The organism is Phycicoccus avicenniae, assembly GCF_050496545.1.
GTDB classification, from domain to species: domain Bacteria; phylum Actinomycetota; class Actinomycetes; order Actinomycetales; family Dermatophilaceae; genus Phycicoccus; species Phycicoccus avicenniae_A.
In genome coordinates, this window is record NZ_JBNVZV010000012.1 from 1 (window position 1) to 115,021 (window position 115,021).

Genomic DNA, 115,021 nt, shown 5'->3' on the forward strand with positions numbered 1-115,021 from the left:
AGCCGGCCGAGGACGTCGACGACCACGCGTGGACCATGGCCGTCGTCAGCCCCGGGTTCTCCGTCTCCGGCACCCACCTCCCGAACCTCGGCTGGGTCGACCCCGCCACCTTGGCCAACCTCCTCAAGCTCCTGCCGATGGAGGTCGCCCGCGCCGTGCTCGAAGCCGAGACCGGCACCCTGGCCTCCTTGACCACCCACGCGTACAAGCCGACCAAGGCCATCACCGACTTCGTCAAGACCCGCGACGGGACCTGCCGGATGTGGGGCTGCATCAGGCCCGCCGAACGCTGCGACCTTGACCACGTCACGGCCTGGCCCGACGGCACCACCACGCCTACCTGCCTCGAAGACCTCTGCCGCAGACATCACCGGTTCAAGCAGCTCGGGCGCTGGCGCCCCGTCCTGTCACCCGACGGCACCGTCACCTGGCACGGCCCGAACGGGCGGACCCGCACCACTGAACCCCAGCACCGCCTGCCCTGGTCGACCACGGCAGTGGACCTCGGCAGCGCCACGGTGGGACGCTGACGGCCATGTCGACGACCAGGGCCCAGGGTGCCGCCGCCGGGACCGTTCTCGGGGGAGTGCTCGCGGTGCCGGCGCTGTTCGTGCTGGCCGTGGTGACCGGCGACCTCCCCGAGGCCGCGAGGACCTGGCTCTGGGTGGTCGTCCCCCTCTGCGCGCTGACGACGGCCCTCGGAGCCCTGGCCGTCAACGGGCCGTCGTCCCGTCCCCGGCGTCGGTAGCGTCGCCGGCATGGGCCGCCCCACCGATCGCCTCGCCGACCGTCTCCCCTCACGCCTGCGCGGCCGGTGGTGCATCGCCTCCACCGACAGCTTCCTCTCGATCGGCTCGCGCGGATCGGTCCTCTCGGTCGCCAGCATCGGGTCGGCCCTGAGCATCGGGAGCATCGGCTCGTTCGCGTCGGCGTTCAGCATCGGGTCCTCGATGAGCCTGCTCTCGGCCTTCTCGCACCAGAGCCGCGGCTCGCTCCTCAGCCACCAGAGCGACGCCAGCCTGCTCTCGGCGCAGAGCAAGCGCTCCGTGCTCTCCTACCGGGGCGCGCGCCGTCACCCGCGGATGCCCCCGCTGGACTGACCGCGTCCGGGCGTGATCGCGGGGCGGTCGGGCCCTGCTTCCCGACCGCCCCGCCGCCCCGGACACCGGCGCCCCTGCGCGCCGGCCCCGTCGGACCATCGGCGCGTGCGCCCCGCCAGAGGCACCCCGTGCGCCGACCGACCCGATGTCCGGGCCGTCGGGGGAGAGGAGTGCCCCACCGGGCGCCTGATACACACCCGCGAGAAAAGTTTCGAGAAGCCCTCAGGCGCCGGTGTCGTCCTCGGCGGCCGAGCGCACCGCGGCGCTCGCCTCGTCGATGATGGCCGCCATCGCCGCGCTCGCCGCCACCGCGTCGCCGGCGCCGATGGCCTGGGCGACGTCGGAGTGCAGCCGGATCGCCACCGGGTTCGGGCGGGCCGGCATCAGGTCGTGGTGCGTCCGGCCGGCCAGCACCTCACCGACCACGTCGGCCAGCGCGGCGAGCATCTCGTTCCCCGATGCCTCGAGCATCGTCGCGTGGAAGACCTGGTCGGCCGCGAGGTAGGCCTCGAGGTCCTGCGCCTTGGCCTGGACCTGCATCTCCATGACCGCGGCGGCCATCCGGGCACACTGCTCCGCCGTGGCACGCCGCGCCGCCAGCCCGGCGGCGACGGGCTCGAACCCCCGCCGCAGCTCGCCGAGCGAGAGCAGCTGCTCCTCGCGGCCGGGGCCGTCGAGCCGCCACCGGATGACGCGCGGGTCGAACACGTTCCAGGTCGTGCGCGGCCGGACGAGCACCCCGACGCGTCGACGGGTCTCGACCAGCCCCATTGCCGAGAGCACCCGCACCGCCTCACGGACCACCGAGCGCGAGACGCCGAAGCGCTCGTCGAGCCGGTCGATCCGCAGCACCGAGCCCTCGGGCGCCGCGCCCGAGACGATCTCCGCACCCAGGGCGTCGAGGACCCCGTCGTGCAGCCCGCCCCGTGCCGTGGGTCGTCCCGGGGTGGGGGCGTCGGGGGTGGCCATGGGCCCAGCGTGCCAGAGACCGGCGTATGGAGGCAGGATCCTCAACTGATCCGAGTTTCTAGATCGCGCCTCTTGATAAATAGGACTTAATGCTCCATCCTGATCGACGACCGCCCTCACCGAGGAGGGCCGCCCGACACAGGAGTCGCGCAGCATGACCACCACCGATCGCCCACCCCTCGTCGTCGTCATGGGGGTGTCCGGCTCCGGGAAGACCACCGTGGGTGCTGCGCTCGCCCAGCGGCTCCGGGTCCCGTTCGCCGACGCCGACGACTTCCACCCGCCCGAGAACGTCACCAAGATGTCGGCCGGCGTGCCGCTCACCGACGAGGACCGCGAGCCGTGGCTGCGCACCATCGCCGCCTGGCTCGACGCCCACTCCGCCGGCGGGGGAGTCGTCTCCTGCTCGGCCCTCAAGCGCTCCTACCGCGACCTGCTGCGTGAGCACGCGACCCACGCGTACTTCCTGCACCTCCACGGCGACCGCGACGTCATCGCCGCCCGGATGGCCGGCCGCCCCGGCCACTTCATGCCCGCCGCGCTCGTCGACAGCCAGTTCGCCACCCTCGAGCCGCTCGCCGACGACGAGATCGGCACCGCGCTCGACGTCAGCGCCCCCGTCGACGACCTCGTCGAGCAGTCCCTCCAGATCCTCGCCCCGAAGGACGGCACCCTCCGATGACCACCGACCTGCACAGCCTCCTGTTCCCCACGCTCGCCGCCGCCGACGAAGCCGCGCTGAACATCCCCGCGAGCCGGCTCATCCCCGCCGCGCTCCTCGGCATCGCCGTCATCGTCGTGCTCATCACGAAGTTCAAGATCCACCCGTTCCTCGGCCTGACCCTCGGGTCGCTGACCGTCGGGGCCGTCGCGGGTGTCCAGATGAGCACCGTCGTCGACTCCTTCACCAAGGGCTTCGGCTCCACCGCGGCCGGCGTCGGCACGCTCATCGCGCTCGGCGCGATGTTCGGCAAGCTGCTCGCCGACTCCGGTGGCGCCGACGAGATCGTCGACACCCTCATCGGCCGCTCCTCGGAGCGCACCCTCCCGTGGGCGATGGCCGGCGTCGGTGCGCTCATCGGGCTGCCGATGTTCTTCGAGATCGGCCTCGTCCTCCTGATGCCGGTCATCTTCCTCGTCGCCCGGCGCGCCCAGGTCTCCATCGTCAAGGTCGGCATCCCCGCCCTCGCCGGCCTCTCCGCGATGCACGGCCTCGTGCCGCCGCACCCCGGGCCGCTCGTGGCCATCGACGCGCTCAAGGCCAACCTCGGCATCACGCTCGGGCTCGGCGTGCTCGTCGCCATCCCGACCATCGCCGTCTCCGGACCGCTGTTCGCCCGCTTCGCCGGCCGCTGGGTCGACGTGCCCGCCCCGGCGCTCTTCGAGACCGGCGCCGAGGGTGCCGCCGAGGGCGAGACCCGTTCCCGCAGGCCGTCGTTCGGCACCACGCTGTTCGCCGTCCTCACGCCGGTCGTCCTCATGATGGGCAAGGCGCTGGCCGACATCTTCGCCGCCGAGGACACCCCGGTCCGCACCGTCCTCGACTTCGTCGGCACGCCGATCATCGCCCTGCTCATCGCCGTGCTCGTCGGGATGGCCACCCTCGGCCGCGGCGCCGGCATGGACCTCAAGGCGATGGGCAAGAGCCTCGAGGCCTCGCTGCCGCCGATCGCCGGCATCCTCCTCATCGTCGCCGCCGGCGGTGGCTTCAAGCAGACCCTCGTCGACACCGGCATCGGCGAGCTCGTCGCTGACTGGGTGCGCACGAGCGGCATCTCGGTGCTCCTGCTCGCCTGGGTCGTCGCCGTCCTCATCCGCCTCGCCACGGGATCGGCCACGGTCGCCACGGTGACCGCGTCGGGCATCCTCGCCCCGCTCGCCGCCGGGATGCCGGCCGCCGAGGTCTCGCTGCTGGTCCTCGCCATCGGCGCCGGGTCGGTGTTCTTCAGCCACGTCAACGACGCCGGGTTCTGGCTCGTCAAGGAGTACTTCGGCCTGAGCGTCGGCCAGACCCTCAAGTCGTGGTCCGCGATGGAGACGCTGCTCTCGGTCACCGGCCTCGTCGTCGTCCTGCTCGTCGGCCTCGTCGTCTAGCCGACCTCCCGGCTCGGCGCCCGGCCCCTGACCCGCGACCTCGCAGGTCAGGGGCCGTCGCATGGCTCGACCGGGCCATGGCGCCATCCGCCGGCCGCTGGGACGCTGAGAGCGGGCCGCCGGGCCCGCCACTGTCGGGGTGGCGAGGCGACATCGAGCGGGCCACTGCGGGGAAGGGGTGGCGTGATGGACAAGGCGGCCATGTGGGTCAGGGGACTGCTGACCCTTCTGCTGCTGGGGCTCGCGGTCTGGTGGCTCACGCTCGTCGCGCGGGAGATGTCCACGGCGCCGACGGTCGGCAAGGACGGCAAGGTGCTGCTCGACGAGTTCCAGCGCGCCAAGGACATCCTCCTCGTCGTGCTGCCCCTGCTCACTACCGCTCTCGGCTACTGGTTCGGGGCGGCCGGCAAGGAGAAGGCCGAGGAGGGCAAGGCCAAGGCCGAGGCGACGGCGGAGCAGAAGGCCCAGCAGCTCGACAGCGTCCTCGACGCCGCGCCACAGGGCGTCCTCAAGGACGCGAAGGACAAGCACCCCGAGGCGTTCGGCCTCCCGCGGAAGGGCTGACCCATGCTCCAGCACACCGATGACGACGGTGCTCTCAGCGTCTTCGCCAGTAAGGACCAGGTCCTCATCGCCTGCGCCAAGGGCCACTACTGGTTGCTGGACGCCACCCAGCACCAGGTGTCCGAGGAGGCGGACGGCGAGTCCGGCGGTCGTCGCCCGCCCGGGAGCCGCGGCATCGCGGAGCTGTCCGCAGACTTCGGACCGGCCGTGGCGCGGGGTCTCGGCCTCACGTGACCTCGCGGAGGCCACCCGGGGCGGACCCGGCCCTCGCGCGCTCCCGTAGGCTTGCCCCTCGTGGCCACCGACTTCACCCAGGAGATCAAGGACCTGCGCAGCACGATGGCGTCGGTCCGGGAGGTCACCGACCTCACCAAGCTCGAGCAGCAGATCGCGGACTTCGAGCAGCAGGCCGCCGACCCCGGTCTCTGGGACGACCAGGAGCGCGCCCAGCAGGTGACCTCCGGGCTCTCCCGCGCCAAGGCCGAGCACGACCGCGTCACCGGCATGGACGCGCGCATCGACGACCTCGAGGCGCTCGTCGAGATGGGTCAGGAGGAGAACGACGCCGAGACCCTCGCCGAGGCCGAGAAGGAGCTCGTGACGGTCCGCAAGGCGGTCGGCGAGCTCGAGGTCCGCACCCTGCTCTCCGGCGAGTACGACGAGCGCGCGGCCGTCGTCACCATCCGCGCCGGCGCCGGGGGAGTGGACGCCGCCGACTTCGCCGAGATGCTCATGCGCATGTACCTGCGCTGGGCCGAGCGCCACGGCTACCCCGTCAAGGTCCTCGACACCTCCTACGCCGAGGAGGCCGGCCTGAAGTCGGCCACCTTCGAGGTCGACACCCCCTACGCCTACGGCAACCTCAGCGTCGAGGGCGGCACCCACCGCCTCGTGCGGATCAGCCCGTTCGACAACCAGGGCCGCCGGCAGACGAGCTTCGCCGCCGTCGAGGTCGTGCCCCTCATCGAGGGCACGGACACCATCGAGATCCCCGAGAACGACCTGAAGATCGACGTCTTCCGCTCCAGCGGGCCCGGCGGGCAGTCGGTCAACACCACCGACTCCGCGGTCCGGATGACCCACATCCCCACCGGCACGGTCGTCTCGATGCAGAACGAGAAGTCCCAGATCCAGAACCGCGCCGCGGCCCTGCGCGTCATGCAGTCCCGCCTGCTCCTGCTCAAGAAGGCCGAGGAGGCCGCCGAGCGCAAGGAGCTCGCCGGCGACGTCAAGGCCAGCTGGGGCGAGCAGATGCGCTCCTACGTCCTCCACCCCTACCAGATGGTCAAGGACCTGCGCACCGAGCACGAGGTCGGCAACACCCCCGCGGTCTTCGACGGCGACATCGACGCCTTCATCGAGGCCGGCATCCGCTGGCGCATCGCCCAGGACAAGGCCGCGGCCGAGGGCTGAGCGTGAGCGCCGAGCCGACCGCGGCCTCCGGGCCCACCACCTGGGCCGCCTGGGAGGACGCCGTCGTCGACGCCGTGCGCGCCCTGCCCGACGACGGCTCGCTCGTTCTCGTCGCACCCCGCGTGCACACCCGGATGGCCCGCCCCGCCGGCGCCGGACGCCTCGCACGGCTGCTGGGCGGCCGCAAGCGCCCGGTCACCCCGTCGGTCCGGCTGGTGCGCGCCGAGGACCACCTGCGCGGCCACTGGGTCGGCGCCGTGGCGCTCGGCGGCACCTTCCCGTGGACCCCGGCCGAGGTCGACGCCGTGCTCGCCGCCGGCTGGCACCGCCCGACGGTCGGGGACGGCGAGGACTTCGTCCGCTTCTGGCCCGACGACGTCCCCTCCGGTCCCTACCTGCCCGAGGCCGATGCCCGCCGCGCCGCCGCCGCGCTCGCCGACACCTTCCGCACCGTCCTCGCCGTCGACGAGGACGACCTGCCGGCCCTGCGGCCGGCCTGAGCACGGGAACGCGCCGAGGTCGAGGCCCTCACCGGGATCCGCAGGTCGCCGACCTATCCTCGATGCTGCCGTGGGTGCGCCCCGCGGTCCCTGCCCCCGAGCCGTGAGGCCAGCCCCACCGCATGATCCGCTTCGAGAACGTCACGAAGGTCTACCCCCGGTCGACCCGTGCCGCCGTCGACGACGTCTCGGTCGACATCGACCGCGGCGAGTTCGTCTTCGTCGTCGGCCCCTCCGGCTCCGGCAAGTCGACGATGCTGCGCCTCGCCCTGCGCGAGGAGGCCGCCACGACCGGCCTGGTCCTCGTCGCCGGCCACGACCTCGGCACCATGCCGATGCGCCAGGTGCCGCGCCTGCGCCGCGAGATGGGTGCGGTCTTTCAGGACTTCCGGCTGCTGCCCAACAAGACCGTCCACGAGAACGTCGCCTACGCGCTGCAGGTCATCGGCAAGCCGCGCCACGCCATCCGCCAGCTCGTGCCCGAGACCCTCGAGATGGTCGGCCTCGCCGGCAAGGAGAAGCGCTTCCCGCACCAGCTCTCCGGCGGTGAGCAGCAGCGCGTGGCCATCGCCCGCGCCGTCGTCAACCGGCCGCAGATCCTCCTGTGCGACGAGCCCACCGGCAACCTCGACCGGGCCATCAGCCTCGACATCGTCCGGCTCCTGGACCGCATCAACCGGACGGGGACCACCATCGTCATGGCCACGCACGACCACGACATCGTCAACGAGCTCCGCCGACGCGTCCTCCAGCTCGAGGACGGGCGGGTGGTCCGCGACGAGCAGGACGCCTCGTACCACCAGAGCCCGGACGAGGAGGCCTGAGCATGCAGGCACGCTTCCTGGCCTCCGAGGTCGGCTCCGGCCTCCGCCGCAACGTCTCGATGGCCGTCTCGGTCGTCCTCGTCACGATGGTCTCGATGTTCCTCCTCGGCCTCGGTCTGCTCGCCCAGCGCCAGGCCGACACCATGAAGGGCTACTGGTACGACCGCATCCAGGTCTCGATCTACCTGTGCACCGCGGACTCGCTCCAGCCCAACTGCGAGAACACCGCGGTCACCGACGCGCAGAAGGCGGCCCTGCAGTCCCAGCTCGAGGCGCTGCCCGAGGTCAAGCAGGTCTTCTACGAGTCCGAGCAGGAGGCCTTCGACCGGTTCAAGCAGCAGTTCCGCAACAGCCCGATCGCCGGCAACGTCCAGGTGGGCGACATCCCGCAGAGCCTGCGCGTGCAGCTGAAGGACCCGACCAAGTTCGAGGTCGTCACGACCCAGTTCGAGAACGCGCCCGGCGTGGCCACGGTGCAGGACCAGGAGAAGGTCCTGTCGAAGTTCTTCACGATCATCACGTACATCACCGTCTTCGCGGTCTTCCTCGCCGCGCTCATGGCGGCCTGCGCGGCCCTGCTGATGGCGACGACGATCCGGCAGGCGGCGTTCATCCGGCGCCGCGAGATCGGCATCATGCGGCTGGTGGGAGCCTCGAACTGGACGATCCGGGCGCCCTTCGTCTCGGAGATGGTCATCGTCTCCGGGGTCGGGGTGCTCCTCGCCGTGGGGCTGCTCGTCGCGCTGACGAAGTACGTGTTCACCGAGGGCGCCAGCCAGATCGCCCTGTCCCAGGCCTTCATCGGCGTCTCCGACGTGTGGCTGCTCGCGCCGTGGATGCTCGGCGGGGTGGTGCTCATCGCGGTGGGCACGAGCCTGGTCACGCTGCGGCGCTACCTCCGGGTCTGACCCGCTCCCGCCCGCCCCGGTCCCCGCGAAAGCGGGACGCGGCGGCCGCCGGACTGAGAGACTCCTGGGGCACGGGTGACCTCCCGTGACGGCCTCTTCCGCCCGTCGGCTGGGCAAACCGGTGTGAATCGTGTTACCAATGGTGATCATGGGACGACCTGACCGCGTGCACACCGCTGCCTCCCGCCGGGTGCTCGGCTCCCTCGCGGCCCTCGTGTGCGCCGCCGGGGTGGTCACGGTCGCCGCGCCCTCCGCGCCCGCCGCCAGCGACCCGGGCGACCAGAAGCGCTCGGTCGACCGCAAGATCGACAAGCTCGAGGACCACCTCGACGACACCAGCGCGGCGCTGAGCAAGGCCTACAAGAACCTCAGGGCGACCCAGGACAAGCTCCCCGCCGCGCGCGACGCCCTCGAGAAGGCCCGCTCGGCCGCCGACGCCGCGGACGCGGCCGAGGCCGCCGCGACCCAGGCCCTCGAGGTGGCCCGGGCCAACGAGTCCAAGGCGCAGAAGGACCTCGAGAAGGCCACCGCCGAGGTCGCGACCGGCCGCAAGCGGATGGCCCAGTTCGCCGCCCAGATCTACCAGCAGCAGGGCTTCGGCCAGCTCGACGTCGCCCTGTCCAGCACGCAGCCGCAGGAGTTCGCCGACCGGCTCGCCATGGTCGACACCGTCCTCGACGTCCAGAACCGGACGATGGAGCGGCTGACCACCGAGCGGGCCGGCCTCACCGCCCTCGAGGACCACCTCTCCGCGCTGCGGGCCGACTCCGTGCGCCGCCAGAAGGAGGCCGCCGCCGCGCTCCAGCGCGCGACCGCCGCCCGCGAGGCCGCCACGAAGGCGCAGGCCGACCTCCAGGCGCTGGCCGCCAGCCAGGACAAGCAGGCCCAGGGCTACGAGGACCAGCTCGCCGCCGACAAGGCGCAGCTCGCGTCGATGAAGGCCGAGGCCGCCCGCCTCCAGAAGATCCTCGCCGCGCGCGCCGCGGCCGCCCGCGCCAAGGCCGCGGCCGAGGCCAAGAAGCACCCCAAGCCCGGGCGCGGCAACAGCGGGGGCGGCAGCTCCTCCGGCGGCGGCAGCTCCACCGGCTCCGGCGTGCTCAGCCGCCCGGTCCGCTCCGGATGGGTCAGCTCCGAGTTCGGCATGCGCTTCCACCCGATCTACCACTACTGGAAGCTGCACTCTGGGCGCGACTACGCGGTCAACTGCGGCACCCCGGTCTACGCGGCCGCCGGCGGCACGGTCATCTCGGCCGGCTGGGGCGGCGGCTACGGCAACCGCATCGTCATCGACCACGGCCTCGAGCGCGGTGTCGGCCTCGCCAGCACGTACAACCACCTGTCGAGCATCTCGGTCGGTGGCGGCCACGTGAGCCGCGGCCAGCTCATCGGCTACAGCGGCACCACCGGCACCTCCACCGGCTGCCACCTGCACTTCGAGACGCTCGAGGACGGCAACTTCGCCGACCCGCGGAAGTGGCTCAACACCCTGTCCTGACCCCGGCGCCGGGAATCCCCGGCGCGGGCGCGCGGACCGGACGGTAGCCTCCCTGTCGTGGCCAAGGACAGCGGGAAGACCCCGGGGACCAAGCTCGTGGCGAGCAACCGCAAGGCCCGTCACGACTACCACGTCGAGGACACCTACGAGGCCGGCATGGTGCTCATGGGCACCGAGGTCAAGGCGCTGCGGATGGGCCGGGCCTCCCTCGTCGACGGGTGGGCCGGCTTCGACCGCGACGACGAGCTGTGGCTCGAGGGCGTGCACATCCCCGAGTACGTCAACGGCACGTGGACCAACCACACCCCGCGCCGGCGCCGCAAGCTCCTCCTGCACCGCCGCGAGCTCGACAAGATCGCCCAGGCCACCCGCGAGTCCGGGTACTCCGTCGTCCCCCTGAGCCTGTACTTCAAGGAGGGGCGGGCCAAGGTCGAGATCGCGATCGTCAAGGGCAAGAAGGACTACGACAAGCGGCAGACGCTGCGGGAGCGCCAGGACCGCCGCGAGGCCGACCGCGCCATCGCCGCCCGCCGGCGCGGCGAGGACTGACGTGCCACGCAGCGGGCGGCGCGCGGCCGCCGGGCTCGTCGCGGCCCTGGGCCTGCTCTGGATGTGCGTGCTCCCGGCGGCTGCCGCACCGGCAGCGTCCGCGGTCCCGGGGGAGCGGGTCGGCGCGTGGGGCGGGTCGGTGGGCACGTCGCTCGTCACCGAGGAGCAGGCCGACAGCCTGCACACGAGCATCGAGGCCCAGCCCGACGGGTCGGTGGTCGTCACCGAGCGGATCACCTGGCGCTTCCCCGAGGGGGAGGACCGGCACGGCATCTACCGCCTGGTCCGCGTCCGGGCCGGCTACCAGGACAGCGACACGCAGTACCGGTACTACGAGCTCTCGGGCATCGAGGTCACCTCGCCGTCCGGGGCCCCGACCGACCTCACCGTCGAGGACTACGGCGCCGACCGCCGCATCCGCATCGGGAGCCCCTCGGAGACGGTCAGCGGCACGGCCCAGTACGTCGTGCGCTACCGCCTGGCCCACCTCGTCAACGACATCGGGGACGGCACGGCCGAGGTCTTCTACGACGTCGTCAGCACGGCGAACGGCTTCCCGCAGAGGGATGTCCGCGCCGACGTCACCGGGCCGGCCGCCATCACCAAGGCGGCCTGCTTCCACGGCCCCTTCGGCTCCACGGACAGCTGCCCGGCGACGCCGGGGGAGAGCGCGACCTACGAGGTGCCCGACCTCGAGGCGGAGGAGGGTGCCTCGGTCGTCGCCTCGTTCCCGCGCGACGCGTTCCAGGACCTCACCCCCGACCTGCGCGAGGGCGACGTCGAGAGCAGCGACGGCAGCCTCGTGAGCCCCGGGGTCGCCCGCACGGTCGGTGCCCTGACCATCGGGACCGGGCTCCTCGTGCCGCTGGCCGCCGGGTCCCTCATGGGGCTGCTCGTGTGGTCCCGCGGCCGCGACGAGCAGTACGCGGGGCTGACACCCGGGCTCTCACCCGGCCTCGGCCAGGACGTGCCCGTGGTCACCGGCGGCCCGGCGCCCACCGTGGCCGTGCAGTTCACCCCACCACCGGGCGTGCAGCCCGGGCTCGTCGGCACGATCATCGACGAGGAGGCCGGGCTCACCGACGTCACCGCGACGATCATCGACCTCGCCGTCCGCGGGCACCTCACCATCGCGCGCGAGGAACGGGCGATGCGCGGCGACGACTGGGTGCTCACCCGCACGGCGCCGCCCACCGGGTCCACGCCGCTCGCCCCCTACGAGCAGCTGCTGCTCGACGCCCTCTTCGCCGGGTCCGACCGCACCGAGCTGTCGTCCCTGAAGAACCGGTTCAAGCCGACCCTCGAGGCGGTGCAGCGCCTCATGTACGAGGAGGTCGTCGACCGGCGCTGGTTCCGCCGCAGCCCCGAGGCGCAGCGCTCGGGGTGGATGACCCTCGGGGCGCTCGTCGCCGGGCTGGGGGTCCTGGCCCTCTTCTTCCTCACCGGTCCGGCCTCCGCGCTCTTCGCCGACGCCGGGTTCCCGCTGAGCCCCGTGTGGGTGCTCGGCGGCGGGCTGGTCGTCGGCGGCCTGGTCGTGCGGGCCCTCGGCCGCCGGATGGCCGCTCGGACGGCGGAGGGCTCGGCGGTCCTGGCGCAGTCCCGCGGCTTCGAGCGCTACCTCGCGACCGCCGAGGCGAACCAGATCCGGTGGGAGGAGGCCCGCGACCTCTTCAGCCGCTGGCTGCCGTACGCCATCGTCTTCGGTCTCGCCGACCGGTGGGCCTCGGTCTTCGAGGAGGTCTCGGCCGCGGCGGCGGCCGCGGGCCACACCGTCCTCGCCCCGACCTGGTACGTGGGGCCCTGGACCGACGGCGGCTTCCACGGCGTCGCCTCGAGCATGGACTCCTTCTCCACCGTGGCCGCCGGCACCTTCGTGTCGACCCCGGGCTCGTCGGGCTCCTCCGGGTTCAGCGGGGGAGGCGGCTTCTCCGGCGGCGGTGGCGGCGGTGCCTCCGGCGGCAGCTGGTAGCGACCGGCACGAACGAACGGGCCGCCCCCGGTGGGGGCGGCCCGTCGTGGTTCCCCGGCGGGGCCGGGTGGTCCTGGGTCAGTTCTTGAAGGCGTCCTTGACGTTCTCGCCGGCCTTGTTGAGGTCGGCCTTCGTCTGGTCGGCGCGGCCCTCGGCCTCGAGGCGCTCGTTGTCGGTCGCCTTGCCGGCGGCCTCCTTGCTCTTGCCCGTCAGGTCGTCCTTGATGTTCTCGATCTTGTCGCCGAGGCCCATGAGGCTCTCCTCTCGTTCAAGGGTCGCGCACGCCCCGCCAGGAACGTGCCGCGCTGGTGTGACCACCCTAGGCACGCCCTGCGGGGGGTGGGGCTTTCGCACCGAGAAACTTTCGACAAACTTTCAACGCAGCAGGTGGAGCGAGGTGTCGAGGGTCCTGCCTCAGCTCGGTGCGACCACGAGGACGAGGTCGCCACCCTCGACCTGCTGGTGCCCGGCGATGGCGAGCCGCTCGACCGTGCCACCGGTCGGCGAGGTGATGCTCGCCTCCATCTTCATCGCCTCGATCGTCGCGACCACGCCGCCCGGCTCGACCGGGTCGCCCTCGGCCACCGTGGGAGTCACGACGCCGGCGAACGGCGCGGCCACGTGGCCCGGCGTGCCGGGGTCGGCCTTCTCGGCGGCCTTGGTCTCCGCCTCGACGGAGCGGTCGCGCACCTGGACCGGGCGGAACTGGCCGTTGAGGGTGCACATGACCGTGCGCATCCCCTGGCGGTCCGGGTCGCCGACCGAGCTGATGCCGAGGAGGAGCCGCTTGCCCGCCTCGATCTCGGCCTCGTACTCCTCGCCGTGCTCGAGGCCGTGGAGGAACTCGATGGTGCCGAGGACCGACAGGTCGCCGTACAGCTCGCGGGTCTCCTCGAACTCCTTCGTCGGCCCGGGGAAGAGGAGCTGGTTGAGGGTGCGCCGGGTGTCGGTGGCCAGGGCCGCCTCCTGCTCCTCGGTGAGCTCGGTGACGCGCGGCTTCGGCGTCCGCCCGTGCAGCGCCTTGGTGCGGAACGGCTCGGGCCAGCCGCCGGGCGGGTCGCCGAGCTCGCCGCCGAGGAAGCCGATCACCGAGTCCGGGATGTCGTAGCGGGTCGGGTTCTCCTCGAAGTCCTCCGGGTCGGCCCCGGCCCCGACGAGGGCGAGCGCGAGGTCGCCGACGACCTTGCTGCTCGGGGTCACCTTGACGAGGTGGCCGAGGATCCGGTCGGCCGCGGCGTACATGTCCTCGACGTCCTCGAACCGCTCGCCGAGGCCGAGCGCGATGGCCTGCTGGCGCAGGTTGGAGAGCTGGCCGCCGGGGATCTCGTGGAAGTAGACCCGCCCGGTGGGGGAGGCGAGCCCGGACTCGAACGGCGCGTAGAGCCGGCGCACGGCCTCCCAGTAGGGCTCGAGGGCGAAGACGGCGTCGATGTCGAGGCCGGTCTCGCGCTCTGTGCCGTCGGTGGCGGCGACGAGCGCGGACAGGCTCGGCTGGCTCGTCGTGCCCGACATCGTCGCGGTCGCCGCGTCGACGGCGTCGACCCCGGCGTCGATGGCCGCGAGCAGCGTGCCGACCTGGCCGCCGGCGGTGTCGTGGGTGTGCAGGTGCACCGGCAGGTCGAAGTTCTCGCGCAGCGCGGTGACGAGCCTCCGCGCCGCGGGGGCCCGCAGCAGCCCGGCCATGTCCTTGATGGCGAGCACGTGCGCGCCGGTCCCGACGATCTCCTCGGCGAGGCGCAGGTAGTAGTCGAGCGTGTAGAGCCGCTCGCCCGGGTCCATGAGGTTGCCGGTGTAGCAGAGGGCGACCTCGGCGACCGCGGTCCCGGTGTCGAGCACCGCGTCGACGGCGGGACGCATCTGCGAGACGTCGTTGAGCGAGTCGAAGATGCGGAAGACGTCCAGCCCGGTGCGCGCGGCCTCGTGGACGAAGGCGTCGGTGACCTTCGTCGGGTACGGGGTGTAGCCGACCGTGTTGCGCCCGCGCAGCAGCATCTGGAGGGGGACGTTCGGCATCGCCGCCCGGAGCAGGGCGAGCCGCTCCCACGGGTCCTCGTGCAGGAAGCGCAGCGCGACGTCGTAGGTGGCGCCGCCCCAGGCCTCCATCGAGAGGAGCTGGGGCGTCATCCGCGCGACGTGGCCGGCGACGGCCAGGAGGTCGCGGGTGCGCATCCGCGTCGCGAGCAGGCTCTGGTGCGCGTCGCGGAAGGTGGTGTCGGTGACGGGGACGTCGGTGCGCTCGCGCAGCTGTCGGGCGAACTCGGCCGGGCCGACGCGCAGCAGCAGGTCGCGGGAGCCGGGCGGGAGCGGTGCGTCGGTGTCGAGCGCCGGGAGCTTGGTGCGCGGCTCGAGGTGCGTGGTCGCCGGGCCGTGCGGCTGGTTCACCGTGACGTCGGCGAGGTACTGGAGCAGCTTGGTGCCGCGGTCGCCGCCCATCCGGGCCTCAAGCAGCTCGGGACGCTCGTCGATGAAGCCCGTGGTCGCCTCACCGCGCTGGAAGACGGGGTCGGCGAGCACCGCCTCGAGGAAGGGGATGTTCGTCGAGACGCCGCGGATCCTGAACTCCGCCAATGCCCGTCGCGCTCGGCGCACCGCCACGCCGAAGTCGCTGCCCCGACACGTGAGCTTCACGAGCATCGAGTCGAAGTGCGGGCTCACCTGCGCGCCGACGAACACGGTGCCGCCGTCGAGCCGCACACCGCCGCCGCCCGCCGAGCGGTAGACGGTGATCTGGCCGGCGTCCGGGCGGAACCCGTTCGCGGGGTCCTCGGTGGTGATGCGGCACTGCAGGGCGGCGCCCCGGGTGCGGATGTCCTCCTGGCGCAGCCCGAGGTCATCGAAGGTCTCGCCCGACGCGATGCGCATCTGCGACACGACGAGGTCGATGTCGGTGACCTCCTCGGTCACGGTGTGCTCGACCTGGATCCGCGGGTTCATCTCGATGAAGACGTAGCGGCCGTCCTCGCCGAGGAGGAACTCGACGGTGCCGGCGTTGCGGTAGCCGATCGACTCGGCGAAGCGCACCGCGTCGGCGCACATCCGGGCGCGGGTGTCGGGGTCGAGGTTCGGGGCCGGGGCGATCTCGACGACCTTCTGGTGCCGGCGCTGCACCGAGCAGTCCCGCTCGAAGAGGTGCAGCACGGTGCCGGTGCCGTCGGCGAGCACCTGGACCTCGATGTGCCGCGGCCGGACGACCGCCTCCTCGAGGTAGAGCGTGGGGTCGCCGAACGCGGCGTCGGCCTCGCGCTGGGCGGCCTCGAGCGAGTCCCGCAGCTGGGGGCGCTCGTCGACGCGGCGCATCCCGCGCCCGCCGCCGCCGGAGACGGCCTTGACGAACACGGGGAAGCCGATCTCCTCGGCCGCGGCGGCGAGGTCGTCGAGGTCGGTGGTCGGCTCCGCGCCGCGCAGGGTCGGCAGGCCGGCTTCACGGGCGGCTGCGATGGCCCGTGCCTTGTTGCCCGCGAGGTGCAGGGCCGAGGCGGGCGGCCCGATGAAGGTGATGCCCGCCGCCTCGCACGCCTCGGCGAGGTCGGGGTTCTCGGACAGGAACCCGTACCCGGGGTAGACGGCGTCGGCGCCGCACTCGACCGCGACCCGCACGATGTTGGCGTGGTCGAGGTAGGCCCGCACCGGGTGCCCCTGCTCGCCGATCTCGTAGGACTCGTCGGCCTTGAGACGGTGCTCGGAGGTGCGGTCCTCGTGGGGAAAGACGGCGACGGTCTTCGCGCCGAGCTCGGTGGCCGCGCGGAACGCCCGGACGGCGATCTCCCCGCGGTTGGCGACGAGGATCTTCTGGAACACGGGGACCTCCGGGTCGGCGGCGCGGCGTGCCCCAACCCTAGTGAGGGGGAGCGGCGCCGGCTCGTCCGTCCGGTGGACGGCACATCGTCCGTTCGGCCGTTTCGACCCGATCGGGCCCCACGTAGGGTGGCTGGTATGCACGGTCATCGCAGGGGACCGGCAGGTTCGGGGCGCTACCGCCGACTCCAGGTGGTCGCCGCGGCCTGTGCCGGGGTCGTCACGGTCGGGGGGCTCGTCGCCCTCCAGCCGGGCGGTCTGACGACCCTGCGCATCACCGAGTCCGACCCCTCGTTCCTGCGTCCCGACGGCACCGGGGGCGAGCCGCTGACCTCGGAGTCCGGGCGCACCGCGCCCCCCGCCGTCGGCGCCACCGCCACCCCGAGGGCCTCGCGCGTGCCGGACCCCGTCCCTGCACCGAGCGCGGCGGCCCCGGCGCCCTCCCCGAGCGCCGTCGCGCCCACGACCTCGAGCACCGTGCCGGTTCCGACATCGTCCACGCGGGTGCGGCCCTCCACGGCGCCGCGAACCACCCCCGCCACCCCGCCGCTCGAGCCCACCCCGACTCCCACCCCCACGCCGACACCCACCCCGACCGACAGCACCTCCTCCACCGACCCCGCGCCCTCCGGCGGCTCGCCGGACTCCTCGTCGGTGCCGGACACGTCGACGACGGGCGGCGACCCGACCGGGGCGGACGCCGCGGGCTGACCACGCCGGCCGAGCGCCGACCCCTGGTCGCGGGAACACGGTTGGGTGACCGGCCGTTGACCGGCATACTGGGCGTCCGGGACGTCTCGCACGGCCCGGTTGACAACTCGACAGCGTGGGAGTGGCCCCCTTCAGGGGGGTGATCGGTTTCGACATTGGTCGGATGTCCAGTGGGAAGCGGGTCGAGGACGCACGGTCATCTCGTACAACGCTCCGTGCAAACCAATAGGTGCCGATTCCAAGCGCACCGACTTCGCCCTCGCCGCCTGAGCGAGCCCGAAGTCCGTTGGCCTGAGCTCGATCTCGGCTCAGTAACCAGCGTCAGCTAGAGATCTTGCTGCGTCGTCATGTCGGGGGACGGCGCGGGACTCCTTCTCGACTGGGCCTGTCAGCGGACGTGTGCGCGCGAGCGCTGGGGCCGAGAAAATCCACAGCGCACTGCACCCGGAGAAGCCCTGGGCTGCCGTCAGTGGACGCGGGTTCGATTCCCGCCACCTCCACCACGCGGTGCACTCCCACACCTGTCGAGCGCGGCCCGGCCCCCACGGGGGCCGGGCCGTTCGTCGTGCTCAGGCCAGCTCGAGGCGGTAGTGGTCGCCGTCGCGGGCGAAGCCGAGGCGCTCGTAGTAGGGCGCGACCATCCCCGGAGCGGTCAGCACCCGCGTGAACCCGCGGTCCCGGAAGAGGCCGGAGCGCCGGAAGACGAACTCGCCCGGGGCGAAGTCGCGGAAGCGCGGGGTCACGTAGTCGAGCTCGACCTGCGCGGTGCCGTCGCCGGCGTCGCGGACGACGATGACGCCGGCGGTCTCGTCGCCGTGCTGCACGAGGTAGGTCGAGCGGCCCTCGCCGCCCGCCGCGCCGAACCCCGGGAAGAACCGCTCGATGTCCGTGCCGTGCACCGCGAGGAAGTGCCCCAGGTAGGAGTCGTCCTCGCGGACGGCGAGCACGGCGTAGGCCCGCTCGTCGCCGCGCTCGCGGAGCATCCGGGCGATGAAGTAGAGGTTGATGCCGGCGAGCACGATGTTCATCGCGACCATCGGCCAGACGTCGAGCAGCGCGTTGAACACGGTGAGGATGAGGCAGGCCACCGTGTTGAGCACGCGCAGCCGCAGGATGCGGGCCTGGAGCAGCGAGAAGACGAGCAGCGCCGAGCCGAACCAGCCGAGCGCGTCGAGCCAGGTCACGCCGGGCCCAGCGCGAAGCGGACGACCACCGTCGTGGACAGCGAGGACTCGCCGCCCTCGACGGGCACGCCGCCGCCGGCGTCGAAGGCGGCCAGGCGCATCTTCGGCTGTGGGCCACCGCCGCCGGGGGCCGCCTCCGTCAGCGACAGCACCGGACCGAGGGAGCGACCGGCGAGGTCGGCGTACTGCCGCGCTCGCGTGCTGGCGTCGGCGAAGGCCGCGGCCCGGGCGCGGACCATCAGCGGGCCGGGGTCGGCGACCTCGAGCGAGACGTTGTCGACCGCGAGGGCGTCGCCCGCCGCGCCGGCCAGGGCCGCGATGACGTCGCCCACCCGGCCGCGGTCGCGGACCCGCAGGCGGAGCGCCTGGTGGGCGGTGTACCCGACGACGCTCTGGCCCTCGCGGTCCCAGCGCGGGGAGACCCCCATCCCGGTGGTGCGCCGGTCGTGTTCTCCCACACCGTGGTCGGCGGCCGCGGCGATGGCGCCGTCGAGCCGGCCGGCCAGCGAGCCGAGAGCGGAGGCGACGTCGCGGGCGTCGACCTGGACGCGCACGTCGAGGACGACGACGTCCGGCCCGGCCGCGGCCGTCCCGGTCCCGATGACTTCCACGTGGTCCGACATGCGGGTCACTGTAGGGCGCGGGCGGGTCGCTCCACCACGGACCCGATTCGGGCTACCTGCCGGTACAGGGTTCAATCGACCCCATGCCCGCCGCACCCTCCATCGCCAACAGCGTCACCGTCCGGCTCGTCCTCCCCGCCCGGCCCACCGCCGTGAGCGAGATGACGAGCCTCATCGAGAAGGCCGGGGGAGTGGTCACCGGGCTCGACGTCACCGGCTCCGGGCACGCGCGCATGCGCGTCGACCTCACGATGCTCACCCGCGACCCCGACCACGCCGACGAGATCGTCGAGACGATGCGCACGGTCGAGGGCGTCGAGATCGGGAAGGTCTCGGACCGCACCTTCCTCATGCACCTCGGCGGCAAGCTGACCGTCGAGTCCAAGGTGCCGATCCGCTCGCGCGACGACCTCTCGCTCATCTACACGCCCGGCGTGGCCCGGGTCTGCACCGCCATCGCGAAGAACCCCGAGGACGCGCGGCGCCTCACCATCAAGCGCAACACCGTGGCGGTCGTCACCGACGGCACGGCCGTGCTCGGGCTCGGCGACATCGGCCCGCTCGCGGCGCTGCCGGTCATGGAGGGCAAGGCGGCGCTCTTCAAGCGGTTCGCCGACATCGACGCCTTCCCGATCTGCCTCGACACCACCGACACCGAGGAGATCATCCGCACCGTCAAGGCCATCGCTCCCGGGTTCGCGGGCATCAACCTCGAGGACATCTCCGCGCCGCGCTGCTTCGAGGTCGAGGCCCGGCTGCGCGAGGAGCTCGACATCCCCGTGTTCCACGACGACCAGCACGGCACCGCCATCGTCGCCCTCGCGGCGCTGCGGAACGCGCTGCGCGTGGTCGGCAAGCGGCTCGAGGACGTCCGGCTCGTGATGAGCGGCGCCGGCGCGGCGGGGACGGCCATCCTCAAGCTGATGCTGCACGCGGGGCTGCGCCACGTGGTCGTCACCGACGTCGACGGCGTCGTCCACCGGAACCGGGCCGACGTGCTCTCCGGCGACCACCCGAACCACGCCTGGATCGCGGCCAACACCAACCCCGACGACGTCACCGGCACGCTCGCCGAGGCAGTGGCCGGGGCCGACGTCTTCCTCGGGGTCTCGGCGCCGAACATCCTCTCGGAGGAGGCCGTGGCCTCGATGGCGCCCGACTCGGTCGTCTTCGCCATGGCCAACCCGGTGCCCGAGATCGACCCCGAGCTCGCCGCCCGGCACGCCGCCGTCGTCGCCACCGGCCGCTCGGACTTCGCGAACCAGATCAACAACGTGCTCGTCTTCCCCGGTGTCTTCCGCGGTCTCATCGACGCCGCGAGCAAGCACGTGACGATGGACGTCCTCCTCGCCGCCGCCGACGCCCTCGCCGGCGTGGTCACCGAGGAGGAGCTCAACGCGACGTACATCATCCCGAGCGTGTTCCACCCGGACGTCAGCACCGTCGTCGCCGACGCGGTGCGCCGGGCCGTCCGCTCCGACCCAGCGGCCGAGGCGGGTCCGGAGGACGCGTGAGCGCACCGGCCGGCCATGGACCGGTGGTGCGGCGCGCGCTGCTCGGTGCGCTCGGTGGGGCCGTGGTCCTCCAGCTCGTCGTCCTCTACCTGCCGAGGGACCCCGGCCCGCTGCCGTTCCCGCAGGCCGACAAGCTGGTCCACCTCGGCGTCTTCCTCCTGCCTGCCGCGCTCGGCCTGCTCGCCGGGCTGCCGGCGCGCTGGGTGCTGGGGCTGCTCGCGGGGCACGCCGTGCTCAGCGAGGTGGTCCAGGCGCTGGTGCTGCCGGCACGCAGCGGCGACCCCCTCGACACGATCGCCGACCTGCTGGGAGTCGCCCTCGGCGCGCTCCTCGCCCGTCTGCCGTGGGTCCGTCGGGCCGGCCGGCGGTCCGGGGCACCCGTCTCCCGCTGGTAGACTGGACCCTTCCCGCCGTGGTGGCGGACGCCTGGCCGCGTCCACCCCGTCGCACCCCGCGACCACCCCCCATCCCACCCGGCACCGCCGGTGACACCCCTGAAGTCGAACCGGCCACCCAGGACCACTGCCGGTCCGGAGACCCGTTGTACTCGCCCGTTCGCCACCGGCCGACGACGTGTCTGTCCGAACGTCCTCCCGATGACGAAACACAGGTGAACACCCCCATGCCCAAGAAGGCATCCGGGCCGAAGGCCCGTTGGACCGCTGCCCAGAAGGCGGAGAAGCGCAAGGGCCCGAAGAAGCCCCACCGTGGTCAGGCCACCGGCCGTCCCGGCTCGAGCACGCCCACGCGCTCCGGCGACGGCGAGGAGCGCGCCAAGCGCCCCCGCGCCGAGCGCTCGCCCCGCTGGGACCGCGAGGACCCCCGTCGCGGCGGCATGCCGTCCCGCGACGAGCGCCGCGAGCAGCGCCCGGAGCGCACCGAGCGCCCCCGGTTCGAGCGCGACGACCGTCCCCGCCGCGAGGAGCGCACCGACCGTCCGCGGTTCGAGCGCACCGAGCGCCCGCGGTTCCAGCGCGACGACCGTCCGCGCCGTGACGAGCGCACCGAGCGGAGCGACCGCCCGCGCGTCCAGCGCGACGACCGTCCCCGCCGTGACGAGCGCACCGAGCGGAGCGACCGTCCGCGGTTCGAGCGCGACGACCGCCCGGCCCGCACCGAGCGCCACGTCCACCGCCCGCACGACGAGCGGCCCCGCCGTGAGCGTGGCGACCGCCCGGTCCGCGACCGCGCCCCGCGTGTCGCCGACCCGGTGCGCCGCGACCGCCACGAGGGTCGTCACGCCGAGCGCCCGTGGGAGCGCGACGAGCGCCCCCGCACCTTCGAGGACGCCGAGGCCGAGCGCGCCGAGGCCGACACCTGGACCACGTACCGCTCGGCCGCGGCCGGTGGCCCGAAGAAGGTGACCGAGGACAACGGCTTCGCCGCCCTCGGCCTGCCCGAGCGGATCGTCGAGCGCCTCGCCCGCGACGGCATCACCGACCCGTTCCCGATCCAGGCCGCGACGATCCCGGACGCCATCGCCGGGCGCGACGTCCTCGGTCGGGGCCGCACCGGCTCGGGCAAGACCCTGGCCTTCGGCCTGCCGACCATCGCCCGCCTCGCTGCCGGCGACCGGCCGGAGCCGAAGCGACCCAAGGCGCTCGTGCTCGTGCCCACCCGTGAGCTCGCGATGCAGGTCAGCGACGCCCTCGAGCCGTTCGTCCACGTCACCGGCATCACCCACCGGCTCGTCGCCGGCGGGCTGTCCTACGAGCCGCAGATCAAGAGCCTGCAGCGCGGCGTGCACCTGCTCGTCGCGACGCCGGGCCGGCTCGTCGACCTCATGGACCGCGGTGCCGTCGACCTCGGCGGGGTCGAGGTCGCGATCCTCGACGAGGCCGACCACATGGCCGACATGGGCTTCGTGCCCGAGGTCACCGCGATCCTCGACGCCGTGCCCGACGGCGGCCAGCGCCTCCTCTTCTCGGCGACCCTCGACCGCGGCGTCGACACCCTCGTCGAGCGCTACCTCGTCGACCCGGTGACGCACTCGACCGACGACGCCCAGGCGGCGGTCACCACGATGAGCCACCACGTGCTCCTCATCGACCCGCAGGACAAGAAGGCCCTGACCGCCGAGCTCGCCGGTCGCCCCGGCCGCTCGGTCGTCTTCGCCCGGACCCAGCTCGGGGCCGAGCGCATCGCCGGGGAGCTCCGCGGCCGCGGGGTCCTCGCGGCGGCGCTGCACGGCGGCCTGTCGCAGAACGTCCGCAACCGCGTCCTCGGCGCCTTCCGCGACGGGAAGATGCCCGTCCTCGTCGCCACCGACGTCGCCGCGCGCGGCATCCACGTCGACGACATCGGGATGGTCATCCAGGTCGACCCGCCGACGGACCACAAGGACTACCTGCACCGCGCCGGCCGCACCGCCCGCGCGGGGGAGGAGGGCGCGGTCGTGATGCTCGCGCTCCCGCACCAGCGCAAGATGGTCACCCGCATCATCGAGAACGCCGGCGCCGAGGCCATCACGGCCAAGGTCGCCCCCGGTGACCCGGTGATGTCCGCGCTCGGCGGCGTGGCGCCCTCCGGGGTGCCCGTGCCCGACGAGGTGTGGCGCCCCATCCTCGAGGCCCAGCCGCGCCCGCGACGGGGTGGCCGGCCGGGTGGTCCGCGCGGCGGGCGACCGCAGCGTGGCGGAGGTGCGCCGAGGTCCGGCCGTGGCGGCGGTCGCGGAGGCAGAATGGGCGCGTGAGCGCGTCCCACACCACCGGGAAGCTCCTCGTCGCGACCCCGCAGATCGAGGAGGGCGTCTTCCACCGCAGCGTCGTCCTCGTGCTGCACCACGGCGACGACGGCGCGCAGGGGCTGGTCCTCAACCGGCCGATCGAGGCCGGTATCGACACCGTGCTGCCCGGATGGGAGGAGCACGCCAGCTCGCCCGCGACGATGTTCCAGGGCGGGCCGGTGCAGCTGGACTCCGCGCTCGGCCTCGTCGCGGTGCCGGGGGACGACCCCGACCCCACGGGCGTGCGCCGGCTCTTCGGGGCGGTGGCCCTGGTCGACCTCGACACCCCGCCGGTCCTCGTGGGCCCGGGCCTCACCGGGCTGCGCATCTTCGCCGGCTACGCGGGATGGGCGCCGGACCAGCTCGAGGAGGAGATCGCGACCGGGTCGTGGTTCGTCGTCGACGGCGAGAGCGGCGACGCCTTCACCGACCACCCGGTCGACCTCTGGCACCGCGTCCTGCGCCGCCAGCCGGACCCGCTGCGCTGGATGGCCTGGTACCCGCCGGACCCCTCGCTCAACTGAGCCCGGCGTAGGCTCGGGCGCATGAGCGAGACCCTCCCGCCGCCCAGCGACCCGAACGCCCCGCAGGGTGAGCCCGGCGGCCCGCAGACGCAGACGGCCGTCCTGGAGCGCACGGAGACCGTCCCCGAGGTCGCCGAGCCCGGTGACCACGAGCGCTTCGCCCACTACGTGCGCAAGGAGAAGATCCTCGAGAGCGCGCTGTCGGGGGAGCCGGTCACGGCCCTCTGCGGCAAGGTCTGGATCCCCGGCCGCAACCCGGACAGGTTCCCGGTCTGCCCCACGTGCAAGGAGATCTACGAGGGGCTGCGCCCGCCGGAGGACGGCGACTGACGCCGGCGCCCACCGCCGGGTCGAGGTGATGTCGGGCCGTCTCGCAGTCCCCTTTCACCTCGACCGGCGAGCGGTCGGGAACCTTTGCGGGGCGGCGCGCGTCGGCTCCTCGGAGCGCCGGCGGGGTGGTCCCGCGGACCTTTGCGCACTTCTTACGTCCCGATGACCCGTTGTTGGGACCGGGGGCGTATCGCGCGAGGCGCAGGTCTTACCCAACCCTGACGACGGGCAGACCCACCACCCCGTGCCCCCCGCCTAGCGTCCTGCGGGTGCCCTCGCCGACCGGCCGGGCCGTACCCCTGGAAGGACGTCCATGCGTACCCGTTCCCTGACCGCCCTGGCCGCGCTGACGCTCGGCGTCGCCGGTGCCCTCGTTCCCGCCTCCGCCTCGCAGGCCCGCCCGATCGCGGGAGACGCGGTCGCCTCCGCCTCCGCCGAGTGCGTCACCCACGCCGAGGTCGGCGGCCGCCAGGCCGGTGGACGCTTCGACCCCCACGAGCTCACCCCGGCGCAGGCCCGTGCGAACGACGCGGCCCTCCAGAAGACCCTGGCCGCCAAGGGCTACGCGACCGGCTCGGACGGCAAGGCCGTCTCGGCGTCCGCGCAGCGCAGCGCCTCGGCGAAGAAGCCGGTCGCCGCCGCGTTCGCCGGCGGCGTCGTCGACGTCTACGTCCACATCATCACCGACGGCACGAACGGCAAGCTGACCGCGACGCAGGTCAACAACCAGATCTCGGTCCTCAACGCCGCCTACTCCAGCGCCGGCTTCTCGTTCCGCCTCGCGGGCACGGACACCACGACGAACGCCTCCTGGTACTCCGGCCTCACCGACGGCACCACCCAGGAGCGCCAGATGAAGACCGCCCTGCGCAAGGGCAACATGGGCGACCTCAACCTCTACACCGCCGACCTCGGTGGCGGCCTCCTCGGCTGGGCGACCTTCCCCAAGGCCAGCCTCGACACGATGGACGGCGTCGTCATCCTCGACGAGTCGGTCCCCGGCGGCAGCGCCGCGCCGTACAACCTCGGTGACACCGCGACCCACGAGGTCGGTCACTGGCTCAACCTCTTCCACACCTTCCAGGGCGGCTGCTCCGGCGGCGACTCGGTGAGCGACACCCCGGCCGAGGCCTCGCCCGCGTCCGGTTGCCCGACCGGCCGCGACACCTGCACGGCCACCGGCCTGGACCCGATCAAGAACTTCATGGACTACTCCGACGACGCGTGCATGGACCACTTCACGACCGGTCAGAACACCCGCATGCAGAACGCCTGGCTCGCCTACCGCAACGTCTGAGCACGCCTGCGGCGCTAGCACACACCGAAGGCCCCGACGAGTTCGTCGGGGCCTTCGGCGCGTCGTCGTGACGGCGGTTAGGGTGGCGCTCGCTCATGAGTACCTCTGCCGCCGGCCACCTGTCACCCGCCTACCCCGAGCGGGCCGCGTGGGGTACCGCCGCCAAGCTGCGCGCCTGGCAGGAGGAGGCCCTCACGGCCTACCTCGGGCAGGAGGGCAAGGACTTCCTCGCCGTCGCGACCCCCGGCGCCGGCAAGACCACGTACGCCCTGCGGATCGCCACCGAGCTGCTCGACCGCGGCCTCGTGCGGGCCGTCACCGTCGTCGCCCCCACCGAGCACCTCAAGACCCAGTGGGCCGATGCCGCGGGCCGCGTGGGCATCCAGCTCAACCCGTCGTTCTCGAACTCGGCCGGCGTGCACTCGAGCGAGTACGACGGCGTCGCCCTCACCTACGCCCAGGTCGCCGCGAACCCCGGCCTGCACAAGCAGCGCACCGAGGCCGAGCCCACGCTCGTCATCCTCGACGAGATCCACCACGGCGGCGACGCCCGCTCGTGGGGCGACGGCATCCGCGAGGCGTTCACCCCGGCGGTGCGCCGGCTCTCGCTGACCGGGACGCCGTTCCGCTCCGACACCAGCCCGATCCCGTTCGTGCGCTACGAGATGGGCCAGGACGGCATCCTGCGCTCGGCCTCGGACTACACCTACGGGTACGCCGCGGCCCTGCGCGACGGCGTCGTGCGGCCCGTCCTCTTCCTGGCCTACGGCGGCGCGATGCGCTGGCGCACCAAGGCCGGTGACGAGGTGGCCGCCCGGCTCGGCGAGCCCCTGACCAAGGACATCACCGCGCACGCGTGGCGCACCGCGCTCGACCCCAAGGGCGAGTGGATCCCGGCGGTGCTCCGCGCCGCCGACAAGCGCCTCTCCGAGGTGCGCCGGCACGTACCGGACGCCGGTGGGCTCGTCATCGCCTCGAACCAGTCCGCGGCGCGCGCCTACGCGCGCATCCTCACGGCGGTCACGGGGGAGGAGACCACGGTCGTCCTCTCCGACGACGCCGGCGCCAGCGCCCGGATCGAGCAGTTCGCCGGCTCCGAGACGCGGTGGATGGTCGCCGTCCGGATGGTCTCCGAGGGCGTCGACGTGCCCCGGCTCGCGGTCGGCGTCTACGCGACGTCCACCTCGACCCCGCTCTTCTTCGCCCAGGCCGTCGGACGCTTCGTGCGGGCCCGACGCCGGGGCGAGACCGCCTCGGTGTTCCTGCCGTCGGTGCCGGTCATCCTCCAGCTCGCCGCGACGATGGAGGAGGAGCGCGACCACGCGCTGAACCGGCCGAGCAGCGACGAGGACGAGGCCTCGCTGTGGGCCGAGGAGGAGGGGCTCATCGCGGCGGCGAACCGCACCGAGTCCGCGCTCGACCTCGAGGAGTCCCGCTTCGAGGCGCTGGAGTCCGACGCGCACTTCGACCACGTGCTCTTCGACGCCAAGCAGTTCGGCCTGCACGCCGAGGTGGGCTCGGAGGAGGAGCAGGACTACCTGGGTCTCCCGGGGCTGCTCGAGCCCGACCAGGTGGCCCTGCTGCTCCACGAGCGCCAGGCCAAGCAGGCCAAGGGCGGACGCACCCGCGAGAGCGCGCCGGCCGGTCCGAGCCCCGTCGCCCAGCACCGCGCGCTCGCCGCGCAGCGCAAGGAGCTCAACAAGCTCGTGGCCGCCTACTCGAGCAAGACCGGTGCGGCGCACGCGAACATCCACATGGACCTGCGGCGCGCGTGCGGTGGCCCGGAGCTCGCGTCGGCCACGAGCGAGCAGGTGACCGAGCGGATCGCCAGGATCCGGCTCTGGTTCGTCGGCCGCCGCTGAGGGCGTTCTCAGGCCGTTCACCTGCGGGTCCACATCCGGCCGCACCCCCGACGCGCGGGGCGGCCCCGGCCGGGCTATGGTCCCGAGCCGTGACCGACACTCCCTTCTCCGCAGCCACCCGCCGCCAGCTCCTCACCCTCGCCGCCGTCGGCGGGGCCGGGGTCCTCGCCGCCCCCTCCGCGAGCGCCGACGAGCGCCACCACCCCGGCCACGGCCACCACGGGAAGACCACCCGCGTCACCGTGCTCGGGACCACCGACCTGCACGGCAACGTCTACAACTGGAACTACTTCGCCAACGCCGCCTACAGCGACGCCAAGGGCAACCAGATCGGCGTCGCCAAGGCCGCCACGCTCATCAAGGCGATGCGCGAGGAGCGCGGCGCCGAGCGCTGCATCACCCTCGACGCCGGCGACACCATCCAGGGCACCCCGCTCGCGTACTACTACGCGAAGATCGACCCCATCACGAAGGGCGCGAAGCACCCGATGGCCACGGCGATGAACGCCGTCGGTTACGACGCCGCCGCCCTCGGCAACCACGAGTACAACTACGGCCTGGACACCCTGCGCGCCTTCGAGAAGCAGTGCCGCCACCCGCTCCTGTCGGCGAACTCGGTCGACTGGGACACCGGGCGCCCCGTCTTCCGGCCCTACGTCATGAAGCGCATCCACGTGAAGGGCCAGAAGCCGGTGACCGTCGGCATCCTCGGCCTCGTGACGCCGGGCGTCGCCATCTGGGACGCGGCCAACGTCGAGGGCAGGGTGAGGTTCCCCGGCATCGTCGAGCAGGCCAAGGTGATGGTGCCGCGGATGAAGCGCGAGGGTGCCGACGTGGTCGTCGTCTCCTGCCACTCCGGCGCCACGACCTCGTCGAGCTACGGCGACGCCCTGCCGTACCCGGAGAACGCGAGCAGCCTGCTCGCCGCGCAGGTCCCCGACATCGACGCGATCCTCGTCGGGCACGCCCACGTCGAGATTCCGCAGCAGTACGTGACCAACGAGAAGACCGGCCGCCAGGTGCTGCTCACCGAGCCGCTCTACTGGGGCATGCGCGTCGCGGTCATGGACCTCGACCTCGAGCAGGTCCGGGGCCGCTGGCGCGTCGTGAAGTCGACGAGCTCGCTGCTCAACGCCAACACCGTCCCCGAGGACCCGCGCATCGCCGCGCTCGTGCGCCCGGCCCACGAGAAGGTCCTCACCTACGTCAACTCGGTCATCGGCACGAGCACCGCCGCGATGTCGGCCGCGACCTCGCGCTACGAGGACACGGCGGCGATGGACTTCATCAACCTGGTGCAGGGGCAGGCGGTCAAGGACGCTCTCGCGGGGACGCCCCAGGCGGACCTGCCGGTGCTCTCCATCGCCGCGCCGTTCAACAAGGACGCGGCCATCCCGGCCGGCGAGGTGACCGTGCGCGACGTCGCCGGGCTGTACATCTTCGACAACACCCTGCTCGGCATCACCTTCACCGGCGCCCAGGTGCAGGCCTACCTCGAGTGGTCGGCCCGCTACTTCAAGCAGGTCACCGGCGCGGGGCCGTTCACGCCGGACCAGGTCACCAACGCCGTCACGCCGACCGCGCCCACCGGCACCCCGGACTACAACTACGACATCATGGGCGGCCTCGACGCGCCGCTGACCTACGACATCGACATCGCCAAGGACCCCGGTTCGCGCATCACGAACCTGCAGTACGCCGGTGCGCCCATCGACCCGGCGCAGCAGTTCGTCATCGCGATCAACAACTACCGGCAGTCCGGCGGCGGCAACTTCCCCGACGTCAAGACGGCGCCGGTGGTCTACAACCGGCAGGTCGAGATCCGTCAGCTGCTCATCGACTGGGTCACCGCGAAGGGCCAGATCGACCCGCCTGCCTTCGCCGCCCAGGACTGGAAGCTCGTCGCGAACGGCACGCCGGTCGTCATCACCGGCTGACGGCAGCCACAGCCGGTCGAGAGTAGAGAACACGCCGTGTGCAGCCCGACGCACACGGCGTGTTCTCTACTCTCGACGGGTGTCGGCGGCCGCCGCCACGAGCGGCCCGGTGCGGTGCGGCAGGTGGGTCACGAGGCAGATCGCCGTGTTGGCCCGCAGCACGTGGACGTCGTCGATGATCTCGTCGATGATCCGGCCGAGGTCGGCGTTGTCGCGGGCCGCGACCCGCACGACGAGGTCCCCGACGCCGGTGATCGAGTGGATCTCGAGCACCTCCGGGATGGCGGCCAGGTGCGCGACGACCGGCTCGTGGCCCTGGCGCTGGCTGATCTCGAGGGTGCAGAAGGCCGTCACGGGGTAGCCGAGCGAGGCCGGCTCGACGTGCGGGGCGAAGCTGCGGATGACCCCGCGCTCCTGGAGGCGGTCCAGGCGCGCCTGCACCGTGCCGCGGGCGACCCCGAGCCGCCGGGAGGCGCCGAGCACGCCCACGTGCGGGTCGTCCGTGAAGAGCGCGATGATGCGGGCGTCGAGGGCGTCCACCCCGTCCTTGATGGCCATGGTCACATCGTCCAGTACGAGGGGGGTCCGGGGCAACAGCATGCACATCGTGTGCACCGTGTCGTGGAGTGGTTGCACATCCCGCCCAGCCCACCGACAGTGGCGGGATGACCGACACGACGACGACGTCCGCCAGCCGCCTCGACCTCACCGACCAGGAGCGCGCCGCCGAGCTCGACCTCGAGCAGCTCAAGCAGCTCGTCGGCCTGGTCGAGTACGACGAGAGCACCGACCCGTTCCCGGTCACCGGCTGGGACGCCATCGTCTTCGTCGTCGGCAACGCCACGCAGACCGCGCACTACTACCAGAGCGCCTGGGGCATGGAGCTGGTCGGCTACACCGGCCCCGAGAACGGCACGCGCGACCACAAGGCCTTCGTCCTGAAGTCCGGCTCGATCCGCTTCGTCGTCAAGGGCGCCGTCACCCCCGACAGCCCGCTCGTGCAGCACCACGCGGCGCACGGCGACGGCGTCGTCGACATCTCCCTCGAGGTTCCGGACGTCGACAAGTGCGTCGAGCAGGCTCGTCGCGCCGGTGCCACCGTGCTCCAGGAGCCCGAGGACCTCACCGACGAGCACGGCACCGTGCGCGTGGCGGCCATCGCCACCTACGGCGAGACCCGGCACAGCCTCGTCCAGCGCGTCGTCGACGGCGCCACCTACGCCGGGCCGTACCTGCCCGGCTACGTCGCCGCGTCCTCCAGCTTCGTCAAGCGCGACGGCGCCCCCAAGCGCCTCTTCCAGGCCCTCGACCACATCGTCGGCAACGTCGAGCTCGGCCGGATGGACGAGTGGGTCGGCTTCTACAACAAGGTCATGGGCTTCGTGAACATGGCCGAGTTCATCGGTGACGACATCGCCACCGACTACTCGGCGCTGATGTCCAAGGTCGTCGCCAACGGCAACCACCGGGTGAAGTTCCCGCTGAACGAGCCGGCCATCGCCAAGAAGAAGAGCCAGATCGACGAGTACCTCGAGTTCTACGGCGGCCCCGGCGCCCAGCACCTGGCGCTCGCGACGAACGACATCCTGCGCACCGTCGACGAGCTGCGCAAGGAGGGCGTCGAGTTCCTCGACACCCCCGACGCCTACTACGACGACCCGGTGATGCGTGAGCGCATCGGCGAGGTCCGCGTCCCGATCGAGGAGCTGAAGTCGCGCAAGATCCTCGTCGACCGTGACGAGGACGGCTACCTCCTCCAGATCTTCACCAAGCCGCTCGGCGACCGCCCGACCGTCTTCTTCGAGATCATCGAGCGGCACGGTTCGCTCGGCTTCGGCAAGGGCAACTTCAAGGCGCTCTTCGAGTCCATCGAGCGCGAGCAGGAGAAGCGCGGCAACCTCTGACGCCCGCCGCCACGACGCCCGCCCGGTCCTCACCGCGGCGGGCGTCGGCGCGTCAGGAGCGCTCCTGGTCCGCCGGGGAGGACCAGGGGGTGACGGGGCGCGGCACGGGCACGTCGTCGACGACGAGGTCGGTGCGCTCGGCGTAGAAGCAGACGAGGTCGCGCACGGCCGCGACCTCCGGCAGCGGGTGGGGGTAGGACCAGGCGACGTCCTCGACCGCCGGCCGCCCGTCACGGGCCGGCAGTGACCAGTAGCGGGCGTCGCCCTTGTAGGCGCACGTGGTGACCGAGCCGCTCGGCTCCAGCAGGTCGAGACGCACGTCCTGCGCGGGCAGGTACCACCGCACCGGGATGTGCGTCTCGTACAGCGCGGTCGGGCGGCGCGTGTCGGCGAGCACGACGTCGTCGACACGGACGACGACGTGGCGGTCGGCGGCCAGCACGTCGATCCGCTTGAACGGGTCGTGGGGGTGACCGGTGACGGGCGTGGCCTCCTCGACCCAGTCGAAGGGTGCCCACTCGAGCACCACCCGGCCGCCGAGGTCGGGGTCGTCCGGCATGAACGCGCAGTCGGCCACCACCTCGTCGCCGACGACGAGGTCGTGGGACCTGCCCGGCGTCGTGTGCCACCCGAAGTTCACCGGGCCGAGCACCGGAGGCACGTGCGGCGGCAGCGGGGTCGGGGGACGGGGCGCGAGACGGGCGGACAGGTCACGCACCGGGACCGCGTACATCGGCACGACGCGCCGCGGCTCCCACACGAGCACCGCGTCGGTCGTGTCGAGCACCGGTACCCCGCCGAGGCTCGCCCGGATGCGACGGGTCACGGGCTCCCAGCGGAGCTCGGCGACGAGGGAGGACAGGTGCTGACCGAGCCGGAGTGCCATCCGACGATGGTCCGCCCGCCCGTGCACCCGGGTCAACGGGCCCGGGCGGCCGCGAGGGCGTGCAGGTGCGCGTGAGACGCTGAGCCCATGACGACCCCCACCGCCGCCGGGTGGTACGACGACCCCGAGGACGCGGCGCAGCTGCGCTACTTCGACGGGATCGTCTGGACCGCCCACACGACGACGAAGGTGTCCCCGACCGCGGCCGCCTCGACCATCGGCCGCTCGCCCGAGGTGCGCCCGGCCGCGGAGCGGAGCCAGACCGAGCACGGGTGGACGACCAGCCCGGGCGCCGGGGGGCCGGGCACCGACTGGTCCTCCGCACCGGCCGGCGGCGCCTACGCCTCCTACGGCGCGCCCACGGGGAAGCGTCTCCCGGACGGGGCCGTCCTCGCCGAGTGGTGGCGCCGGTTCCTCGGCCGTCTCGTCGACTCGGTGCTCACCGGGGTCCTCACCGGGCTGCTCGCGCTGCCCTTCCTCGGGGACTTCGTCGACACCTTCCGCGACTACGTCCAGCAGTCCCTCGACGCGGCGGCGGCCGGCTCCGCGACACCCCCGTCGGACGCCGCGCTCCAGGCGGCCGTCGGCGACATCCTCCTGCCGGTCACGCTGCTGTCGCTGGCGGTCGCGCTCGTCTACGAGGTCGGCTTCCTGCTGTGGCGTTCCGCGACACCGGGGAAGATGCTCCTCGGGACCGTCGTCCGGCGGGCCGCGGCGGCCGGGCCCGTGACGTTCACCGTCGCCGCGCGCCGGCAGGTCATCAAGGTCGTCACGACCGTGCTCGGGCTGAACGCGCTGCTCGGGTTCCTCGGCCTCTTCCTGCAGCTGCTCGACCCGGCCTGGCTGCTCTGGGACCCCAGGCGGCAGACGCTGCACGACAAGGTCGCCGACACCGTCGTGGTGCGGCGGCGCTGACTCAGCGTGCGGGCCGGATGGTGCCCGCGCACTCGCCGAAGCCGACGACGGACCCGTCCGCGCCCGGCGCGGTGGCCCGCAGGACGACGGTGTCGCCGTCCTCGAGGAAGGTGCGGCTGCTGCCGTCGGCCAGGGTCACCGGCTCCTGCCCGCTCCACGACAGCTCGAGGAAGCTGCCCCGGGTGTCCTTCGCGGTGCCGCTGATGGTGCCGGAGCCGAAGAGGTCGCCGGGACGGACCGTCGCGCCGTTGACGCTGAGGTGGGCGAGCATCTGCGCGGGGGACCAGTACATGTCGCGGTACTCGGGCCGGGAGACAACCGTGCCGTTCCACTCGACCTCGACGTGCACGTCCAGGCCCCACGCGGTGCCGGCGCCCTCGCCCGAGCCGCGCAGGTAGGGGAGCGGCTCGGGGTCCTGGCCGGGCAGCGGCACCCGGGCGGCGCGCAGCGCGTCGGTGGTGACGACCCACGGGCTGATGCTCGTCGCGAAGGACTTGCCGAGGAACGGGCCGAGCGGCACGTACTCCCAGGCCTGGAGGTCGCGGGCCGACCAGTCGTTGAGGAGCACGACGCCGAAGAGGTGCTCGTCGGCGTCGGCGAGGTCGACCCGGTCGCCGAGCGCGGTGCCGCCGCCGACGACGAAGCCGAGCTCGGCCTCGATGTCGAGGCGGACGCTGGGGCCGAAGGTGGGGGTGGCCTCGGTGGGCGGCTTGCGCTGGCCGGTCGGGCGCACGACGTCGGTCCCGGAGACCACGACGGTCGCCGAGCGGCCGTGGTAGCCGATCGGGAGGTGCTTCCAGTTGGGGGTCAGCGGCTCGGAGTCGGGCCGGAAGATGCGCCCGACGTTGGTCGCGTGGTGCTCGCTGGCGTAGAAGTCGACGTAGTCGGCGACCGAGAACGGCAGGTGCATCGAGACCTGCTCCACGGGAACGAGGTTCGGCTCGACGCAGTCGCGGTACTCGTCGTTCGACAGGTGCTCGGTGAGCCACTCGCGAGCAGCCGTCCACGCGGGCCGGCCCTCGGCGAGGAAGGCGTCGAGGGACCCGCCGCGCCAGACGGCGGCGGACTCCATCCCGGCCCGCTCGGCGCACGCGGCGAGGTCGAGGACGTGCTCGCCGACGCGGACGCCGACCCGACGCTCGCCGTCGCCCTCGGAGAAGACGCCGTAGGGGAGGTTGTGGAGGCCGAAGGGGTGGTCGGCGGGCAGGTCGAGCCAGGTCATGGCGGGTCCTTCCGGACGGGGGGTGGTCGGGGTCAGGGCGTCGGCAGGCCGAGGGCGGCCAGCTCGGTGAGGGGGTCGGTGACGGTGCAGCAGCCGTACGCGGTGAACGCGGCCCGGACCGCGGCCACGGTCTCGGGCGTCCAGGCCAGGACGAGGTCGGCGAGCGCGGCGGCGTCACGCACCGCGAGCAGCCCGGCGACCACCTCCTGCGAGGCGCCGGCGCGGGCGGCCTCCGTCGCGACGAGGACGTTGAGGACGCCGTGGTTCTCCTCGGGGACGCCGGCCACCTCGTAGGTCCCGCGCACGGCGTGGTGCAGGCCGCCGGTGAGCTTGAACGGAACCGGGGCGGCCGCGGCGGCCCGCAGGAAGCCGGCGAGCTCGGCCTCGTCCGGCCAGGGCCACGCCGGGGTGGGGCCGGTGCGGAACTTCGCGACCACGGCGTCGCCCTCGGCGACCGACGCGCGGACGTCGGCGAGCGCGGTGGCCTGGTCCTCGCCGCTCCGGGCGACCTCGAGGGCGAGCGGGAGGTCGCCGGGCAGGTCGAGCCGGCGCCACCCGGGCGTCCACCCGAGCTCGGCCGCGACGAGCCGGACGCGCGGGTCGGCGTGCAGCAGGGCGATGCCCTCGCGCAGGGCCGAGGGGTCGGTGCCGGGGCGGGCGACGACGGAGAGGTCGAGGGGCTCGGGGCGCTCCCAGCATCCGGCGTCGAGGTGGGAGAGGACCTCGGCGGCGGCCGACGCGGGGACGAGCAGCGGGCCGACGCTCGGTCCGTACTCGGCGGCACGGTGCCCGGCGTGCCCCGAGACGGCTTCCGCGAGAGGGCTGTTGCCGGGTGGGAAGACGGCCGCGTCGTCGACGAGGGCGCGCAGGAGGTCCGGCGTCGTCGGCATGCCGTCCAACCTATCGCGGTGTCCGCGTGCTCCGGCCCGGGGAGGGGGTGGGCTCGCGTAGCGTCGAGGGCATGAGCGACGACACGGGTACGGACGGCGGGGGCCAGGTCTCCGAGGTGGCGCAGATGCGTCCCGAGGACGCGGACACGCCGATCAGCGACGACCAGGCGGTCGCGGGGCAGCCGGACGGTGAGTCAGGGGAGGTCCAGGAGGGCCCCACCGGGCCGAACGCACGGGTTCCCGGTGACGACGGCGAGGAGCCCTCGCACGGCAACTGACACCCCCGTGTCCCCCTCCACTCCCAACGTATAGCGCACCCGGGGGCTTGTGGCAAGGCCCCCTCTCCGGTCCATGATCGTCGGCCCGACCACCGACACCGGAGCCGATGTGCCTGCACCCACCACCCGCGTCTTCGCCCTGCCCGACCACCTCGCCGCCAAGGACGACCCGACCCTCGTCGCGGCGGACGAGGCCTTCTTCAGCCGCCTCGCCGACACCCTCGAGTCCCGCGTCTCGGAGCTGTCCGACCGCCTCGACGCGGAGCGACGGGCTCCCGGCGGCACGGGTCAGGAGGCCCTCGACCGTGACCTCGAGGTCCACCGCCTGAGCAGCCGCCTGCGCACCCTGCGCCGGTACGGCATCGACCTCTGCCTCGGCCGGATCGTGCCGGCCGACGGCTCGCCGCCCGTGCACATCGGGCGGCTCGGCCTGAGCGACGGGACGGGAGATCCGCTCCTCGTCGACTGGCGCACCCCGGCCGCCGAGCCGTTCTTCGCCGCCACGCACGGCGACCCGCACGGGCTCGCCAGCCGCCGGCGCTACCGCTGGGCCGGCGGGTGCATCGTCGACTACTGGGACGAGGTCTTCACCGCGGAGGGCCTCGAGGGGCACGCCGCGCTCGACGACCAGTCCGCCTTCGTCGCGAGCCTCGGGAGCAGCCGCACACCGCGGATGCGCGACGTCCTCGGGACCATCGCCGCCGACCAGGACGCCGTCGTGCGGGCCGGGTCGCGCGGCGCCCTCGTCGTCGACGGCGGCCCGGGTACCGGCAAGACGGTCGTGGCGCTGCACCGCACGGCCTACCTGCTCTACTCCGAGCCGCGCCTGGACCACCGGCACGGCGGGGTGCTGTTCGTCGGGCCGTCGCAGCCGTACCTCTCCTATGTCTCCGACGTGCTGCCCAGCCTCGGGGAGGAGGGGGTCCGCACGTGCATGCTGCGCGAGATGGTCCCCGAGGGCGCGGACGCCCGGCCCGAGGTGGATCCGGAGGTGGCGCGGCTGAAGTCGTCCGGGCGCTGGGGCGAGGTCGTCGAGGCCGCGGTGCGCTTCTACGAGGAGGCGCCGGCCGCGTCCATCGCGGTCTCGACCGAGTGGACCGACGTCGTCCTGACTCCCGAGGACTGGGCTGAGGCGTTCGCGGCGCCCGAGCCGGGGACGCCGCACAACGAGGCGCGTGACCGGGTGTGGGAGGCGCTGCTCGAGGTGCTCGTCGACCGGGTCGCGGCCGAGGTCGAGGACGGCTGGGGCGAGGAGCAGCCCGATGAGGAGGAGTTCGACGCCTATGGCGTGACGACGGAGGACCCCGCCGAGCGCTACCGGCGCGCCCTGGCATCCGGCGAGGACCTCGTCGACGCGTTCGCCCGCGCGTGGCCGCTCATCGAGCCGACCGACCTCGTGGGAGACCTGTGGACGGTGCCGGCGTACCTGAGGCTGTGCGCGCCGTGGCTCGCGGCGGAGGAGGTGCGGGCGCTCTGGCGGTCCGACCCCGCCGCGTGGACGGTCGAGGACCTGCCCGTGCTCGACGCGGCGCGGCGCCGGCTGGGCGACCCGGGCGCATCGCGGCGCCGGGCGCGGCAGCGGGCCGCCGAGGCCGCCGAGCGCCGGCGGATGGCCGAGGTCGTCGACCACCTCATCGCCTCCGACGACAGCGACCTGAAGGTGATGTCGATGCTGCGGGGGCAGGACCTGCGTTCGGCGCTCGTCGACGAGGGGGCGATGCCGGCCGCCGACGCCGATGCGCTGGCGGGCCCCTTCGCGCACGTCGTCGTCGACGAGGCGCAGGAGCTGACCGACGCGCAGTGGCGGATGGTGCTCGACCGCTGCCCGTCGCGGAGCCTGACCGTCGTCGGGGATCGCGCGCAGGCCCGGCACGGCTTCACCGAGTCGTGGGAGGAGCGGCTGGCGCGGGTGGGGCTCGACGCGGTGACGCTGGCCTCGCTGACCCTCAACTACCGGACGCCCGGGGAGGTCATGGTCGAGGCCGAGCCCGTCATCCGCGCAGCCATCCCCGACGCGAACGTCCCGACCTCGGTGCGCAGCAACGGGATCCCGGTGGTGCACGCACCGGTGGCCGAGCGCGACGCCGTGCTGTCGGAGTGGCTGGCGTCGCACACCGAGGGCGTCGCCTGCGTGGTCGGGGACCCCTCGTTCGCCGCGACCGACCGGGTGGCGTCGCTGCGGCCGGAGGAGACCAAGGGCCTGGAGTTCGACCTGGTGGTGCTCGTGGAGCCGGGGCGCTTCGGCGACGGGATCGAGGGCGTCGTGGACCGCTACGTCGCGATGACTCGCGCCACCGAGCGGCTGGTGGTGCTGGCCGGCTGAGCGGCCGCCTTCGGCGTCACCGTCGCGGGTGGGGCGTCCAAGGTCGCACGGATGCCCCACCCGCTCGGGGCGCTACATCAGCCAGTTGTGGGTCCAGCCGCCGCCGACGGCCGACCGGTTGTTGAAGAACGGCGCGGCGGCTCGCCCCTGACCGGGGTACATCCACAGTGTCCCGTCGGTCCCGACACCGGCGATGTCGCCCTTCCCGTCGAGGTTCCAGTCCTCGATGGACAGGATCTGCGCGAACGCGTTCCACCCGCTGCCCTCCGTGATCCGTGCACCGAGCCCGAGGCCTGAGGAGAGGCCGGGGTAGACGTACATGACGCCCGACGGGTTGTTCCGCGCCATGATGTCCGCCCGGCCGTCGCCCGTCACGTCGCCCGGGAAGAAGAGCGTGTAGTTGGTCCACACGAGGCCGATCTCGTAGCCGCGCGTCCCGGGCTCGACGGCGATGCTGCCGTTGTCGTTGTCCAGCAGCCAGAGACGACCGTCGCTCGTCGTCGCGGCGAGGTCGGGGTCACCGTCCTCGTCCCAGTCACCGGCACCGTAGATCTGGGTGTAGGCCGAGGCGTCGAACACGGTCGGGTTGAGCAGGTTGTCGTCGGTGAGGTACTCCACGGCGGTGGTGTCGTAGCCTCCGGCGCCGTTGCCCCGGAGAAGCCGCAGCTTGCCCCCGGTCAGTGCGACGACGTCGTTGGTCTCCACGTCGTCGAGGGGCCCGTCCCAGTTGCCCACGTCGACCGGCTTGGCCCCGGCACCGAAGTCGCCGCTGTTGGTGACGGCGCACCCGCCCCCTGCAGCGAAGGTCGTCGCACCCGTACCGATCGTCCCCGCGCCCAGGTAGTCGCAGACCACGGAGTCCGTGTACCAGCGCTGGATGTCGGGCTTCCCGTCGCTGTTCACGTCCCCTCGGGTGTACGGCGACCCGGACGGGACCGGGGCGGCGTTGATGTCGAAGGAGCTGTTGATCCCGGAGGAGTTGCCGGCCGCGTTGACGAGCTCGATGTTCAGCGTCGCCGGACCGGTCCTCGTCGGCATCAGGGTCACCACGGCCTTCCCTGCCGAGACCGGGGCCCTGAAGATGGGCTCGCGGTCGAAGGCGAGCCTGACGTACGCGGCGTCGGCAGGCGTCGTGATCGTGAAGACGGACGGGCGTCCCGCGCTGCCCTGTGGGCCGTTCGGGTTCTCCGAGAAGTCCACGAAGTCCGGGCTGGTGACGGTGACCTTGGCCGGGTCCGGCGCCGAGTGGTCCACGGTGAACGAGCACGTGGCCGTCGGGGCGGACCACCGGGACACACCGTTGGCATCCTTCGCGACGGTGCGCGCCTCCCAGTACCACTTGCCGGGCCCGAGGGTCTGCCCGAGCTTGTAGACGGCGAGCGTGCCCGCCGTGGCGGCCACGGTCCTGACGGTCGTCGGCGTCGGCGTCGTGCCGTACTTGAACTCGACGGCGACCGTGCCGCCGTCCTTGTCCTGGGGGACGGCGCGCAGCTCGATGTCCGTCTTGCCGATGAGGCCGCCCGTGCACGGGGTGTACGGGTTGGTCGTCGCGGACGTGGGTGTCGTGGGGAGGTTGTCGTAGGTGACGGAGAGCGACGGGTTGTTCTGGAACCGCTTGAAGGCGTAGGTGTCCGTCTCGTTGGCCGCCCGGAGACCGATGGCCATGTACGACCACTTGCCCTTGGCTGCGTTGGTCGCCTGCTGGGTGACGTCGAACTCCACGCCGCCCGAGGGGTTGGGGCACGGGGAGGCCTGTCCGCTGAGGTGCCAGTTGTAGGCGAAGGACTTCGCCGCCTGCTTGTACGCCCAGGTGGGCTGGGTGTCCCACGTCGTCTTCGACGAGATGCTGTTGGTCGCCCAGACCTGCATCTCGCGCGCGGTGCACGACCAGGACCACGTCTCGTTGAGGCGGAAGGTGGCCTTCAGCACGCTGGTGCCGGCGAACCCGGTCGACTTCATGTGGAAGAAGCTGCGCTTCGTCGTCCCCTCGTCCGCCTCGTACCCGACGCGGGCATCCCCCGTGGAGTTGTAGTAGCTGACACCGGGGAACTTCTTGTCGACGTAGGTCCACGCCACCTTCCCGCCACTCCACACCGGGTCGATGTGCACGGGGAAGGTGGTGTCCGCCGCCGTGAGCAGGGCCCGGTCCGGGACGATGTTGAGCATCCGCCCGGAGAGTCGAGTACCCATCGGGCGCGACCGTGCGCCGGCACCGGCACTCATGAAGCGGTCGGACGCCGTCCGGCCGGACGTCGAGCGGGCTCTCGGTGCCGCGAGCTCGGCCTGGGTCTGCGGCCCCGAGGAGTCCCACATCCCGGGCCGGGCCGACGAGAACACCGCTCGCCCAGCGGAGTCGACGGCCTGGACACCGCCGTTGTCGGACCGCAGCCGCAAGCCGGGTGCGTCTACGGAGAAACGCACCGTCCGCAGCGCGGGGTTGGCCGCGGCCTTGCGGTCCTTGACGACCAGCACCTCGGAGAACGTGTCGGTGTCCGCGGTCAGGACCAGGTCGACACCGGGCAACACCTCGGGGTAGGTGGCCCGGTCGCCTTCGACGACCGGCGCCGGGAGCGTGACACCGGGCCAGCCGAAGGACAGGGTCCGCTGCTCGGAGCCCAGGGTGGCCACGGCCCCGGAACCGCCCGCGGAGAACGACATGGGAAGGGCTGCGGCGCGCGGTCGGAAGCGGTGTCCCTCGCGCACCAAGGTGTTGTCGACCGCGACCCACTGGCCGGAGACCCGCGTGCGGACGGGGCGCGGGCTCGTCGTCAGGGTGAAGGTGCCGTCGGCGTGCGCCACCGTCTCCGAGGTCTCCGTCGTCAGGCCGGTCACGACGACGTCCTTCCGCTCGCGGTGCGCGAGGGCGGCGGCCGTGGCCTCGGTCAGACCCTCTCCGGGTGCGGGCGTCACGCTCCTCGCGGTGGCGCGCGGGGGACCGCTGGGTTCGGCGCCGGTCGCAGGGGCAGCCAGCACGGCCTGCCCTGCGCCGAGGGCCAGGACCGTGGCGAGGCCCGACGCGAGGAGAGGGCGCTTGCGCCAGGTGGTGTGTCCGGTCATGTGAACCTCGGCTCGGAGTCGTCGTCCACGGTCGAGATCCGGCTCGTGGCGGCCGGAGCGTAGCGCGCGGGTTTTCCTCTGCGGAAGGGCTTTCCGGCGTATGGCGCGAAAGTTGCGAGAACTCGCAACGGTGGTTTGCGAGTTCTCGCAACTTTCTTGTCACGGCTTCGAGGGGGCTGCTTCACTTCTCCCGCGCCAGGGCACCGCCCGGGCCCGAACGAGGAGGTCGCCGTGCGCACGAGCCCGGTGTGGTGGAGGCGGACCCAGTCCCGTTCGGCCGTCGGCGGCGCCGTCGTCGCCGTGCTCACGGCGACCACTGCGCTGGCGGCTCACGCGGAGCCCCGACCCGTGGCGCCGACGGTGCGACCGATGGCCGCCGACTCGATCCGGCCGGTCTCCGAGGTCGGCACGACGAAGCGGCCGGCGCCGTCGACGAACACCCTGCGGTCGGTCCCCGTGCGGGCCGCCCGCTGGCCGGCGACGGAGACGGGGAGCCTGGCGGCCGGTGCCGCCCCCGGGGCGCGGGCCTCGGCCGGCCCGGTGAGCATCGGGTGGGGCAAGCGTCGCCCCTCCGCCCGCACCGACGTCGTCCTCCAGCCGTCGTCGGTCGCCGACGAGCTCGGTGTCCGCGGTCTCGTCGTCGACGTCCGGGCCGGGGGCGCCGACCGGTCGAGGGGGCCCCTCGACGTCCGACTCGACTACTCGCAGCTCGTCGGGGCCTACGGCGGGGACTGGGTCTCGAGGTTGCGGCTCGTCGAGCTGCCCTCGTGCGCCCTGAGCACGCCGACCCGCACCGAGTGCCGCAGGGCGAGCCCCCTGCCCTCGACGAACGACCCGACGACGCGCACCCTCGCCGCCAGCGTGCCGGCTCGTCCCGCTCCGGTCTCCGGCAGCGCGCGGGCCGTCGCGTCGGCCTCCACCGTCGTCGCTGCCGTCGCCAGCGCATCGGGGAGCGGGGGGACGTTCACCGCGACGTCGCTCGCACCGTCCGGTTCGTGGAGCGCAGGTGGTTCCTCGGGCGGCTTCGGCTGGACGATGCCGGTCGCGATGCCGCCGGCTCCGGCCGGTTCCGAGCCCCAGGTCGCCCTCTCGTACTCGTCCTCGGCCGTCGACGGTCGGCAGGTCTCGACGAACAACCAGCCGTCGTGGGTGGGGGAGGGCTGGGACTACAACCCCGGTTACATCGAGCGGCAGTACAAGGCCTGCTCGGAGGACCAGACCGGCGGCAACAACACCGTCAAGACGGCCGACCTCTGCTGGTACTCGGACAACGCCGTCCTCAGCCTGGGTGGCAAGACGACCGAGCTCGTCCGCGACGACACGACAGGTGCGTGGCGCCTCGCCGAGAACGACGGGTCTCGCGTCGAGCGCCTCACCGGGGCTGTCAACGGGGACAACGACGGCGAGTACTGGCGCGTCACCACGACGGACGGGACCCAGTACTACTTCGGGCGGCAGCGCCTGCCCGGCTGGGTGAGTGGCAAGGCCGAGACGAACTCCACGTTCACCGTGCCGGTCTTCGGCAACCAGGTGGGGGAGCCCTGTCGCGCAAGCACCTTCGACGCCTCGTCGTGCACGCAGGCGTGGCGCTGGAACCTCGACCACGTCGTGGACCCCAGCAGCAACACCGCCAGCTACTGGTACACGAAGGAGACCAACTACTACGGCAGGAACCTCAAGACCACCGGGGTGTCCTACGTCCGCGGTGGCTACCTCTCGCGCATCGAGTACGGCGGGCGCCTCAACGCCGAGTACTCGACGCCGGCGCCGGACCGCGTCCTCTTCGACGTCGCCGAGCGATGCCTTCCGACGACCGGCTTCACCTGCTCGGACGCCGAGTTCGTCGCCGCCAACGCAGCGCGCTGGCCCGACGTGCCCATGGACCAGGCCTGCAAGTCCGGTGAGGCGTGCACCAACCGCTACTCCCCGACCTTCTGGAGCCGCAAGCGCCTCGCCGCGATCCGGACCGAGGCGCTGGCGTCGGCCACCACGTACGCCGCGGTCGACACCTACGCGCTGGCGCAGTCGTACCCGAACAGCGGTGACGGCCTGAGCCCGGCGCTGTGGCTCTCGTCGATCACGCGCACGGGCAAGGTCGGTGGCACCGCCGCGCTCGACCCGGTCACGTTCAGTGGTGTCCAGCTGAGCAACCGGGTCGACTCGGGGACCGATGGCATCCCGGCGCTGTACCGGTACCGGGTCAACGCCGTCAGGTCGGAGTCCGGTGGAGTGCTCGGTGTCAGCTACTCGTCGCCCCAGTGCTCCCCGACGAACCTGCCGACGTCCGACTCCACGAACGGCCTGCGCTGCTACCCGGTCACCTGGAGCCCGCCGGACAGCACCGGCAGCCCCATCAAGGAGTACTTCCACAAGTACCTCGTCACCCAGGTCCTCGAGCAGGACGGTACGGGGACGCAGCCGGCGAAGGTCACCGCGTACGAGTACGTCGGTGCCCCGGCGTGGGCGTACGACGAGTCGGAGGCCACGAAGCCGGAGAACCGCAGCTGGAACCAGTTCCGTGGCTACGGCACCGTCCGGACGCGCGTCGGGTCCGGGACGGACCCGGTCACGCTGAACGAGGCCCGGTACTTCCGCGGGATGGACGGCGACAAGCTGCCGACCGGGACCCGGTCCGCAACCGTCACCGACTCGTTCGGCACGGCGGTGACCGACGTCGAGGAGTACGCGGGGACGGCGCGCGAGGTCGTTGCATACGACCGTGACGGCGGGTCCATCGTCTCCTCGACCCTGAACTCCCCGTGGCGCAGTCCGGTGCTCGCGACGCGGGCCCGGTCCGGCCTCAGCGCGCTGACCTCCCGCGCCGTGCAGGTGGTGGGGGTCGACACCAAGCAGAAGCTCTCGACCGGGACGTGGCGGACGACGCGGACGACGCGGACGTTCACCGACGACGGCGTGCCGCTCACCGTGGAGGCCGGCGGTGACACCGGCTCGACCGCGGACGACACCTGCACCCGGATGGAGTACCCCGCGGTGGGGGCGGCGCGGATCAGCGCGTCACCGTCGCGAACGTGGACCACCGTGGGCCCGTGCTCTGCCACCGTGACGAGCGGGGCCCAGGTCGTCGCCGACGCCCGCAGCTACTACGACAACGCGACCTCGCTGACCGCCGCACCGACGCGCGGGCTCGTCACCAAGGTCGAGGAGCTCGCCTCGTGGCCCTCCGGCGGGTCGGCGACCTACGCCACGTCGGCCACGACGACCTACGACGCCACCGGGCGGGTCTCGACCAGCACCGACGCGGCGGGGGCCAAGACGACGTACGGGTACACCCAGACGCCGGCCGGCGGCCCGCTCACCTCGACGACGTCGACGAACGCCCTCGGGCACGTGACGACGAGCACCGTCGACGCGGCCCGTGGGGACGAGACCGCCCTCGTCGACCCCAACGGCAAGCGGACCGACGCGACCTACGACCCACTGGGTCGGCTGCTGAAGGCCTGGCTGCCCGGGCGGGCCAAGGCCACGCAGACGCCGAGCATGGACGTCTCATACGTCCTGTCGACAACGGCCCCGTCGTCGGTGACCACGAAGCGGCTCAAGGACGACGGTACGTACGAGACCAACGTCGAGCTGCTCGACGGGCTGCTGCGCCAGATCCAGACGCAGGTACCAGCGGCGACGGGTGGTCGGCTCGTCACGGACACGTTCTACGACACCGCAGGTCGCGTCCTGAAAACGAACGCCCCCTACTACGCCCTCGGGACGCCGGCCACCACGCGGTTCAGCGCCGCGGACAACGAGGTGCCCACCCAGCACGTCACCGAGTTCGACGGCATGGGGCGTCCGACCGCGGACGTCCTGCGCGGGTACGGCACCGAGAAGTGGCGCACGAAGACCGCCTACGCCGGTGAGCTGACGACGGTCGACCCGCCGACCGGCAGCCCGGCGACCGCCGAGGTCACCGATGCCCTCGGCCGGGTCACCGAGCGGCGGCGCTACCCCTCCGGTTCCCCCACGGGTGCCTTCGACAGCACGCTCTTCGCGTTCGACGCCAAGGGCCGGCTCGACACGGTCACTGCCCCGGGTGGCGCGCGCTGGACCTACGCCTACGACCAGCGTGGCCGCACCACCCGCACCACCGACCCCGACACCGGGGCGACCGACCTCACCTACGACAGTGCCGGTCGGGTCGAGTCGTCGCGGAACGCGGTCGGGCAGACCGTGTTCACGACCTACGACATCCTGAGCCGGCCCACGTCGACCAACGACACGACGAAGACCGGCGCGACGCGCACGTCGTTCGTCTACGACACGGTCATGAAGGGCCAGCTGACCTCTGCGTCACGCTGGCAGGGCGCGAACGAGTACCGCACGACGGTCCTCGGGTACGACGACGGATACAGGACGACCGGGACGCGCTGGACCATCCCGGCGAACGAGGGCGCGCTGGGCGGGAAGTCCTACGACCTGCAGCAGGTGTTCTCCCCCAACGGCAACCTGCTGCGCCAGCTCCTGCCGGCGGCCGGCGGCCTGCCGCAGGAGCTCGTCACCTACGCCTACTCGACCAACGAGGACCTGGCCCGGGTCACGAGCAACCTCGGGAGGACCTACCTCAACGACGTGCTGCGCACCAGCTACGGCGAGGTCGGGCGGCTGTACCTCGGCGGCAGCGGGAAGACCGTCTACGTCGGGTACCAGTACGACGACGTCACCCGGCGCCTCACCCAGATGGCGATCGACCGCGACGTCGCGCCGACCCGGGTCGAGGAGCGCACGTTCGGGTACGACCAGAGCGGCAACATCCTCAGCCAGACCTCCACCGTCGCGGGCGTCAAGGACTCGCAGTGCTACGCCTACGACGGCCTGGCCCGGCTGCGCGAGGCGTGGACGTCGACGGACGCCTGCGCCGGCGTGCCGTCGGTCGGCACCGGTGGGACGGTCGGTGGGCCGCAGGCGTACTGGCAGACCTACACCTACGACGGATCCGGCAACAGGGACATCGAGACCCGCCACGCGGTGACCGCGTCGGGCACCGACGTCGTGCGTGACTACACCTACCCGTCCGTCGCTGCGGGCCAGCCGCACACGGTGCGCTCCGTGGGCGAGACCGGGCCGTCGGGCCAGGTCACGCGGTCGTACGCGTTCGACGCCGCCGGGCGGATGACCTCGCGCGACGGCACCACCCAGACGTGGGACCCGGAGGGCAAGCTCGCCTCCAGCACCAAGGGCGGCGTCACCTCCACCTACCTCTACGACGCCGCCGGTGAGCGGCTGCTCCGTCGCGAGCCGGGCGCGGTGACGCTCTACATGGGCGGCACGCAGCTGACCCTCAACACGGCGACCCAGACCGTCACCGGCGAGCGCATCGTCGGGCTCGGCGGGGCATCGGTCGTGCGGAGCAGCACGGGCTCGCTCACCTACGTGGTCGACGACCACCAGGGCACCGGGCAGTGGAGCATCGACGCCACGACCCTCTCGGCGACGCAGCGCACCCTCGACCCGTTCGGACGCCAGCGCGGCACCTCGGGCTCGACCGGGTGGCCGGCGGGCAAGGGGTTCGTGGGTGGCGATACGGACGCCTCCGGGCTGACCCATCTCGGCGCGCGCGAGTACGACCCGGACATCGGCTCGTTCGTCTCGGCCGACCCGCTGCTCGACCTGTCGGACCCACAGCAGATGAACGGGTACGGGTACGCCAACAACAGCCCGGTCACCTACTCGGACTCGACCGGCCTCGCGCCGCAGGGTCCCACCGACGACTCGGTCATGGGCTACACGTGGAACCCGAAGACCCAGCGCAACGAGCCGGACCCGGGCAAGATCCACTACACCAAGCCGAAGAACGCCGGTGGGTCGAGCACGCACCGCGGTGGCTCACCGCCGAGCGACCCGGTCATGCGCGAGAAGGTGCGCAAGGCGCAGGAGGTCAAGAAGCGCGACCTCATGGACATCGTCATGACCGCCGGCGCCGACATCCTCCTCGAGGTCACCGGGATCAAGGACATCCAGACCTGCTTCGGCAAGGGCGACATCGGTGCCTGCATCAGCATGGTCATCGGCTTCATCCCGTGGACCAAGCTCGCCAAGGCCGGCAAGGTGATCGGGGCGCTGCGGCGGGCGTGGGACGCCTACTTCGACTGGCGCCGCGAGGCCGCGGCCGCCGACCGGTTCCTCGCGTCGGTCTGCATGCTGTCGTTCTCGGGCTCGACGCTCGTCCTCATGGGCGACGGCTCCCAGAAACCCATCGAGGACGTCGACGTCGGTGACGAGGTCGTCGCGACCGACCCCGAGACGGGGGAGCGGTCGGTCCGCAAGGTCGAACGCGTCTGGCTCCACGAGGACCAGGTCGTCGACCTGGGTGTCGACGGCGAGGTCGTCACGACCACCGAGGACCACCCGTTCTGGTCCGAGACCGACCAGGCGTTCGAGGACGCCCAGGACCTCGCCCCCGGCGAGAAGGTCCTCACGGCCGACGGCCGGCGCCTGACGGTCTCGGGGCTGAAGGACGGGACGCAGCACCTCGCGCTCGCCTACAACCTCACCGTCGAGGGCGTCCACACCTACCACGTGGGCCGCAACGCCATCCTCGTCCACAACACCGGTGGTTGCGGTGTCAGCTACGCACGGCCATCCGGGTATCGATCGGGGGTGCGAGATAAGGTGTGGCAGAACGCTATCGAGCCAGCCACTGGACGTGTGCGCGATAAGCTCACGGGCCGGTTCATGTCAAAGGACTCTCCGTGGGACATGGGTCACAAGGAAGGGTTCGAGTTCAGGAAGCACCAGGCGAGTGCGGAGAGTCGGGGCATCAGTCGCCCGGAGTTCCTGACGGAGCACAACAACCCTGAGCACTACCGCCCTGAGTTGCCAAGCTCGAACAGAGGTCATCTGGCGGAGGACCAGACCGATGCATACTTCGGCCCATGAGTATCTCTGCATCCCAGTTGGCCGTTGCCCGAGCGCTCGCACAAGTCACGCAGGTTGAGCGACCGCAAGTCGGCCGTTACTTGGACACCGCTGACGAGCATGCGATCGATGTACTCACCGTCCGCGATCGCCCGAGTGAGGGGCTGTCGAGCTCCTCGACCATCGGCTTGCACATGACCCGTAACCTCATGGACGGAGTTGACATTCGCGTCGAGCTGATGCTCACGACTCGGTCAAGCGTGGAGTGGACGCCAAATCTCTTGTCCACCGCCGCCTTTTACGTCATGAAGGACGGCTGGCTCGCTGCGCCAGGGGTGGTCTTCCCGGAGCTGCTTCGTGAGTACGACTCAAGTGTCTCGGTGCCGCACCTGATGTGGGTGGCGCCCTTCACTTGGCCCGAACTGGGGTCGATGCAGATCGACGGTACAGGCGACGTCCACTGGCTGGTTGGCCTTCCCATCAGTGATGGTGAACGCGACTTCCTGGGGCGGGAAGGTTTCGATGCCCTCGACCTCATGTTGGAGAAGCACGATGCTCCGTACTTCGACGTGCACAGGGCGAGTGTCGTTTAGGACGGCATCGCGCGGCATGCACCACGATTCATCCGACGGGCCCCTGGGGGCCCGGCCCTGACGCCTCGTGGGTGGGCTTGCGCCCTCCATCATGTGGTCGGGGAGGGGGACCACTGGCTCCTTGCGGGGTCAGACGCGGCCACGGACGGGGGTGCGCTCGACGTCGTCGCCCTCGTCGGGCATCGTCATCTCGGCCCGGACCCCGAGCAGGCGGACCTCGCGACCCTCCTCGAGGTGGTCGGCCAGCAGGGCCTGGACCACCTCGTGCACCGGCGCCGCCTCGGACGTCGTCGCCGGCAGCTTGCGGCTGCGGTTGACCGTGAAGAACGGCGCGTACCGGATCTTCAGCCCGATGCGCACCACCGGCCGACCCTCGCGCCGCACGTCCTCGAGCACCTGGTCGGTGAGCACCCGCACCGCCTCCCGCACCTCCTCGGACGACACGAGGTTGGACTGGTAGGTCGTCTCCCGGCTGTGCCCGCGGGCCACCGACGGGGTGTCGTCGACCTCGGCGGACCCCTCGCCGCGCCCGAGCGACCCGTACCAAGTGCCCATCCGCGGCCCGAACTCGCCGACCAGCAGCGCCTCGTCGGCCGCCGCCAGCTCGGACACCGTGTGGATGCCGTGCGCCGCCAGCCGTGCCGACACCCGCGAGCCGACGCCCCACAGCTCGACCGTCGCGCGGTGCCCCATCACCTCGGCCCAGTTCTCGGCCGTCAACCGGTAGACGCCCTGCGGCTTGCCGAAGTCCGTGGCAATCTTCGCGCGGACCCGGTTGTCGCCCACCCCGACCGAGCAGTGCAGCCGCGTCCGCTCGAGCACCGCCGCCTGGATGGCGCGGGCCAGCTCCTCCGGCTCGGCGACGTCACCCCCGACGAACCCCTCGTCCCACCCGAGCACCTCGACGACCCGCCCCAGCTCCCGCACCGCGGCGAACACCTCGGCCGAGACCTCCAGGTAGTGCGGACCGTCGACGGGCAGGAACACCGCATCCGGCGCCTTGCGCAGCGCGACCCGCAGCGGCATCCCCGAGCGCACTCCCCGCTCACGCGCCGGGTACGAAGCGGTGGAGACGACGGCCCGCTCGGTGGGGTCGCCACGGCCCCCGACGACGACCTCGCGCCCGGCGAGCTCGGGCCGGCGCAGTACCTCGACGGCGGCGATGAACTGGTCGAGGTCGACGTGCAGCACCCAGGGGAACGCGCGCGCCATCATCGCCCCCCGGGCGTCGGCGGGGTCAGGAGCCGGAGTCCTCGGGGAGGGGCGTGCGGGCGGCGTCCTCGACCCGGCTGTCCTCGCGCGTCCCGCGGCGCCGGGCGTCCCGGACGAGGGCCCGGGCGAGGCGCACGGTGGAGGAGGGCAGCCGGAACATCCCGTTCGGCTGTGTGGTCGCGGTCATCACGCCTCCTCCTGCTCGACGCTGCCATTGTCCCCCGGCGGGAGCGCGAGGTCCACCTCTTCGTGCCGGACACCCTGGGTGATCTGCTGGCCGAGCCGGATGCGCGCGATGCGCCGGGCCAGCTCGCGGTCCTCGTCGCTGCCGAGGTCGGAGCCGATGAGGTCGGCGAGCAGCTCGTCGCCGATCTGCTGCTCGGCCGTGGTCTCGGCGGTGACGAGGGCGATCGCCTGGTCGAGCCGCTGGCGCCACTCGCCGCGGGCGTCCTGGCGCTGGCCGCGCAGCGCGACCCACGCCGCGCCCGCCGCGCCGACGACGCCGCCGGCGAAGGAGAGGAGCAGCACGAGCCAGGACATGGCGACCATCATGGCTGGACGCACCGACGGCGGCATCCCGGTGGAGAGGGGTGTCCTAGGGTGGCGGGTGACAGGTCCGACCGGCCCCGACCCACAGCGAGGTGGACACCGACCGTGGCGCACTACCAGGCGATGGGGAGCATCCCCCCGAAGCGGCACACCCAGCACCGGCGCCCCGCGGGGCGCGGTAAGCAGGGCGAGCTCTACTACGAGGAGCTCATGGGCGAGGAGGGCTTCAGCAGCGACTCCAGCCTGCTGTACCACCGGAACATCCCGTCGACGATCGCCGGCGCCCGCGAGTGGACGCTTCCGGACCAGTTGACGACGCCGAACCACCCGCTGAAGCCCCGGCACCTGAAGCTCCACGACCTCTTCGCCCCGAAGGACGTCAGGACCACCGACGTCGTCACCGGCCGGCGCCTGGTGCTCGGCAACGGCGACGTGCGCATCTCCTACGTCGTCGCCGGCGCCCCGAGCCCCTGGTACCGCAACGGCGTCGGCGACGAGTGCGTCTACGTCGAGCGCGGCGCGGCCCGCGTCGAGACCGTCTTCGGCGCCTTCGACGTCGCCGAGGGCGACTACCTCGTCATCCCGCGCGCCACCACCCACCGGTGGCTGCCGAAGCGTTCGACCAAGAACCCGTTGCGCGCGTACGCGATCGAGGCCAACAGCCACATCGCCCCGCCGAAGCGCTACCTCAGCCGGTACGGCCAGCTCCTCGAGCACGCGCCCTACTGCGAGCGCGACCTGCGCGGCCCGCAGGGTCCGCTGCTCGCGGAGGACGTGGGGGAGAAGGCCACCGACGCCGCCGAGGTGTTCATCAAGCACCGCGGTAACGGCCCCGGCGGAATCGTCGGCACCGTCCACGAGCTGCCGTTCCACCCGCTCGACGTCGTCGGCTGGGACGGCTGCCTCTACCCGTACGCGTTCAACATCAGCGACTACGAGCCGATCACCGGCCGCGTGCACCAGCCGCCGCCGGTGCACCAGGTCTTCGAGGGCTGGAACTTCGTCATCTGCAACTTCGTGCCCCGCAAGGTCGACTACCACCCGCTGTCGATCCCGGTGCCGTACTACCACTCGAACGTCGACAGCGACGAGATCATGTTCTACGTCGACGGCGACTACGAGGCGCGCAAGGGCTCGGGCATCGGGAAGGGGTCGGTGTCGGTGCACCCCGGCGGTCACGCCCACGGCCCGCAGCCGGGGGCGTCCGAGGCCTCCATCGGCGCCGAGTACTTCGACGAGCTCGCCGTCATGGTCGACACCTTCCGCCCGCTCGAGCTCGGCGAGGGCGGCCGGGCCGTCGACGACGGCGTCTACGCGGACTCCTGGAACCGCGGTCGAGGCTGACCCCGGCGGGCTCCTATCCTTGGGGCGTGTCGCTCGCGCCCGTGACCGAGGAGGTCGTCGTCCCCGAGGGGGACGTGGCTCCGGACACCCCGTGGGTGACGATCGTGTGGAACGACCCCGTCAACCTCATGTCGTACGTGACCTTCGTGCTCCAGGACCACTTCGGCTACGGCCGCGAGAAGGCCGAGACGCTGATGATGCAGGTGCACACCGAGGGGCGTGCGGTCGTCGCGAACGGCCGCCGCGAGGCCATGGAGGCCGACACCGAGGCGCTGCACGGCTACGGCCTGTGGGCCACCTTCCAGAAGGACTCCTGATGGCCACCGCCTTCCGGCGCCGCGGTCGCGGTGCCGAGCGCCGGTACGTCGCGACCCTCGACGCCGACGAGCGCCGGGTGCTCGCCTCGCTGATGGACCAGGTCCACGACCTGCTCGAGCCGCCGGAGACGACGAGCACCGGCGACGACGCCTTCGACGACCTCGTCGCCGGTCTCGACCTCGGTGGCGAGCCGGCGCCGGCCGCGCCCCCCGCTCCGGCCGAGCCGCCGCAGGAGCGTGACCCCGCCCTCGACCGTCTCCTCCCGACGGCGAACCGCGAGGACGACGAGGCCGCCGCCGAGTTCCGCCGGCTCACCGAGGGTGGCCTGCGCCACCGCAAGGCCGGCGCCCTGGCGACGGCGTCGGCGGCGCTGCGCCACGACGAGGACCGCGTCAGCCTCGACGCGGACGAGGCACGGGCCTTCCTCACGGCGCTCACCGACGTGCGTCTCGTCCTCGGCGAGCGGCTCCAGCTGCGCGGCGACGAGGACCTCGAGCTCCTCGAGCGCGCCGCGTCCTCCCTCGAGGAGGGGGAGCCGCTGCACCAGCTGCTGGCGCTCTACGACTTCCTCACCTGGCTCCAGGAGACCCTCGCCGACGCCCTGCTCCGGGGCTGAGGCACGTGCTCCGACGGGCCGGCACCGTCCTCGCGGTGGTGCTCACGGCGCTGCTCGCGCTGCTGCTGCTCTGGCCGCAGGGCGACGTCGTCCAGCGGGCCCTCCTGGACATCTACCTCTTCTTCCTCCACCGCGGCGTGCCGACCTGGGTGACTCCCGAGGTCTGGGCGAACGCGCTCAACGTCGTGGTCTTCGTGCCCGTCGCCGCGCTGGGTGTCCTGCTCCTCCGGCGTCGGCCGCTCCATGTCGCGGGTGTCCTCGTCCTGGCCAGCGCCGGCGTGGAGCTGGTGCAGTTCCTCCTGGACCGCGAGCCGAGCGTGCTCGACGTGCTGTGCAACGGCGCCGGCGCATTCATCGGTGCCGGGCTGGGCTCACTCCTGCGCCGCGACGCCCGCCCGGAGCAGGCCGTCGAGGAAGCCGGCGACGTCGAGGAGGACCGCCTCGGCTGACACGCCGACCCGCTGCGCGACCCGCTCGGCCACCTCGTCGACCGTCCCTCCCGGCAGCAGGGCGTGCCACACGACCGCGCCGGGCCCCTCGAGCACCAGCGGCGGCCCGTCGGGGAGGCGGGCGGCGTACACGACGTCCTCGGCCTCGACCCAGGCGACGTCGGCGGCCACGACCACGCGGCTCACCGCCGGACCACCCCCGCCGCGCGTCGCCCGAGCGCGCCACCGAGCTGCGCGAACCGGCGCACCCCCTCGACGGCCACCTCACGTCGGGACGGTGGGTGCCCGAGCTTCTGCTCGAGGTAGTACCGGTTGACGCCGAGCGAGCGCACCGCCACCGACGCCTTGGCCCGTGGTCCGCGGGCCGCGCGCCAGCGGGCCCGCCACTCGTCGAGGCGGTCGCCGTCCCCGGTGAAGACCTCCCAGAGGGCGGCCTCCGGCGTGCCGGCGTGCGCCGCGAGGTCGCCCGTGGCCGCGGCGAGACCGACCGTGGCACCGGTGCGCGCGGCGAGGTCGCGGATGGCCGCGCGCTCCGCCTCGGCACGCTGGGTCCAGTTCGGCCCGATGTCGGGGTGCACCCCGCCCGTCGGCGTCCGGGCGGCGTGCAGCAGGAGGACCAGCGACTGGGCCAGCGGGTCGGGCACCACGCAGGGGACGTGGGCGATGTCGGTGCTGCCGCGTCGGTCCCAGAGCACCGCGAAGGCGCCGGCGGGGTCGGCCTCCATCCCGGGGTAGAGCCGGTGGACGTCGAGCATCCCCCACCCGGGGTGGAAGAGGTTCGCGGCGTGGTCGAAGGCCGAGCCGGACTCGAACGTGGTCTCGCTGCGCCACCCGTGGTCGGCCAGCACGGCCATCAGCGCCTCGACGTGCGCGGGTCGGACGAGGACGTCGACGTCGCTGCCGCTGCTCTTCCACGGGCGCAGCCCGGGCGCGACGGCGGGTCCCTTGATGTGGAGGACGTCGGCGCCCGCCTCGTCGGCGAGCCGCTGCACCGCCGCGTGGGCCAGCGCGACCCGGACGGAGGTGGGCACGTCGGGGGCGTCGGGCACGCGACAACTCTAGGGCGCGCCCCCTGCGGACGACCGGCGCGACGCGGGGTCCGCCGGTAGCATCGAGGGAGCGATCCGCCCACCCTGCGGGCGGCGATCCCGGAGGACTCGTTCGTGACCCTGCTCGACTTCGTCCGCCTCACGCGGGCCCACCTCCTCAGCCTCGTGTTCCTCACGCTGGTCGGGGGAGCGGTGGCCTACGGGCTGACGCTGCGCATGCCGGAGGTCTATCTCGCCGACGCCAGCGGCTACGTGCGCGTGGCCGGCACCCAGACCAGCACCGGGGACAGCCTGGCCGCGAACTCGCTCGGCGGCTCCAAGGCCGACTCCTACCTGCCGCTCGTCACGAGCCGCGCGGTCGCCGAGCGGGCCATCGCCGCCACCGGCATCGAGGCCACGCCGGCCGAGGTCGCCGGCCGGGTCGGTGCGAGCGTCGCGGCCAACTCGGTGGTCCTCAAGGTCACCGCCACCGGCCCGACGCCCGAGGAGTCCCGCCGACTCGCCGACGCCGTGATCACCGCGACGGCCGCCGAGGCCAACGCCATCGAGGTCGCGGCCGACCCGTCCGCGAAGCCGATCGTCTCGATCGTGCCCATCGAGTCGGCCCTGCCGGGCGGGAAGATCGCGCCGAACCCGCGGCGCAACGGCCTGGTCGGGCTCGTGGTGGGGCTGGGCGTCGGCTACGGGATGGTCTTCCTGCGCCGCCAGCTCGACACCCGGCTGCGCACCGTCGCCGACGTCGAGGAGCTGACCGGCGCGAGCGTGCTCGGGGTCGTCCCGCAGACCAAGGAGCTCGGGGCCGTGCGCGGCCGCGGCCGGGTCGGCGAGCTCGGGGTCGCAGCCGAGTCCTTCCGTCAGATCCGCACCAACCTGCGCTTCGTCGGCGTCGACGACCCCGCACGCAGCATCGTCGTCACGAGCGCAAACGCCGGCGAGGGCAAGTCCACGGTCGCCGCCACGCTCGCCCGGGTGCTCGGCGCCTCCGGCCAGAAGGTCGTCATCATCGACGCCGACCTGCGCCGCCCGACCCTCACCAAGGTCTTCGACGTCGTCGGGACCGTGGGCCTCTCGCACGTCCTCACCGGTCAGGTGCCGGTCGAGGACGTCCTCCTCGAGACCGACCAGGACAACGTCCGGCTCATCACCTCCGGGCGGACACCGCCGAACCCCAGCGAGCTGCTCGGGTCGGCGCGGATGCACGAGCTCGTCGCCCGGCTCTCCGAGGACCACGTCGTGGTCCTCGACGCCCCGCCGCTGCTGCCCGTCACCGACGCCGGCGTGCTCGCCGGCTTCTGCGACGGCACGCTGCTGGTCTTCGCCGTGGGACGCACGCACAAGGAGCAGTCCCGCCTCGCGGCCCGGATGATGTCCCAGGTCGGTGGCCGCGTGCTCGGGGTCGTCCTCAACCTCGCGCCGCTGCGCAAGGTCGGCGGCGTCGTGTACGGCGGGTACGGCTACAGCACGTACGCGTCGGACTACAGCTCGCGCCAGGCCTACGCGCAGGGGGCCCCGGAGGACGACGGTGCGGTGGTCGAGCCCGTGGTCCCGGCCGGGCCGGGTGTGCCGGTGGCCACGAAGACCGCGGCGAAGCCGCGGCGGACCGCGGCCCGCAAGAGCGCCGGCTGAGCCGGGCCCGGGGCGCCTCTCGTCAGTAGGCGCCGCGGCCGGTGAGGACGGCCGACACCGTGCGCCAGAGGATCGTCAGGTCCTGGACCAGCGACCAGTTGTCGACGTAGTAGAGGTCGAGGCGGACCGAGTCCTCCCAGGAGAGGTCGGAGCGGCCGGAGACCTGCCAGAGGCCGGTCATGCCGGGACGCACCGCGAGCCGGGTGCGGACCTCGTCCGTGTACCGCTCGACCTCCGAGGGCAGCGGCGGACGCGGGCCGACGAGGCTCATCTCGCCGCGCAGGACGTTGAGGAACTGCGGCATCTCGTCGAGGGAGAAGCGGCGGATGAACCGGCCGGGCGGCGTGATGCGAGGGTCGTGCTCGGCCTTGAAGAGGACGTGGTCCGCGCCGTGCTTGTTGGTGTCCGCGACCTGGGCGGTCATCCGGTCGGCGTCGACCACCATCGAGCGGAACTTGAAGCAGGAGAAGAAGGCTCCGCCGAGGCCGACGCGCTGCTGGCGGAACAGGACCGGGCCGCCGTCGTGGCGCCGGATGGCCCACGCGGTGACGAGCAGGAGCGGGCCGGCGAGCAGCAGCCCGAGCGAGGCCCCGACGACGTCGAAGGCGCGCTTGGAGAACCGGCTGGCGCGGTGGGCGCGCGGGCGGTCGAGCTCCATGAGGTGCAGGCCGGCGGCCGGGCGGACCCGGACGCGGTCGGTGGCGACGTCGGTGAGGCTCGGCACGAGCATGATCTGGACGTCGGAGTCCTCGAGGTCCCAGGCGGCGCGGCGCATCTCGCGGCCGGAGCCGACGGCCCCGCCGGCGAAGAGGACGATGTCGCAGCCCTCGGACTCGACGACGGCGGCGGTGCGCTCGGTCGTGCCGAGGACGGGGACGCCTCCGGGGGTGATGCCCGCGCCCGGCGAGGGGAGCAGCGCCCCCACGACCTCGTAGCCCAGCCACGGCTCGCGGCGCAGGACGTCGGCGACCTCGTCGACCTGGTCCGGGGAGCCGGAGACGACCACGCGGTGGGTCAGGTGACCGCGGCGGCGGCCGGCGTGCACGGCCCGGCGCAGCAGGTGGCGCCCGAGGACGAGCACCGGGACGCCGAGGCTGATGAGCAGGAAGAAGAACCCGCGCGAGAACTCGAGCTTGGCGAGGTAGGAGACGACCCCGATGGCGCCGGCCCCGACGAGGGTGGCGCGCACGATGATCTTGTACTCCGTCGAGCCGGCGCCGAACTGGTGGCCGGAGTAGCCACCGTGCGCGGCCACGAGGAGCACCCAGCCGATCGCCAGGGGGAGGGCCGCGACGGCGACCAGGTCCTGCACGTCGCCGCCACCGCCGAAGAGCGGCAGGTGCATCCGGCCGAGCGCGGCGAGCACGATGACGAGCGCGATGCCGGCGAGGTCGACGACGACCGCGGCGGGGGCGACGAGGCCGTGGGACGCGGTGCGGGTACCGGTGCGGGGGGCGACCCGCACGGGGGAGACGAGGGCCATGCTCAGTCCGCGAGCCGGGCGGCGACGGGTGAGGACCAGGGCAGGGCGGGCGCCCGCGTCGGTGCCGGGACCCGGGCCGGAACCTGGCGGCGGGAGCCGGGCCGCAGGGCGGTGACGACGTCGCGCATCCGCTCGCCGAACCGGGCCTCGCCGAACTCGTCGGCGTGCTTGAGGACGACCTCGGTGTCCCACGAGCGCCGGCCGGCCTCGGCGATACCGGCGCGGAAGGCGCCGGCCGTCGGGCCCTCGACGTACATCCCGGTCAGGCCGTCGACGACGGTGTCGAGGTAGCCGCCCTCGCCGAGCGAGACGGTGGGGACACCGAACGCGGCGGCCTCGAGCGGGGTCAGGCCGTAGTCCTCGAGGCTCGGCGCGAGCAGCAGGCGGGCCTGGGCGTAGACCCAGCGCAGCTGGGCCTCGCTGAGCCCCTCCACCATGCGGACGTTCGGCGGGGCGATGGCCTGCAGCCGCGCCTTCTCCGGGCCGGTGCCGACCACGACGAGCCGCTCGTCGGTGCCGCGGACGGCCTCGACCAGGACGTCGACGTTCTTGTAGGGCAGCAGGCGCGAGACGACGAGCAGGTAGCCCTCGCCGGCCCAGTCCTCGAGCACGGGGACGCTCTCGCGCGGGGCCTCGAAGTCCATCGCGTGCGGCGGCGGCACGACGAGCGCGTCGATGCCGTAGGCCTCGGCGATCCGCTCGCGCACGACGCGGGAGTTGCACAGGTAGGCGGCGGGGCGCTGCGCGGCGCGGCGGTCCCAGGCCAGCAGCGAGGGCTTGAGCAGCGCCAGCGCCATCCCCTTGGGGGAGCGGTGCATCGGGCCGCCGAGGTAGTTCTCGCTCTGGTAGAGCCAGCGGGCGGGGGCGTGGCAGTAGGCCACGACGTCGCCCTCGGCGCGGAAGCCGTGCGCCCAGCCGGAGGTGGAGGCGACGACGACGTCCTCGGTCGGGCGCACCGACGAGGCGGCGAACGGCAGGAGCGGCAGCGCGCTGCGGTAGGAGCGGCGGACCGGCCCGATCCGGTTGAAGGAGGAGGCCCGCACGTCGAGCGCGCCGACCTCGGGGTAGGTGGCGTCGGGTTCGTGGAGGGTCGTGTGCACCGGCGCGCCGGGGAAGGCCTTGGCCAGCGACAGGACGACGCGCTCGGCGCCGCCACGCTGGGTGAGGTAGTCGTGGGCGATGGCGACGGTGCGTCCGTCCGACAGGGTGTGAGCCACGGATCCAGCATCCGAGGAAGGTAAAGGGAACGTAAAGCGCAGCTACCGGGTGGTATCCGTTCGCCTCCGGTGGCGGTCCGTTCGGTGCGCCGTCGCATCGTCCGAACGGCCGGGGTCGCGGCAGGACGGAATCCGCGCGGCCTCAGTTCTCGAAGCGCTCCGCGTCGACCATCGCGGCGACGAGGCCCTCGAAGGTCGTCGTCGGGGCCCAGCCGAGCCGGGTCCGGGCGCGCGTGGCGTCGCCGACGAGCAGGCTCGGGTCGGCCGGGCGCAGCAGGGCGGGGTCGACCTCGACGAGCGGCTCCCAGTCCTCGATGCCGGCCCGGGCGAAGGCGGCGGCGACGAAGTCGCGGACGGTGTGCGCCTCGCCGGTGGCGACCACGTAGTCGTCGGGGGTGTCGTGGCGCACGGCCCGGACCATCGCGTCGACGTAGTCCGGCGCCCAGCCCCAGTCGCGGCGGGCGTCGAGGTTGCCGAGGACGAGGCGGTCGGCGCGGCCGGCCGCGATCGCGGCGACGGTGCTCGTGATCTTGCGGGTGACGAACGTCGTCGGGCGGCGGGGCGACTCGTGGTTGTAGAGGACCACCGAGGTGGCGTACTGGCCGCGCGAGCGGGCGATGCCGACGGCGTGGTGGGCCAGGGCCTTGGCCGCGCCGTACGGGCTGACCGGACGGACCGGGGTGTCCTCGTCCTGGGGGGCCGTGGGCGGCTCGCCGAAGATCTCGGCGCTCGCGGCCTGGAGGAAGCGGACCTCGCGGCCGCGCCTCTCGCCGACGCGGCGGGCGGCCTCGAGCAGGACGAGCGCGGCGGTGCCGCTGACCCGCGCGGTGAGGACCGGCTCGGCCCACGACCGGGCGACCGAGCTGACGCCGCCGAGGTTGTAGAGCTCGTGGGGCGCGACGTGCTCGACGAGGCCGGCGAGGTCGTCGTCGGGCGCGCCGAGGTCGAGCTCGTGGACGACGAGGCCGTCGGGGAGCCTCCCGCCGAGGTCCTCGCGGCGGACCAGGCCGTGCACCTCGTGGCCCTCGGCCAGCAGGCGCTCGACGAGGTAGCCGCCGTCCTGGCCGGTGGCCCCCGTGACGAGGGCGGTGCTCACCGCTCGGCGCGCAGCAGCGCGAGGTCGTGCTCGACCATCATCCGCACGAGGTCCTCGAAACCGACCGTCGGCGACCAGCCGAGGCGGTCGCGGGCCTTGCTCGCGTCGCCGACGAGCAGGTCGACCTCGGCCGGGCGCATGAAGCGGGGGTCCTGCTCGACGAGCCCGGACCAGTCCTCGATGCCGACGTGGGCGAACGCGACGTCGAGGAGGTCGCGGATGGAGTGCGTCTCGCCCGTGGCGAGCACGTAGTCGTCGGCCTCGGGCTGCTGGAGCATCCGCCACATGCCCTCGACGTAGTCACCGGCGAAGCCCCAGTCGCGCTGCGCGTCGAGGTTGCCCATCACGATCTTGTCCTGGCGGCCCTCGGCGATGCGGGCGACGGCCATCGACACCTTGCGGGTGACGAACTCCGGTCCGCGACGGGGCGACTCGTGGTTGAAGAGGATGCCGGAGCTGGCGTGCATCCCGTAGGACTCGCGGTAGTTGATGGTCATGTAGTGGCCGAAGACCTTGGCCACGCCGTACGGCGACCGCGGCCAGAGGAGGGTCGACTCGCGCTGCGGGACCTCCTGGACCTTGCCGAACATCTCCGAGCTGGAGGCCTGGTAGTAGCGCACCCGGGAGAGGTCGTCGCCGCAGTAGAGGCGGACGGCCTCGAGGACGTTGAGGACGCCGTTGCCCGTGACGTCGGTGGTGACGCGGGCGTTCTCCCACGAGTACGCGACGAACGACACCGCTCCGAGGTTGTAGACCTCGTCGGGCTGGGCCGTGGCCATCGCGCGGATGAGGCTGGAGAGGTCGGTCAGGTCGCCGGTGTGCAGGTGCACGTCGGGGACGGTGCGGCGGACCAGCTCGCGCTTGGGGTTGTTCTGCCCGCGGACGATGCCGTGGACCTCGTAGCCCTTCGACAGGAGCAGCTCGGAGAGGTAGAGCCCGTCCTGGCCGGTGATGCCGGTGATGAGCGCGGTGGGCATGGGGGGCAGGGCCTTCCGGTCCGGTGGCGGGTCGGCGCCATCCTCGCAGACGGCGCGTGATCAGGCCGGACGGACGTGGAGGTCGCGGAGGAGGGTCGCGATGCGCTCGCGGCCGGCGTGCGGGGAGTACTCCAGCTCCCAGCGGGTGCGCTGGGCGGCGGCGACCGCCGTGAGCTCGTCCCACGTGGCTCGGGCCCAGGCGGCGACGGTGTCGCGCAGGGCGTCGGCGTCACCGGCCGGGCAGACCCACGGGTGCTCCGGGCCGACGAGCTCGGGGAGGGCGCCGGCGTCGGTGACCAGGACGGGGACGCCGGCGGCCATCGCCTCGGCGCCCGCTAGCCCGAAGGCCTCGGGGGCGACCGAGGGCACGACGAGCCCGTCGACGGCGGCGAACAGGGTGGCCGGCTCGACCCATCCGAGCCGCTCGACGCCGGCGCCGAGCGGCTCGAGGGCCTCGGTGACGCGGCGTGCGGTGGCGTCGTCGGTGAAGCGCGGCTCGCCGGCGAGCACGAGGTGCGGGCGGTCGGCCTCCGGGACGGCGGCGAGGGCCTCGGCGAGGACGACGAGGCCCTTGTCGACGGTGTGCCGTCCGAGGAAGCCCAGCCGGGGCGGGCCGTCGGCCGGGCGGCGCACGCGGACCTCACGGATCGCGGACGGGTCGGCCGTCCAGTTCGGGAGCACGGCCGCGCCGGACACCCGCGCGGCGAGCCAGCGGGACGGGGCGAGGGTCGCCGTGGCGCCGCTGCGGGCCGCGAGCAGTGCGGCCCGGTGGGTGCGGCTCGGCAGCTGGTGGAGGTGGACGACGCGGTGGCGCCGGCCCGCCGTGGCGAGCGAGGGCACGAGGCCGTGGCACCACGTCAGCGCGTCGTCGCGACCGCGGTGCCACTCGCGCAGCTCGTGCGCGTACCGGCGGCGGTCGGCGGCGAGCCGGTGCACGGGGAAGCCCGCCGCCTCGGCGTGGTCGAGGACGCCGCCCTCGGCGTCGGGCCCGACGACCTCGGCGTCGACGCCGAGCTCGCGCAGCACCTCGGCGGTGGCGAGGAGCATCACCTCGCCGCCCCCGACCTCGCCGTTGTTGGCGGCGAGGACGACGCCGGTCACCGCAGGCTCCCGGTGACGGAGTCGTAGACCTCGGCGATCCGGGCGGTCATCTCGGCGCGGGTGGGCCAGGCGTCGGGGAGCCGGGGACGGGTGAAGGGGTCGAGGGCCTGGCGCTCGACGGCGTCGGCCACCGCCGCCGGGTCGTCCGCGGCGACGAGCGCGTCCGGCGGGAGGATCTCGGGGTTTCCGCCGACGGGGGTGGCGACGGCACCGACGCCGTGGACGAGCGCGTCGAGGAGCGAGTAGGAACAGTTCTCCCACACCGAGAGCTGGACGAGGACGTCCGCGCGGTCGAGCAGGGCGGGGGCATCGACATGGCCCGGGAGGTCGACCACCCCGGCGAGGCCGAGGCGCCCGACGAGGGCACGCAGCGACCCCTCCTCGGGGCCGGTGCCGGCGAGCGTCAGCCGGGCGTCGGGGTGCCGCTCGTGGAGGAGGGCGAACGCCCGCACCAGGTCGTCGAGGCGCTTCTCGGGGGCCAGCCGCGCGACCGAGACGACGTGCAGGCCGGGGCCGCGCCGTGCCGCACCGGGGAGCGGGTCCACGCCGTTGGGGACGACGTGCACCGACGTGCCGCGTCCCGGGTGCCACTTGGCGCGCAGGGTCCGGGCCGTCGCCTCCGACACCGCGACGACCGCGTCGGCGCGCCGCAGCCGGACCGTGTGCAGACCCTCGCGGAGCCGGGAGCGCCAGACCGTGCCGTGGTAGACGAGGTCGTCGCCGGCGATGCCGTGCTCGGTCGACACGACGGCCGCGGGGTGCCCCACGGTGGCCGCCGCGACCACGACGTCCGCCCACGCCAGGTGCGAGTGGACGACCGCGGGTGCGAGCGAGCGCACGGCGTGGCGCACGGCCGAGACCGACTCCCGCACACCGTGCTCCGGCCCGACGGGTGCGGTCGTCACGGCCGCCCCGATCTCACGCAGCCGGTCGGCGAGCGGGCCGGGTGGGCACTGGACGACGAGCCGGTACCCGGGGACCCCGACGAGGACGGTGTCGAGCACGTGCCTCGCCACCCCGCCGAGCTCGGCCACGGGGACGACCCAGAGGGCGAGCGGCGGTACCGTCAGAGCCACTGCTCCAGCCGCTCGAGCGCGACCCAGAAGCCCTCACCGTGGTTGACGTGGCCCTGCCAGATCTCGGGGATGAACGAGACGCCGGGGGAGTGGACGTCGAGCTGCTCGGCCAGGACCGCCCAGTCGACCTCGCCGTCCCCGACCTGCACGCCCTCGCCGTCGACCCCGACGGCGTCGACGAGGTGGAGGTGGTCGGCGTGCGGTGCGAGGAGGTCGACCGCCTCGGAGAACGGGATGCCGAGGAAGGTCGCGGCGAGCTTGGAGTGTGACACGTCGAGGCAGAGTCGTCGGTCGTACTTCTGCGCGAACTCGGCTGTGTCGGAGGGCCGGACGAACAGGTTGCAGTAGAGCTGGCCGCCCATGTACCACGGGAACGGCGGCAGGGTCTGGCAGGCGAGGCGCACCCCGGAGTCGTCCACCCGGTCGAGGCCGGCAGCCACGCGGGCGTACATGTCGGGGATCTCGTCGGGGGAGACGTGCCGGTCGCTCGTGAAGCCGCCGACGCTCGAGATGACGACGGGGTCGGCCTCCTGCTCGAAGCGGTCGCGCATCGAGCGGGTGATGTCGATGACCCGCTGCAGCTCCTCGACGGACCGGTCCCAGTGGGCGTCGTTATCGCTCGCGAGGTTGAGGATGAAGTCGCCGGCGAAGAGGTCGGGGGCGTGGCAGGCGTAGCCCATCGGCAGTGGCCGGGGGACCGCGGTGTGCGGGTCGATCTCGAGGTCCTTGTAGGAGAAGTGGAACTCGAGGAAGTCCGGCGTGCAGTCGGCGGTGAGCGAGGCGACGTCGTGGTAGCGCACCGGCAGCCCCCATGGGCGGCGGAACGCGTACTGGCGGCCGGTCGGCACCGCGTCGGCGAGGTCGGAGGCGTAGAAGAAGTCGCCGGCCACCATCGCGCGCATCGCGGTGCGACCGACGAGGGCGTCGAGGGCGTTGGGCTGGAGGCCGCGGCCGGGGCTCTTGACGTCGACGGCGGCGAGGTCGATGGTCTCGCCCGCGGCGAGGTCGCGGGCGGCGACGAGGCTCTTGGCGAGGTTGACGCGGTTCATCATCTCGCCGGTGCTGACGACGCGGGGCTCGGTGGAGCCGAGGGCCTCCTCGACCTCGCGGATCCGCTCGACCATCGCCCGCAGCTCGTCGGGGAGCAGCGAGACCTTGTGGTCGTTGCCCTCCATCGCCTTGTCGACCGTGACGTGCTTCTCGACGATGGTCGCGCCGAGGGCGACCGCCGCCACGGGCACGTGGTAGCCGCGCTCGTGGCCGGAGTAGCCGACCGGGCAGTCGCCGAGCTCGGCGAGGCGCGTGAGGTAGCGCAGGTTGACGTCCTTGAACGGCGCCGGGTACGTCGACTGGCAGTGCAGCAGCGCGTACGGCGTCCCCGTGGAGCGCAGCAGGGCCACGCTCTCGCGGATCTCGGCCTCGGTGGACATCCCGGTGGAGACGACGAGCGGGGTGCCGGAGGCCGCCGCGTGCCGGAGCAGCGTGTGGTTGGTCAGGTCCGCGGAGGCGATCTTCAGCGCGGGGACGCCGTACTCGACGAGCGCGTCGAGGCTGCGCGGGTCGAACGGGGTGCACATGACGTCGACCCCGAGGCCCTTCGCGTGGTCGAAGACCTCGAAGAGCCGCTCCGCGGGGAGGTTGAAGCGGGAGAGCAGGTCGAGCGTGTACTGCGGGCCGAGGTCCTCGCCCTCGCTGCCGGTGCCGCCGCGGTAGAGCGCGCCCATGTCGCGGAGCTGGAACTTCACGGCGTCGGCACCGGCGTCGGCGGAGAGGTCGACGAGGTGCTTCGCGAGGTCGACCGACCCGTTGTGGTTGATGCCGATCTCGGCGATGACGAAGGTCGGCTGCCCCTTGCCCACCTCGCGCCGGCCGACCCGGAAGGCGTCGCTGCGGTTGACCGCGACCGCGACGAGGTGGCCGTGCTCGTCGACGAGCGGCACGTGGTCGACGGCACCGCCGAAGAGCGGGCGGACCTCGGCCGGGGTGGCCGTGGCGAGGGCGCTGACGGCCCCGGTGTTCGCCGCCTCGTGGCACGGCCGGGAGAGGTCGACCTGGTCCTGGCCGGCGATCCACCGGCGGACGTCGCCGTCGGTGATCGAGCCGATGAGGTGGCCGTGCTCGGTGACGCAGAAGACGATGCGCGCCTTGTTGGCGGTGATCTTCTCCAGGGCGCGCAGGACCGGGTCCTCGCCGTAGACGACGAAGGGGGTGACGGTGCGCTCGATGATCATGCGGGGTCCCCGGGGGTGGAGGGTCGGAGGGTGAGGAGCTGCTGCTCGGCGACGGCGAGGTCGAGCTCGGTGTCGACGTCGACGCCCTCGACCTCGTCCATGACGAAGAGGCCGGTGCGCCCGCCGATCCGGTTGTCGAGCTCGTCGTACACCCAGGTGCGGGTGAGGTAGAGCGATCCGGTCTCGCGGTAGCGCAGGGTCTGCGGGGTGAGGTCCTGGCGGCGCGGGCGGGCGGTCACGTCGTAGGCGGCGCTCGGCTCGGGACCGTCGGTCCAGATGAACGGCGCCTGGGGGACGACGCCCACGAGCGAGTCGACGCCGCTGGCCTCGAGCTGCGCGATGGCGCGGGACACGGTGCCCGGCAGGCGGACCGGCGAGGTGGCCTGGAGGAGCATCACGGCGTCCGGGGCGGCGTCGGCGGCCCGGGCCTGCTCGATGGCGTGCCGGACGACGGGCTCGGTGGGGGTGTCGTCCCGCGCCAGCTCCGGTGGCCGGCGGAACGGCACGAGGGCGCCGGCGGCCTCGGCCGCGGCGGCGATCTCGTCGTCGTCGGTGGAGACGACGACGTCCATCGCGGGGCGGGCGGCGAGGGCCTGCTCGACCGTCCACGCGATGAGGGGCCGGCCGGCGACCTCCCGGAGGTTCTTGCGGGGGACGCCCTTGGACCCGCCACGGGCGGGGACGACACAGAGGATCCTCACCGCGTCATCATCCCCGAGATGGCGTCGGCCGCAGCCCGGGAGGGCTCCACGGCGGGCCGTTCGGGGGAGGGCGTGGGCGCACCGCCCCACCGGGCGAGGCCGTAGCGGTCCCAGAACGCGACCAGCCACGGCGGTGGGTCCGGGCAGTGGACGTAGGCCGGGAGGCCCGCCGCAGCGGCCTCGAGGACGCCGGTGGAGAACACCGCGGCGACCGGGGCGCCGAGCTCGCGCAGCGGGCGGCCGGAGCGGTCGATGGTGATGCCCTCGGCCTCGAACCGGGCGTGCGCGGCCCGGGACGTGCGGTCCCGCTCGGCGGGGTGCGGGCGGTAGGTCGCGCCGGTCTCGCGGCAGAACGACTCGGCCGCCGCGGCGAGCAGCTCACGCGGCAGCTCGGCGCCGTGCAGCTGGCCGAGGAAGACCGGGGCGGCGCCGGGCCGGGGTGTGGCCAGGGGCGGCGTGCCGGCTTCCCACAGCAGCTGCGACCCGACGACGACCGGCGGGGCGAGGTCGTCGCGGCCCGAGGCCCAGAACGCGGCGTCGGCGGCGCTCCACGCCAGCAGCGTGGTGCCCTCGGCCAGCGGCGGTGCGTCGGGGGTCAGCAGGCCGTGCTGCGCCGTGACGAAGCGCGCCGGGTCGGTGACGGCGTCACGGGCGGCGCGGCCGAGGGGCAGGTAGTGGCCGGTCGACAGCACGACCTCCGCCTCGACCGCGAGGCGCGGCACGTCCTCGTGGAGCACCGCCGTGGACTCCCGCCAGGGCCAGGGCGGCAGGAGGTCGGAGACCGGCTCGGGGGAGACGACCGCGACGCCGCGCAGGTCGGGCAGCGACCGGAGCGGCCCGAGCAGCGCCAGCACCGAGCCGGGGGAGCGCGACTCGAGGCAGACGAGCAGGCGCACCGGCCCCGGCCCGCCGCGGGTGAGCGTGACCGCGCCGGGCCGCGTCGTGGGGCGGGCGATGGTGCGCAGGACGCCGGCCATCGTGCCGAGCCGGCGCCGCAGTGGCTGGCGCGCCAGCTGCGCGCGGTGCCAGGCGGCGAGGTCGCGGGGGTGGGTCAGTCCGTCCACAGCGCCTCCAGGGCCTCGGCCCGGTGGGCGAAGGTGTGCTCGGCGAGGGTGCGCGCCCGTCCCGCCTCGCGCAGGGAGGTCGCCCAGGGACGATCGGTGGTGGCGCGGTGGGCGAGCTCGGCGGCCTCGTCGGGACCGTCGAACACGGCGACCTCCCGGCCCGGCTCGTAGTACTGCGCCACGTCGGCCCGGTCGACGAGCTGGAGCGCCCCGACCCCGCAGGCCTCGAAGGTGCGCATCGTGAAGCCGTCCTGGTCGCCGTGCACGTTGAGCGCGGCCCGCGCGCCGGCCATCACGGAGTACGCCTGAGGCCGCGGGAGGTCGCGGCCGTGCGGGACGGCCGGGGTGGCCAGCCGCCAGGTGCGCACGCGGTCGACCGGGTGGCCGGACCAGTCGCGGCCGTAGGCGCGCACGGGGACGCCCCGCGCGGCCAGACCGGTGAGCAGCGACTCGCGCGAGGGGTAGCGGGCGCCGACGAAGACCACCTCGTCGGCGCGGCGCAGCCCCGGGACCGGGAGGTCGGGGTCGTGGGCCAGCGGGACGTGCGCCACCCGCAGGCCGCGCCCGCCGAGGGCCTCGACGTCGAGGGGGGAGTAGGAGGCGACGGTGCGGGCCGCCGCGAGCGAGAGCTCGGTGTGGCCGGTGCGGCGCAGCTCGTCGTAGAGCCAGAGCAGGCGCCGGCCGCCGCGCTGGTCGACGAGCTCCCAGAACGAGCTGTCGAAGGCGTCGCCCTTGACGACCAGCAGGACGTCCGGGTCGTAGGCGGCCAGGGCCGCGCGGGCGCGCGCCCCGAGGACCGTCCGCCGCCGGGCGTCGGACCCACCCAGCCGTTCGGGGAGGTCGTGGGTGACCTTCGCGGCCACCCGCGCGGCGCCGCGGTGCTCGTCGTACGTCACCGTCGTGACGTCGTGGCCACGACCGGTCAGGGCCCGCTCGAGCGAGCGCCAGTACCCGTGGAACACCGGGCTGAGGACGAGCACCCGGGTGGGTGCCGTCACGACGTCAGGCCGCGGCGCGCGAGCTCGTCGAGGGCGACGTCCCACGCGGCGGCCCCGGCCCCGGGCTTGTCCCAGGACCAGCGGATGAAGTCGACGATGGCGTCGCGGGCGGTCCACGTGGGCTCGGGCGCACCGACGGAGCGGAGCCGGGCCAGGTCGGCGCACGCGTGCTCGATGTCGCCCGCCCGGTGCACCTCGAGGTGCGTCACGCCCGGCGAGGGCAGCGGGCTGCCGGCGATCGCGGCGTCGGCGAGGTCGAGGAGGCTGGTGCGGGCACCGGTGCCGGAGTTGAGGACCCGCAGCGAGCCGGCCGCCGCCGGGTTCCCGACCGACCACGCGAGCAGCGCCGCGAGGTCGGCGACGTGGACGAAGTCGCGTGTCTGGTGGCCGTCGCCGTAGACCGTGAGCGGGCGCTCCTCGCGCAGCATCGCGAGGAAGGCCGCCAGCACGCCGGTGTACGGGTTGTGCAGGGCCTGGCCGGGGCCGATGACGTTCTGCGGGCGCACGACCGTGAGCGGTACGTCGGTTCCGCACTCCGCGGACGCCGCGGCCTCGGCGAGCGACTTCGTCTCGCCGTACACCGACACCGGCCGGTGGGGGTCGTCCTCGTTCGACGGCGCGGGCTCGGCTGCGGCACAGCATCGCTCACCGAAGGTGGTGCCGTGCTCGGCGCACTCGTAGCGTCCCTCCCCGTAGACGGCGCGCGAGCTCATCGAGACCAGCGCCGCACCGGCCGAGCGGGCGAAGGCGGCGGCCAGCCGGGTGCCCTCGACGTTGACGCGGCGGTAGCGCTCGACCTCGTACATCGACTGGCCGGTGCCGGTCTCGGCGGCGAGGTGGACGACCGACGTGATGCCCTCCGGGATCCCGTCCCAGGCGGCGGCGTCCGCCACGTCGCCGACGACGACCGGGCCGGGGAACGCGGCGACGGCGGCGTCGGGGTCGGCGTGGACCTGGGGGTGGAGCAGGTCGAGGGCGAGCACCTCGTGTCCGTCGGCGACGAGGCGGCGGGCGAGGTGCTGCCCGATGAATCCGGCACCACCGGTGAGCAGGACGGTCATCGGGTGGCCTCCACGACGCGGGCGGGGACACCGGCGACGGTCGCGCCGGCGGGAACGTCTCGGGTGACGACGGCACCGGCACCGACGGTCGCGCCGTCGCCGACCGTCACGCCACCGAGCACGACCGCGCGCTGGCCGACGAAGACGTGGTCGCCGATGGTCACCGGGCCGGTGCCGTGGACGGCCGAGCGGTCGGAGCGGCCGTGGTCGGTGGACGCGACGAACACGCCGTCGGCGAGGACGACATCACTGCCGATCCGGACCGGGTCGATGGCGTGCACGTGGACGTCGTGGCCCACGTACACCCTGTCCCCGAACCGGATCGAGCCGTCGGCGCCCTCTGCCTGCAGCCACACGCCGTCGTTCACGGCGCATCCGTCGCCCAGCGTGATGCGGTCGACGCCGCGCAGGATGCGGGGGCGGACGACGACGGTGCCGGCGCCGAAGCCGGCGAACGCGCGGCGGTAGAGCGGCGAACGGGCCCGCGCGAGGTGCCAGCGCACCGACGGCGCCGCCTCGACGAGCCGACGGGAGACGCTGCTCACGAGCGTCCTCCGCGGACGAGGCGCAGCTCCTCGCGGGCGACGGCCAGCGGCGCGACATCGCGCCCGGCGAGTCGTCGGCCCGTGTTGACCACGGCGTTGACGGCGGTGGCGGCGGTCAGGGCGGCCACCAGCCGGCGCCGCCCGCCCCAGCGCCCCGCATACGCCATCCGGGACTCGACGAGCCACCGGCGGCGCAGCGCCGGGTCGGACGAGCCGCCCCCGACGTGGGTGAGCGGCACGGTACCGACGAAGACCGACGGCACGCCGGCGGCGCGCAGGCGGCGCTGGAGGTCGACCTCCTCGGAGTTCATGAAGTACCGCTCGTCGAACCCGCCGACGGACCGGAAGGCGTCGGTGGGCAGCAGCATCGCCGCGCCCACCACCCAGTCGACGGGCAGCACCGCGCCGGGGACGGCGCGGGTGTCGTGCCCCACCGCCTCGCGCAGCGCGCGGTGCCCCCGGAAGCGGGCGAGCGGGGTGAGCCACTCGACGGTCTGGTGCGTGGTCGTCGGGAAGTGCCGGGCCGTCGGGGCCGGCGTGCCGTCCTCGTCGAGGACGAGCGGCCCGACCACGGCGGGCATCCACGGCCGGGCCGCCGCGACGAGGTCGGCGACGAACGTGGGGCCGAAGCCGACGTCGCTGTTGAGGACGAGCAGGAGCGGGTGCGTGGCCGCCTCGACACCGGAGCCGACGGCGGCCCCGAACCCGCCGTTGCGCGCGCGCCGCACGACGCGCGCGCCGTCGACGGCGGGGAACGGGTCGGGCGAGGCGTCGTCGGCGACGACGACCTCGAGGTCGACGCCCTCCTGCCGGAGCAGCGCGTGGACCGTGGCGAGCGTCGGGGCGGGGTCGCCGTGGTGCGGGACGACGACCGAGACGGCCGGCCGGTCACTGCTCACGGGCGCTCCCGGCGGGCACGGGGTCGAGCGAGCCGAGCCGGACGAGGTGCGCGAACTCCGGGCTCGCGGCGCGGACCTCCTCGAAGGTGCCGGACGCCTGGACCCGGCCGCGCTCGAGGAAGACGACCTGGTCGCAGTGGCGGACCGTGGAGAGGCGGTGCGCGACGACGAGCACGGTCATCCGTCCGTGGAGCGCGGTGACGGTCTCGGTGATGCGGCGCTCGGTCTCGTTGTCGAGGGCCGAGGTGGCCTCGTCGAGGACGAGCAGCACGGGCTCGCGATAGAGCGCCCGCGCGATGCCGACGCGCTGGCGCTGCCCGCCGGAGAGCCGCGAGCCGCGCTCGCCGACGCGGGAGTCCAGGCCGTCCGGCAGGTCGCCGACGAGGGGCCCCAGCTGGGCGTCGCGCACGGCGGCGGCGAGGCGTTCCTCGTCGACCAGCTCCGGCGGCTCACCGAGCGCGATGTTGGCCCGCAGCGAGGCGTCGACGAGGAAGACGTCCTGGGGGACCAGCCCGATGGAGCGCTGCCACGACGCGACGTCGCCGGCGATGTCGAGGCCGTCGGCGAGGACCGCGCCCGAGACCGGCGTGTGCAGGCCCAGGACGGTGTCGACGAGGGTCGTCTTGCCGGCGCCGCTCGTGCCGATGAGGGCCACCGAGGTGCCGGCCGGCACGGTGAGCGAGATGCCGTCGAGGACGTTGTCCTCGCTGTCGGCGTACCGGTGCACGACGTCGCGCACCTCGAGGGAGCGGCCGAGGGTCAGCCGGTCGGTGACCGAGGGGTCGTCGCCGGGGACGTCGGGCAGGTCGGGGTCGGTGAGGTCGGCCAGCACGAGCGCGACGCCGGGGCGCCCCATCCGCACCATCTGCAGCGAGGCCATGATGCGCGTGAGGCTCGGGAGCATCCGGAAGCCGGCGGCGACGAACAGCGACAGCGTCGTGAGCGTGCTCGTGGAGTTGCCCTGCGCGAAGGCCACGGCGACGAGCACCGCGACCCCGCCGATGAAGGTCAGCTCGAGGACGCTCTTGGGCAGGTCGGTGAGGAAGCTGCTGGTGCGGCGGGCGCTCGCGTAGCGCATGCGGGCGGCCCGGTACCGGCGCAGGAAGACCTCCGAGGCCCGCCGGACGCGGATCTCCTTGATGCCCTGGATCGTCTCCCACGACGTCAGCGACATCTCGAGCGAGGCCTCCTGGAAGACCGTGCCGACGCGCTCGGAGCGGGCGCTGACGAGTCGCTGGAAGACGAGGCCGGCGAGCCCGAAGTACAGCACCGCCGCGATCGCCGGCAGCGGGTCCATCACGAGCAGGACGACGGCGAGGGCCAGGACGGACACGAGCTCGGTGACGACCGAGATGGCGCCGGCGACGACGAGGCTGTAGGTCTGTCCGACCGACTCGCCCATGACCCGGTTGAGCTCGGCGGTGTGGCGGGCGAGGTGCACGCGGTAGGGCGCCGCGAGGTAGCGGCGCAGCAGCGACTGGGCGGTGTCGGCCTCCTGGACCGCGAGGAAGCCGACCATCCACCACCGGAAGGCCAGCCCCACGGCGGTCTTGGCGACGAACGCCACGAACACGACGAGCGCGATGATCGCGGCGAGCCGGTCCGGGGGCGGGTCCCCGAACAGGTCGGAGAAGCGGCCGAGCAGGCCGGTGGTCGGGTCGGCGCCCGTGAGCAGCTGCATGAGGGGGACGACGCTGGCCACGCCCACGACCTCGAGCAGGGCCGTCAGCACCGACCCCAGGACGGCGAGCACGAGCCGTCGGCGGGTGTCGGGGGAGAAGAGGACGGACATCCCACGGGGGATACCGAGCACGCGCGTCCTCCCGGGGTGTGTGGCGGGTGTGGTCCCAGTGGCGCCAGTGTAGGGGCGGTGTGACGCGCGCGACCGGTCCTCGGTGGAGACCGCGTCGGTGTCCGCACCTACGCTGGGTCGGGTGACCGACTCACCGATCGGGGTCTTCGACTCCGGCTACGGCGGCCTGACCGTCATGCGGGCGATCCTCGACCAGCTGCCCCACGAGTCGGTGGCGTACTTCGGTGACACCGCCCGGGCCCCGTACGGGCCGCGCCCCATCGCCGAGACCCGCGAGCTCGCCCTCCAGTGCCTCGACCGGCTCGTCGACCACGGCGTCAAGGTCCTGGTCATCGCCTGCAACACCGCGTCGGCCGCCGTCCTGCACGACGCCCGGGAGCGCTACGACGTACCGGTCGTCGAGGTCATCCGGCCCGCGGTGCGCCGGGCCGCCTCGGCCACCCGGGCCGGACGGGTGGGGGTCGTCTCGACCCTCGGCACCCACCAGTCCGGTGCCTACCTCGACGCCTTCGCCGCCGCCCCGCACCTCGACGTCACCTCCACCCCGTGCCCGCGGTTCGTCGAGTTCGTCGAGGCCGGCGTGACCGGGGGCGAGGAGCTGGTGCGGGTGGCACACGGCTACCTCGACCCGCTGCGCGAGCGGGGCGTCGACACCGTGGTGCTCGGCTGCACGCACTACCCGCTGCTCACCGGTGTCATCTCCTACGTCCTCGGCGACGACGTCACGCTCGTCTCGTCGGCCGAGGAGACGGCCAAGGACGTCTACCGCGTGCTCGCCGACCGCGGGATGCTCCGCGCCGACGACCTCCCGCCGCCCGGGCACGGGTTCACGACCACCGGCGACCCCGACGAGTTCCGCCGGCTGGCGGTGCGCTTCCTCGGGGTGGGCTCCTCGGTCGGCACCGTCTTCCCGTCGCCGCCGCTCGTCCGCCGGGAGGTGCTCGCGTGAGGCTCACCGTCGTCGGCTGCTCGGGGTCCTTCCCCGGGCCGGACTCGCCCGCGTCCTGCTACCTCGTCGAGGCCGAGCACGAGGGGCGCACCTGGCGCATCCTCCTCGACCTCGGCAGCGGCGCGCTCGGCCCGCTGCAGCGGCTGGTCGACCCCGCCGACCTCGACGCCGTGCTGCTCAGCCACCTCCACCCGGACCACTGCGCCGACCTGCTCGGGCTCTACGTCGTGCGGCGCTACCGCCCCGACGGCCCGCTCCCGGCGAAGCTGCCCGTGCACGGCCCGGGCCCCACGGCCGCGCGGCTCGCCATGATGTACCACGGCCTCGAGGACGGCGGGATGGACGGCGAGTTCGCCTTCGCGGTCGTCTCGGACTCCGACCCCTTCACGGTCGGGCCGTTCCGCGTCACGCCGTACGCGGTGAACCACCCGGTCGAGGCGTACGGGTACCGGGTCGAGGCCGACGGCGCGGCGCTCGCCTTCACCGGGGACACCGACGACTGCCCGAACCTCGAGCCCCTCCTCACGGGCGCCGACCTCGCCCTCCTCGACTCCGCCTTCGTCGACGGCCGCGACGACGCGCGCGGCATCCACCTCTCGGGCTCGCGCGCGGCGGCCGCGGCGGTGCGGGCCGGCGGGGTGCGCCGCCTCGTGCTCACCCACGTCCCGGCCTGGAACGACCGCGAGGAGTGCCGGGCGCAGGCGGCGGCGCTCTGGCCGGGCCCGGTCGAGGTGGCCTCCGCCGGCGACGTCTTCGAGCTCGGTGCCGTTGCCCCGAACGCGTTCGGCGTCCCGGTCGACCGCGAGGCCGGGATGCGGATGTGGGCCGAGTACCGGGCGGCGCGCCCGGGGCTGCCACCCGAGGACGACGTGTACGTCGACCACTTCGGGGACGGTCCGCGGATCGCCGACGAGCTGCTGGCGTACATCACCGACGGCCCGAAGCGGGCGACGGCCGGGCTCGTGGCCTCCTACGAGCACGACGGCGACGCCCTGCCGCGGGTCGGCTCGCACTGGGTCGCCTGCGACGGGTCCGGGCGACCGCGCGTCGTGCTGCGCTCGACCGAGCTGCGGGTCGGGCCGCTCTCCAGCGTCGACGAGCAGTTCGCGTGGGACGAGGGCGAGGGCGACCGCTCGCTCGCGTACTGGCTCACCGAGCACCGCCGCTTCTTCGGCCGCGAGTGCGAGCGCATCGGCATCGCGCTCACCGACGACCTCGACGTCTGCTTCGAGCGCTTCCGGGTGGTCTGGCCTCCCGAGCACGCCGACGACTGAGGGGCGAGCGGCGGGGCCGGTCAGGAGGGCGCGACGATGCCGCGGGCGCGCAGGACGCCGTCGAGCTCGGTCCACATGTGGTCGGCGTTGAACCGCTGCTCCACCGACCGGCGCGCCGCCGCTCCCAGCCGCCCGCGGCGGGCCGGGTCGTCGCGGAGGGCGAGGAGGGTGGCGCGCCAGCCGTCGACGTCGCCCTCCCCGACGAGCACCGCGGTGTCGTCGTCGGTGAAGTAGTCGCGCATGGCGCGGGTGCCGGTGACGACGACCGCGCAGCCCGAGGAGGCCGCCTCGAGCGCCACGGACGAGCCCGTGGGGTAGGCGAGGTCGCGGGTCGGCACGGCCACGACCTGCGCGCGCCGGAGCATCTCGCGGTAGGTCGGCAGCGGCACGGTGCCGTGCACCCGCACGTTCGGCGGGAGGTCGAGGCCGGCGAGGTTCTCGGGCCTGCACACGACGTCGAGGGTGAGGTCGGTGCCGCGGACCGCCTCGACGAGGGTGGCGTAGTCGCGGCCGCGGTCCTGCCCCACGGCGAGCAGCTCGATGTCCCGCTCGCCCTCGCCCGGTGTGTAGAACCGGTGCGAGACACCGTAGGTGACGGGGAAGAGCCGCTCCTCGGGGATGCCGAGGTCGACCAGGGTCTCGGTCTCGTGACGGGACAGGTGGGTCACGAGGTCGGCGCCGCGCATCCGTCGGCCCAGCCGGTCGCGGGTGTCGCGGTCGGCGGTCCGCACGTCGTCGGCGAGCCAGCAGGACCAGACGACGAGCGGCGTCGACCGGAAGGGCGGGAGCCCGAGGCCGCGACCCAGGCCGGCGAGCATCCCCTCGCGCTCGAGGAGGGCGAGGACGAGGTCGGCCCGGCGCACGGCGCCGAGCGAGCGGACGGTGCGCTCGACCGGCATGCCGGTGCGGTGCTCGAGGACGTCGCGGACCTTGGCGAACGGCGCGCCGACCGGCGCGGGTGGTCCGGCGAGGAGGTGGCCGCGGGAGGCGAGGACGTCGACGCCGTAGGGGAGGGCCGCCGGCACCTCCCCGCGCTCGAAGCGGGTGCGCCAGGTCGCGAGCGGGTGCTCGGTGAGCAGGAGGGTGCGCGTCACCGGCCGGTCCACGTGCGTCGCCACGGTGGCGAGGGTAGCCGCCGCCCGGCGACCCCGCGGCCCGACGCGGAACGCCGTCCACCCCCGCGGATAGCCTGACCCCCATGACGCGACACGACGGACGCACCGCCGACCAGCTCCGCACCGTGCGGATCACCCGCAACTGGCTCGACCACGCCGAGGGCAGCGTCCTCGTCGAGTTCGGCCGCACCCGGGTGCTGTGCGCCGCCTCGTTCACCGAGGGCGTGCCGCGCTGGCTCAAGGGCCGCGGCACCGGCTGGGTCACGGCCGAGTACGAGATGCTGCCCCGCTCGACCAACACCCGCAGCGACCGCGAGTCACGCCGCGGCAAGGTCGGCGGCCGCACCCACGAGATCAGCCGGCTCGTGGGGCGCTCGCTGCGCGCCGTCATCGACACCTCCGCTCTGGGGGAGAACACGATCGTCCTCGACTGCGACGTGCTTCAGGCCGACGGCGGCACGCGCACGGCGGCCATCACCGGTGCGTACGTGGCGCTCGCCGACGCCGTCGCCGACGCGAAGGCGCGCGGGCTGGTCGCGGCAGGCGCCGAGCCGCTCACCGGGTCGATCGCGGCCATCAGCGTGGGCGTCGTCAAGGGCGAGCCGGTGCTCGACCTCGACTACCCCGAGGACTCCACCGCCGAGACCGACATGAACGTCGTGATGACCGGCGACGGGAAGTTCGTCGAGGTGCAGGGGACCGCCGAGGGCGTGCCCTTCGACCGCGAGCTGCTCGGTCGCCTGCTCGACCTGGCCACGACCGGATGCGCCGAGCTCACCCGCGCGCAGGCCGCCGCCCTCGACGCCCCCGCCCGCGAGCGCGTGCAGTGACCCGCCGCGTCGTCCTCGCGACCCGCAACGAGCACAAGGTCCACGAGCTGCGCCAGATCCTCGCCGGCCTGGTCGACGAGCTCGACCTCGAGATCGTCTCCGCCGCCGAGGTCGACGGCCCGGACGTCCCCGAGACCGAGGTGACCTTCCTCGGCAACGCGCGGCTCAAGGCCGTCGCGCTGGCGGAGGCCACCGGGCTGCCGTCGGTCGCCGACGACTCGGGGCTGGCCGTCGAGGTGCTCGGCGGCTCGCCCGGGGTGTTCTCGGCCCGCTGGTCGGGATCGCACGCCGGGGCCGGGGCGCCGAGGGCCGACGTCGACCGGGCGAACCTGTCGCTGCTGCTCGAGCAGGTGGCCGACGTGCCCGACGAGCACCGCGCCGCGGCGTTCGTCTGCGCCGCGGTCGTCGCGATGCCGGACGGGCGCGTCGAGGGTGTGGAGGGCCGGGTCGAGGGCGCACTCGGCCGCGAGCCCCGGGGCACCAACGGCTTCGGCTACGACCCCGTCTTCCACCCGACCGGCGACACCCGCACGCTCGCGGAGTACACCGACACCGAGAAGAACGCGATCTCGCACCGCGGCAACGCCTTCCGCGCCCTGGAGCCGGTGCTCCGCTCCCTCCTCGCCGCGGACCCGCAGGCCTGACGCCGATGGCCGCCGCCCCGGTCTGCTCGGTCGTCATCCCGGTGTACAACGGGGCGGCGACCATCGGGGAGCAGCTCGCGGCGCTGGCCGACCAGACGTACACCGAGCCCTTCGAGGTGGTCGTCGCCGACAACGGGTCGACCGACGACCTCGGCGCGGTGCTCGACGCCTGGCGTGACCGGCTCCCGCTGCTCCGGCGGGTCGACGCCTCCCGGGCCCGCGGTGTCTCGGTGGCCCGCAACGAGGGGGTCCGGGCCGCGGCCACGGACCGCATCCTCGTCTGCGACGCCGACGACGTCGTCGACCGTGACTGGGTGCGGGCGCTGGCGACCGCCCTCGACGACCACGCGTTCGTCGGCGCGGCGCACGAGACCGAGAGCCTGTCCGGGCGGTCGGCGGCCTGGGTGCCGGTCGACTCGCCGTCCACCGGGCTGCCCGTCACCTGGGAGGGACGCCCGTACGCGCTCGGCGGCAACTGTGCGTTCCGCCGTGAGGTGTTCGACGACGCCGGCGGCTACGACGAGGACTTCCCACCCGGCGCCGAGGAGATCGACTTCGCGTGGCGGGCCTTCGACGCCGGCCACGTCGCCGTCTACGTCCCGGAGGCGGTGCTGCACTACCGGATCCGGACCGACCTGCGCGGGGTGCTGCGCCAGCAGTACGACTCCGGGCGCGGGACCGCGACGGTGGCCGCGCGCGTGCGCCCGGCCGGTCTGGTGCCGAAGTCGCTCGCCCGCCGGGTGCACCACGAGCTGCTGCTGGTGCGCCGGTTCCCGTGGCGGGGGAGCGCGGACGATCGCCGCTCGTGGCTCGTGCTCATGGCCTTCGAGGCCGGCAAGCTCGTCGAGGCGCGCCGGCTCGGGGTACCCGCGCCCTGACCGGCCGGCGGCGCGTCGCATCCGGCCGTCCTCCCGGCGGGCGCGCGCCATCGGTGCGAGGATGACCGTGCTCACGGACCGGCCGGCGAAGGGATGCACGTGAAGCGGCTCGTGGTGGCCCCGCACATGGACGACGAGTCGATGGGCTGCGGTGGCCTGATGGCCAAGTACCCCGACGAGTGCGTCGTCGTCACCGTCACCGACAGCGGGCCGGTGCGCGCCGCCGAGCACGACCGGGCGATGGAGGTCCTCGGCGTCACCGTCACCCGCAACCTCGGGTTCGAGGACGGCGTGACCGGCCAGCACATGACCGAGCTGGTCGGCGCGCTCGACGCGGTGATGGGGGAGGTGCGGCCCGACGAGCTCTACCTGCCGTTCCCGTCGCTGCACCAGGACCACATCGCGGTGTACGAGGCCGGGATGCGGTCCTCGCGCGTCTCGATGTCGGCCGACCACTGGTTCCCCCCGAGCGTGCTGGTCTACGACATCGCCGCCTACGACGTGAACCTCTACCCGTCCGACCTGCGCTGGAACGTCTTCGAGGACCTCACCGAGGAGCAGGTGACGAAGAAGGCGCTGGCCTGCACGGCCTACCAGTCCGAGATCCCCACCGACATCCACCCGATCAACTCGGTCAAGCAGCTCGCGGCGGCCGCCGGGCTGGTGCGGCTGATGGCCTACGCCGAGCAGTACGCGCTCGTGCGCCAGGTGCGCCGGTGAGGGTCGCCATCCACCAGCCGGACCTGCTGCCCTGGACCGGGTTCTGGTTCAAGATGGCGCACACGGACCGGTTCGTGCTGGCGGTGCACGACCAGCTGCAGAAGCACTGGGTGCAGCGCCGGGTGATGATGCGCGACTCGTGGGTGACGCTGCCGCTGGTCGGCAAGCCGCACCTCGTGCCCATCAACACCGTCGAGGTCAAGCCGGGCTGGCAGGAGCACCTCGTGCGCTCGATGGAGGGCCGGTACCGCAACGCGAAGCACTGGCGCACGCGGGGGCTCGAGGTGGTCGAGCTCGTGCGGTCGGTCGAGACCCACAACCTCGCCGAGATCAACGTCGAGCTCATCCGGGGGGTGCAGCGGATGCTCGGGATCGACGCCGAGCTCGTCGTGACGGACCCGCCGCAGCAGGCCGGGCTGGAGCGGGTGCTCGAGGTGCTCCAGGAGGTGGGGGCCACGTCGTACCTGTCGGGCACCGGCGCGCGCGACTACATCCGTGACGAGGGCGAACGACGTTTCGCCGAGCTGGGCATCGAGCTGCTGTGGTCCGAGCACGAGAAGACGACCGGCGACTCCATCGTCACGGTGCTCGTCGACCACGACGACCCGATGGAGGTCGTCCTGCGCCGCCACGCCCCGGCCTGAGCCGGCCGGTCCACCCTCAGGGGCGGCGGAGTCGTCGCGCGCGGCGCAGTGCCGCGCCGGCCACGCTCCGGGCGCCCACGTACACGGCCCCCGCCCGGCCGTATCGCGGTCCGCGGGAGGCGTAGTGCGACAGCGTCGTCGACTCCGGGAGCACGGACGGCGACCCCTCCGCCGTGATCTCGGCGAACGCGCGCCCCAGGGCCGCGCGCACCGCCTCGGCCGAGTGCCGCTCCAGCACCCGGGACCGCCCGAGCGCCACCTTCGCGTCCAGGGCCGTCCGGTCACCGTCGAAGGCGTCCATCGCCGCGAGCGTCGCCTCCGACATCCCGACGACGTCGCTGTCCAGCACCACGGACGCCACGTCGTCGGTCAGGTACTCCTTGGCGCCGTCGCCGGTGAACCCCACGACGTAGCAGCCCGCGGCCATCGCCTCGGCCCCCGGCAGCCCGAAGCCCTCCCGCTCGGCGCCGAAGAGGAAGATCGCGGCACGGCCCAGCTCCTCGGCGACCTGTGCCTGGGTCATCCCGTCGATGAGCACGATCTCCCAGTCCCGCAACCGTCCCGAGCGCCGGACCAGCTGCACGGCCCCGATGAGGTCCTCGCGCCGGCGCCGCGGCATCAGGGCGATGCGCCGCTCCTTCTCCAACGGCACGAACCACCGCTCGATCTCCACCGGCACCGCGTGCACGGGGAACCCGGGCGGGCAGGCGTGCTCGAGGAAGGTGACGATGGCGTCGGACACCCCGAGAGCGCAGGTGGCCTGCGGCCAGCCGGGGTAGTCGCCGGGGACGTCGCGGGTGAACTCGGCGTCCATGAAGACGAAGTCCATGCCCTGGCACAGCATCACGTGCGGCACACCGGGGTTGAGGTCGCTCCAGCGCCCGCCGCCGGTCTCGGGCATGACGATGACGTCGCCCGCCGCGAACGGCAGCCGCAGCCCCGTGTCGACCGGCGCGGTGCTGCCCCAGTCGGGGTAGGCGAAGCCGGGTGTGCCGTGCCAGACCCGCGCGTCGTGCCCGAGCGCGACGAGGTGCTCGACGTAGTTGTAGATGACCTTGATCCCGCCGCTCGGCGTCGGGAGGTCGGGCGCCATGACGCGGATCACCCGTCCACCGTACCCATCGGGTCGCGGCCCGGTATGAATGACGGGTGCCCCCGTCCCGTCGCGTCGTCGTGCTCACCGGTGCCGTGCCCTTCGACGCGGTGCCGCACGCCGGCGGGCGCTACCTGGCGCGGCTCGTCGACCACCTGGCTGCCGACGGGCCGGTGACGGTCGTGGCCCCCTCGACGCCGGCCTCCCGCGACGCCGCCGGGCGCCCGGGCGCGCCGGAGGACCTCCTCCTCGTGGGCGGCGCCCCCGGGCGCACGCTGCGGGACCGGCTGCTCGGCCGCGCGGTGGCGCTGGCCGAGCGCTGGTGGCGGCCTGTGGACCCGGGGATGCCGTCCCTCGCGCTGGTCGCCGACCTGCTCACGGCGGGTCCCGCGGCCCGGGCGCTGCGGACCGCCGACGTCGTCGACCTCCAGTGGTCCGAGCAGGCGCGGCTCGCGGGGCTCGTGCGCCGGGTGGCGCCCGGGGCACGGATCGTCGGCACCTTCCACGACGTGCAGTCCCAGCTGTTCGCCCGCGAGCCGTCGGCGACCGCGGCCGGTCGGCTCGCCTGGCGGTTGCGCGCGACCCGCGCGCGGGCCCACGAGCGCCGGGCGGTGCGCCGGCTCGACGTCGTGCTGGTCTTCAGCGACAAGGACGCCCGCCTGTTGGGCTCGCCGCCGACCGCGCGGGTCGTCCCGCCGCCGCTGGCGCCCGAGCGTCCGGTCCGCCACGCGGCCTCTCCCACCGACGTGGACGGGGCCGGCGGGCCGCGTGTCCTCCTCGTGGGACACCTCGCACGACCGGAGAACGACGACGGCGCCCGATGGCTGCTGAAGCACGTGTGGCCGTCCGTGGGCGCACGGGTGCCGGGCGCCCGCCTGCGCCTCGTCGGCGCCGGAGCGGGTGCGGAGCTGGTCGCGGCCGCAACCCGGGCGGAGGCCACCGTCACGGGGTTCGTCGACGACCTCGACGCCGAGTACGCCGCCGCGGCGTGCTGCGTCGTGCCGGTCCGCACCGGGGCCGGGGTGAAGTTCAAGACGGTGGAGGCTCTGGTCCACGGTGTCCCGGTCGTCTCGACGCCGGTCGGCGCGGAGGGCATCGGCGAGCCGTCGTGGTTCGCCGGGCTGACGGCCGACCCCGGCGCCTTCGCCGACGCCGTGGTGGCGGTCCTGGCGGATCCGCGAGGCGCGCTGGAGCGGGCGGCGGCCGTGCAGGACCTCGCCGTCGCCGCGTACTCCCCGGCGGCGTTCGCGGCGGCGCTCGACGCCGCGTACGGCCGTCCGGGTGCCGCGCCGGCGGGTGGCGGCGCGCCACTACAGTGAGCCCCGCGCGCGAGTGGCGGAACTGGTAGACGCGCCAGATTTAGGTTCTGGTGCCTTCGGGTGTGCGGGTTCGAGTCCCGCCTCGCGCACCACGGTCCGGGGCCCCAACGGCGGGTCAGGAGCACCTCTGGGACACGCCCGGTGTTCGTCAAGGGACCCGACAGGGTGGTCAAAGACTCCGTCAAGTCGGTCAGGACGCGTTGCGGCACAGGGGGAGTCCGTGATGACGGTGGAACAGGGCCACACATCGGCCCCGTCCGGCACCGGTCCGTTCCGGTGCAGTCGACCCCTCCAAGGAGACACCGTGAAGATCCGCAGCACCGTCCTCGGCGCCCTCGCCGCGACCGCGGCCCTCGCCGTCGGCCCCCTGGCCGTCGCCCAGGCCTCGCCCGCCCCGGCTCCCTCGACCAGCGGAACGTCCGGCTACACCCCGAGCTCGTCCGACGCGGCGCAGAACGCGCGCCTCCAGGCGATCGTGGACAAGGCGCTGGCCAAGCGCGAGAACGAGCAGCAGAAGGGCATCGACCGGCGCGTCGCGGCGACGACGATCTACTACTCCGCGAGCGGCGCCCCGTCGTTCCAGACCGAGATCTCGCAGGCCGCCCAGATCTGGAACTCCTCGACCAACAACGTCAACCTCGTACCCACCTCGGGCAGCGCCAGCCTCTACTACAGCGAGGGCAACGACCCGCGCGGCTCCTACGCCCAGGTGTACGGCCCCGGTGACGGCGACGTCTTCCTCGACTACGCCCAGAACCAGCAGTACGACAGCCTGCGGGTCACCGCGCACGAGACCGGTCACGTCCTCGGCCTGCCGGACAACTACTCCGGCCCGTGCAGCGAGCTGATGTCCGGTGGCGGCCCCGGCACCTCGTGCACCAACCCGTACCCGAACGCCCAGGAGAGCGCCACGGTGGACGCGATCTTCGGCGGTGGCTTCGCGGCCTCGCCGTTCGGCGCCGCGGCCTTCTCCGGCACGCGCTGACCGGGACCCGGCGCCACCAGGGGCGCCCGCGACGACCCTCCGCGTCGCGGGCGTCCCGCCGCGTCCGGACCCGGTGACCCGGCGCACACCGCGCCGGCGGCCCTGCACGGTAGGTTGGCGGGAGCCAGGCACCCCGAACCGACGGCAGGAGAGCAGCAGATGAGCGCGAGGCTCGAGGCCGGCGACGCCGCCCCCGACTTCACCCTTCCCGACGACACCGGGACCGAGGTGACACTCGGCGACCTGCGCGGCCGCAAGGTCATCGTGTACTTCTACCCGGCGGCGATGACGCCCGGCTGCACCAAGCAGGCCTGCGACTTCAGCGAGTCCCTCGACTCCCTCGACGGCCAGGGCTACACCGTGCTCGGCATCTCCCCGGACAAGCCCGAGAAGCTCGCCCGCTTCCGCGAGAAGGAGGGCCTGACCATCACCCTCCTCTCCGACGCCGACCGCGCCGTCATGGACGCCTGGGGCGCCTTCGGCGAGAAGAAGCTCTACGGCAAGACCGTGCAGGGCGTCATCCGCAGCACCGTCGTCCTCGACGAGCAGGGCACGGTCACCCACGCCTGGTACAACGTCAAGGCCACCGGTCACGTCGCCAAGCTGCGCCGCGACCTCGGCCTCGACGGAGGGGAGTGACGATGCCCGACGCGTCCATCGCCTCGTTGGAGGCCGAGGTCGTCGCCCGGCGCGAGCGCCTGGCCCGCACCGTCGACGAGCTCGTCGAGAAGGCCACCCCGAAGGCCATCCTGCGCCGGCAGACCGAGGCCGCCAAGGCGCGCTTCGCCGACGTCGCCCAGACGCCCGAGGGCGAGCTGCGTGTCGAGCGGCTCGCGGCGGTCGTCGCCGTCGTCGCGGTGGTCGGCGGGGTCCTCGCCTACCGCGCGCTGCGCCGCCGCTGAGGTGACCTCGTCGCGCGGGCGCTCGCGCCTGCCCATCCGGATGCTCCACGACCGCGTCCTCGTCAGCCTCGAGGGTGAGGCGGGGGAGCGGCGCTCGGGGGGCGGCATCGTGATCCCGGCGACGGCCAGCGTGGGGAAGCGGCTCTCCTGGGGTGCCGTCGTGGCCACCGGACCGAACGTCCGGCAGGTCGAGACCGGCGACCGCGTGCTCTTCGACCCCGAGGAGCGCGCCGAGGTCGAGATCGGGGCCAAGGACTACGTCCTGCTGCGCGAGAAGGACATCCACGCCGTCGCCGCCGAGCGCGTCGACGAGGGCAGTACCGGCCTCTACCTCTGAGGGCCGCCCGCGCGGCGCGCCTCACCCTCCAGCTCGACGTCCTTCTGCGCGCGGTACGCGCGCTGCTGCGGGCTCCCGTGGCGGCGCCCGGCCCGTGCGGCGGCCTCCACGGCCAGCGCCACGACCCTCCCCGCCGGTCGGGTCGGCAGGACCGTGAGCAGGCGGTCGACGACGCTCCCGAGCCGCGCCGCGGACGCGTGGGTGGGCATCGTGGCCGCCAGGGCGCCCACCGCCCCGGACCAGGCTCGCGCGGCGGCCCCGTGGGGGCGCGGTGGCGCTGCCGTGACGGTGTCGGGGTGGCGCTGCGCGAAGAGCACCTCCGAGGCGCCGCTCACCCAGGCGCGGGCGACCTTGGTGCGCGCGTCGGCGGGGGCGCCGCGGTGCGGCAGGACGAGGTCGGGGTCGACGACGAGGCGCACGCCGTGCCGGTGGAGGCGCAGGCCCAGCTCGGAGTCCTCGCGGTAGGAGAAGTCGGCGTCGTACCCACCGACGGCCTCGAGGACGTCGCGACGCACCGACGTGTGGGCGGCCCAGTGCCGCCACACCTCGGCCTCCGGGGCGGCGAGGACCCCGGCCACCGACCGCTCGGTCGCGGCCCGCCCGTAGGCCCGCGCGTAGGGGCCGTCGGGCAGGACGTCGCGGGTCGGGCCGACGACGCCGACCGGCTCGTCACCGACGTGGTGCGCGAGGTGCCGTCGGACCATGTCCGGGGCCGGCGTCAGGTCGTCGTCGCAGCGGATGACCACCCGGCCGCGTGCCGCCTCGGTGCCGGCGTTGAGGGCCGCCGCGACCCCGGTCGAGGCGGCCCGGTGGACGACGACGAGGGGCAGCTCGCGGGGGGCGTGGGCGAGGGCGGCATCGGTGGCGGCGTCGGGGCCGTCGACGACGACGACGACCTCCCAGGGCTCGTCCACCCGCTGGGCCGCGAGCGCATCGAGGAGGAGCGGGAGCCGGTGTGCCCCACGGTGGGTGGGCACGACGACCGTGGCGGCGGGGGCCTGCTCGCGCGGCTCCATGCGTCCTCCGCGGGTCCGGATACGGGTGAGGCTCCCCGGCGGACCGGGGAGCCTCGTGCTCGGTGAGCGGTGGTGCGCCATCAGGGACTCGAACCCCGAACCCGCTGATTAAGAGTCAGCTGCTCTGCCAATTGAGCTAATGGCGCGCGATCGGAGACATTAGCAGCCGTCCGGCCCGCTCGTGAAATCGGTCAGTCGCCGGCCGGGGGCGGCCCGGCACCACGGCGCGCGCGGGCCAGCACGAGGCGCACGAGGACGGTCCCGAGCAGCACGCCGAGGAGCAGCCCGACGACGATGGCGACCCAGGGCACCGAGCCCTCGTCGGCGCTCGCCGGGTCGGCGTCGGAGGTCGCGGTGGCGGTGGGCGACGAGGTGGCGGAGGCCGAGGCGCTCGGGGAGACGGATGCCGACGCGGACGCCGACGGGCTCGCGGAGGTGCTCGCCGACGGGGCCGGCGTGGTCGGGTCGGCGCCGGGGACGGCCGCCTCGGTCGTGGTGAACGTCACCGTGCCGGAGATCGGGTGGCCGTCGACGCTCACGACCCGGTAGCTGACGACGTGCTTCCCGGCGACGAGGTCGGGCACGAGGGCCTGGGTGACGGTCCGGCCGTCGACGACCGGCTCGCCGTCGGCCTCGGCGCGCACCGGCCCGCGGACCCGCACCTGGAGGAACTGCTCGTTGACCTCCTCGCTGAAGGTCAGCGTGACCGTCGGGGTCGTCGTGAGCGTCGCGCCGTCGGCCGGCGAGGACTTCACCAGCTGGGCGTGCATCGGCAGCGCGGCGGCCTGCGAGGCGAACACGGGCAGGGCCGAGGCGACCAGCCCGATCGTCACGAGGGCGACGACGATGACGGTGACCACGGTGGAGGTCCGGCGGGAGAACATGCCCCCATCCTCGCAAAGTCCCCGGACGCGACGGAGCCCCGGTCCGCACGGACCGGGGCTCCGGGTGGGGTGAGTGACGGGACTTGAACCCGCGGCCCTCGCGACCACAACGCGATGCTCTACCAGCTGAGCTACACCCACCACGACGGGCGCGGACATCGCCTTCGACGGCATGTCGTGCGCCCGTTGCGCGGATCATCCTACCCGCTCCGGGAGGGTGCTCCGGACCACCCCCGGATGGTGGGTGTCAGTCGGCGGAGGGCGCGCCGGCGACGGCCTCGGGCGCGGCGGCGGGGGAGCCGTGGTCGACGACGTGGCGCGCGGCGATGGAGCGCAGCTCGTCGCTGGAGCGGCCGGGCGGGTCGACGAAGACCGCGCCCCGGTAGTAGCGCAGCTCGGCGATGGACTCGCGGATGTCGGCGAGCGCACGGTGGCCGCCGGTCTTGGTCGGCGCCGCGAAGTAGGCCCGCGGGTACCAGCGGCGGGAGAGCTCCTTGATCGAGGAGACGTCGATGATGCGGTAGTGCAGGTGGGCCTCGAGCTCGGCCATGTCGCGGGCGAGGAAGGCGCGGTCGGTGGCGACGGTGTTCCCGCCGAGCGGGGCCTTGCCCGGCTCGGGGACCCACTCGCGCACGTACTCGAGGACGCGGGCCTGCGCCTCCTCGAGCGTCGTGCCACCGGCCAGCTCGTCGAGGAGCCCGGAGCCGGTGTGCATGTCGCGGACGAAGTCGTTCATCTGCTCGAGGGCCGCGTCCGGCGGGCGGACGACGACGTCGACGCCCTCACCCAGCACGGTCAGCTCGAAGTCGGTGACGAGCGCGGCGACCTCGACGAGGGCGTCGGCCTCGAGGTCGAGCCCGGTCATCTCGCAGTCGATCCAGACGATGCGGTCGGTGTGCGCGCGGTCGGAGGGCGTGGACATGCGGGCCATGCTAGGCCGCACAGGGGTGGGACCGGGCGGTGAACGGTCCCACCCCGCTAGGGTGCGGGCCATGAGCGGGGACCTGCGGACGGCACCGGCGGCGCTGCGGGCGAACCCCACGAGCCGGTCGGCGCTGCGCGGCGCGGTGGTCCTCGGGGTCGGGGGTGTCGGCTTCCTGCTCGCCGCGCTCGTCGTCTCGGCCTACCTCGGCGCGACCTTCGGGGTGCAGACCGCCCTGCTCGCGCTCGCCGTCGCCCTCGTCCCGCTGTTCATCGTCATCCCCTCCTTCCTGTGGCTGGACCGCTTCGAGTCCGAGCCCACCCGCTACCTCGTCGTCGCGTTCCTCTGGGGCGCGCTCGTTGCAGCCCTGCTGGCGGCCGTGTTCAACACCAGCGCGATCGTCGTCCTGCAGAGCGCCACCGACCCCGACGCCGCGCTCGCCACGACCGCCGTGCTCGTCGCCCCCGTGGTCGAAGAGGCGCTCAAGGGGCTCCTCGTCCTGCTCGTGTGGCTCTTCCTGCGCCGCGAGTTCGACGGCGTCACCGACGGCATGGTCTACGCCGGCGTCTGCGCGGCCGGGTTCGCCTTCACCGAGAACATCCAGTACCTGGCGCAGGCCTACAGCGACGGCGGCGGGGAGGCGCTGACCGCCACCTTCGTCGCCCGATGCCTGCTCTCGCCGTTCGCCCACCCGATGTTCACGCTCCTCACCGGCGTCGGCATCGGGGTGGCCGCGACCAGCCGCGGATGGCTGCCCAAGGTCCTCGCGCCGGTCGCCGGCTACCTGCTGGCCGTGCTCGCGCACGCGCTGTGGAACCTCGCGGCGGTCTCGGGCGGGACCGGGCTGGTCACCGTCTACGTGCTCGTCGAGGTGCCGGTCTTCCTCGCGTACGTCGGGTTCGTCGTGTGGGCCCGCAGCCGGGAGGGGCGCCTCATCGGGCAGTTCCTGCGGCCGTACGTCGACGCCGGCTGGCTCTCGCGCGGCGAGGTGACGATGCTCGCCTCGATGTCGCACCGGCGCGAGGCGCGCGTGTGGGCACGCACGAACGCAGGAGCCGGCGGGCTGGCGGCGATGCGCGCCTTCCAGGACACCGCGAGCGAGCTCGCCCTGCTGCGCCGCCGGATGCACCACGACGCCGCCGACGCCCACGCGCTCGCGCAGGAGCGCGAGCTGCTCGCCGCGCTCGCCGCCCGCCGCACCGAGTTCGTCGGCCTGCCGGTGAGCTGAGCGCCGTCGGCGCCTGCACCTGCGTCTTCCTGCCCCTGTCCCGTCGGTCCCCGTCCCGTCCCCGAGGAGTTCCGTTGTCCCAGGCCTTGGATGCCGCCCGCCGCATCGGCCCCGAGCTCGTCGAGCTGCGCCGCCGCCTGCACCGCGCCCCCGAGCTCGGGCTGCACCTGCCCGAGACCCAGGCGACGGTGCTCGCCGAGCTCGAGGGCCTCGACCTCGAGGTGTCGAGGGGCGAGGGGCTGTCCTCGGTGGTCGCGGTGCTGCGCGGGCGGGCGCCGCACGAGGGGGAGCGGCCGGTCGTGCTGCTGCGCGGCGACATGGACGGGCTGCCGGTCGCCGAGGAGGTCGACGTCGAGTACCGGTCGGAGCGAACGGGACTCATGCACGCCTGCGGGCACGACCTGCACGTCGCGGGGCTCGTCGGGGCCGCGCGGGTGCTGTCCGGGATGCGCGACGAGCTGGTCGGCGACGTCGTCCTGATGTTCCAGCCCGCCGAGGAGGGCCCGGGCGGCGCCGAGCCGATGATCCGCGAGGGGCTGCTCGAGGCCGCCGGGCGGCGGGTCAACGCCGCGTACGCGGTGCACGTCTACTCGGCCGACCACCCGCGCGGCACGTGGTTCGGGCGGCCCGGGCCGCTCATGGCCGCCGCCGACGAGGTGCACGTGGTCGTGCGCGGCGTCGGTGGGCACGGCTCGGCGCCCGAGCGGGCCAAGGACCCGGTGCCGGTCGCGTGCGAGGTCGTGCTCGCCTTCCACACCGCCGTGACGCGGCAGTTCTCGGTCTGGGACCCGGTGGTGCTGACCGTCGGGAAGGTCGCGGCCGGCACGAAGGACAACATCATCCCGGACGACGCCGTCATCGAGGCGACGCTGCGGACCTTCTCGCGCGAGCACCGCGAGCGGGCGCACCGCGTCGTCACCGAGGTGGCGCAGGGCATCGCCGCGGCGCACGGGCTGTCGGCCGAGGTGACCATCGGCAACGGGTACCCGGTCACCGTCAACGACGCCGACGAGTTCGCGTTCGCGCGCGACACCGTGGTCGACCTGTTCGGCGAGGAGCGCTGGGCCGACATGGCCAACCCCGAGGCGGGGTCCGAGGACATGGCCTTCGTCCTCGAGGAGGTGCCCGGCGCCTACCTCAACGTCTCGGCGTGCGCGCTCGAGGACCACACGCTCGCCGAGGACAACCACTCGCCGCGCGCCGCGTTCGACGACTCGGTCGTGCCCGACGTGGCCGGTGCGCTCGCCGAGCTCGCACTGCGGCGCTCGCGACAGCTCGCCACCGGCTGACCCCCCGCTGGGTCGAGGTGATGCCGGGCCGTCAGCGGGTCCGGTTTCACCTCGACGCGATGGGTGCCACGGCTGGTTCGAGGGATTCGGCCGTCGTGATGCGGTGCCGGGATACCTCGAACGACCTGGCTCGGCGTGCGCGCGCCCCCGGCAGGATCCGCGGTCGCGGCACCCGCTCGTGCCTCGCGGGACCCGCGTCCGCTCCCGTCGTCCCGCCGGGGTCGCCGACGTCGATGCGCTCCGCGCATCGTTAGGCGGCGCCCCCGGCAGGACTCGAACCTGCGACCTCGAGATTAGAAGGCTCTTGCTCTATCCGGCTGAGCTACGGGGGCCCGGCGCCCGGGGGCGCCGCCGCACAGTCTAGGGAGACGCCGGCGCGCGACGGGGCGACCCGTGGAGCCCGGGTCCCGTCTGTTCCCACGCACGGAACCCGGGCTCCATCCGCCGTCCGGTCCGGCGTCAGCCGCCGAGCGGGCAGGAGGCGAGCGCCTCGTGGCGCGGCCGGTGACCGCGCTCGCGGGGCAGGTGCGAGTGGACGACGACGACCTCGTCGGCCACCCACGACGGCCCCCGGTAGGTGTCGAGCACCCGGAGCCAGCGGGTCGCGTCGACCGCCCGGCCGAACCGCCCGAGCGTCACGTGCGGCACGAACGGCCCGCCCTCCGGGGCCCCGCCGACCACCGCCACCGCCGAGCGCACCGCGGCGGCCAGCGGCTCCAGCGCGCCGCCGTCCTCCACGCCGGCCCACAGCACCTTGGCGCGCGTGACGTCGGGGAAGCATCCGCCGCCCGCCACCGACAGCTCCACCGGCGGCCGCCCGGCGGCCACGGCCCGCACGCCGTCGAGGAGGGGCTCGAGCACCCGCTCGGGCACCGCGCCGGCGAACGCCAGCGTGACGTGCCACCCCGACGGCGCCGACCATCGGGGCCCCTCGACGTCGCGCCGGGGCTCGAGGAAGTCCTCGAGGTGCTCGACGACCTCGGCAGGGGGCTGGACCGCGACGAAGACACTCACGGGCGACATCATCGGCGCATCCGCCGGGAATGTCCGGCGGGACACGGCGCGGTCGTTAGGCTCTGACCGTGGGTGCGGACCGGGACGTGGAGGCCGTGGTCGCCGCCGTCGAGGTCCTGAGGGAAGAGGTCGAGCGCGCGACCCTGCCCCTCGACGTGCCCGGACGCCCCGACGCCGAGACCGCCCGGCGCCGCCTCCTCGACCAGCTCGACGACTACGTCCTGCCCCGCCTGCGCTCCCTCGACGCCCCGCTGCTCGCGGTCGTCGGCGGCTCCACCGGCGCCGGCAAGTCGACGCTCGTGAACTCCGTCGTCGGCGCGGACGTCAGCCGCGCCGGCGTGCTGCGCCCCACCACCACCTCGCCCGTGCTCGTGCACCACCCGGAGGACCGGCACTGGTTCGAGGGGGAGCGCATCCTCCCCGGCCTGGCCCGCGTCACCGGCGCCGACACCGGCGAGGACCAGCCGGGCACCGTGCGGCTCGCGGCCTCCACCACCCTGCCCGCGGGTATGGCCCTGCTCGACGCGCCCGACATCGACTCGGTCGTCTCGGCCAACCGCGAGCTCGCCACGCAGCTGCTCTCGGCCGCCGACCTGTGGCTCTTCGTCACCACCGCGGCCCGCTACGCCGACGCCGTCCCGTGGGACCTGCTGCGCACCGCCGCCGAGCGCGGCACGGCCGTCGCCATCGTCCTCGACCGGATCCCGCCCGAGGCCGTCGACGAGATCCGCCCCCACCTCGCCGCGATGCTGCGCGAGCAGGGGCTGCCCACCGCGCCCATCTTCACCGTCCCCGAGACGCCGCTCGACCCCCGCGGACGACTCCCCGAGGAGGCCTTCGCCCGGCTGCGGTCCTGGCTCGAGGCGCTGGCCGGCGACGCCCGGGCCCGCGACATCGTCGTGTCGCAGACGCTGCGTGGGGCGGTGTCCTCGCTGACCGGCCGGGCCGCCGAGCTCGTCGCCGCCAGCCGGGACCAGCAGGCCGCCCGCGTCGAGCTGGCCGGTGCCGCCACCGCCGCCTTCGAGGACGCCCGCCGCCGCGTCGCCGACGGGATGACCGACGGCACGCTCCTGCGCGGCGAGGTGCTCGCGCGCTGGCAGGAGTTCGTCGGCACCGGCGAGTTCTTCCGGCAGGTCGAGACCACCATCGGCCGCTGGCGCGACCGCATCACCGCGGCGATCAAGGGCACGCCACCGCCGGCCGAGGGGCTCGGCGAGGCCCTCCACACCGGCGTGGCCGCGCTCGTGCTCGCCCACCTCGAGGCCGCCGACTCCGACACCGCCCGCTCCTGGCGCCGGATGCCCGGCGGCTCCGGCGTGCTCGCCGACGTCCCCGCCGTGGGCGCGACACCCCCCGAGACGGGCGCCGCCGTCGAGCGGCTCGTGCGCGACTGGCAGGGCGAGGTCCTCGAGCTGGTCCGCACCGAGGGCCAGGGCCGGCGCACCAACGCGCGCATCGCGGCCTACGGCGTCAACGCCATCGGGCTCTTCCTGATGCTCGTCGCCTTCGCCCAGACCGGCGGGCTGGTCGGCGCCGAGATCGGCATCGCCGGCGGGACCTCCGTTCTCGCGCAACGGGTCCTGGAGGCGATCTTCGGCGACCAGGCCGTCCGCGACATGGCCGCCAAGGCCCGCGCGCGGCTGCTCGACCTCGTCGACGACCTCTACGCGCAGGAGCGGGCCCGCTTCCTCGACGCCCTGGCCTTCCACTCGCCGCCCGAGGAGCAGGCCGAACACCTCGAGTCCGCCGCCTCCGGGCTGAGGACGGTGTCGGTGTGAGCCCGCTGGTCATGGGCGGGTCCCGCGGCGCCGTCGTGTCGCCCGAGCGCCTCGCGGCCGCCGCCGACGCGCTCGGCGCCGCGGTCGAGGCCGGCGGCGACGAGCTGCCCTCCGCCGGTGGGGCCCGGGCGTCGCAGGTCGTCACGAAGGTGGCGCAGCGCACCGCGCTCGTCGGTGGCCACACCGTCGTCGCGCTGGCCGGGGCCACCGGCAGCGGCAAGTCCTCGCTCTTCAACACCCTCGTCGGCGGCGACGTCGCAGCGGTCGGGGTGCGCCGGCCGACGACCTCCACCCCCACGGCCGCCGTGTGGGGCGCCGAGCCCTCCGGCGAGCTGCTCGACTGGCTCGGGGTCGGCTCGCGCCACCTCGTCGAGGGCGAGGGCCCCGGGGGTCAGGTGGGCACCCTCGACGGCCTCGTCCTGCTCGACCTCCCCGACGTCGACTCCCGCGAGACCGGCAACCGCGCCGAGGCCCAGCGGGTCCTCGAGCTGGTCGACCTGTTCGTCTGGGTCACCGACCCGCAGAAGTACGCCGACGCCCGGCTCCACGACGACCACGTCGCCACCCTCTCCGCGCACGAGGCCGTCACCGTCGTCGTCCTCAACCAGGCCGACCGCCTCTCGCCCGAGGACGTCGAGCGCTGCCGCACCGACCTGCGCCGGCTGATGGAGCGCGACGGCCTGCCCGGCGCCACCGTGCTCGCGACCTCCGCCCGCACCGGCGCGGGCGTCGACGAGCTGCGCCAGCGCCTCGCCAACGCCGTCGCCGGCCGCACGGCCGCCCGGGCCCGGCTCGCCGCCGACGTCCGCTCGGTCGCCGGCGACCTCTCCGCGCACGTCGCCGCGGCCGAGCCGACCGTCGACGAGCCCACCCGCGCCGAGCTCCTCGAGGCCCTGGCCCGGGCGGCCGGCGTACCGACCGTCGTCGACGCCGTCGCCCGCGACTACCGGATGGAGGCCGCGAGCCACACCAGCTGGCCGCTCGCGCGCTGGGTGCACCGCCTGCGCGCCCGGCCGCTGCGTCGCCTGCGCCTCGACGGTCGCGACGTGCGGGTCACCGAGTCCGACGTCCGCTCCGTGCTCGGCCGCTCCTCGCTCCCGCCGCCCTCGCCGGCGGCGCGGGCCGCGGTGGCGCTCGCGACCCGGCGCGTGGCCGACCGTGCGGGCGCGCAGCTGCCGACGCCGTGGTCCGAGGCCGTCGAGCGGGCCGCCACGCCGCCCGGTCCCGACCTCGGCGACGCCCTCGACCGCGCCGTCGTCGGCACCTCGCTCCTGGCGCGGGCGCCCGTGTGGTGGCGCGTCGTCGGCGCCGTGCAGATGGTGCTCTCGGCCGCCGCGGTCGTGGGCCTCCTCTGGTTGGGCGCCTACGCCGTGGCCGGATGGCTGCAGCTCGACTCCGTCGTGCCCGAGGTCCCGCGGCTCGGGGTGCTGCCCGTGCCCTTCCTGCTCCTGGTCGGCGGGCTGCTGCTCGGTGTGCTGCTCGCCGCGCTCGCGGCCTGGCTGGCCCGGGTGGGTGCGCGGCGACGGGGGGCCGTCATGGACCGCCGGCTGCGGGAGTCCATCGCCGGGGTCGCCGACACCGAGGTGCTCGGTCCGGTGCGGCGCGTCCTCGAGCGGCACGCGGCCACCCGCGAGGCACTGCGGCACGCCGCCGACGTCTGAGCCGTCCGGTCCACCGTGAGACGGTGCCTCCGTGGACCCTGCTGACTTCTACTCCGGGATCGTCGTCGACGCCTACGCCGGCTTGAAGGCCTCGCGGTTCGACGCCGAGCCGTACATCGAGTTCGTCAGGACCCACGGCGAGCCGGCCCTGGAGGTCGGGTGCGGCGACGGGGAGCCGTTGCTCGACCTGTGCGCCGCAGGGCTCGACGCCGACGGGGTCGACTCGTCGCTGGACATGGTCCTGCGCTGCCGGGAGAACGCGGTGGCGCGCGGGGTGGCGCCCCGGGTGGTCCACCAGCGGGTCGAGGACCTGGCCATCGGGCGTCGCTACGCGTCGATCTACCTCGCGGGGCCGACGTTCACCCTGCTCCCGGACGACGAGACCGCCGCGCGGGCGCTGCGCGCCATCCGGACGCACCTCACCGACGACGGTGCGGCCCTGGTCCCCCTGTGGGTTCCCGGCCCCACGCCGACCGACGACCTCGGCGTCACCCGGGCGAGCGTCGACCGCGCGGGAGTCGAGCTGCGGTACACCCCGCTGACGGAGACCTACGACCGCGAACGGCGCACCCGGACGACGTCGTGCCGGTACGAGCGCGTCGCGGGCGGCGAGACGGAGGTCGCCGACCGGGAGTGGGTCATCCACTGGCACGCGCCCGGGGCGTTCCGCAGCATGTGCGACGTCGCAGGGCTCGAGGTGGTCCACATGGTCGATGACGACACGGGCGGTCCGCCGACCGACGCGTCGGTCGGCTTCACCGTCCTGGTGCGGCGGGCAGCGCCGACGTCCGGCGGGTAGCCGCCGCTCCCGCCGTCGGTCCGGTCAGCGCCGGAGCGCGTGCGGTCGGCCGTCCATCGGCGCGGTCGGGCGGATGCCCATCGCGGCGAGGACCGTGGGCAGGAGGTCGGGGGTGCGGAAGGTCTCGTCGGTCGTGCGAGGCCGGGCACCGGGCGTCCAGAACACCATCGGGACACGCTGGACCGACTCCTGAGCGCCTCCGTGGTCGCCGTACACGCCGTAGCTCGTGCGGTCGTGCAGGAGCCCGACCACGTCCGGGCCGTCGGGCGCCGCCATCGTGTTGACGATGGACTGCGCGTGCTTGGCCCACCACCTCTTCTCGGACCGGGTCATCGGGTTCGTGCCGTCGAGGACGAACGCGGTGCCGGCGCTGTTCTTGCGGTACGTCGCGATGACGCCCGGCAGGCCGAGCATCCGGGCCGTCGTCGCCTTCTTGGCGGTGGTCGACCGGTCGAGGAGCCATGCCTCGATCGCCGTCGACTGGTAGGAGAACTGGACGTTGCCGTCGGCGTTCAGGGCCGCGATCGCGGGGGAGGGGTTCGAGTAGGTGGTCGTGTCGAGCACGCCGTTGGTGCCGGCGTCCCAGACCCCGAGCTCCGGGGGTGCGTAGTACCAGTTGCTGTTGCCGGCGTCCGCCGCCCGCGAGCCGAGGAAGGTCTCGCCGTACGTGGCGCCGTGGTCGGCGGTGAGGACGACGAGGGTGCGACCGCCCTTCTCGCGGTCGACCGCCTCGACGGCCGCGCGGAGCTTGCCGAGCTGCGCGTCGGCGTTCTCGGCCGCGCACCGCGTGTGCGTCATCCCCGCCAGGGTGGTGCAGTCCTGGGGTGCGGTGTCGGCCTGCGCGCCCCACATGTGCGCGGCCTTGTCGATGCCGCCCATCGTGACGAACATGCCGGACCAGTTCTCGCGCTGCATCATCTCGATGGCCGCGTCGGCCACCCACGTGTCGCCGCCGAGGTGGGCCGGGTCGTTGCCGGGGACGAAGCGGTTGCCCTCGCCCGGGTAGAGCCAGGACGGGAAGGCGGCCTTGGTGCCGTAGTCGTTGTTCTTGTCGGCGTTGACGAAGTACCGGCCGCACAGGGTGGGGTCGGTGGGGTCGGGGCGGGTGAGGTACGCCGGGACGTTCTTGCCGGCGGGGGAGCGCCACTGGCCGTTGCCGGGGACGCCGGGGATGGACAGGTTGCGGCAGCCGGTGGGCGCGTCGTCGGTGACGTTGCTGCGCCGGCTCGACATCCGGACCGCGATGTCGCCGCTGATGCCGGTGGCGGACTCGACGGCGTAGGACTTCTCGCCGACCGTGATGAAGCTCGTGCCGGGGTAGCGGGCGTGCAGGTAGTCGGCCAGCTTCGGGTAGGCCACCCCGTTGTTCTTCTCGATCAGGGCGAAGTCGGCGAGGCTGAGGTCGCCGGTGATGTGCATCTGGTCGGCGCCCTTGCCGAAGACGTTCGCGTGGTCGCGGTACGCCTCGTCGGTCCAGCCCATGTGCCGGGGCTCGAGCCCGGAGGTGATGACGTTGTGCGCCATCACCGTCTCGGAGGCCATGTACCCGAGGTGGGCCTGCGCGTAGTTGGTGCCGGAGTCGCGCAGGGCGCGGAAGTTCGGCATCGCGAACCGGTCCGCGTACTGCGGGACCATCTGGTCGAACAGGACGATGAGCACCCGGTTCGGAGGCGGCGGTGGGGAGGGCTTCGGATGGCCCGCGGCCTGCGAGGCGCCGGGGGTGAGGGCGAGGGTGCCGGCGGTGAGTGCGGCGGCGACGGCGGCGAGGGTTCCGCGACGGTCCATGGGCTCTCCTCAGGACTCGTCGAGGGCCACGGTGCCCTCGACGGGTCGGAATCTGCACCCTCGCGACGGCCCGTGTCAACGGTCGTTCGCGCGGGACGAACGACCGGACGTCCGGGGGCCGCCGCGTGCGCCCTGGGCGGTCCGCGTCGTCCACAGGGCGTCCTCGGCGAGCCGGTTGTCCACAGATCGGTCGGGACCCGTTGTCCGACAGGGATGTCGCGACGGAGTGTGGTCACGGCGCACCGAGGGTCGGTGCCGCCGGAGGGAGGACACGATGTACGAGACCCACGTGACCGTGCAGGGGCGCCTCGTCGCCGACCCGGTCGTGCGCCAGGGACGGGCCGGCCCGTTCACGGTCTTCCGGGTGGCCCAGTCCGAGCGTCGCCCGGTCCGGGGCGAGCCCGGCCGGTGGGAGGACTCCGAGGCCAGCTACTACGACGTCAAGGTGTTCCGGGCGATGGGCGAGAACGCCGCCCGCTCGCTGCGCAAGGGCCATCCGGTCGTCGTCAACGGCAAGCTGTCCGTGCGGTACTACCCACGTGACGAGGGCCCGTCCGGCACCGCCGTCGAGCTCGAGGCGTACTCGCTCGGCCACGACCTGCGGTGGGGCTGCACCAGCTACACGCGCAACGGTGACCTCGCACCGTCCTTCGGCGGGGACTCGCCCGGCCCCGACCCGCTGGGCTTCGGGGACCCCGAGCACGACCCGTACGTGGTCCGCGAGGAGCCGGCGGGCGTGGCGGTGGCGTCCGGGGCTGCGGAGGGTGCCGAGGCCGACACCGGGCCGCTGCTCCGGCCGGACGACGAGCGGGCCGCCTGAGGCGGCGATTCGGGCCGGGGCCGGGGTGCTCGATACCCTGACCCCATGCCCGAGTTCATCTACGTCATGTCGCGCGCCCGCAAGGCGCACGGCGACAAGGTCATCCTCGATGACGTCACCCTCTCGTTCCTGCCCGGCGCCAAGATCGGCGTCGTCGGCCCGAACGGTGCCGGCAAGTCGTCGGTGCTGAAGATCATGGCCGGCCTCGACCAGCCGTCCAACGGCGAGGCGCGCCTGACGCCGGGCTACTCCGTCGGCATCCTCATGCAGGAGCCGGAGCTCAACGAGGAGAAGACCGTCCTCGGCAACGTCGAGGAGGGCGCCGGCGAGATCAAGGCCAAGGTCGACCGCTACAACGCGATCTCCGCCGAGATGGCCGAGCCGGACGCCGACTTCGACGCGCTGATGGCCGAGATGGGCCAGCTCCAGGAGGCCATCGACGCCGCCGACGCCTGGGACCTCGACTCCCAGCTCGAGCAGGCGATGGACGCGCTGCGCTGCCCGCCGCCGGACGCCGACGTCACCGTCCTCTCCGGCGGTGAGCGCCGCCGCGTCGCGTTGTGCAAGCTGCTGCTGCAGAAGCCCGACCTGCTGCTCCTCGACGAGCCGACCAACCACCTCGACGCCGAGTCGGTGCTCTGGCTCGAGCAGCACCTCGCGGCCTACCACGGCGCCGTCGTCGCGGTGACCCACGACCGGTACTTCATGGACAACGTCGCCGAGTGGATCCTCGAGCTCGACCGCGGTCGCGCCTACCCGTACGAGGGCAACTACTCGACCTACCTGGAGAAGAAGCAGGCCCGCCTCGCCATCCAGGGCAAGAAGGACGCCAAGCTCGCCAAGCGCCTCGCCGAGGAGCTCGAGTGGGTGCGCTCCAACGCCAAGGCCAAGCAGACCAAGTCCAAGGCGCGCCTCCAGCGCTACGAGGAGATGGCGGCCGAGGCCGACCGCACGCGCAAGCTCGACTTCGAGGAGATCCAGATCCCGCCGGGCCCGCGCCTCGGGAGCAAGGTCATCGAGGTCAAGGGCCTGACGAAGGGCTTCGGGGACCGCGTCCTCATCGACGACCTGTCGTTCACGTTGCCGCGCAACGGGATCGTCGGAGTCATCGGCCCCAACGGCGTCGGCAAGACGACCCTCTTCAAGACCATCGTCGGCCTCGAGGAGGCCGACGGCGGCACCGTCGACGTCGGCGAGACGGTCAAGGTGTCCTACGTCGACCAGAGCCGCGGCGGCCTCGACCCGAACAAGAACCTCTGGGAGACGGTCTCGGGCGGCCACGACTACATCAACGTCGGTCAGGTCGAGATCCCCAGCCGCGCCTACGTCAGCCAGTTCGGGTTCAAGGGCCCGGACCAGCAGAAGAAGGCCGGCGTCCTCTCCGGTGGCGAGCGCAACCGCCTCAACCTCGCGCTGACCCTCAAGGAGGGCGGCAACCTGCTGCTCCTCGACGAGCCGACCAACGACCTCGACGTCGAGACCCTCGGCTCCCTCGAGAACGCGCTGCTCGACTTCCCGGGCTGCGCCGTGGTCATCAGCCACGACCGGTGGTTCCTCGACCGCGTCGCCACGCACATCCTCGCGTGGGAGGGCACCGACGAGGACCCGTCGCGCTGGTACTGGTTCGAGGGCAACTTCGAGTCCTACGAGGCCAACAAGGTCGAGCGCCTCGGGGCGGACGCCGCCCGCCCGCACCGCGTCACCTACCGCAAGCTGACCCGCGACTGAGCCCCCCACCCGGCCCCGGCCGGGTGGCGGGCGACGCGCCACTACTGTGTCCGACGTGGAGAGCGAGAGCAGCACCCCGGCGCCGCACCGGGTCTCCGTCGTCGTGCCGGTGTACCAGGGGCGCCGCACGCTGGCCGCTCTGGTCGCCGAGCTGGCGCCGCTGACCACGGTGGGCACGACGCCCGGGGGCCGCCCCTTCGTCGTCGAGGAGGTCCTCCTCGTCGACGACTGCGGGCCCGACGGGTCCGACGCCGTCGTCCGCGAGCTCGCGGCGGGCCACGACTGGGTCCGCCCGGTCTGGCTGAGCCGCAACTTCGGCCAGCACGCGGCCACGCTGGCCGGGGTCTCGGCCTCCGGGGGCGACTGGGTCGTGACGATGGACGAGGACGGCCAGCACGACCCGGCGCACATCGCGGTCCTCGTCGACACCGCGATGTCCGAGCAGGCCGACGTCGTCTACGCCCGCCCCACGAACGAACCCCCGCACGGTGCCGTCCGCAACCTCGCGTCGCGGTCGGCGAAGTGGCTCGTGGCCAAGCTGGCCCGCGGTGCGCACGCCTCCGACTTCAACAGCTACCGGCTCGTCCTCGGCGAGGTGGCCCGCTCGGTCGCGGCCTACGCCGGCCCGGGCATCTACCTCGACGTCGCCATCTCGTGGGTGGCCCGGCGGGTCGTCACCGCTCCGGTCCCGATGCGCGCCGAGGGCGACCGCCCCTCGGGGTACAGCGCCCGCCGCCTGCTGTCGCACTTCTGGCGGCTGGTCCTCTCCAGCGGCACCACCCCGTTGCGCTGGGTCAGCGTGACGGGACTGGCCGCCCTCGTCCTCGCGCCGGTCATCGCCGTCGTGCTCGTCGTCGGACGGGCGGTCGGGCGCTGGGAGGCGCCGGGCTGGACCTCGACGATGGTCCTGCTCATGGCGGCCACCGGCGCCATCCTCTTCGCGCTCGGCGTGATCGCCGAGTACGTCGGGATGGCCGTGAACATGGCGATGGGCAAGCCCCTCTACCTGCCGGTCCGCGACCGTCTCGACGGACCGCTCGGGCGGGACCGGACGTGAGCGCCGCGCCCGGCGCCGCCCCGGCGGCCGCCTGGGTCGTCGGCGGTGGTGGCCTCGTCGGGCGCCACCTCGTGGCCGCCCTGCGCGCGCGGGGCACCGAGGTGATGACCTCGCGGGTGCCCTGGGCCGACGAGGCCGCCACCGATGCCACCCTCGAGGCCGAGGCGGCCCGGTTCGCGGCCCTGCGCTCCGGGAGGCCGTGGCTGCTCGCCTGGTGCGCGGGGGCCGGGGTCGTCGCGACCGGGGCCGACGCGCTCGCCGCCGAGCAGCGCGTCTTCGAACGCTTCGCGCGAGGGCTCGCGGGCACCCTCACCGAGGGCGAGGAGGGGGTCGTGCTGCTCGCGTCCTCCGCCGGCGGCCTCTACGCCGGGTCGGCCGACCCGCCCTTCACCGAGGAGACCCCGCCGGAGCCCCTCGTGCCGTACGGCCGCACGAAGCTGGCGATGGAGCAGGCGCTCACCGCGGCCGTCTCGGGCACCGGTCTGCGGGCCGTCCTCGCGCGGCTGGCCAACGTCTACGGCCCCGGCCAGACCCTCGGCAAGCCGCAGGGGCTGCTCTCCCAGCTGTGCCTGTCCGAGGCCTCTCCCCGGCCGCTGCCGGTCTTCGTCTCCCTCGACACCATCCGCGACTACGTCTTCGCCCCGGACCTCGCGCGGATGCTCGTGCGGTGCACCGAGCTCGTGCTCGAGGAGCCGCCGGGCACGACCACCGCGAAGGTCATCGCCTCCGGGCGGCCCGTCACGGTCGGGCACCTCCTGTCCGAGGCGCGCCGCGTCTTCCACCGCCCGCTGCGCACGGTCATGGCTCCCGGCGGCGCCGGCCAGGTGCTCGACCTCCGGCTGGGCTCGGTGCGCTGGCCCGAGGTCGACGCCCTGGCCGCGACCCCTCTGCCCGCCGGCCTGGCGGCGACGGCGGCGGACGTGCGCGCCCGGGTGGTCTCGGGCGGTCCGCTCGACGGCTGAGCCGCGCGCAGCACCCTCAGGCGGTGCGGGTCGCCGCGAGGAACACCGAGGACCCGAACGGCAGGTCGACCCGGCGCAGCGCGGCGCGGTCGACGGTGCACAGGCCCCGCAGCGCTGTGTTGAGCGCGCGGGGGAGGGCCGGGACCTCGACGATGTCGTGCGCCCCGTCGGTGTTCCGACGGGTGACCTTGCGGACCGCCCGCTCGGCGACGAACATCGGGAAGACCGTGGTGAACCCGTAGGTGGCCCGCTCGACGCGGAAGCCGGAGCGCTCGACGGCGGCCACGGCGCGCCGCCGGGTGTAGCGCCGGTGGTGCCCGTTGGCGACGTCGAAGTCGCTCCAGGCCCATGTGTACGCGGGCACCGACATGAGGAATCGTCCCCCGGGCCGCAGCACGCGGTGCACCTCGTCGAGGGCACCCGCCTCGGGGTCGCAGTGCTCGATGACGTCGAAGGCGGCGACGGCGTCGAACGTGCCGTCGGCGAAGGGCAGCTCGAGGGCCGAGCCGCACACGCCGTCGCTGCCGAGACCGCGCGGGTCGATGTCGAGGGAGGCAACGCGCCCCGCCGCCTCGCGGAACCACGCCGCGCTCGGACCGTCGGCGCTGCCGAGGTCGAGGGCGGTGCCGACGCCGTCGACGAGGTCGCGCAGGGCCACCTCGAGGAGGTCGGCGCGGGCGCGGTACCACCAGTAGTCGGGCGCCGCGATCGACGGGGAGCCCCCGTGGCCGTTCACAGTCACCGCGTCAGGGTACCGAGCCGGTGGGCCCGCTCCCCGCGCCCCCGGTGCCGGGGGCCGACCGGTGCGCGAGCAGCCCCAGGAGCCCGCCGGCGAGGGCCAGCGTCGCGGCGGTCGCCCCGAAGACCTCGCCGAGGCGCAGGGCACAGACGAGCACGGCGATGTTGGCCGCCTCCGCGGCGACCCAGGCCGGGTCGGTGGGGCCACGACGCCACAGCCCCACGGCGACGACGACCAGCAGGACGAAGGCCGCGAGCAGCACCCATCCACCCTCGACCAGGGCCGCCCAGTACGAGTTGTGGAAGAGGTACTGGCGGTCACCGATGAACACCCACGACTCGCCGAGGCCGAGGCCCTGGGGCGGGCTCGCGGCCAGCTTGGCCTGCGAGGCCTCGTCGATGCGGGCGCGGAAGGCGTCCGAGCCGTCGCGGCTGGCGAAGACCCCCGCGCGGGCGAAGTTGTTCTCCAGGAGCTGGACCCCGGCCGCCAGCGCGGCGACGAGCGCGACCCGCCCGCCGGGACCGAACCGCGGCCGCAGGAGGACCCAGGCGAGCCCGCAGGCCAGGGCGGCGAGCGACGTCCGCGACCCGGTGAGCCACACGAGCCCACCGCCGATGAGCACGACGAGCACCTGGCGCCTGCGGTCCTCGACGAGCCCGAGGTACAGCAGCGTGACGAGGGCGTAGGCCAGGCCCGCCTGGTTCTTGTCGAGGAGGAACCCCGAGAGGTACTCGCCGTAGGGGGAGGGGGCGACGCCGGCCACGAAGAGCACCGCGTTGGCCAACAGCCCCAGGGCCGCACCGCGGACGACCGATGGCCAGTGCACCCGGCCGGACACCAGCGCCAGCAGGAGCGCGAGGACCATCGTCAGCCGGAAGGCGCGCCGGGTCCAGCCGTTGATCGAGTCGTCGGGGGAGGAGATCGAGACGAGGACGAGGTAGCCGACGAGGAGGACGAGCGCGGGCCCGAGCCAGCCCAGCGCACCCCCGGCGAGCGGGCGCCCGGGGGGTCGGAGCAGGGCCAGGCCGAGCAGCCCGGCGACGGCGACGAGACCGAGCGAGAGGAAGCCGGGGACGCCGGGCGGGGCCCAGGCGTAGAGGACGACGACGCCGAGGCAGAGCTCGGCCATCCGGGTGGCCTGCCGGGCCGGGGGGAGGTCGAGGTCGTCCACGACCGGGTGCCCACCGGTCGTGACCCCGGGCGCGCGTGGCGTCGTGCTCACGCGGCCAGTGTCCCCTACAGGGGTCCGGTCGCGAGGCGGACCGCGAGGTCTCCGTAGGTCTGCTCGATGGCCTCGGGGGTGCGCCGGCCGCCCGGGACGTACCAGCGGGCGACGTCGATGGCCATCGAGAGCAGGGCCAGGGCGGTGGCCGGGACGTCGTCGACCGCGAGCTCACCGGACTCGACCCCGGCACGCAGCACGTCGGCGACGACGCCGTCGATGTCCTTGCGCAGCTCGATCACCTCGGCGCGGTGCTCGGGGGAGAGGTGCCGGAACTCGAACTGGACGATGCGACCCAGCTGGTGGTGCTCGGCGTTCCAGCGCGAGAACCCGCCGACGATGGCCCGCAGGGCCTCGGTGGGGGAGCCGGCGTCGCGGGCCGCCTCGACGAGCAGGTCGCGGGCGCGGGCGTGGCCACGACGGCTGATCTCGAAGAGGAGGACCTCCTTGGAGGCGAAGTGCACGTAGACCCCCGCGGGGGAGAGGCCGGCGCGCGAGGCGATGTCGCGGGTCGTCGTCGCGGGGAAGCCGTGCTCGGCGAAGGCGTCGGCCGCGGCGAGCATGATGCGCACGGCGGTGTCGGAGACGTCGGTGGCGCCGCCGGGGCGACCGCCCTCGGGCGCGAGCGCGGCGAGGACGGCGGTCTCGGTGAGCGGCGGGGTGCTGGGCACGGTTGACAGCATGCCGCACGCGGGTCACACTAAGCAAGCGCTTAGTCAACGGTGGCGCGCCGGCGCCGCCCCGTCCGCCGAGTCGAGGAGACCCATGCCCCGCAACGTCTACGCCAGCGAGCACGAGGACTTCCGCGCCTCCGTCGCCGAGTTCGTGGAGCGCACCCTGAAGCCGCGTGCCGAGCAGATGCTCGAGGTGAAGTCGGTCGACCGCGACCTCTGGAAGGAGGCCGGCAAGCAGGGCCTCTTCGGCCTGGACATCCCGGAGGAGTTCGGCGGGATGGGCGCCGAGGACTACCGCTTCAACGCGATCGCGGCCGAGGTCATCGCCGGCTTCAACTTCGCGGTCTCGTCGTGCTTCGGCATCCACTCCGACGTGTGCCCGCCCTACATCGTCGACCTCGGCACCCAGGAGCAGAAGGAGCGCTGGCTGCCGGGCATGGCCAACGGCGAGCTCATCGCCGCCATCGCGATGACCGAGCCCTCCGGCGGTTCCGACCTCGCCGCGCTGAAGACCACCGCGGTGCGCGACGGCGACCACTGGGTCCTCAACGGCAGCAAGACCTTCATCACCAACGGCTACCAGGCCGACCTCGTCATCGTCGCCGCCCGCACCGACCCGTCCAAGGGCGCCAAGGGCATCACGCTGCTGATGGTCGAGGAGGGCATGGAGGGCTTCAGCCGCGGCCGCAAGCTCGACAAGGTCGGGCAGGAGGAGGCCGACACCTCCGAGCTGTTCTTCGAGGACGTCCGGGTCCCCGACGCCAACCGGCTCGGCGAGGAGGGCATGGGCTTCATCGCGATGATGCAGCGCCTGCCGCAGGAGCGCATCGGGGCGGCCGTCGCGAACACCGCGCACGCCTTCCAGATCTTCCGCGAGACGGTCGAGTACACCAAGGAGCGCAAGGCCTTCGGCCAGCCGGTCGGCTCGTTCCAGCACAACAAGTTCAAGATGGCCGAGCTGCTCACCAAGCTCGAGGTCACCCAGGCCTACGTCGACGACTGCATCGCCGCGCACGCCGAGGGCAAGCTCACCCCGGTCGACGCCGCGAAGGCGAAGTGGTTCTCGGCGCAGGTGCAGAACGAGGTGCTCGACGAGTGCGTCCAGCTGCACGGCGGCTACGGCTTCATGAACGAGTACCGCGTGGCGCGCGCGTGGCGCGACGCCCGCGTCTCGAAGATCTGGGCCGGCTCCAACGAGATCATGAAGGAGCTCATCGGCCGCGACCTCGGCCTCTGAGCACCTGACGCACGACGCCCCCGGACCGCGCGGTCCGGGGGCGTCGTGCGTGAGGCGCCCCGGGCCACGGGCGACGGATGGCAGGCTGTCCCGCATGTTCAGGCCCTCGGACCGCCGTCGCCTCCTGCGGGGGATCACCCGCCTCACCAGCTACCGGAGCCTGGTGTCGATGACGCGGGTCTTCGTCGAGCCGCTCGGCGCGCTCCGGCGCTACGTCGACAGCAGCCACGGCACGTACCCGTGGCGCACCCACCTGCGGACGCCGGCCGGTCGCATCGGGGTCGAGCTGCCGCACTCGCACGACGTCCGCACGGTCAACGAGGTGTTCTGCCGACGCGACTACGGGTCGGGCACACCCGAGGTGGTGGTGGACATCGGGGCGAACATCGGGCTGGCCAGCCTGTACTTCCTGTCGCGCAACCCGGACGCCCGGGTCTACGCCTGCGAGCCGGTGGCCACGAACCTCGAGAGGCTCCGCGCGAACGTCGCGCCGTTCGAGGACCGGGTCGTGATCGAGGAGCGTGCGGTCTCGCCGGAGGGCGGGCGCGCCGAGTTCCTGGTCGAGGAGGTCGGTCGCTACAGCGGTCTCGCCGCCTACTACGAGCACGACCTCGAGCGGCGTTCGGTCGAGGTCGACACCGTGTCCATCGCGGACCTGCTCGACCGGATCCTGTCCGTCGAGCAGCGGATCGACCTCCTGAAGATCGACACCGAGGGCAGCGAGCCGGCGCTGGTCGCCGCCGTCCGCCCGGACCAGTGGGAGCGGATCGCCGAGGTGCGCTACGAGCAGGACGGTGAGGTCCGGACCCGGGTCTGACCTCCACCAAGGCCGCGGCGGGAACGCGCCGACGGGCGCCGTCAGTCGAGCGGGCCTCCGGCGACGTAGATGACCTGGCCGCTGACGAAGCCGGCCTCCTCGGAGACGAGGAAGGAGATGGTCGCTGCGATGTCGGCGGGCTGCCCGACGCGCGCGACCGGGATCTGCGAGGCGGTGTGCGTCAGGAAGTCCTCGAAGGAGACCTTGAGCCGCTCGGCGGTGGCGCGGGTCATGTCGGTCTCGATGAACCCCGGCGCGACGGCGTTCGCGGTGACGCCGAACTTCCCGAGCTCGATGGCCAGCGTCTTCGTGAAGCCCTGGAGCCCGGCCTTGGCCGCCGAGTAGTTGGCCTGACCGCGGTTGCCCTGCGCCGAGGACGACGAGAGGTTGACGATGCGGCCGTAGCGCTGCTCGGTCATGTGCGCCTGGCAGGCCTTGGTCATGAGGAAGGCGCCCTTGAGGTGCACGCCCATCACGGCGTCCCAGTCCTGCTCGGTCATCTTGAAGAGCAGGTTGTCGCGGATGATCCCGGCGTTGTTGACGAGGACGACCGGCGGGCCGAGCTCGGCGGCGACCCGCGAGACCCCGTCGGCGACGGCTGCGGCGTCCGAGACGTCGACCCCGACGCCGACGGCCCGGCCCCCGGTGTCGCGGATGCGGCCGGCGACCACCTCGCAGGCGGCCTCGTCGAGGTCGAGGACGGCGACCGCGAACCCGTCGCGGGCCAGGCGCTCGGCGGTGGCGGCCCCGATGCCGCGGGCGGCTCCGGTGACGACGGCGACGCGCTGCTCGGTCATGGGGGTGCTCCTCGGGGTCACGGGTGGGTCCGCGCCGACCCTAACCGAGCCCCGGCCCCCCGGGTTCGACGGCGTGGTCCGGTGTGACGGCCCCGACGGGTAGGTTGGGAGCCTCGCGCCGCCGGTCGGCCGCGCGCCGCCGGCAGCGTCGCTGGCCTGCAGCGACACCCCACGAAAGGCACCACCTGTGGAGATCTGGCCCGGCACGGCGTACCCCCTGGGCGCCACCTACGACGGCTCTGGCGTCAACTTCGCGCTGTTCAGCGAGGTCGCCGAGCGCGTCGAGCTCTGCCTCGTGGGCGAGGACGGCGCCGAGACCCGGTTCGACCTCCCCGAGGTCGACGGCTTCGTCTGGCACGGCTACCTGCCGGCGGTGCAGCCCGGCCAGCGCTACGGCTACCGCGTCCACGGCCCGTACGACCCCGAGAACGGGCACCGCTGCGACCCGAGCAAGCTGCTCCTCGACCCGTACGCCAAGGCCGTCGAGGGCCAGGTCGAGAACGACCCCGCGCTCTTCAGCTACGACTTCGAGGACCCCGAGGAGCGCAACACCGACGACAGCCTCGGCAAGACGATGCTCGGCGTCGTCATCAACCCCTACTTCGACTGGGGCCACGACCGCCCGCCGCGCCACGAGTACCACGAGAGCGTCATCTACGAGGCGCACGTGCGGGGCCTGACGATGACCCACCCCGAGATCCCCGAGGAGATCCGCGGCACCTACGCGGCCATCGGGCACCCGGCGGTCGTCGAGCACCTCACCACGCTCGGCGTGACGGCCATCGAGCTGATGCCCGTGCACCAGTTCGTCCAGGACACCTCGCTGCAGGCCAAGGGCCTCACGAACTACTGGGGCTACAACACCATCGGGTTCCTCGCCCCGCACAACGCCTACGCGCGCGCCGACCGCGGCGAGCAGGTCACCGAGTTCAAGGCGATGGTCAAGGCGCTGCACGAGGCGGACATCGAGGTCATCCTCGACGTCGTCTACAACCACACCGCCGAGGGCAACGAGATGGGCCCGACCATCTGCTTCCGCGGCATCGACAACGCGGCGTACTACCGGCTCGTCGACGACGCCAAGGAGCACTACTACGACACGACGGGCACCGGCAACAGCCTGCTGATGCGCAACCCGCACGTGCTCCAGCTGATCATGGACAGCCTGCGGTACTGGGTCACCGAGATGCACGTCGACGGCTTCCGCTTCGACCTCGCCGCCACGCTGGCCCGTCAGTTCCACGAGGTCGACAAGCTGTCGGCCTTCTTCGACCTCATCCAGCAGGACCCGGTGATCAGCCAGGTCAAGCTCATCGCCGAGCCGTGGGACGTCGGCGACGGCGGCTACCAGGTCGGCGGCTTCCCGCCCCTGTGGACCGAGTGGAACGGCAAGTACCGCGACACCGTCCGCGACTTCTGGCGCGGCGAGCCCGGCTCGCTCGGCGAGTTCGCCTCGCGGCTCACCGGGTCCAGCGACCTCTACGAGCACAACGGCCGCAAGCCGATCGCGAGCATCAACTTCGTCACCGCCCACGACGGCTTCACGCTGCGGGACCTGGTGTCCTACAACGAGAAGCACAACGAGGCCAACGGCGAGGACGGCCGCGACGGTGAGGGCCACAACCGGTCGTGGAACTGCGGCGTCGAGGGCGAGACCGACGACCCCGAGGTCCGTGCCCTGCGCCGCCGCCAGCAGCGCAACTTCCTCGCGACCCTCCTGCTCAGCCAGGGCGTGCCGATGATCGCCCACGGCGACGAGATCGGCCGCACCCAGCAGGGCAACAACAACGTCTACTGCCAGGACAACGAGCTGTCGTGGGTCGACTGGGACCTCGACGAGGAGCAGCGCGACCTCTTCGCCTTCACCGGCGCCGTCGCGAGGCTGCGCCGCGAGCACCCCGTCTTCCGCCGCCGCCGTTTCTTCGCCGGCAGCGCCGACCACGGCGGGCAGTCCGAGATGGGCGACATCGCCTGGTTCCAGCCGGGCGGCGAGCCGATGGGCAACGGGGACTGGACCGACGGCCAGGCCCGGATGATGACCGTCTTCCTCAACGGTGCGGCCATCCCCAGCCCCGACCTGCGCGGCCGCCCGGTCGTCGACGACGACTTCCTCGTCCTGTTCAACGCCGACCACGAGGACCACGAGCTCGTGCTCCCCGGCGAGGAGTACGGCGAGCGCTGGTCCACCGAGATCGACACCGCGGCCGACAGCGTCGAGCCCGAGAGCCACGACGCCGGGTCGAGCGTGCGGGTCTCGGCCCGCTCGGTCATCGTGCTGCGCAACCCCCGTGAGGTCCTCACCCCTGCCGCCGGGGCGGCCGGCGCGACGAGGGTCTGAGCGTGCCGGCCCACCGCCCCGACCCCGCGCGCGTCGTCCCGACGGCGACCTACCGGCTCCAGGTGCACGGCGGGTTCGGCTTCGACGACGCCGCCGCGCACGTCCCGTACCTCGCCTCGCTCGGCGTCTCGCACGTCTACCTCTCGCCGGTGCTCCAGGCCGCGCCGGGCTCGACCCACGGCTACGACGTCCTCGACCACACGCGCATCAGCGAGGAGGCAGGGGGCCGCGAGGCCTTCGACCGGCTCGTCGCGGCGTGCCGCGAGCACGGGCTCGGCGTCGTCGTCGACGTCGTGCCGAACCACATGGCCGTGCCGTCGCCGGAGCACCTCAACGCCCCGTTCTGGTCGCTGCTGCGCGAGGGGCGGCGCTCGCCCTACGCCGGGTGGTTCGACGTCGACTGGGTCGCCGAGGACGACCGGCTGCTGATGCCGGTGCTCGGCGACACCCTCGCGCAGGTGCTGCGTCGGGGCGAGCTATCGCTGGCGACCGACGGCGGCCCGGGCGGCGCCGAGCCCGTGCTGCGCTACTACGACCACGAGTTCCCGGTGGCCGCCGGCACCGAGGAGCTCCCGCTCGCCGAGCTCGTCGAGGCCCAGGCCTACCGGCTCTCCAGCTGGCGCGAGGCCGGCGACGCCCTCAACTACCGGCGCTTCTTCGACGTCACCTCGCTCGTCGCGGTCCGCGTCGAGGACCCCGTCGTCTTCACCGCGACCCACGCGCTGCTGCTGGCCCTGCACGGGCACGGCGAGGTCGACGGCTTCCGCATCGACCACCCGGACGGCCTCGCCGACCCCAGCGGCTACCTCGAGCGGCTCGCGGCCTCCACCGGGGACGCCTGGGTCGTCGTCGAGAAGATCCTCGAGGGGGAGGAGCGGCTGCCCGAGTCGTGGCGCTGCGCCGGGACGACGGGCTACGACGCGCTGCTGCGGGTCCAGCAGGTGCTGACGCCGCCGGACGACACCGGCACCCTCGACCGGCTCTGGGCCGAGGTGGCGCCTGACCGCGCCGCCCTGGACGACGTCGTCCTCGAGAGCAAGCGGCTGGTCGTCGACGACGTGCAGGCCGCCGAGGTCGACCGGCTGATGCGGCTCGTGCGCCGGGTGGTCCCGGGCGCCGACGCCGCCGCGCTGCGCCGGGCGCTCGAGGGGCTGCTCGTCTCGATGGACCGCTACCGCGCCTACCTCGTGCCGGGCCGGGGCGTGGACCCCGAGCAGGCGGCCGTCGTCGAGGGGGCCGCCGAGCGGGCGCGCGGCGTCCTGGCGCCCAGCGACGAGGACGCCCTCGACCTCGTCGTCCGGCTCGTGCTCGACCGCGAGGTCCCCGAGGCCGTCACCGACAGCGGCCCGGTCGCCGACGAGTTCCGGGTCCGGTTCCAGCAGACCTGCGGACCGGTCATGGCCAAGGGCATCGAGGACACCGCGTTCTACCGCTGGTTCCGGCTGGCCGGTGCCAACGAGGTCGGCGGCCATCCCGAGGTCCTCTCGACCGGGGCCGACGCGTTCCACACCTGGTGCGCGCGGCAGCAGGCCGAGTGGCCGACGTCGATGACGACGCTGACGACCCACGACACCAAGCGCTCCGAGGACACCCGGGCCCGGCTCATGGTGCTCGCCGAGGACGCCCGCGGCTGGGAGCAGTGGCTGGCCCGGGCCCGCGAGCTCGCCGAGCCGCACCGCACCCCGCGCGTCGACGCCCCGACCGAGTACCTCGTGTGGCAGACCCTCGTCGGGACCTGGCCGGTCAGCGGCGCACGGCTCGAGGAGTACCTCCTGAAGGCGGTCCGCGAGGCCAAGGTGCACACGGCCTGGGTCGACGGTGACGAGGAGTACGAGGCCGAGGTCGTGGCGTTCGCCCGCGCGCTCGGCCGTGACCTCGCGGTGCACGAGCACGTCGACGCCTGGACCGGCCCGCACGAGGCGTCGGTGCGCGCGAACATCCTCGGGCAGAAGCTGGTCCAGCTGACGATGCCGGGCGTGCCCGACGTCTACCAGGGCTGCGAGATCGGGATGCTCTCGCTCGTCGACCCCGACAACCGCCGGCCCGTCGACTGGGCCGACCGCGCCGAGCGGCTGGCCCGGGTCGACGACGACGAGCCGTGCTTCGACCTCGACGACGACAAGATGCGGCTCACCGCGCTCGCGCTGCGGCTGCGGCGCGAGCACCCCTCGGCGTTCGTCGGCGAGGACGCGACCTACGCGGCGCTCGAGGTGGGCACCGAGCACGCGCTCGCGTTCGCCCGTGGCGACGCCGAGGGTGCGCGGGCGCTGGTCGTCGTGACGCGCGCGGCCGGGCGGCTCGCCGACGCCGGTGGGTTCGGCGAGGCGTCGGTCGAGGTGCCGCCGGGGGAGTGGGTCGAGGTGCTGTCGGGGCGCGAGGTGGGTTCCGGCACAGCCCTGCTCGCCGACCTGCTCGCCGACCGTCCGGTCGCCCTGCTCGTCCGCCGGGACCCGTCGGCCGCGGATGACGAACCCCGGGCGGCCGAGGACGACGACGCCGAGGGCCACCCGTCGTGAGCGCGCGCGTCATCGAGGTGTGGGCGCCGGACGCGACCCGGGTCGACATCGAGTGGTCCCCCGTGCAGAAATCGTCGAATGTGTCAGTTCCTGGACACCCCGACGTCCACGAATCGACACATTCGTCGAAAGGTGGACGTCCGGAACAGCGGCGCGAGCCGATGACGGCCGGCGACGGGTGGTGGCGCTTCGCCCTGCCCGAGGGCGCCGGCGAAATCGACTACGCCTTCGTCCTCGACGGCGACGAGCCGGCCCTGCCCGACCCGCGCAGCGCCTGGCAGCCCGGCACCGTCCACGGCCCGAGCCGCCTCGTCGACACCGCCGCGTTCCCCTGGACCGACGAAGCCTGGCGCGGCGTGCGCGACGGCGCCGGCGGCCTCGGCGCCGTCTTCTACGAGCTGCACGTCGGCACCTTCACGCCCGAGGGCACCTTCGACGCCGCCGTCCAGCGCCTCGATCACCTCGTCGCCCTCGGCGTCGACGTCGTCGAGGTGATGCCGGTCGCCGCCTTCCCCACCGACCGCGGCTGGGGCTACGACGGCGTCGGCCTGTACGCCGTGCACGACGCGTACGGCGGGCCGCACGCCTTCGCGCGGTTCGTCGACGCCTGCCACGCGCGCGGTCTCGGCGTCTGCCTCGACGTCGTGCACAACCACCTCGGCGCGAGCGGCAACTACCTCTCCCGCTTCGGCCCGTACTTCACCGAGGGCCACCACACGCCGTGGGGCGCGGCCGTCAACCTCGACGACGACGGGTCGGCGCAGGTGCGTCGCTTCCTCGTCGAGAGCACCCTGCGCTGGCTGCGCGACTTCCACGTCGACGCGCTGCGGCTGGACGCCGTCCACGAGCTCAAGGACGACTCGCCGCGCCACTACCTCGCCGAGCTCTCCGACGCCGTGGCCGCCCTGTCCACCGAGCTGGGTCGACCGCTCGACCTCGTCGCCGAGTCCGACCTCAACGACACCGTGATGGTGATGCCCACCGCCGAGGGCGGCCGCGGGATGACGGCGCAGTGGGACGACGACGTGCACCACGCGCTGCACGTCGCGCTGACCGGCGAGGTGCAGGGCTACTACACCGACTTCGGCGGGACGCCCGGCACCGACGAGGAGGGTCCGCTCGCCGTGCTCGCCAAGGTGCTGACCCGCGGCTTCCTCCACGACGGCACGCGCTCGTCGTTCCGGGACCGCGACTGGGGTGCGCTCGTCGACCGCGAGCGCCTCGATGCCCGCCGCCTGCTCGGTTACCTCCAGACCCACGACCAGGTCGGGAACCGGGCCACGGGAGAACGCATCTCGGCCCTGGTCGAGGACCCGGCCCTCCAGGCCGCCGGCGCCGCGCTGTACCTCCTGGCGCCCACCACGCCGATGCTCTTCATGGGGGAGGAGTGGGCCGCCTCCACCCCGTGGCAGTTCTTCACGAGCTTCGCCGAGGACTGGCTCGCCGACGCCGTCCGCGACGGCCGGCGCGCCGAGTTCGGCTCGCACGGATGGTCGGCCGACGCCGTCCCCGACCCGCAGGACCCGGCCACCCGTGACCGCTCGGTCCTCGACTGGGCCGAGGTCGAGCGGCCCGACCACGCCCGGATGCTGCGCTGGTACACCGACCTCACCGCGCTGCGCCGGCGCCTGCTCGGTCCCGGGCCGACGCGGCTGGCCGACGTCGAGGTCGAGGTCGACGAGGAGCGGCGCTGGGTCGTGCTGCGCCACCGCCCGTCCGGCGGGGAGCCCTACGCGGTCGTCGCCACGCTGGCCGGCGCGGCCGAGGTCCCGCTCGTGGGGGCCGGTGCGCCGCACCTCGAGTGGGAGCCGGAAAGCACCTCCGTCAGCGGCGTGGGCGTCGTACATCGTTGTCGATCCGTGTCCGTGCACCCCCTGACCCCGGCCTGAGCCGCGGCTAGCCTGCCCGGGGGCGGAGGGTCCGCCGCGGAGGGCAGGGTGACGTGGGCGGTGCACGGCTGCTGCGCCGCCGGCTCGGTTCCCACCCCGTCGCGGTCATCGCGATCGTCGTCTCCGTCCTGGCCTCGCTCCTGGTCGTCACCGCCCTCCAGCTGCTGTCTGCCGCCATCACCGACTCCGGGGTCCGCTCGGCCCTCGACGTGCCGCCGGCCGACCGCTCGGTGGTCCTCGGTGCCGCACTGCGGCCGGGGGACCTGGGTGCGGTCGACGCCGCGTTCACCCGCGCCGTCGCCGGGCTGCCCCGCCCGGACGTCACCCGCGTCGGCACCTCGACGACCCGCTCGCTGCCCGGTCGGGCGGCCACCGACCGGGCGCTGCTCGCCGACGTCGACGGCCTCGAGCGGGTCGCCCGGCTGACCTCGGGCCGCTGGCCGGTGCGTCCGAGCGACGCTGCCGCGCGCGGCTCCGGCCGGGTCGAGGTCGTCCTGCCCGACGCCGCTGCTGCCGCGCTGGGCCTGCGGGTGGGCGGCACGCTGCGCCTCGCCGACCTGGTCGACACCACGGCTCCGGTCGTCACCGTCGAGGTGGTCGGGACCTTCCTGCCGCGCTCGCCGCAGGACGGCATCTGGTCCGACCTCCCGCTCGGGCTCGACGGCGTGACCGAGTCCGACTTCACCACCTACGGCCCGTTCGTCGTCGCCGCCGGGACCTTCGACGGCCCGCTCGTCGGCAGCTCGACCGTCACCTGGCGGGCGACGCCCGACCTCGGCGGGCTGCGGGTGGGGGACCTGCGCCGGGTGGCCGCGGCGAGCGCCGACGCGGTCACCCGCCTGCGCACCGTGGTCGGCCTCCCCCTCGTCGAGGGGGAGCAGGAGAGCGCCCGCCCGGCGTCGGTCCCCGCCGGGAGCCCGCGGGTGAGCACCGGGCTCCCCGCGCTGTTCGACGGGGCCGGGCTCGTCGGGGACCGGGTGCGCGTGTCGCTGCTCACCCCCACGGTCCTGCTCGTCCTGCTCGGCACGGTCGCCCTCGTCGGCTCGGCCGCGCTGCTGGCCTCGGTGCGCGACACCGAGACCCGCCTGCTGCGCACGCGGGGTGCCTCGACCTCGCGGCTCGCGGCCCTGGCGCTCGGGGACGCCGCCGTCGTCGCCGTGCTGGGTGTCGCCGGCACGGCCCTCGCCGCCCCGCCCGTCGTCCGTGTCGTGTCGGGGGCCGCGGGTCCGGTGTGGTCGGCAGCGGCGCTGCGCGACCCGGTCCTGTGGCGCACCCTGCTGCCGCTCGCGGCGCTCGCCGTGCTCGTGACCGTCGTGACGACCCTGTGGGTGGGCCGACCCCGCGGCGGGGGAGGTGGCCGGACGCGGGCCGGGGGACTCCGCCTGGCGGCGGGGTCGGGGCTCGACCTGGTCCTCGTGCTCCTCGGCGTCCTCGCCGCCGTCCAGCTGCGCCGGTACGACGCGGCGGGGGACACCTCCGTGGACCCGCTGACCACCGCCGCACCCGCCCTCGTCGTCGCCGGGCTGGCAGTGCTCTGCCTCCGGCTGCTCCCCCTCCTCGCCCGGGTCGCGGCCACGTGGGGTGCCCGGCGGCCGGGGTTCGACGCCGCGTGGGGCGGATGGCAGTTCGCGCGCCGGGCGGCCGGCCAGAGCGGGACGCTGCTGCTCGTCCTGCTCGCCGTCGCGATGGGCACCATCGCCCTCGGCCACCGCGCAACGGTCGACCGGGCGGTCACCGACCAGTCGGAGTTCGAGACCGGCGCCCCGCTGCGTGTGGTCCGCGAGGTCTCGGGGCCGGGGTCGTCCGGCACGGGCGCCGTCGTGGACCGGGCCGCCGGGGGCGCCGACCGCGTCACGCCGGTGTGGCGCGGCACGGTCGACCTCGGCGGGGTCACCGGCGTCACGGTGCTCGGCGTCGACGCCCGCGCGGCGGGTCGCGTCCTGGCGCCGCGGCCGGACACTCTCGACGACCCGTGGACCGACGTCACCGGCCGGATGGTCGCCGCCCGCGACCTCGGCGGGGGCGTGCCCGTCCCCGGCTCGCCGCAGCGGCTGTCGGTGACCGCCCGGATCGTCACCGACTCGCCGCTCGGCCCCGACGGCTTCGCCGGCTCGGTGCGGGTCCGCGACGCGCGCGGTCTCGTCACGTCGGTGCCCATCGGTGCGGTGACCACGAGCTCGCAGACGCTGACGGCCGACCTGGGCGGGCTCGGCCTGGTGCCGCCGCTGGCGGTGGTCGGCGTGTCGGTGCCGCTGCCGGACTTCGTGTACTTCTTCCTCCCCGAGCCGACCTTCGACCTCGTCGTCACCGGGCTCGCCGCCGACGGCCGCCCGGTCGAGGTGGGGAACGCGCTGCGCCCCTCCTCCGACCGGCTGGGGCTCTGGCTCGCCACCGCGCCCGGCGCCGACGGGCCGGTGCCCGCCGTGGTCACCCGTGAGGTGGCCGACGCGCTCCAGGTCGGTGCCGGCCGCCGGGTCACCCTGCCGCTCGGGGTGCGCGACCTGCCGGTGACGGTCGTGTCCGTGGTCGACTCCCTCCCCACCGCGCAGAGCCCGGGGCGGGGCATCCTCCTCGACCTGCCGACCGTGGAGGCGACACCGGAGGGCGTCGGCGGCGGGTCCACCGTCCGCAGCCGCAGCGTGTTCGACCCGCAGGAGTGGTGGGCCGCACCGGCGGACCCCGGGGCCGCCGCCCGGGCGGTGCGCGACGCGGCGCCGTACGGGACCACCGTCCTCGTCGCGGACGAGGAGGTCCGCACCCGTCTCGCGGACCCGGTGAACGCCGGGATGCGCTCGGCGATGCTGCTCGTGACCCTCGCCGCGGTGCTCCTCGCCGCCGTCGGCTTCGCGGCGAGCACGGCGGCCCTCGGGCGGGCCCGGCGGCACGAGAACGCCGTGCTGCTCGCGCTCGGC

100 protein-coding genes, 4 tRNA genes, 1 other RNA gene and 1 pseudogene (1 of these 106 cut by a window edge) are annotated in these 115,021 nt (G+C 73.7%); 63 read left to right on the top strand and 43 right to left on the bottom strand.

Annotated elements, in window-relative coordinates; translation table 11 throughout:
* The 3 genes and pseudogenes from ACQZ2A_RS11455 to ACQZ2A_RS11465 form a co-directional block, all read left to right on the top strand.
* A pseudogene (locus ACQZ2A_RS11455) lies at window positions 1-530 on the top strand (hypothetical protein); the annotation flags it as partial.
* A 5-nt stretch (window positions 531-535) separates the two neighbouring features.
* Entirely contained in the window at window positions 536-748 is a 213-nt protein-coding gene (locus ACQZ2A_RS11460) for a hypothetical protein (RefSeq protein ID WP_430210944.1), read from the top strand.
* A gap of 10 nt (window positions 749-758) precedes the next feature.
* The gene (locus ACQZ2A_RS11465; protein WP_430210947.1) at window positions 759-1,100 is read left to right on the top strand and encodes a hypothetical protein; all 342 of its coding nucleotides are present in this window, start codon (window positions 759-761) and stop codon (window positions 1,098-1,100) included.
* 222 nt (window positions 1,101-1,322) lie between these two features.
* Here ACQZ2A_RS11465 and ACQZ2A_RS11470 read toward each other — a convergent pair whose 3' ends face one another.
* The gene (locus ACQZ2A_RS11470) at window positions 1,323-2,069 is read right to left on the bottom strand and encodes a FadR/GntR family transcriptional regulator (protein WP_430210950.1); all 747 of its coding nucleotides are present in this window, start codon (window positions 2,067-2,069) and stop codon (window positions 1,323-1,325) included.
* A gap of 154 nt (window positions 2,070-2,223) precedes the next feature.
* Between ACQZ2A_RS11470 and ACQZ2A_RS11475 the strand changes: the two genes are divergently transcribed.
* From ACQZ2A_RS11475 to ACQZ2A_RS11525, 11 genes are all read left to right on the top strand, one after another.
* Window positions 2,224-2,751 (top strand): gluconokinase, encoded by a 528-nt coding sequence (locus ACQZ2A_RS11475; protein ID WP_430210952.1) that lies wholly within the window; start codon window positions 2,224-2,226, stop codon window positions 2,749-2,751.
* Entirely contained in the window at window positions 2,748-4,163 is a 1,416-nt protein-coding gene (locus tag ACQZ2A_RS11480; RefSeq protein ID WP_430210955.1) for a GntP family permease, read from the top strand. The genes ACQZ2A_RS11475 and ACQZ2A_RS11480 overlap by 4 nt, the downstream gene beginning before the upstream one ends.
* A 186-nt stretch (window positions 4,164-4,349) precedes the next feature.
* The gene (locus tag ACQZ2A_RS11485; protein WP_430210957.1) at window positions 4,350-4,727 is read left to right on the top strand and encodes a hypothetical protein; all 378 of its coding nucleotides are present in this window, start codon (window positions 4,350-4,352) and stop codon (window positions 4,725-4,727) included.
* A 3-nt stretch (window positions 4,728-4,730) separates the two neighbouring features.
* Entirely contained in the window at window positions 4,731-4,961 is a 231-nt protein-coding gene (locus tag ACQZ2A_RS11490; protein ID WP_430210960.1) for a hypothetical protein, read from the top strand.
* A 60-nt stretch (window positions 4,962-5,021) separates the two neighbouring features.
* The gene (prfB, locus tag ACQZ2A_RS11495; protein ID WP_430210963.1) at window positions 5,022-6,140 is read left to right on the top strand and encodes a peptide chain release factor 2; all 1,119 of its coding nucleotides are present in this window, start codon (window positions 5,022-5,024) and stop codon (window positions 6,138-6,140) included.
* A gap of 2 nt (window positions 6,141-6,142) precedes the next feature.
* The gene (locus tag ACQZ2A_RS11500; protein WP_430210966.1) at window positions 6,143-6,640 is read left to right on the top strand and encodes a TY-Chap domain-containing protein; all 498 of its coding nucleotides are present in this window, start codon (window positions 6,143-6,145) and stop codon (window positions 6,638-6,640) included.
* 122 nt (window positions 6,641-6,762) lie between these two features.
* Window positions 6,763-7,464, top strand: a complete 702-nt coding sequence (gene ftsE / locus ACQZ2A_RS11505; protein ID WP_430210969.1) for a cell division ATP-binding protein FtsE — start codon at window positions 6,763-6,765, stop codon at window positions 7,462-7,464.
* A gap of 2 nt (window positions 7,465-7,466) precedes the next feature.
* Window positions 7,467-8,372 carry a permease-like cell division protein FtsX gene (gene ftsX / locus ACQZ2A_RS11510; protein ID WP_430210972.1) on the top strand — a complete coding sequence of 302 codons (906 nt, stop codon included), beginning with the start codon at window positions 7,467-7,469 and terminating at the stop codon, window positions 8,370-8,372.
* Between the two features lie 148 nt (window positions 8,373-8,520).
* Entirely contained in the window at window positions 8,521-9,867 is a 1,347-nt protein-coding gene (locus ACQZ2A_RS11515; RefSeq protein ID WP_430210975.1) for a peptidoglycan DD-metalloendopeptidase family protein, read from the top strand.
* A 57-nt stretch (window positions 9,868-9,924) separates the two neighbouring features.
* Entirely contained in the window at window positions 9,925-10,416 is a 492-nt protein-coding gene (gene smpB / locus ACQZ2A_RS11520; RefSeq protein ID WP_430210979.1) for an SsrA-binding protein SmpB, read from the top strand.
* Between the two features lies 1 nt (window position 10,417).
* Entirely contained in the window at window positions 10,418-12,385 is a 1,968-nt protein-coding gene (locus ACQZ2A_RS11525) for a DUF2207 domain-containing protein (RefSeq protein ID WP_430210982.1), read from the top strand.
* A gap of 78 nt (window positions 12,386-12,463) precedes the next feature.
* Here ACQZ2A_RS11525 and ACQZ2A_RS11530 read toward each other — a convergent pair whose 3' ends face one another.
* Together ACQZ2A_RS11530 and ACQZ2A_RS11535 are read right to left on the bottom strand one after the other, a co-directional pair.
* A complete protein-coding gene (locus ACQZ2A_RS11530) occupies window positions 12,464-12,637 on the bottom strand; it encodes a CsbD family protein (RefSeq protein ID WP_430210985.1) in 174 nt (57 codons plus the stop codon).
* Window positions 12,638-12,799: 162 nt separating this feature from the next.
* Window positions 12,800-16,183: a pyruvate carboxylase gene (locus ACQZ2A_RS11535; RefSeq protein ID WP_430210988.1), complete on the bottom strand. Its 3,384-nt coding sequence runs from the start codon at window positions 16,181-16,183 to the stop codon at window positions 12,800-12,802.
* 189 nt (window positions 16,184-16,372) lie between these two features.
* Here ACQZ2A_RS11535 and ACQZ2A_RS11540 point away from each other — a divergent pair, with 189 nt between their 5' ends.
* Together ACQZ2A_RS11540 and ssrA are read left to right on the top strand one after the other, a co-directional pair.
* The gene (locus ACQZ2A_RS11540) at window positions 16,373-16,891 is read left to right on the top strand and encodes a hypothetical protein (protein WP_430210991.1); all 519 of its coding nucleotides are present in this window, start codon (window positions 16,373-16,375) and stop codon (window positions 16,889-16,891) included.
* A gap of 135 nt (window positions 16,892-17,026) precedes the next feature.
* Window positions 17,027-17,394: a transfer-messenger RNA gene (ssrA, locus tag ACQZ2A_RS11545) on the top strand.
* A 66-nt stretch (window positions 17,395-17,460) separates the two neighbouring features.
* On the opposite strand, the gene ACQZ2A_RS11550 is transcribed toward ssrA, so the two are convergent.
* On the bottom strand, window positions 17,461-18,075 hold the full coding sequence (locus tag ACQZ2A_RS11550) for a hypothetical protein (RefSeq protein WP_430210993.1): 615 nt from the start codon (window positions 18,073-18,075) through the stop codon (window positions 17,461-17,463).
* Window positions 18,072-18,698 (bottom strand): SIMPL domain-containing protein, encoded by a 627-nt coding sequence (locus tag ACQZ2A_RS11555; RefSeq protein ID WP_430210995.1) that lies wholly within the window; start codon window positions 18,696-18,698, stop codon window positions 18,072-18,074. The genes ACQZ2A_RS11550 and ACQZ2A_RS11555 overlap by 4 nt, the downstream gene beginning before the upstream one ends.
* An 83-nt stretch (window positions 18,699-18,781) precedes the next feature.
* On the opposite strand from ACQZ2A_RS11555, the gene ACQZ2A_RS11560 reads away from it, so the two are divergent.
* From ACQZ2A_RS11560 to ACQZ2A_RS11595, 8 genes are all read left to right on the top strand, one after another.
* Window positions 18,782-20,212 carry an NAD-dependent malic enzyme gene (locus ACQZ2A_RS11560; protein WP_430210997.1) on the top strand — a complete coding sequence of 477 codons (1,431 nt, stop codon included), beginning with the start codon at window positions 18,782-18,784 and terminating at the stop codon, window positions 20,210-20,212.
* Window positions 20,209-20,607: a VanZ family protein gene (locus ACQZ2A_RS11565; protein ID WP_430210999.1), complete on the top strand. Its 399-nt coding sequence runs from the start codon at window positions 20,209-20,211 to the stop codon at window positions 20,605-20,607. Before ACQZ2A_RS11560 ends, ACQZ2A_RS11565 begins: the two co-directional genes overlap by 4 nt.
* A gap of 215 nt (window positions 20,608-20,822) precedes the next feature.
* Window positions 20,823-22,904 (top strand): DEAD/DEAH box helicase, encoded by a 2,082-nt coding sequence (locus tag ACQZ2A_RS11570; RefSeq protein WP_430211002.1) that lies wholly within the window; start codon window positions 20,823-20,825, stop codon window positions 22,902-22,904.
* Window positions 22,901-23,461: a YqgE/AlgH family protein gene (locus ACQZ2A_RS11575; protein WP_430211005.1), complete on the top strand. Its 561-nt coding sequence runs from the start codon at window positions 22,901-22,903 to the stop codon at window positions 23,459-23,461. Before ACQZ2A_RS11570 ends, ACQZ2A_RS11575 begins: the two co-directional genes overlap by 4 nt.
* Before the next feature lie 21 nt (window positions 23,462-23,482).
* On the top strand, window positions 23,483-23,791 hold the full coding sequence (locus ACQZ2A_RS11580) for a DUF3039 domain-containing protein (RefSeq protein WP_430211008.1): 309 nt from the start codon (window positions 23,483-23,485) through the stop codon (window positions 23,789-23,791).
* A gap of 313 nt (window positions 23,792-24,104) precedes the next feature.
* Window positions 24,105-25,088: a zinc metalloprotease gene (locus ACQZ2A_RS11585; RefSeq protein ID WP_430211011.1), complete on the top strand. Its 984-nt coding sequence runs from the start codon at window positions 24,105-24,107 to the stop codon at window positions 25,086-25,088.
* 95 nt (window positions 25,089-25,183) lie between these two features.
* Window positions 25,184-26,950, top strand: coding sequence for a DEAD/DEAH box helicase (locus tag ACQZ2A_RS11590; RefSeq protein ID WP_430211014.1), 1,767 nt, complete (start codon window positions 25,184-25,186; stop codon window positions 26,948-26,950).
* An 89-nt stretch (window positions 26,951-27,039) separates the two neighbouring features.
* On the top strand, window positions 27,040-28,887 hold the full coding sequence (locus tag ACQZ2A_RS11595) for a bifunctional metallophosphatase/5'-nucleotidase (RefSeq protein ID WP_430211017.1): 1,848 nt from the start codon (window positions 27,040-27,042) through the stop codon (window positions 28,885-28,887).
* Window positions 28,888-28,953: 66 nt separating this feature from the next.
* Here ACQZ2A_RS11595 and ACQZ2A_RS11600 read toward each other — a convergent pair whose 3' ends face one another.
* Entirely contained in the window at window positions 28,954-29,445 is a 492-nt protein-coding gene (locus tag ACQZ2A_RS11600) for an Lrp/AsnC family transcriptional regulator (RefSeq protein WP_430211021.1), read from the bottom strand.
* Between the two features lie 107 nt (window positions 29,446-29,552).
* Between ACQZ2A_RS11600 and hppD the strand changes: the two genes are divergently transcribed.
* The gene (gene hppD / locus ACQZ2A_RS11605; RefSeq protein WP_430211024.1) at window positions 29,553-30,791 is read left to right on the top strand and encodes a 4-hydroxyphenylpyruvate dioxygenase; all 1,239 of its coding nucleotides are present in this window, start codon (window positions 29,553-29,555) and stop codon (window positions 30,789-30,791) included.
* Between the two features lie 52 nt (window positions 30,792-30,843).
* Here hppD and ACQZ2A_RS11610 read toward each other — a convergent pair whose 3' ends face one another.
* Entirely contained in the window at window positions 30,844-31,677 is an 834-nt protein-coding gene (locus ACQZ2A_RS11610; RefSeq protein WP_430211027.1) for a DUF427 domain-containing protein, read from the bottom strand.
* Between the two features lie 87 nt (window positions 31,678-31,764).
* Here ACQZ2A_RS11610 and ACQZ2A_RS11615 point away from each other — a divergent pair, with 87 nt between their 5' ends.
* Window positions 31,765-32,592, top strand: coding sequence for an RDD family protein (locus tag ACQZ2A_RS11615; RefSeq protein WP_430211030.1), 828 nt, complete (start codon window positions 31,765-31,767; stop codon window positions 32,590-32,592).
* A gap of 1 nt (window position 32,593) precedes the next feature.
* On the opposite strand, the gene fahA is transcribed toward ACQZ2A_RS11615, so the two are convergent.
* Both fahA and ACQZ2A_RS11625 read right to left on the bottom strand, forming a co-directional pair.
* Window positions 32,594-33,814, bottom strand: coding sequence for a fumarylacetoacetase (fahA, locus tag ACQZ2A_RS11620; RefSeq protein ID WP_430211033.1), 1,221 nt, complete (start codon window positions 33,812-33,814; stop codon window positions 32,594-32,596).
* 32 nt (window positions 33,815-33,846) lie between these two features.
* On the bottom strand, window positions 33,847-34,704 hold the full coding sequence (locus tag ACQZ2A_RS11625; RefSeq protein ID WP_430211036.1) for a hypothetical protein: 858 nt from the start codon (window positions 34,702-34,704) through the stop codon (window positions 33,847-33,849).
* Window positions 34,705-34,775: 71 nt separating this feature from the next.
* On the opposite strand from ACQZ2A_RS11625, the gene ACQZ2A_RS11630 reads away from it, so the two are divergent.
* Window positions 34,776-34,982 carry a hypothetical protein gene (locus ACQZ2A_RS11630; protein ID WP_430211039.1) on the top strand — a complete coding sequence of 69 codons (207 nt, stop codon included), beginning with the start codon at window positions 34,776-34,778 and terminating at the stop codon, window positions 34,980-34,982.
* Window positions 34,983-35,091: 109 nt separating this feature from the next.
* Window positions 35,092-37,305 carry an RNA polymerase recycling motor ATPase HelR gene (gene helR / locus ACQZ2A_RS11635; protein WP_430211041.1) on the top strand — a complete coding sequence of 738 codons (2,214 nt, stop codon included), beginning with the start codon at window positions 35,092-35,094 and terminating at the stop codon, window positions 37,303-37,305.
* 72 nt (window positions 37,306-37,377) lie between these two features.
* Here helR and ACQZ2A_RS11640 read toward each other — a convergent pair whose 3' ends face one another.
* Window positions 37,378-40,362, bottom strand: coding sequence for an FG-GAP-like repeat-containing protein (locus tag ACQZ2A_RS11640; protein WP_430211044.1), 2,985 nt, complete (start codon window positions 40,360-40,362; stop codon window positions 37,378-37,380).
* 231 nt (window positions 40,363-40,593) lie between these two features.
* Here ACQZ2A_RS11640 and ACQZ2A_RS11645 point away from each other — a divergent pair, with 231 nt between their 5' ends.
* A complete protein-coding gene (locus ACQZ2A_RS11645) occupies window positions 40,594-47,250 on the top strand; it encodes a GH-E family nuclease (protein ID WP_430211047.1) in 6,657 nt (2,218 codons plus the stop codon).
* Entirely contained in the window at window positions 47,247-47,822 is a 576-nt protein-coding gene (locus tag ACQZ2A_RS11650) for a suppressor of fused domain protein (RefSeq protein ID WP_430211050.1), read from the top strand. Before ACQZ2A_RS11645 ends, ACQZ2A_RS11650 begins: the two co-directional genes overlap by 4 nt.
* 129 nt (window positions 47,823-47,951) lie before the next feature.
* Here ACQZ2A_RS11650 and ACQZ2A_RS11655 read toward each other — a convergent pair whose 3' ends face one another.
* Genes ACQZ2A_RS11655 through ACQZ2A_RS11665 form a run of 3 tightly spaced genes read right to left on the bottom strand, consistent with a single transcriptional unit; the run spans window position 47,952 to window position 49,574 of the window.
* Entirely contained in the window at window positions 47,952-49,037 is a 1,086-nt protein-coding gene (locus ACQZ2A_RS11655) for a DNA polymerase IV (RefSeq protein ID WP_430211053.1), read from the bottom strand.
* Window positions 49,038-49,059: 22 nt separating this feature from the next.
* Complete coding sequence (locus tag ACQZ2A_RS11660; protein WP_430211055.1) at window positions 49,060-49,221, bottom strand: hypothetical protein; 162 nt, start codon at window positions 49,219-49,221, stop codon at window positions 49,060-49,062.
* Complete coding sequence (locus tag ACQZ2A_RS11665; protein WP_430211057.1) at window positions 49,221-49,574, bottom strand: hypothetical protein; 354 nt, start codon at window positions 49,572-49,574, stop codon at window positions 49,221-49,223. The genes ACQZ2A_RS11660 and ACQZ2A_RS11665 overlap by 1 nt, the downstream gene beginning before the upstream one ends.
* A 114-nt stretch (window positions 49,575-49,688) precedes the next feature.
* On the opposite strand from ACQZ2A_RS11665, the gene ACQZ2A_RS11670 reads away from it, so the two are divergent.
* From ACQZ2A_RS11670 to ACQZ2A_RS11685, 4 genes are read left to right on the top strand one after another with little or no spacing between them, the layout of a single operon-like run.
* Window positions 49,689-50,927: a homogentisate 1,2-dioxygenase gene (locus ACQZ2A_RS11670; RefSeq protein ID WP_430211058.1), complete on the top strand. Its 1,239-nt coding sequence runs from the start codon at window positions 49,689-49,691 to the stop codon at window positions 50,925-50,927.
* 26 nt (window positions 50,928-50,953) lie between these two features.
* Window positions 50,954-51,244 carry an ATP-dependent Clp protease adapter ClpS gene (gene clpS / locus ACQZ2A_RS11675; RefSeq protein WP_430211060.1) on the top strand — a complete coding sequence of 97 codons (291 nt, stop codon included), beginning with the start codon at window positions 50,954-50,956 and terminating at the stop codon, window positions 51,242-51,244.
* The gene (locus ACQZ2A_RS11680) at window positions 51,244-51,861 is read left to right on the top strand and encodes a DUF2017 family protein (RefSeq protein WP_430211062.1); all 618 of its coding nucleotides are present in this window, start codon (window positions 51,244-51,246) and stop codon (window positions 51,859-51,861) included. Before clpS ends, ACQZ2A_RS11680 begins: the two co-directional genes overlap by 1 nt.
* 5 nt (window positions 51,862-51,866) lie before the next feature.
* Complete coding sequence (locus ACQZ2A_RS11685) at window positions 51,867-52,310, top strand: VanZ family protein (RefSeq protein ID WP_430211064.1); 444 nt, start codon at window positions 51,867-51,869, stop codon at window positions 52,308-52,310.
* On the opposite strand, the gene ACQZ2A_RS11690 is transcribed toward ACQZ2A_RS11685, so the two are convergent.
* Together ACQZ2A_RS11690 and ACQZ2A_RS11695 are read right to left on the bottom strand one after the other, a co-directional pair.
* Window positions 52,233-52,496 carry a PqqD family protein gene (locus ACQZ2A_RS11690; protein WP_430211065.1) on the bottom strand — a complete coding sequence of 88 codons (264 nt, stop codon included), beginning with the start codon at window positions 52,494-52,496 and terminating at the stop codon, window positions 52,233-52,235. The genes ACQZ2A_RS11685 and ACQZ2A_RS11690 overlap by 78 nt on opposite strands.
* Complete coding sequence (locus tag ACQZ2A_RS11695; protein WP_430211067.1) at window positions 52,493-53,359, bottom strand: nucleotidyltransferase family protein; 867 nt, start codon at window positions 53,357-53,359, stop codon at window positions 52,493-52,495. The genes ACQZ2A_RS11690 and ACQZ2A_RS11695 overlap by 4 nt, the downstream gene beginning before the upstream one ends.
* A gap of 114 nt (window positions 53,360-53,473) precedes the next feature.
* Here ACQZ2A_RS11695 and ACQZ2A_RS11700 point away from each other — a divergent pair, with 114 nt between their 5' ends.
* A complete protein-coding gene (locus tag ACQZ2A_RS11700; protein ID WP_430211070.1) occupies window positions 53,474-54,985 on the top strand; it encodes a polysaccharide biosynthesis tyrosine autokinase in 1,512 nt (503 codons plus the stop codon).
* 22 nt (window positions 54,986-55,007) lie between these two features.
* Here the strand turns inward: ACQZ2A_RS11700 and ACQZ2A_RS11705 are convergent, their stop codons facing one another.
* From ACQZ2A_RS11705 to ACQZ2A_RS11770, 14 genes are all read right to left on the bottom strand, one after another.
* A complete protein-coding gene (locus ACQZ2A_RS11705) occupies window positions 55,008-56,468 on the bottom strand; it encodes a sugar transferase (RefSeq protein ID WP_430211073.1) in 1,461 nt (486 codons plus the stop codon).
* 2 nt (window positions 56,469-56,470) lie between these two features.
* The gene (locus tag ACQZ2A_RS11710; RefSeq protein WP_430211075.1) at window positions 56,471-57,685 is read right to left on the bottom strand and encodes a glycosyltransferase; all 1,215 of its coding nucleotides are present in this window, start codon (window positions 57,683-57,685) and stop codon (window positions 56,471-56,473) included.
* Window positions 57,686-57,827: 142 nt separating this feature from the next.
* A complete protein-coding gene (locus tag ACQZ2A_RS11715) occupies window positions 57,828-58,781 on the bottom strand; it encodes a GDP-mannose 4,6-dehydratase (RefSeq protein ID WP_430211078.1) in 954 nt (317 codons plus the stop codon).
* Window positions 58,778-59,758: a GDP-mannose 4,6-dehydratase gene (gene gmd, locus ACQZ2A_RS11720; RefSeq protein WP_430211080.1), complete on the bottom strand. Its 981-nt coding sequence runs from the start codon at window positions 59,756-59,758 to the stop codon at window positions 58,778-58,780. Before gmd ends, ACQZ2A_RS11715 begins: the two co-directional genes overlap by 4 nt.
* A gap of 60 nt (window positions 59,759-59,818) precedes the next feature.
* Window positions 59,819-60,859, bottom strand: a complete 1,041-nt coding sequence (locus tag ACQZ2A_RS11725; RefSeq protein WP_430211083.1) for a glycosyltransferase family 4 protein — start codon at window positions 60,857-60,859, stop codon at window positions 59,819-59,821.
* Window positions 60,856-61,935, bottom strand: coding sequence for a glycosyltransferase family 4 protein (locus ACQZ2A_RS11730; protein WP_430211086.1), 1,080 nt, complete (start codon window positions 61,933-61,935; stop codon window positions 60,856-60,858). The genes ACQZ2A_RS11725 and ACQZ2A_RS11730 overlap by 4 nt, the downstream gene beginning before the upstream one ends.
* Window positions 61,926-64,166, bottom strand: a complete 2,241-nt coding sequence (locus tag ACQZ2A_RS11735; protein ID WP_430211088.1) for an N-acetylneuraminate synthase family protein — start codon at window positions 64,164-64,166, stop codon at window positions 61,926-61,928. Before ACQZ2A_RS11735 ends, ACQZ2A_RS11730 begins: the two co-directional genes overlap by 10 nt.
* Window positions 64,163-64,867, bottom strand: a complete 705-nt coding sequence (locus ACQZ2A_RS11740) for a cytidylyltransferase domain-containing protein (protein ID WP_430211091.1) — start codon at window positions 64,865-64,867, stop codon at window positions 64,163-64,165. The genes ACQZ2A_RS11735 and ACQZ2A_RS11740 overlap by 4 nt, the downstream gene beginning before the upstream one ends.
* Window positions 64,864-65,931 (bottom strand): RNA-binding protein, encoded by a 1,068-nt coding sequence (locus tag ACQZ2A_RS11745; protein ID WP_430211093.1) that lies wholly within the window; start codon window positions 65,929-65,931, stop codon window positions 64,864-64,866. The genes ACQZ2A_RS11740 and ACQZ2A_RS11745 overlap by 4 nt, the downstream gene beginning before the upstream one ends.
* Window positions 65,919-66,929 (bottom strand): CgeB family protein, encoded by a 1,011-nt coding sequence (locus ACQZ2A_RS11750; RefSeq protein ID WP_430211095.1) that lies wholly within the window; start codon window positions 66,927-66,929, stop codon window positions 65,919-65,921. The genes ACQZ2A_RS11745 and ACQZ2A_RS11750 overlap by 13 nt, the downstream gene beginning before the upstream one ends.
* On the bottom strand, window positions 66,926-67,990 hold the full coding sequence (locus tag ACQZ2A_RS11755; protein WP_430211097.1) for an NAD-dependent epimerase/dehydratase family protein: 1,065 nt from the start codon (window positions 67,988-67,990) through the stop codon (window positions 66,926-66,928). Before ACQZ2A_RS11755 ends, ACQZ2A_RS11750 begins: the two co-directional genes overlap by 4 nt.
* Window positions 67,987-68,535, bottom strand: a complete 549-nt coding sequence (locus tag ACQZ2A_RS11760) for an acyltransferase (RefSeq protein ID WP_430211100.1) — start codon at window positions 68,533-68,535, stop codon at window positions 67,987-67,989. Before ACQZ2A_RS11760 ends, ACQZ2A_RS11755 begins: the two co-directional genes overlap by 4 nt.
* Window positions 68,532-69,434 (bottom strand): glycosyltransferase family 2 protein, encoded by a 903-nt coding sequence (locus tag ACQZ2A_RS11765; protein WP_430211102.1) that lies wholly within the window; start codon window positions 69,432-69,434, stop codon window positions 68,532-68,534. Before ACQZ2A_RS11765 ends, ACQZ2A_RS11760 begins: the two co-directional genes overlap by 4 nt.
* Window positions 69,424-71,226, bottom strand: a complete 1,803-nt coding sequence (locus ACQZ2A_RS11770; RefSeq protein ID WP_430211105.1) for an ABC transporter ATP-binding protein — start codon at window positions 71,224-71,226, stop codon at window positions 69,424-69,426. The genes ACQZ2A_RS11765 and ACQZ2A_RS11770 overlap by 11 nt, the downstream gene beginning before the upstream one ends.
* Before the next feature lie 142 nt (window positions 71,227-71,368).
* Here ACQZ2A_RS11770 and murI point away from each other — a divergent pair, with 142 nt between their 5' ends.
* Together murI and ACQZ2A_RS11780 are read left to right on the top strand one after the other, a co-directional pair.
* A complete protein-coding gene (gene murI, locus ACQZ2A_RS11775; RefSeq protein WP_430211107.1) occupies window positions 71,369-72,196 on the top strand; it encodes a glutamate racemase in 828 nt (275 codons plus the stop codon).
* Entirely contained in the window at window positions 72,193-73,470 is a 1,278-nt protein-coding gene (locus tag ACQZ2A_RS11780) for an MBL fold metallo-hydrolase (RefSeq protein WP_430211110.1), read from the top strand. The genes murI and ACQZ2A_RS11780 overlap by 4 nt, the downstream gene beginning before the upstream one ends.
* 20 nt (window positions 73,471-73,490) lie before the next feature.
* Here ACQZ2A_RS11780 and ACQZ2A_RS11785 read toward each other — a convergent pair whose 3' ends face one another.
* The gene (locus tag ACQZ2A_RS11785; protein ID WP_430211112.1) at window positions 73,491-74,588 is read right to left on the bottom strand and encodes a glycosyltransferase family 4 protein; all 1,098 of its coding nucleotides are present in this window, start codon (window positions 74,586-74,588) and stop codon (window positions 73,491-73,493) included.
* Between the two features lie 80 nt (window positions 74,589-74,668).
* Between ACQZ2A_RS11785 and rph the strand changes: the two genes are divergently transcribed.
* The 5 genes from rph to ACQZ2A_RS11810 all read left to right on the top strand — a co-directional run bounded on the left by rph (window position 74,669) and on the right by ACQZ2A_RS11810 (window position 78,301).
* The gene (gene rph, locus ACQZ2A_RS11790; protein ID WP_430211115.1) at window positions 74,669-75,415 is read left to right on the top strand and encodes a ribonuclease PH; all 747 of its coding nucleotides are present in this window, start codon (window positions 74,669-74,671) and stop codon (window positions 75,413-75,415) included.
* Window positions 75,412-76,059, top strand: a complete 648-nt coding sequence (gene rdgB, locus ACQZ2A_RS11795; RefSeq protein ID WP_430211117.1) for an RdgB/HAM1 family non-canonical purine NTP pyrophosphatase — start codon at window positions 75,412-75,414, stop codon at window positions 76,057-76,059. The genes rph and rdgB overlap by 4 nt, the downstream gene beginning before the upstream one ends.
* Window positions 76,060-76,064: 5 nt before the next feature.
* Window positions 76,065-76,937: a glycosyltransferase gene (locus tag ACQZ2A_RS11800; RefSeq protein ID WP_430211120.1), complete on the top strand. Its 873-nt coding sequence runs from the start codon at window positions 76,065-76,067 to the stop codon at window positions 76,935-76,937.
* Window positions 76,938-77,036: 99 nt separating this feature from the next.
* Window positions 77,037-77,657, top strand: a complete 621-nt coding sequence (locus tag ACQZ2A_RS11805) for a PIG-L deacetylase family protein (protein WP_430211123.1) — start codon at window positions 77,037-77,039, stop codon at window positions 77,655-77,657.
* Window positions 77,654-78,301, top strand: coding sequence for a WbqC family protein (locus ACQZ2A_RS11810; RefSeq protein ID WP_430211126.1), 648 nt, complete (start codon window positions 77,654-77,656; stop codon window positions 78,299-78,301). The genes ACQZ2A_RS11805 and ACQZ2A_RS11810 overlap by 4 nt, the downstream gene beginning before the upstream one ends.
* 16 nt (window positions 78,302-78,317) lie before the next feature.
* Here the strand turns inward: ACQZ2A_RS11810 and ACQZ2A_RS11815 are convergent, their stop codons facing one another.
* A complete protein-coding gene (locus ACQZ2A_RS11815; protein ID WP_430211128.1) occupies window positions 78,318-79,406 on the bottom strand; it encodes a glycosyltransferase in 1,089 nt (362 codons plus the stop codon).
* A 44-nt stretch (window positions 79,407-79,450) separates the two neighbouring features.
* Here ACQZ2A_RS11815 and ACQZ2A_RS11820 point away from each other — a divergent pair, with 44 nt between their 5' ends.
* The 6 genes from ACQZ2A_RS11820 (at window position 79,451) to ACQZ2A_RS11845 (ending at window position 82,937) form a co-directional block, all read left to right on the top strand.
* Window positions 79,451-80,713, top strand: a complete 1,263-nt coding sequence (locus tag ACQZ2A_RS11820) for a glycosyltransferase (protein ID WP_430211131.1) — start codon at window positions 79,451-79,453, stop codon at window positions 80,711-80,713.
* A gap of 7 nt (window positions 80,714-80,720) precedes the next feature.
* Window positions 80,721-80,805, top strand: a tRNA-Leu gene (locus tag ACQZ2A_RS11825).
* Window positions 80,806-81,017: 212 nt separating this feature from the next.
* Window positions 81,018-81,698 carry a snapalysin family zinc-dependent metalloprotease gene (locus tag ACQZ2A_RS11830; protein WP_430211133.1) on the top strand — a complete coding sequence of 227 codons (681 nt, stop codon included), beginning with the start codon at window positions 81,018-81,020 and terminating at the stop codon, window positions 81,696-81,698.
* Between the two features lie 159 nt (window positions 81,699-81,857).
* Window positions 81,858-82,337: a thioredoxin-dependent thiol peroxidase gene (gene bcp / locus ACQZ2A_RS11835; protein WP_430211135.1), complete on the top strand. Its 480-nt coding sequence runs from the start codon at window positions 81,858-81,860 to the stop codon at window positions 82,335-82,337.
* Window positions 82,338-82,339: 2 nt separating this feature from the next.
* Window positions 82,340-82,600, top strand: a complete 261-nt coding sequence (locus ACQZ2A_RS11840) for a DUF3618 domain-containing protein (protein WP_430211137.1) — start codon at window positions 82,340-82,342, stop codon at window positions 82,598-82,600.
* 1 nt (window position 82,601) lies between these two features.
* On the top strand, window positions 82,602-82,937 hold the full coding sequence (locus ACQZ2A_RS11845) for a GroES family chaperonin (RefSeq protein WP_430211139.1): 336 nt from the start codon (window positions 82,602-82,604) through the stop codon (window positions 82,935-82,937).
* Here ACQZ2A_RS11845 and ACQZ2A_RS11850 read toward each other — a convergent pair.
* The 5 genes from ACQZ2A_RS11850 to orn all read right to left on the bottom strand — a co-directional run bounded on the left by ACQZ2A_RS11850 (window position 82,928) and on the right by orn (window position 85,768).
* Window positions 82,928-83,953 carry a glycosyltransferase gene (locus tag ACQZ2A_RS11850; RefSeq protein WP_430211142.1) on the bottom strand — a complete coding sequence of 342 codons (1,026 nt, stop codon included), beginning with the start codon at window positions 83,951-83,953 and terminating at the stop codon, window positions 82,928-82,930. The two genes, ACQZ2A_RS11845 and ACQZ2A_RS11850, sit on opposite strands and share 10 nt — an antisense overlap.
* 70 nt (window positions 83,954-84,023) lie before the next feature.
* Window positions 84,024-84,099: transfer RNA gene (locus tag ACQZ2A_RS11855), tRNA-Lys, on the bottom strand.
* Window positions 84,100-84,144: 45 nt separating this feature from the next.
* Window positions 84,145-84,837, bottom strand: coding sequence for a copper resistance CopC family protein (locus ACQZ2A_RS11860; RefSeq protein ID WP_430211144.1), 693 nt, complete (start codon window positions 84,835-84,837; stop codon window positions 84,145-84,147).
* 65 nt (window positions 84,838-84,902) lie between these two features.
* A tRNA-His gene (locus ACQZ2A_RS11865) sits at window positions 84,903-84,978 on the bottom strand.
* A gap of 106 nt (window positions 84,979-85,084) precedes the next feature.
* On the bottom strand, window positions 85,085-85,768 hold the full coding sequence (gene orn / locus ACQZ2A_RS11870) for an oligoribonuclease (protein ID WP_430211146.1): 684 nt from the start codon (window positions 85,766-85,768) through the stop codon (window positions 85,085-85,087).
* Window positions 85,769-85,829: 61 nt separating this feature from the next.
* Here orn and ACQZ2A_RS11875 point away from each other — a divergent pair, with 61 nt between their 5' ends.
* Both ACQZ2A_RS11875 and ACQZ2A_RS11880 read left to right on the top strand, forming a co-directional pair.
* Window positions 85,830-86,987: a PrsW family intramembrane metalloprotease gene (locus tag ACQZ2A_RS11875; RefSeq protein ID WP_430211149.1), complete on the top strand. Its 1,158-nt coding sequence runs from the start codon at window positions 85,830-85,832 to the stop codon at window positions 86,985-86,987.
* Between the two features lie 74 nt (window positions 86,988-87,061).
* Window positions 87,062-88,276, top strand: a complete 1,215-nt coding sequence (locus tag ACQZ2A_RS11880) for a M20 metallopeptidase family protein (RefSeq protein WP_430211151.1) — start codon at window positions 87,062-87,064, stop codon at window positions 88,274-88,276.
* A gap of 258 nt (window positions 88,277-88,534) precedes the next feature.
* On the opposite strand, the gene ACQZ2A_RS11885 is transcribed toward ACQZ2A_RS11880, so the two are convergent.
* Window positions 88,535-88,608: transfer RNA gene (locus ACQZ2A_RS11885), tRNA-Arg, on the bottom strand.
* A gap of 127 nt (window positions 88,609-88,735) precedes the next feature.
* On the bottom strand, window positions 88,736-89,290 hold the full coding sequence (gene thpR / locus ACQZ2A_RS11890; RefSeq protein WP_430211154.1) for an RNA 2',3'-cyclic phosphodiesterase: 555 nt from the start codon (window positions 89,288-89,290) through the stop codon (window positions 88,736-88,738).
* Window positions 89,291-89,358: 68 nt separating this feature from the next.
* Between thpR and ACQZ2A_RS11895 the strand changes: the two genes are divergently transcribed.
* The 3 genes from ACQZ2A_RS11895 to ACQZ2A_RS11905 are packed head-to-tail and all read left to right on the top strand — an operon-like array spanning window position 89,359 to window position 93,528.
* Entirely contained in the window at window positions 89,359-91,068 is a 1,710-nt protein-coding gene (locus ACQZ2A_RS11895; RefSeq protein ID WP_430211157.1) for a dynamin family protein, read from the top strand.
* Window positions 91,065-92,729, top strand: a complete 1,665-nt coding sequence (locus ACQZ2A_RS11900; RefSeq protein WP_430211158.1) for a YfjP family GTPase — start codon at window positions 91,065-91,067, stop codon at window positions 92,727-92,729. Before ACQZ2A_RS11895 ends, ACQZ2A_RS11900 begins: the two co-directional genes overlap by 4 nt.
* A gap of 31 nt (window positions 92,730-92,760) precedes the next feature.
* Window positions 92,761-93,528 carry a class I SAM-dependent methyltransferase gene (locus ACQZ2A_RS11905; RefSeq protein ID WP_430211161.1) on the top strand — a complete coding sequence of 256 codons (768 nt, stop codon included), beginning with the start codon at window positions 92,761-92,763 and terminating at the stop codon, window positions 93,526-93,528.
* A 24-nt stretch (window positions 93,529-93,552) separates the two neighbouring features.
* Here ACQZ2A_RS11905 and ACQZ2A_RS11910 read toward each other — a convergent pair whose 3' ends face one another.
* On the bottom strand, window positions 93,553-95,313 hold the full coding sequence (locus tag ACQZ2A_RS11910; protein WP_430211163.1) for an alkaline phosphatase family protein: 1,761 nt from the start codon (window positions 95,311-95,313) through the stop codon (window positions 93,553-93,555).
* A gap of 274 nt (window positions 95,314-95,587) precedes the next feature.
* On the opposite strand from ACQZ2A_RS11910, the gene ACQZ2A_RS11915 reads away from it, so the two are divergent.
* From ACQZ2A_RS11915 to ACQZ2A_RS11930, 4 genes are read left to right on the top strand one after another with little or no spacing between them, the layout of a single operon-like run.
* Window positions 95,588-96,133: a single-stranded DNA-binding protein gene (locus ACQZ2A_RS11915; protein WP_430211165.1), complete on the top strand. Its 546-nt coding sequence runs from the start codon at window positions 95,588-95,590 to the stop codon at window positions 96,131-96,133.
* Between the two features lie 45 nt (window positions 96,134-96,178).
* A complete protein-coding gene (ettA, locus tag ACQZ2A_RS11920) occupies window positions 96,179-97,861 on the top strand; it encodes an energy-dependent translational throttle protein EttA (RefSeq protein WP_430211166.1) in 1,683 nt (560 codons plus the stop codon).
* Between the two features lie 55 nt (window positions 97,862-97,916).
* Window positions 97,917-98,918, top strand: a complete 1,002-nt coding sequence (locus tag ACQZ2A_RS11925) for a glycosyltransferase (RefSeq protein WP_430211169.1) — start codon at window positions 97,917-97,919, stop codon at window positions 98,916-98,918.
* Window positions 98,915-99,880 (top strand): NAD-dependent epimerase/dehydratase family protein, encoded by a 966-nt coding sequence (locus ACQZ2A_RS11930; RefSeq protein WP_430211171.1) that lies wholly within the window; start codon window positions 98,915-98,917, stop codon window positions 99,878-99,880. The genes ACQZ2A_RS11925 and ACQZ2A_RS11930 overlap by 4 nt, the downstream gene beginning before the upstream one ends.
* A 16-nt stretch (window positions 99,881-99,896) precedes the next feature.
* Here ACQZ2A_RS11930 and ACQZ2A_RS11935 read toward each other — a convergent pair whose 3' ends face one another.
* Genes ACQZ2A_RS11935 through ACQZ2A_RS11945 form a run of 3 tightly spaced genes read right to left on the bottom strand, consistent with a single transcriptional unit; the run spans window position 99,897 to window position 102,512 of the window.
* On the bottom strand, window positions 99,897-100,622 hold the full coding sequence (locus tag ACQZ2A_RS11935) for a class I SAM-dependent methyltransferase (RefSeq protein WP_430211172.1): 726 nt from the start codon (window positions 100,620-100,622) through the stop codon (window positions 99,897-99,899).
* Window positions 100,623-100,626: 4 nt separating this feature from the next.
* On the bottom strand, window positions 100,627-101,841 hold the full coding sequence (locus ACQZ2A_RS11940) for a hypothetical protein (RefSeq protein WP_430211175.1): 1,215 nt from the start codon (window positions 101,839-101,841) through the stop codon (window positions 100,627-100,629).
* Between the two features lie 14 nt (window positions 101,842-101,855).
* Window positions 101,856-102,512 carry a TetR/AcrR family transcriptional regulator gene (locus tag ACQZ2A_RS11945; RefSeq protein ID WP_430211177.1) on the bottom strand — a complete coding sequence of 219 codons (657 nt, stop codon included), beginning with the start codon at window positions 102,510-102,512 and terminating at the stop codon, window positions 101,856-101,858.
* A gap of 94 nt (window positions 102,513-102,606) precedes the next feature.
* Between ACQZ2A_RS11945 and ACQZ2A_RS11950 the strand changes: the two genes are divergently transcribed.
* Window positions 102,607-103,752, top strand: a complete 1,146-nt coding sequence (locus tag ACQZ2A_RS11950) for an acyl-CoA dehydrogenase family protein (RefSeq protein ID WP_430211179.1) — start codon at window positions 102,607-102,609, stop codon at window positions 103,750-103,752.
* A 94-nt stretch (window positions 103,753-103,846) separates the two neighbouring features.
* Complete coding sequence (locus ACQZ2A_RS11955) at window positions 103,847-104,569, top strand: FkbM family methyltransferase (protein WP_430211182.1); 723 nt, start codon at window positions 103,847-103,849, stop codon at window positions 104,567-104,569.
* A gap of 41 nt (window positions 104,570-104,610) precedes the next feature.
* Here ACQZ2A_RS11955 and fabG read toward each other — a convergent pair whose 3' ends face one another.
* Window positions 104,611-105,366, bottom strand: a complete 756-nt coding sequence (gene fabG / locus ACQZ2A_RS11960; RefSeq protein ID WP_430211184.1) for a 3-oxoacyl-ACP reductase FabG — start codon at window positions 105,364-105,366, stop codon at window positions 104,611-104,613.
* Between the two features lie 187 nt (window positions 105,367-105,553).
* Between fabG and glgX the strand changes: the two genes are divergently transcribed.
* From glgX to ACQZ2A_RS11980, 4 genes are all read left to right on the top strand, one after another.
* On the top strand, window positions 105,554-107,704 hold the full coding sequence (glgX, locus tag ACQZ2A_RS11965; RefSeq protein ID WP_430211186.1) for a glycogen debranching protein GlgX: 2,151 nt from the start codon (window positions 105,554-105,556) through the stop codon (window positions 107,702-107,704).
* A 2-nt stretch (window positions 107,705-107,706) separates the two neighbouring features.
* A complete protein-coding gene (gene treY / locus ACQZ2A_RS11970) occupies window positions 107,707-110,220 on the top strand; it encodes a malto-oligosyltrehalose synthase (RefSeq protein WP_430211189.1) in 2,514 nt (837 codons plus the stop codon).
* Window positions 110,221-110,381: 161 nt separating this feature from the next.
* Entirely contained in the window at window positions 110,382-112,109 is a 1,728-nt protein-coding gene (treZ, locus tag ACQZ2A_RS11975) for a malto-oligosyltrehalose trehalohydrolase (protein ID WP_430211191.1), read from the top strand.
* A gap of 53 nt (window positions 112,110-112,162) precedes the next feature.
* Window positions 112,163-115,021, top strand: the 5' portion of a protein-coding gene (locus ACQZ2A_RS11980; protein WP_430211194.1) for an FtsX-like permease family protein. Its footprint extends 294 nt past the window's final position; the window shows 2,859 of its 3,153 coding nt (coding positions 1-2,859); its start codon is at window positions 112,163-112,165; the stop codon falls past the right edge of the window.

Coding starts and splice junctions, on each gene's coding strand:
- ACQZ2A_RS11460 (WP_430210944.1), top strand. CDS start 536: ATGTCGACGACCAGGGCCCAGGGTGCCGCCGCCGGGACCGTTCTCGGG.
- ACQZ2A_RS11465 (WP_430210947.1), top strand. CDS start 759: ATGGGCCGCCCCACCGATCGCCTCGCCGACCGTCTCCCCTCACGCCTG.
- ACQZ2A_RS11470 (WP_430210950.1), bottom strand. CDS start 2,069: ATGGCCACCCCCGACGCCCCCACCCCGGGACGACCCACGGCACGGGGC.
- ACQZ2A_RS11475 (WP_430210952.1), top strand. CDS start 2,224: ATGACCACCACCGATCGCCCACCCCTCGTCGTCGTCATGGGGGTGTCC.
- ACQZ2A_RS11480 (WP_430210955.1), top strand. CDS start 2,748: ATGACCACCGACCTGCACAGCCTCCTGTTCCCCACGCTCGCCGCCGCC.
- ACQZ2A_RS11485 (WP_430210957.1), top strand. CDS start 4,350: ATGGACAAGGCGGCCATGTGGGTCAGGGGACTGCTGACCCTTCTGCTG.
- ACQZ2A_RS11490 (WP_430210960.1), top strand. CDS start 4,731: ATGCTCCAGCACACCGATGACGACGGTGCTCTCAGCGTCTTCGCCAGT.
- ftsE (WP_430210969.1), top strand. CDS start 6,763: ATGATCCGCTTCGAGAACGTCACGAAGGTCTACCCCCGGTCGACCCGT.
- ftsX (WP_430210972.1), top strand. CDS start 7,467: ATGCAGGCACGCTTCCTGGCCTCCGAGGTCGGCTCCGGCCTCCGCCGC.
- ACQZ2A_RS11515 (WP_430210975.1), top strand. CDS start 8,521: ATGGGACGACCTGACCGCGTGCACACCGCTGCCTCCCGCCGGGTGCTC.
- ACQZ2A_RS11530 (WP_430210985.1), bottom strand. CDS start 12,637: ATGGGCCTCGGCGACAAGATCGAGAACATCAAGGACGACCTGACGGGC.
- ACQZ2A_RS11555 (WP_430210995.1), bottom strand. CDS start 18,698: ATGTCGGACCACGTGGAAGTCATCGGGACCGGGACGGCCGCGGCCGGG.
- ACQZ2A_RS11560 (WP_430210997.1), top strand. CDS start 18,782: ATGCCCGCCGCACCCTCCATCGCCAACAGCGTCACCGTCCGGCTCGTC.
- ACQZ2A_RS11580 (WP_430211008.1), top strand. CDS start 23,483: ATGAGCGAGACCCTCCCGCCGCCCAGCGACCCGAACGCCCCGCAGGGT.
- ACQZ2A_RS11585 (WP_430211011.1), top strand. CDS start 24,105: ATGCGTACCCGTTCCCTGACCGCCCTGGCCGCGCTGACGCTCGGCGTC.
- ACQZ2A_RS11590 (WP_430211014.1), top strand. CDS start 25,184: ATGAGTACCTCTGCCGCCGGCCACCTGTCACCCGCCTACCCCGAGCGG.
- ACQZ2A_RS11600 (WP_430211021.1), bottom strand. CDS start 29,445: ATGGCCATCAAGGACGGGGTGGACGCCCTCGACGCCCGCATCATCGCG.
- hppD (WP_430211024.1), top strand. CDS start 29,553: ATGACCGACACGACGACGACGTCCGCCAGCCGCCTCGACCTCACCGAC.
- ACQZ2A_RS11610 (WP_430211027.1), bottom strand. CDS start 31,677: ATGGCACTCCGGCTCGGTCAGCACCTGTCCTCCCTCGTCGCCGAGCTC.
- ACQZ2A_RS11615 (WP_430211030.1), top strand. CDS start 31,765: ATGACGACCCCCACCGCCGCCGGGTGGTACGACGACCCCGAGGACGCG.
- fahA (WP_430211033.1), bottom strand. CDS start 33,814: ATGACCTGGCTCGACCTGCCCGCCGACCACCCCTTCGGCCTCCACAAC.
- ACQZ2A_RS11625 (WP_430211036.1), bottom strand. CDS start 34,704: ATGCCGACGACGCCGGACCTCCTGCGCGCCCTCGTCGACGACGCGGCC.
- ACQZ2A_RS11630 (WP_430211039.1), top strand. CDS start 34,776: ATGAGCGACGACACGGGTACGGACGGCGGGGGCCAGGTCTCCGAGGTG.
- ACQZ2A_RS11640 (WP_430211044.1), bottom strand. CDS start 40,362: ATGACCGGACACACCACCTGGCGCAAGCGCCCTCTCCTCGCGTCGGGC.
- ACQZ2A_RS11650 (WP_430211050.1), top strand. CDS start 47,247: ATGAGTATCTCTGCATCCCAGTTGGCCGTTGCCCGAGCGCTCGCACAA.
- ACQZ2A_RS11655 (WP_430211053.1), bottom strand. CDS start 49,037: ATGATGGCGCGCGCGTTCCCCTGGGTGCTGCACGTCGACCTCGACCAG.
- ACQZ2A_RS11660 (WP_430211055.1), bottom strand. CDS start 49,221: ATGACCGCGACCACACAGCCGAACGGGATGTTCCGGCTGCCCTCCTCC.
- ACQZ2A_RS11665 (WP_430211057.1), bottom strand. CDS start 49,574: ATGTCCTGGCTCGTGCTGCTCCTCTCCTTCGCCGGCGGCGTCGTCGGC.
- ACQZ2A_RS11680 (WP_430211062.1), top strand. CDS start 51,244: ATGGCCACCGCCTTCCGGCGCCGCGGTCGCGGTGCCGAGCGCCGGTAC.
- ACQZ2A_RS11705 (WP_430211073.1), bottom strand. CDS start 56,468: ATGGCCCTCGTCTCCCCCGTGCGGGTCGCCCCCCGCACCGGTACCCGC.
- gmd (WP_430211080.1), bottom strand. CDS start 59,758: ATGCCCACCGCGCTCATCACCGGCATCACCGGCCAGGACGGGCTCTAC.
- ACQZ2A_RS11735 (WP_430211088.1), bottom strand. CDS start 64,166: ATGATCATCGAGCGCACCGTCACCCCCTTCGTCGTCTACGGCGAGGAC.
- ACQZ2A_RS11755 (WP_430211097.1), bottom strand. CDS start 67,990: ATGACCGTCCTGCTCACCGGTGGTGCCGGATTCATCGGGCAGCACCTC.
- ACQZ2A_RS11770 (WP_430211105.1), bottom strand. CDS start 71,226: ATGTCCGTCCTCTTCTCCCCCGACACCCGCCGACGGCTCGTGCTCGCC.
- rph (WP_430211115.1), top strand. CDS start 74,669: ATGACGCGACACGACGGACGCACCGCCGACCAGCTCCGCACCGTGCGG.
- ACQZ2A_RS11800 (WP_430211120.1), top strand. CDS start 76,065: ATGGCCGCCGCCCCGGTCTGCTCGGTCGTCATCCCGGTGTACAACGGG.
- bcp (WP_430211135.1), top strand. CDS start 81,858: ATGAGCGCGAGGCTCGAGGCCGGCGACGCCGCCCCCGACTTCACCCTT.
- ACQZ2A_RS11840 (WP_430211137.1), top strand. CDS start 82,340: ATGCCCGACGCGTCCATCGCCTCGTTGGAGGCCGAGGTCGTCGCCCGG.
- ACQZ2A_RS11850 (WP_430211142.1), bottom strand. CDS start 83,953: ATGGAGCCGCGCGAGCAGGCCCCCGCCGCCACGGTCGTCGTGCCCACC.
- ACQZ2A_RS11860 (WP_430211144.1), bottom strand. CDS start 84,837: ATGTTCTCCCGCCGGACCTCCACCGTGGTCACCGTCATCGTCGTCGCC.
- orn (WP_430211146.1), bottom strand. CDS start 85,768: ATGGCCCGCATGTCCACGCCCTCCGACCGCGCGCACACCGACCGCATC.
- ACQZ2A_RS11875 (WP_430211149.1), top strand. CDS start 85,830: ATGAGCGGGGACCTGCGGACGGCACCGGCGGCGCTGCGGGCGAACCCC.
- ACQZ2A_RS11910 (WP_430211163.1), bottom strand. CDS start 95,313: ATGGACCGTCGCGGAACCCTCGCCGCCGTCGCCGCCGCACTCACCGCC.
- ACQZ2A_RS11915 (WP_430211165.1), top strand. CDS start 95,588: ATGTACGAGACCCACGTGACCGTGCAGGGGCGCCTCGTCGCCGACCCG.
- ettA (WP_430211166.1), top strand. CDS start 96,179: ATGCCCGAGTTCATCTACGTCATGTCGCGCGCCCGCAAGGCGCACGGC.
- ACQZ2A_RS11950 (WP_430211179.1), top strand. CDS start 102,607: ATGCCCCGCAACGTCTACGCCAGCGAGCACGAGGACTTCCGCGCCTCC.
- ACQZ2A_RS11955 (WP_430211182.1), top strand. CDS start 103,847: ATGTTCAGGCCCTCGGACCGCCGTCGCCTCCTGCGGGGGATCACCCGC.
- fabG (WP_430211184.1), bottom strand. CDS start 105,366: ATGACCGAGCAGCGCGTCGCCGTCGTCACCGGAGCCGCCCGCGGCATC.
- treZ (WP_430211191.1), top strand. CDS start 110,382: ATGACGGCCGGCGACGGGTGGTGGCGCTTCGCCCTGCCCGAGGGCGCC.